Genomic DNA, 115,343 nt, shown 5'->3' on the forward strand with positions numbered 1-115,343 from the left:
CATCGATGCAGTCCGCGCCGGCCGCCATCCCCGCAACAATGGAGCCGACCTTCCCAGCCGGGTTCGACCCGGCCGATTTCACCCGGCAGGTCTTGAACCGTACCTTCTCGGCAACCAGTTCTGACAAGCCTGTTTGCTCCGCCAAACTCACCACCGGCACCAACCCAGCACACGAGATCAGGTTCTCATCATCGAAGATCGGGGTGGCCTTGCTCCAAACATGGTGTAGCTTCACTATCAGTGCCTTTTGTGTGCGGTAGATCAGGACGTCAACACTCCCGATTATCCCTACTCAGAAGGCACTCTCACACTCCGACCCGCCGCACCACCACCCACCGGTCCACGGATTCAGGCTAAGGACCGCACCGCGCCCGCCTGAAGCATCCAACCCCTCAGAGCTCGCTCGACGCCGTCGACCCCCTCCGAGCCGCGGTCTCCTACCGACCGCGCTCCAGCGTCCGATCACCATGCCCGCATCCGTCCGCCGACGACGACAACAAGCCCCGTCCACCCCCCATAACCCCTCAACCTCGAGACCCGCACACCTGTTGCATCACCGGTTTGCCCTAGTCAAGCGGCATTCGCGCCGCTAGCAACCCTTTCGCGTCCGAAGGTGCAGGAGGACGCTGTCCGCCGAGGCATCGGCGCGCCCGTTAGGCGGGTGTGATGAGTCTGCACAAGCTGACCGCCGGGGACGGGTACGAGTACCTGACCCGGCAGGTGGCTGCGATGGACTCCACCGAGAAGGGGCACACCGGGCTGGCGTCCTACTACACGCAGAAGGGCGAGACCCCGGGCGTGTGGGTCGGCTCCGGGATGACGGGCATCGAGGGTCTGGACGCCGGCGACCCGGTCACCGCCGAGCAGATGAGGTTCTTGTTCGGCTCTGGGCACCACCCCCTCGCCCGGCAACGCGGCGAAGCCCTCCCGCCGGACGCCACCGCCGCCCAGGCGCGCGATGCGATCCGGCTGGGGCAGCCGTTCAAGGTCTATGCCCACGACATGCCCGAGTTCCGCATCGAGGTTGCCAAGCGCTTCGCCACCTACAACACCCAGACCGGCGCACCGCACGACGCGCCGGTCCCCGCTCAGGTTCGCGCCGCCATCCGCACCCAGGTCGGACGCGAGACGTTCCGGGCCACCTTCGGACGCGACCCCGTCGACGCCCGCGAACTCGCCGGGCTGATCGCCACAGCGTCCCGCCCCCAGACCACCGCCGTCGCCGGCTACGACCTCACCTTCTCCCCCGTCAAGAGCGTCTCGACGTTGTGGGCGCTCGCCGAACCCGCCACCGCGGCCACCATCGAACGCGCCCACCTCGCCGCGATCGGTGATGCGCTGCGGTTCATCGAGACCCACGCCCTCTATACGCGCACCGGCCACAACGGCGTCCGCCAGGTCGACGTGACCGGACTGGTCGCCGCCCGGTTCACCCACCGCGACAGCCGCGCCGGCGACCCCGACCTGCACACCCACGTCCCCGTCGCGAACAAGGTCCAGACCCTCGACGGCCGCTGGCTCTCCATCGACGGACGCCTCCTGTTCAAGGCCATCGTCGCCGCCTCCGAGGTCTACAACACCGCCCTGGAACGCCGACTCTCCGAAGCACTCCCCGTCCGGTTCGCCGAACGCCCGTCCACCGACCCCGGCAAGCGACCGGTCCGCGAACTGGTCGGCGTCGACCCGGCGCTGAACGCCCGCTGGTCGCAGCGCCGGGCATCCATCGAGCACCGCCAGACCGAGCTGACGGCCGCCTTCCAGTGCGAGCACCACCGCCCCCCGACCATGGTCGAGGCCCGCGCCCTGGCGCAGCAGGCCAACCTCGAGACCCGCCAGGCCAAACACGAACCCCGCACCCTCGCCGAACAACGCGCCACCTGGCGCGCCGAAGCCGAAGCCGTCCTCGGCGGCGCCGGAGGCGTCGGCTCGATGCTCACCGCGACCCTCACTGCCCGGCAGTTGCGGCATCCGGTCTTCGTTACCCGCGGCTGGGTGCGCACCCAGTCCGCGCAGATCGTCTCGACCATGGAAGCCTCGCGCTCCACCTGGCAGGACTGGCACGTCCGCGCCGAAGCGCTGCGGATCGTCCGGGCCGCCAATGTGCCCCGCCGCCGGGTCGACGACGTCGTCGCACGGCTCACCCACGCCGCCCTCACCCGGCACTCCGTCGCCCTGCAGGCCCCCGCAGACGGAATCGCTGAACCCGCCGCGCTGCGCCGCTCCGACGGCGACAGCGTCTACACCGTCGCACGCGCCACCTGGCACACCTCCCGCCGGATCGTCGCCGCCGAACACCGCCTCCTCGACGCAGCCGGACGCCGCGGCGGCCACCAAGTCCCCACCCCGGCCGTCGAGGTCGCCCTCATCGAGGCGGCCGCGAACCGCACCCCGCTCAACCCCGGCCAGGTCGCACTCGTCCGCGAGATGGCCACCAGCGGCGCCCGCCTCCAGCTCGCCATAGCCCCCGCCGGCTCCGGCAAGACCACCGCCATGCGCGCCCTCGCCACCGCGTGGCGCAACGGCGGCGGCACCGTCGTCGGGCTCGCCACGTCGGCCGCCGCGGCCGCCCAACTGGGAGCCCAGATCGACACCCACGCCGACACAATGGCCCTGCTCACCCACGCCCTCAACCACCGGCGACCGCTCCCCGAGTGGGCCGAGCACATCGGGCCGACGAGCCTGGTCATCATCGACGAGGCCGGCATGGCCGACACCCTCTCGCTCGACCAGGTCGTCGAGTTCGTCCTCGACCGCGGCGGATCGGTGCGCCTCATCGGCGACGACCAGCAACTCGCCGCCATCGGCGCCGGCGGCCTCCTCCGCGACATCCAGGCCCAGCACGGTGCCGTCCAGCTCAACGAGCTCGTCCGCTTCGCGGACCCCGCCGAAGGCGCCGCCAGCCTCGCCCTCCGCGCCGGCGACCCCGAAGCGCTCGGCTTCTACCTCGACAACCACCGCGTCCACGTCGGCGACCTCGGCACCTGCGCCGACCAGGTCTTCGACTCCTGGCTCACCGCCCGCCAGACCGGCGCGGACGCCCTCATGGTCGCCCCCACCCGGACGCTGGTCGCCGAACTCAACGCCCGCGCCCAAGCCCACCTCCGCGACGGCGTCCAGCCCACCCGCAGCGTCGCCCTCGCCGACGGCAGCGACGCCGCGATAGGTGATGTGATCATCACGCGGCAGAACGACCGAAGGCTGCGCACCACGGGCACCGACTGGGTCCGCAACGGCGACCGCTGGACCATCACCGCCATCGCCACCAACGGCGACCTCCGCGCGATCCACCAGACCAACCGGCAGACCGTGATCCTTCCCACCGCCTACGTCAACGATTCCGTCGAACTCGGCTACGCCTGCACCATCCACGGCGCCCAGGGCGTCACCGCCGACGTCCTTCATGGCATCGCCACCGGCGCGGAGACCCGCCAGCAGCTATACACCATGCTCACGCGGGGCCGGTACGCCAACCACGTCCACCTCGAAGTCGTCGGTGACGGCGACGCCCACTCCCTCATCCGGCCCGAGGCGATCATCCCGCCGACCGCGACCGACGTTCTCGAACGCATCCTCGCCCGTGACGAGGACAACACCTCCGCCACCACGACCGCACGCACCCTCGCCGACCCGGCCAACCGACTCGCGGACGCCGTCGCCCGCTACAGCGACGCCCTCGGCTACTCCGCCGAACAGACGGCAGGCGCCGACCTCGTCCAGCGCCTCGAACAGACCGCCGACGACCTCGTCGACGGACTCCCCGACGCCCCGACGTGGCCCACGCTCCGCGCCCATCTGCTCCTGATCGCGGCGTCCGGAACCGACCCCGTGCAGGCGCTCACCGAAGCAGTCCAGGCCCGTGAACTGGGAAGCGCCGCCGACCCGGCCGCCGTCCTCGACTGGCGTTTCGAACCCGCCACCGGACGCAACACCCAGCCCGGACCCCTCCCGTGGCTGCCCGCGCTTCCGGCTAGTCTCGCCCACCACCACGACTGGGGCGACTACCTGCAGCGGCGTCACGCACTCGTCGTCGCCCTCGCCGACCAGGTGCGCAACCACGCGCTGGCCTCCACCCAGCTCCCGGCGTGGGCGCCGGCGGGCAGCTTCCGCCCGGACGCCGCCACCGTCGCCGACCTCACCGTGTGGCGCGCCGCGCACGGGACTCCCCCCACCGATACCCGGCCCACCGGCGAACGGCAGTTCTCGGCCGTCGAGGCCCGCTGGCAGGCCCGCCTCGACCGGCGCATCATCGACCACCTCGCCCCCGCCGTCGCCGAATGGACGCCGCTGCTTCACGAACTCGCGCCCGCCGCAGACCGGGACCCCTACCTGCCCGTACTGGCGCATCGGCTCGCGCAGATCTCCGGCGTCGGCCTGGACGCCCACCGTCTCCTCCAGGCCGCGACGAGGGAGGGCCAGCTCCCTGACGACCACGCGGCGTCAGCCTTGTGGTGGCGGATCTGCCGGCACCTCACCCCCGCCGTCGCAACCCAGCTCGCCGACCAGCACAGCGCCGTCACCACCAGTTGGCTGGCTGATCTCGAGCAGAACGTCGGCCGCGAACGGGCAGCCACCTTGCAGGCCTCGCCGTGGTGGCCGGCGCTCGTCGTCTCTGTCGAGCAGGCACTCGCTCGCGGCTGGCAGCTGACCGACCTGATCAGCACGCCCGGGGGTGCAGTTGACATCGACGACTGCCAGGCCCTCGTGTGGCGAACCAGCGTTCTGCTCGACCCCCTCCCCGACAGTGACGACCTGCCCCCCGACCCCGCCGATGCCGCCCCGGACGAGCACTGGACGGCGCACGCCGATCTCGGTGACGCAGCCAGCGGGACAGCGGAGGACCACCAGATCGACCAGGTCGAACCGAACCTGGCCTTCACGTTCGAGGCCCTCGAGCGCCGGGTGATGACGCCGCCTGAGATCTCTTCCGCGGACCTGAACGCCCAACTTGACCGCGCCGACGCCTGGCGCGCCAGCCCCCACACCCCCGAACGCCTCGCGGCCGTCCACGAACTCGCGCTGGAGTACTACCAGGACTGCTATCCCGGCTCGTGGGCCCAGCCCTACCTGACCGGACGCTTCGGAACTGACATCACCGACGACCCAGAAATCCGCCCCGGCTACGCCCCAACCGGCTGGACCAGCCTGGTCACCCACCTCCACCGCCTCGGCGTTACCGGCGACGAGTTGCTCGCTTCGGGACTGGCCGTCACCGCCTCGACCGGACGCCTTATCGACCGGTTCCGCGACCGCGCGGTCTTCCCCATCGTCCACGACGAGCAGGTGCTCGGGTTCGTCGGACGCCGCCACCCCGACGCCACCGATCTTGACCACGCCGGACCGAAGTACCTCAACACCGCCGAGACGCTGCTGTTCCACAAGCGGGCGCAGCTGTTCGTCGCCGGTGGACGCTATCTGGACGCCGGCGGCATCCCGGTCGTCGTCGAGGGCCCCGCCGACGCCATTGCCGTCACGCTCGCCAGCGAGGGCCGCTACGTCGGCGTCGCACCGCTCGGCACCAACCTGACCAGCGAACAAGCCACCCAACTCCGCGGCTACGGCGTCGACCCGATCATCGCCACGGACGCCGATGTCGCCGGCCAGGTGGCCGCACAGCGGGACTACTGGATCCTCACCCCGCAACTCCTCCAGCCCCGTTATGCGGCCCTGCCTGACGGCTCCGATCCCGCCGAACTCGTTGCCACCGGCAGCGCCAAGAACCTGGTCGATGCCCTCGACCAGGCTCGGCCACTGGCCGGCGTCCTCATCGACGAGCGCCTTGCCAACCTGCCCCCCGTCGAAGCGGCCCTCGCAGCAGCGCCCGTCATCGCCGCCCAACCCGTCGACGCGTGGGAGCGCGCCGTCCACACCGTGGCGGAGAGGGTCGGCGTCGACGCCGACGTCGTCCGCTCCAGCGTCTCGGCGTTCATCCGGGCCTGGAACAACGACCCAACCCACGTCGCCGACCAGCAACTCGGCCTCACCGCACAGGTCCGGGACCGACTCACGGCGGCCGCGAGCGCACGCCGCTGGGAGGCGCTCGCCAGCCGAATCGACCCGCGCCTCGTCACAGATCCGGACTGGCGGGCACTTGCATCCGCGCTGCACGACGCGCAAGCCCGCCGAGCGGACGTGCCAGACGCCATCACGGTGGCCCTCGAAGATGGACCCCTCAACCCAGACACGCCGGCCCAAGACCTCGCTGGCCGGTTGGAGCTACTCACGAATGGCGAGCCCTTCACCGAAGACCCCAGTGGCAAGGCAGCGGAGGCGACGCTTGCGGACCCCCAGCCAAGCAACCGACCGAACCAAGACCGCGGCGCTATCACTTGGTGAGCGAGCTAGTTCATAGCTCTCCGCTCACTGGCACGCGGTGCTCATCCGGCGACCGAATGACTCTTGACGGCAAGTGGCTAAAGGGAGAGGTTGCCCCGCAGCCACGCGATCCACGCATCGCCCATCTCTCGGTGCACGTCTACGACTGAGGGCCACACCTGCTTGAGCAATTCCTCCGAGACATAGCCGCGCTCGATCAGTGTTTGCACGATTCTGACCGCCGCCGTGGCTGAAGCCTGAAAACGCAAATGGGGGTCGTCGTGGTCATCCAAATCGACCATCAGAACGTTCGGGGGAGCGTCGCGTAGGAGCGACTTCATCACAGCGCGTTGATTCTTGGCTGCCACGACCTCGTCCGCGTCGGGTCGGGCGCGTTGGAGGAGCGCATCGGACTCCCGGAGCCAGACCACGAAGGTGTGGCGCGGGACCCTGCCGGACCGGAGTAGGGGTTCCTCATCCAACATCCCATAGTGACTCCAAGTCCGACGCTTCGGGGGTTCGTGAAGCAGTCGCTGGTGGATCGACCAGCGCTCCTTTGGTAGGGCTGCGGCAGGATGAAACCCGATCTCGGTCATGGCCAAGTTGTTGGTCGTCGTAAGGCCATAACCGAGCGACAGCGCGAGCAAGGCGGCCACCACGTCGGGCTGGGCCTGCCCCGTGACACTTGTGACCGCTACACTCCGCAACCGCGGATAGGGCCGAGACACCTGAGGAGAGGTGGGGCGGCCCAACCGTGGAATGCGCCATCTCGTCGCTTGCGATTCCGAGGGCTCGCCCACGGGATCTATCCGGGGGTCTACCAGTGCCGCGTAGCTCCCTCGGAGCGCGCGGCGCAGTTGGTCAACCTGAAGGACCTCGTCCACTTGCGTGCCACTCCGTGAGGGGCCCCGCAAGTCAAGCCGGTCGGCAACATGGAACTCACAGCCCTCCGCCAACTCGACCACTTCCGCCATGATGTTGACAGACCAGCCCTGGCTGCTCAGTACCGCTTGGATCAATTCCTGAAGGCTGTCCGAGCGATCTGCCCGAGCGACCCGCATCTGGGAATCGAGAATCTTCGCCTCCAACTTCTGCAGGCGATATGCCGCGTCGATGAGGAGGCTGCTGTCCGGCGATGACCCGATGATCCCCATGCGCTCCGCCAGGTACAGCGAGGGTGATCCCGGGACCGTTCCTTGAGCGCCCATTCGAGTCAAGTCCGCGATGTGCGGGAGATACGCCAGGGGTGGCGTTGACCTGGTCGCTCTCCAAGCGACCACCTTGTCCCGCGAGACCGTCGAGCCCACGCGCTGGCCGAGGTCGTACGCCAGGTCCTCCACGGACACCCGGTTGAGCGCCATGGCTCGCTTGAGCTCATCGCTGAACGTGCGCCACCCAGGATCCCTGTTCGCCACGGTGACGCCTCCTCTCTTGTGCATTATTCTGCACCACCGCCGGAGCTGCCTGCATTTGGCGACAGGGTAATGCACCGACGATGATGTTGATGCAGGCGCAATGGACTGAACACCGGACTCATACGCGAAGCTCGACCCTCGCATCGAGCTGCCTCAACACGGCCTACGTGGCCGCGTGCCCCATCGCACAAGCTGGCGGCGTAGTCCGCACAGCCGAATCCATCGAACTGGAGCCCACTGTGAAGATTCGCCTGTTCATCCTCCCCGCGCTCGTCGGGCTGGCACTCCCCTTCCTCGTCCACGCAGAAGCCCGCGCCGACACCGTGTTCCAGGCCGACCAGCCGGGATACGCCTTCGCTTGCGACGGCCAAGCCAGATCGTTTGGGCGCCTCTCAGGTGCAACACCGGGCGCTTGGATCACCTTCAGCTCCCCAGATGTCGGCGGACTCCTTCCGGGGACGGCGGACTGGAGCGGCGGACTCAGCATGAGTTGGCAGTGCGATCCAGTCGACGCCGGATCCACGTGGCAGGTCACCGCGACGACCTCCGAAGGGAACCAGGTGACCTTCTCCATCCTGGGCGTCGATGCCAATGCTCCCGCCCAAGTTGCGGCGCCGGCGCTCGATCCTCAGCCGCAGGGGGACGTGGTGTTTCCCGAACTGCTCTCCAATGCCGAGCATCCCGACCCCGTCGCCCCGCCCCAGGCGACGCCCCCGGCGAATCTATCGAGGTTCAAGGACTTGATCGCCAGCTGCGGCGTCCGCCAGTGGATGGTGTGCTACGACATGGGCAAGCACTACCTGAAGGCCACAGGGGCTGACTACAGGCTCAACATTGGGGACCTCATCTGGGAGGAGCGGCCGCTTTGGGCGAGCTACGAGTACTGGCTCCGGACGAAGGTCGCCGAGGCCAAGGCTGAAGCGGCAACCGTCCCGAGCGACCAGTCGAAGGTGATCCCCTTTTCGAGCGGCTGGCAGGGTTACGACGCCAACGGCTTGAATGACTGGCACTTCGCCTTGGGCCACTTCTCGTTCAACGTGTCAGGTGACTTGTGGGTCGGGCCGGCCGACTCCAGCGGCGATCGCCCCGTACAGCTGCGGTACCGCACGACGATGTACGACGTCTACGACTTCGGAGGTCGTGAGTTCGGCTGGGCCAAGGAGCTAGCCACTGCTGGATGGGCTGCGGAGTACTACGTGTGGGCAGAGGGCGACACGATCACCAAGTCCGCGACCATGAACGACCTAGACCCCGAGTCCTTGGGCTTGGAGTGGTGATCGACTCAACGCGCTAACACATGAGTCGGCGGCCTCGCCTAGCGGTTTGGGCGGGGCCGTCGACGACCTGCCGGTCACTCGCGTCCAGGCGTCAGCGCATCCAGGAGCATGGCAACGGTCATGCGTGCCAGCGAGAAGAACCCTTTGAAGAGGCGAACAGAACGCAGCGAACCGTCGTGACGCACCCCGGGCGGCGTGTCGCATCAGGAGCCGAAGGTTTTTTGAGACACTGTGAGACATGCGGTTCCTGCTCTACACACGCGTCAGTACAACCGCACAGAGCGCCCAGATCCAGGTCGAGGCGCTGACGGCGGTCGGGGTCGAGCCTCACAGCGTCTTTTCCGACGAGACCCCCGGTGGAAACGACGCTTCGGATGGTGCCGGCATGCGACGCCTCCTGGAGTACGCACAGGAGGGAGACACCGTTGCCGTGTGGAGGATTGACCGCCTTGGCCGATCGCTCAGCGAGGTTCTGGAAACCGTGACCATGATGGTCGAGCGTGGCCTCTACCTCCTCTCCGTGCAGGATGGCATCGACTCGCGCACCGCAACCGGACGCCTCATGGTGGAACTCCTCGTGAGACTCACTCCATACGAACGACACCTGGCCAGCGAGCGGATCGCGGCGGGCTTGGCGTCTTCTCGAAAGACGGGCACGAGAGTCGGCCGACCGCCGCTCGATCCCTCGGAGATTCGAGGCAAGATCCGCGCGGTCGAGGATGCGCGTGCCGGCGGCATGACCGCCGCCGACGCCGCGCAGCTGGTGGGGTGGAGCCGAGCCACCTTCTATAGGCACCAGCAGGAACACGGGTCCCAGCGATGACTCGCGCAGACCTGAGCCTCATCGCGGCACTCACCCTTCTCGGCGCCGTCATCGGCCTAGCCATCAGGTGGCGAGTCGCCACGCTCAACTACCGTCACGATGACGAGGCTGGCCAGACTCCTCCCGGCCCCCGCTGGTGGATCCCCGTCACGGTTGCAGCTGGCAGTGGACTCCTCGCGTGGCGCTTCGGAGTTGAGCGCTGGCCGCTGCTCCTACCCACACTGCCGCTCGCTTGGTTCGGTCCATGGTTGTCTGCGATCGACCTCGACGTCCGCCGACTGCCCAACCGCCTTCTCGCCGTCCACGGCGTCCTTGTGGCGGTGGGGGTGGGAGCCGCCGCCCTCATCGCTGGCGACCTCAACATCGCCATCCAAGCCGCCATCGGCGGGTTGGTGGCGTTCGTCGTCTTCTGGATCCTCGACCGGGCTCAGCCCGGCGGTTTCGGATGGGGTGATGGCAAGTACATTCCGATCATTGGCGCCGCAACCGCATCGGTCAGCCTTACCGTCGCGTGGTGGGCGTTCCTGATCGCCTGCGTCGCGGCGATCCTGGCCACCCCGTTCCGCCGCCGCCGCACCGCCTTCCCGTTCGGTCCCTGGCTGGCCCTTGGGGCGTTGGCGGCTATCGCGATGCTCGGGTGAGAGGCGGCAGTCGCAACCAGGCGAGTGCTGACCGTCGAGGCTAGAGGACCTCGCCGGTGGACGGGTCGATCACATCACCGCCATCCAGGAGAGTGAGTTGGTGTCGGGAGAGCCGAACGTCCTGGTCGTGGACGAGTGCGACGAGGTCAACCTCGAACGCTCGGAGTCGCCGGGCAGACGCCTCTTCGCCCGTGTGGCGGGTGTAGCGGCTGCGGCTGGGCCAAGGCTGGTGCTCGTCGTCGCAGGACTGCTTGAGCCGCTGCCGCATCCGATCGATGAAGCCGGGCAGAACGTAGCGGTGCCAATTCTCGAGGACGTCCGACGTCGGCGCGTGGCCGGCGCGGCGGCGTTGGTCGGCCACCACGGCCAACTCGTGGACCAGGTGTGGATGCAGCGGCCAGCAGTGAGGGATGCACCCGCCTCCCGAGCCCTCCCACACGTACTCGGTGTTGATCCACTCCACCACCTGGTCGAGCCACAGCCAGACCTCCCACCGAAGACCCCGCTCCAGGCACGTGGCCGGGTCCCACGGGCGCGGGAGGTTGGCGGGGTTGCCCAACTTCTTCTTGCGCTCCTCGCTGCCATTCTGGGCGTCCCACAGATCGTGGTACGCCTTCTGGACCCGACTACCCGGCGCCGGGAAGCCCATCACTAGAGCGCCTGCTTGGGTCGCCTGCTCACCAACCATGACTTTGCGCTTCCACGAGGGCGGCGGCGGTGCGGGCCTCGACGTCGCGGCCGCCGGCACGTCCCGCGGCAAGCTCCTCCCGAAGCGCTCGCTGTTGGGCCAGCAGCCGTCGGCCATCGCGTCCCTCGATGCACCGATGCAGCCGGGCGATGATCGGTCTGGCATTCTCTGCGATGACCAATGCCTGCTTGTCGGGCAGCTGCCGCAACTCTTCGGGGCGCAGGATCGGGATCTCCTCGGAGTGGATCGTGCGTGCCCGTCCACCTCCCATCTGCCACGACGAACGAGGCACCCGGACGCGGCCGACCAGGTCGGACACCTCTTGATTGAACGACACGTCCTTCGAGCCGCCGAACCACACGAGAACGTTCGTGAGCCCCACGAGGGCGCGGGCCTCCTGTTCGCCGAAGATCGCTGCCAACTGGCGGAACGTCTGGGCCGCGTAGATGAACGACAGGCCGAGGGCCCGCTCGTTCGCCATCCGCGTCCGGAGCGTGGGCAACGGAGCAGTGGAGGGCAGCTCGTCCAGGCAGGCCAGCATGGGTGGGCACAGGCGTCCGAACTGGCTGCCGTTTGCCTGCTGGATTGCGGTATCGAGGATGTGCTCGGCGACGGCGGTCATCAATGGGGACGCCGACGCGTACGGGTCCTCGCGACCGAGTAGGTAGATGGTCCCCCGGTTGCGAAGCACTTCGGCGACGTTGGAGGCCGGTCGCCCCTCCGTTGGCACGCAGCGGCGTCGGATGTCGTCCTGGAAGAACAGCGACATGGCCTGTTGGACGGTTGTGATGGTGTTCGCGCTCGTGCGTTCGTCACCGCGCAGCGCCCCCTGCAGGAGCCCGGCCCACAAGGGATCGGAATGAGGGTGGCGGCGCAAAATCTCCTCGGGCTGCGAAGTCGATAACGGTTTGGCCACCCACCCCAGCAGGTCATCCAGGGTCTTGCCGGTAAGCGCGGCTGCGTGGAAGTACGCCATCAGCACCTTCGCGGCTTCGGCGGCGTAGAACCGCGCTGCGGCGTCCCCCGACCCGTGGCTCGTCCCATGGATGGTCCCTGCTGTGAACGCCTTTGCGCGGCGTTCCGACACCATGCGGTCGACACACCCGGCGATCGGGTCCCAAACAAGCTCGGGCAGGCCGGGGACGAGACCGAACGGGTCCAGCACCACGCAGGGCCGGCCGCTCTTGGAGCGCTCAGGCAGCGACAGAAGTAGGTCGTCGGGTTTGGTGAGCGTGACCATTGCAGCGCCAGGGGCACTGATGAGCGCCGGCGTCAGCAGGTCCAGCGTCTTGCCCGAACCCTGGGGGCCGATGATGCCCGCGGTCCGGTCCCAGGGGCACCACAGCTCACCGGACCTCGGTTGGTGACCGGCTCCGATGCGCCAGCCCACTTGGGCGGGATCGAAGCGCTTGGCCCGGTTGGTTGGGGGCTCGACGGCTTGAGCGGCGTTCATCGGTTGGCCTTTCTGCCTGCGGGGAACAGGTCCGGACGCACCACGTGTCGCACCTTCCACAGCCGATCCTCACCGAGGAGCTCGTGGGCTTCGGTGACCGTCGCCATGCCGCGCATCCGCCCTGGCCCCCACCGGCGCCACCCCCAAACGCAGGCGAGGGTGGACGCTGTGACCGTGAGCAGGCCGACGACGGCCAGCCACGCCCACACGGCCTCGGCGCCAGCCACCTGGTGGACGTGCGGCAGCCCGGCGGCGGCGTCACCGGCTATCACGCCTGGGACGCTGGTCACCCACTTGTCGTAGGCCGGCCACCACCACCCACCGCCGGCGAACCAGTTCGCCAGCGACCGCCCCAACTGGCACACCGTCGCTCCCAGGAGGAGCACCGCACAGATCACGACCAGGGGGAGCTCCCACGTCCATGGGTACTGGTCCTGCACACGCTCCCGCTGCATCACGTCTCCTTCGTGTCCACCTACCTAACGGGGCCGGGGACAGACTCGGGGACAGCCGCGACAGGTCGCGTGTCGTGAAACCGTCAAGCGCCGGGCGGCGAGTCCGCACCGGCGTCCGAGCGCTCTACTATGGCTTCCCGGATGTAGGTGATGCCGAAGGCTTTGACGTCGCGGTACTTCTGGTACTTGGTGGCAAGGTCGAACGGGCTGTCAGACATGCGCTGGAAGATGTCGAGGCCGCGGCCCAACAGGATCTTCCAACCCGTGTCGGTCGTGATCGAGCGATCATGGATGGCCTGGGGCTCGGCGAACTCGACGTCGAGGACGATCCCCAGCACCCCGGCGCTCTTCTGGATCTGAAGCAGGTACTCATACTGCTTCTGGCGCTTGACTGGGTCGTCCTGAAACTCAACCGTCACGAGCTTCAGCGTGACCTCGTCCGCCGGATCCTTGCCCCGGGCGATGCCCTCGACGAGCTCCATAAGGTTCCTGGCCTGGTGGAACAGCCTCACATATGGGTCGACGATCCTGATCTGCGAGGCGCCACGGAGATGCGGGACAAGCAATTCAGCGTAGGAAACGCCCCGCTGACCCTCGTGATACTCCCGGTGCCCTTGGAAGAGCTCGGGGGCCGGCACGGGCGCCGCACTCTGGTCCGTCGACGTTTCACCGGTCGAGGTTGGGGCACCTACAAGCGGGTCGGTTTCGGTAGGAGCCTCGGCCGGCTCAGTGTCCTCCTTGCGCCCTCGGTGGTAGTAGGTCGGATACTCGTCTTCCTCAAGCGTGGCGACGCTGTGCCATGAGCCCTCCTTGTCGAGGTAGCCAAACTTGACCTCGGGCATCGTGGCGTCGATGCGAAGAATCTGGTCCTTGACCCGCTTCCGACCCTCGATGGCGAACCGGAGGATCTCCTCGATCTCCTCGCTGCTGGCGTGGCCGTCGGGATAGAGGATCTTCATCAAGCCGGAGAAGGTCTTGTGGATGCCGTCGCGGTCTCGGGTGGAGATGTCGGGCGACAACGTGAAGTGCTGCTGGTAGCGGTCGGAGTAGTCCTGAGAGCGCATGGACTTGAGGACTTCGGCGATGTAGTCGACGACGAACCCGTAGCCGTTGGAGAACATCTCGCCGCGGATGATGTCGACTTCCCACCCGGGGATGTAGTGGTGCAGACGGTCCAGGTAGGCCGGGTCGTGGTAGGCCTCGGGTAGCTCGTCGAACAGGTCGGAGTTCTTGAGCATGTAGGGCACGGTGTGTGAGGTGTTGCCGACGAACACCATGGACGCCTCCGCGCCCAGGGTCTCGATACCCCGGGAAAAGGACTTGTTCGCCATGTAGTTCTTCATGATGTCGACCAGCGCCCGGTCAGTGCGCTTCTTCTTGCCAGCGAACTCGTCGAAGGCCACCACATCCCAGTAGCCCACAAGGCCGATGCGTCCGTTGGCGTTGTTGACGAAGAGCTTGGGGACGGTTACCTCCCCGCCGGAGATCAGCATCCCGTGGGGCGAGAACTCCGAGAAGATGTGGGACTTGCCGGTGCCCTTGGGGCCGAGCTCGACCAGGTTGTAGTTCCGTTCGACGAACGGGATGAGGCGCACGAGCTGGAAGAACTTCCCCCTCCTGCTGAACATCTCGGGGTTGAAGCCGATCGACTGCATGAGCAGGTCGATCCACTCGTCGGTGGTGAACCCGCGTCGGGACTCCAGGTACTGGTCCACGTCGAATCGCGAGAGTTGGATGGGCTTGATCGAGCCCAGTATCCAGGGAACGACCCGCTGGTCGTCGGTGTGGAAGTACTCGATGTCGCAGATGCACCACACTCCGCCCACGAGCAGCTTGGGGTGGGCCTTGATGATCGGCGAGTCGACGATGACGCCCTTGATGCCGAGGTTTGCGAACTCGGCCTCGTAGACGTCGGCCTTCTCGTTGAGGGTGACCGTGACCTTGTCGATGATGCGGTGGCGGCCGCGTTCCTTGATCTTGGACTTGACCAGCTCGGACTCGCTGCGGTGGACGTAGTGCTCGGCGAGGATCTGGCGAACGGTGTCGATGCCGGCCTGGATGGTGGCTTCGTCGTCCGACGCCGCGTACTGGCCCAGCAGGTACTCCAGGACGTAGGACGGCACGATGGCGTTGCCCTTGACGGCCTTGACCAGATCCTTCCGGACGACCACTCCGCCGAAGAGGAGATTGATCTTGTAGTCGAGGTCGCTCTGTTGCGGCTCGTCGGCGTTGCGGGGCTCGTTCTGGGTTTCGCTCATCTCGCCTCTCCTCAGAAGTCGAAGTCTGACGTGAAGGAACGCTTCAGCGTGTAGATGGCCTTCTCGTAGACGCGCCACTGGGTGGTGTTGGGGATACGCTCCTCCAGCCGGAACTCGACAGCCCGGTTGTTGTAGTCGTTGGCGTCTTGGCTGAGGAGCATCCGCGGATTCTGGTAGCGGTCTCGTGCGTCGGCTGACATCTCGTCGAAGGTCAGGTTGACGAGGTTCGAGAGCAGCGTTTCGCCGGCATAGAGCCCCGCTCGGAGGGAGCGCGGCTGGACCTTGTCGCTGACCGGTTCTGACTGGAACAAGCGGACGACGACCTGCCCGGTGGTGATCTTGTCCGACTCAGGCAGGATCTTCACATTCACCGGCCGAACGTCGCTCCTGCGCTTCTTGTTGACCGCCAGCACCGGGACGACTATCTCCTGCAAGGTCGCCCCACCATGAACGAAGCGCGATCCGCTGCCTGCCATCCGCAGGCGGTGGATCGACTTGGGAATCTGGACTTCCAGGTCGCTGTCCAGCCCGAGCTGGGCAGCCTTGAACGTGGCGAAGGCGGGATCAACCTTGAGGCCGGTGCCCAGCACGAAGCGCTTGTTGACGTACTTGAGGTCGTCGCCTTGCGGCTTGGTCGACAGGAAGAAGGGGTCGGCCAGCGCTTCGTCCTGGAACAGGAAGCCGTGGTCGGCCGTGATGAAGATGTTGGTGGCGTTGGCGCCGGCCAGCTTCTTCACGAGGTCGACGATGTCGCGCAGCGTGTCCTCCACAGCCTCGAACACCTGGCGCTCGGTGCCGAGCTTGTCCCCCGTGGCGTCGATCCGGTTGTGGTAGACGTACAGCACCCGATTGGCCTTGTAGAGCTCGCGCCGCTCGTCGGCGGGTAGGGCCTTGAAGTCCTCGGCCTGGATCGCCGACCCACCGACCGTCTCCAGGATCTTGCTCCGGAGCGTGGTGTTGTTGGTGGGTTGGTCGTCGGCCAGCACGGTCTTGGCGTCGGCCGAGTGCTTGAGCGTCGAGTGCGGCAGCAGGGCGGCCATACCGAGCTGGGTGTAGCTGGGCAGCACCCCCAGGACGGCCTCCAGGGTCGCGTCGAAGCGATCCTCCTGCCGGATCAGCGAGCCAAGTTCGTCGGCCACCTCGTAGCGCATGGCGTCGGAGATAATGACGACGGCCTTCTTGTCACCGTCGCGTACCAGAGGCTCGACCCATCGGGCATAGAAGTCGGTCTGGGAGCGCAGCGCAGTCGAGCGCCACGTCTCGACCTGGTCGACCTGCTGCTGCCAGGCGTTGCCCAGCTCGTAGACGTACTTGTTGGTGTAACGCTTCTCAACCTGCTCACGCAGCGCTTCGAGGGGCTTGGGGTACTCCGCAGTGCGGGCGGCGACGACGAACTGGCGGTAAAGCTGATCGATGCGGAACCACTCGCGCCGGTACCGCTCCAGACCGGTGTCGAACGACTGCATCGCCAGGTTCAGCGAGGCCAGCTCGCCCAGCAGCTCCGAGGCGCTCGCCACGGCCGTGTAGAGCCGTCGGTAGTTGTCGTTCCAGACGCTGCTCTGCCGTGCCCGGACCACCTCGGCAACCTCGCGAGGCGTGACGGTCTGCTCGGCCACCGCGCGCGCCAGATCACTGATGATCTTCTGATCGGTCTCCTCGAACAGGTCGAGACTGATCAGGTCACGGAAGCTGACGTCCTCGATCTTCGACTTGTAGTCCAAGTCGCCGGCGGCCCGCTTGGCGAGCGTCGAAATCGTCTCCTGACTTCGTCGGTCGTTTCGCAGGCTCGCGAAATCAAGCTGGATGTTCTGCAGCCCGCCCGGGCGGTCCGACCTGAAGCCCTCGAGCGCTCGTTGGAAAATCCACAGCACCAGATCGTCGATGCTCGGCGTAGGCGATTCGTAGCCGTAGATGCGGGCCACGCCCTGCCAGTAGAAAGCGTCGAGACCGTAGTCGGCGAGGGCGTCATATTTGGCGTGCGATCCCTTGGCGTTGTCGGTCAGGAGGGTGCGCGTGATCTCCAGCAGACTGTGCTCACGCTGGCCGAGCACCACGGCGCTGATCTTGGCCTGCAGCCGAGCCGCATCGTCCTCCGGGCTGAGCAGTGCCTTCAGGCTCTGGACACGCTTGGCAGCGTTGAAGAACTTCTCATGCGCCTGGACGACTGCGTCGATGGCCTTGCCCACCAGCCCGAGATCCTGCGCGACAAGTGCGGTGCGGTCCGCCGTGAAGATCCCGTATGCCAGCTCCAGATCAAGCAGCCAGTCGCCGATACCGCTTGGAATCTGGCCCGAGCGGTAGACGAGGAACTTGCCGTCCGGCTCGTCGTGCAACAACCGGCTCTTGACGGCGAACTCATCGTTAGCGACACGGATCGTCTGGATCGCCGGCAGGTCAAGTCTGTCGATTTCGGCCGTGTACTGCCCCTCCGGGTCATGCCAGAAGACCACCCGGCGGCTGTCGAACCACCGCAGCAGGTGTGGCCGGACCGTGGCGGCGTCACTCATCACTGGCCTCAAGTCCGGGGATCTTCTTCAGGGCGGCACCGAACTTCGGGTAGTTCGCCTTCACGCCGTCGTCCAGGTCGATCGCGAGTTGACGCGAGGCCAGGGGGTACAGCACGTCGTGCTCGTACTCCTCGAGCTCGAGCAGTACCTTGCGGAGCCGGTCGGCCTCCTTCTGGGCGGCCGCTTGCTGACGCGGCGTTCCGCCGCCGGCCGCCAGACGCTCCTGCTGGTGCAAACTCGACGTGAGCTTGGCGGCAAACTCGCGCAGGTACTCGTTGAGCACCGTCGAAACCGTGGACGGCGTGTAGCGATGCATGTAGATCAGGGCGTTGAACGATCCCTTGGGGCTGGAGAACAGCCAGTAGATCGGACGCTTCTTGTACCGCTGGACGTGGTCCTTGTAGAAGGACCGCACGAAGTAGTCGCGCATGTCCTTCACACCGAGAGACTCGGTGACGAAGCGCAGGTTCTCCTCGAAGTGCTGCTCCCCGAAAACCACCCGAAGGAAGTTGCGGAAGCGAGCCACGATATCGTCCTCGAACCAGTCACCATCCAAGATGGGAAGCACGTTGTCCTTGTCGGGCGCGAATGTCGGACTCGGCACCTTGGCCAGGTAGTCCCGAACGGTGGCGCCCTGGTCGGCCAAGATGAGGCCGGGCTCGTCCAGGCTATAGCGCCCGAACATGCACGCCACGGCATACGAGACGAGGTCTCCTACGCGCGATGCCATCCACAGTGCCCTGTACTCCGACTCAGATTTGCCGGGGCCATAAGTAAACTCGGGGTTCACGCTGAGCGTCACGCGGCTGGTTGGCACGATCGGGTCGAAGGTCTGGGCCAGGCCGTAGGCCGCGGCAACTTCGGCATTGAGCTGCTCCTCCATCGACCGTACCCTTGCGACAAGCAAGTTCGACTCCGCCAACTCCCGCTGGAGCCGCTCCGCAAGGCTAGAGCCCGGGCACTCAATGGTCCTTGGACGGGAGAACCCCCAGGCCGTCTCTCGTCCATCCCAATCATCCTGATGCACTCGAATTAGTTCGGCGGCCAACACCCTCGCCGCTTCAGAGACCTCCACCACAGGGAGCTGAGCGAGCGTCCCGACTTCAAAGTTGAGAGTCGGCGCTGTGGCCGCGAGCATGTCACGAGCCACCGTCGAGTTGCAGACCGCCATCAGGCGGAGAAGTTCTCGCTCGCCCCCAAAGATGGACAATCCCGCCGAGTCGAACAAGAAACCCTTTGGAAAGTACCTAAAGGCGGGCATGCCAGTGCCAATCTTAGACCAGGAAACGGAAGGCTGGAAGTACAGCTGCGGACTGCGAATCACCGCCTTCGGCCGCTCGGCAAAAAGTTCGGCCCCATCGTTCTCCCAGTCCACCACCCACTCTTGGTTTCCCGCCCACTTACGGTAGTCCCCGCCCTTATTGTGCGGGAACCAACGTTTGCCGCTCAGAGCAGCCTCCTCGCGGGACAGATCGACCCCAAACCGCTCCTGACCAACCTCCGACCACAACCGGAGAAACCGGCCATTGTCTGCCGTCGCCATCCCTTGGCGGGGTTCAGCAACATATTCCAGTCTGGTTCCGCGCTCGAACGCGCCAAGCATTTCCGCTGATAGCCAGTAGGCGAACGCCCCGTTGGGCAGATTCGAGAATCGGGAGAGTTCCCTGATGAACACATACTCGGAATCGCAGGCCATCCGGGAGCTTTCCCGCACGAGGCGAGCCAGTCCTTCTTCGTCGCCGGGCTCTCGCACCAGTCTGACGAAGTGCGACGGACCCGCTCCCTTTGATGCTGCGCCGAAGAAGGCGCAGATCTGAACGGTTGCGCCCTTGAATCCCGACAGCGGAAGCTCAACGAGCCCTCCTAGTCGCGTCCCTTTTGTCGAGAGGAGCTGGCGGATCGACGCGTGACTCGAGATGTATAGCCACGTATTGGGGGACATTATTCCGAATTGGCCGCCCGGAAGAAGGAGGCTTCGAATGCGAGCAATAAATGCAGCAAAAAGATCGGAGTGGAAACCAATATATTCGCTTCTTAGGACGCTTGCTAGCAGTCCGGCCATGTTCTTGCTTCCCATATAGGGAGGGTTGGCAACCACCACGTGGCAGGGCTGCGCAAGATATTTCGCTTGCTCGATGACCCGCTGCGCCCAGTCGAGCGTTTCGGCCAACAGGATATCGCCGTTATCGTCGAGCTGAGTCATGTGTTGGCCGAGGCGGGCGGTCAGCACCGGGTCCGGCTGGATGAGTGACCCGACGGTGTCCGCGTGTAGGAATTGATTCCAGAAAGCTGCCTCTGCATGCCTATCCCCGGCGCGAGTCACCAAGAAGTCGATCTCGGCCGGGCTGAAGCTGATCGGGTCGAGGACACAGACATTGGGTTCGATCTGCTTGCTGAAAAAGGTGCGCTGCTTGGCGCGTGCCTTCATGCTCAATGCGAAGGCGGCCAGGGCCCCCGCGCGGGGATCAATCTCCACGCCGTACAGGTTGTTGGTCAGGATGAGGCCGGGGATCTCGGCCGGGGCATAGCCCTCCTCCTCATAGATCGCGTACAGCAAGTCGAAGGCATAGGTCAGCATGTGCCCCGAACCGCAGGCCGGGTCAGCAATTCTGAGCTCTTCCGGCCCACCGATCTTCACAAAGTCGGCATCTTGGTCTAGTGGAGTGATGTAGTAGGCCATTAGGTCGACCAAGCGGGAAGCCGGTCGGTTGAGCATCCACAGCCGACCAAGCGAGTTCTCGACGACGTAGCGAACGATCCAATGCGGTGTGAAGAGCTGTGTGGCTGCCGGGATCTCGTCGGCGCCAGCCTTCTTGCTCTTCTTGAAGCCGTCAAAGACCTCGTCCTTGCGCTCCGAGATGTAAAACTGGTAGAGCCAGCCGATGACCTCGACGTCTTGGCAGACGTCCCGGGTGAGGACCTTGACCGCCCGGCTCGCGACCGAGTCGTCGGCCAAGAGATTCGCCGGGATGAGCAGCTCGGTGAAGTCGCCCTCCCGCTCGAACATGAACGGCATGGCCCTGTTCCAGAAGCGGCAGTAGTCCGCCAGGAGCAGGGCGTAGGCCTCGCCCTGCGCATCGGCACTGCGACGGGTTCCGTTGAGCAGGCCCGCAACAACGTCGCGGGCCTTGACCCCGACCACCCCGCTGTCGATGTTGCCGCGCTTGGCTTCGGCCAAGATCTCGGGTTGTCCGGTCTGGACCCCGGCGTGCGGGGAGACGACACCGACACCCGTGTAGCCGTTGGCGTCCATGAAGCGCAGGGCGATGATCCGGTTGAACCAGGTGTAGGCGACCTTGTCGGCGACGGCGGCCCGCCCTACGTCGCCCCCACCGCCCACCATGACGGCCTTCTCCAGGGCCTCCACGGACCTAGGCTGTTCAACCCGCTCGGGCGAGGCCGGAGCGAGGACGACGGCGATCCGGGCGCCCACCTCGCGGATGAGCTCCTTGCGTGCCCAGGTGGCGAACGACTTCAGCGGTGCGGTTTCCATCAGAGAGAGATTCGCTTTCCATCGTTGAGGGTCCTCGTGAGCGCGGTGCGCAGGGCGTCGAGGTAGCGGTCAATGTCGGCCTCTGTCTCCAGTACCCCGGAAACACCGGCAGCTGAGATGGTCTTGACCGACACGGTCTGCTTCGGCGGCGGTGGTGTCACCTCGTCACCGTCACGTTCTCTCAGCTGCGAGGCAGCCAGCTGATCGAGCAGGCTTGGGTAGACGGTCTCCTCGAAGCTCGTGCCCGACTCGCGGATGAGGGCGATCTGGTTCTGGGCGCGGAGCCGGGCGAGGGTCTGGTCGACCTGTCCCAGGACGCTCGTCTGGGCGTCCGGAGTTGCCTGGGCGAAGAAGGCGCTCTGCTGGATCTCGGCCTTTCGTCCCTCGATCGCCTCGATGGTGCCGGAGCGGTTGGTAGAAACAACCTGGTCGACTTGGGCGCGCAGCTTGTCGATGGCTTGCTTCAGCTGGGCCATCTTGTTACCGCGGAAGGCGTTCGGGTCGTCCAGGGCGGCACGCACCGTGGCGTCGCTGCCGGAGGGCAGGTAGCCGAGGTTGCCACTGTGGGTGGTCAGCAGTGCTAGGGCGTCGTCGTAGATCGTCTTCTGACCGCCGCTGAGGAAGGCCTGAACCGGATCGATTGTCGATTCTTTGGCGTCGAGCAGATCGTCGCCGAGGTTGAAGTCGGTCAGGTACCAGTCGTTCGGCTTCCCGACCAGCTGGTCGAGCAGGTCGATCGGGACAGAGAGCTGGCTGACGAACGGGTACTTGGAACTGGTGATCGTGGCCTTGAGTTCGTCGAGTTTGGCCTTCAGTTTGTCGGCGCCATGGCGGGCCAACTCGAGCGGGTCTTTGGGGGCGTTGGGCTCGTCGAAGAAGTCGGTGCAGAACTTGCGGAAGGCTGCGACCTTGCGCTCGTCGAAGGTCTTCTGCGGCGACACCACGGCGTGGGCGTGCTTTTGGGTGTTGCGCAGGGCGGCAGCGACCTCGGACCGCTTGAGGAGGTTCCCGTCGACTGTGAGGGTGACTTTCGAGGTGCCGATCAGGTAGGCGATCAGGACTTCGATTGAAGCGAGGTCCCAGCCGTAAGGCTTGGCCGTGAAGCTGTCGATGGTGGTTTTGACCGTGACCTGCTCGCCGAGCAACTCCTTGCGCAGGACGAACGACAACACTTCCTCTGACGGCGCGAAGAGCTTGCTGGCCTCAGCAGCGTCGAACAGGCCGCTGTCGGGGTTGGCTGCTCCGGCGACCTGCTGCTCGCTGTACGTTCGACCGTCGAGCAGTTTGAGCTGGGTGTAGGTGCGGCTGATCAGCTCCTGGAAGCCGTCGTTCACCCGAGCCAGCGCGTCCTGTGAGTTGGAGGTGATGTCGGCGGCGTTGATGACCAGTGTGGACTTGGCCACCGAGCCTTTGACCCGCTCGATCAGCTCCTTCTCGCGGCCGATGTTCTGCGCACCCTTGGTCTGCAGGATCTGGCCCTCGATGGGCGAGATCGACGCGCCCTGCTTGCGCTTGATGTACTTCTCGGTCTTGATCAGCAGCCGCAGGTCGGACAGCACCCGAGCATCGGGCTCGAGGATGACGCGCAGCTCATCCTTGCCCGCGCTGTGCATGCGGATCTCTTCAGGCGAGTACGGGTACTCCGGGGAGATGAAGTGGACCGACAGCTCCTTTTGGGAGCCGTGGGCCTGGTCGTCGAGCTTGAAGCCGAACGGGAAGTCCTGCCCGTTCTTGGTGTAGCGGATCTTGCTGGTCTTGATGACGTCGCCCGACAGGATCCTGAACAGCCGACCGCTGACCTCGGAGCCGTCGATGTCGACGTTCTTGATCTCCTCCTCGATGACCTGTTCTTCATTGGTCAGGTACTCATAGGTGTTGCCGTTGCGCTGAACGTAGGTCTGCGTCTCCAGTACGGTCAGCGCCTCCTTGACCTGCTCCGACAGCGCGGGCAGGTCGAGGCCGAAGCGATCATACACCAACACCGCGAGGTTACGGGGGGTCGCCCGGAAGCTCTCGACGTACTTGACGAGGAACAGGGCCTTGAGGAGCCGGACCGCGAGGGGGTTGTCGAGGTTGCGCTCGGCGACGTCGATCGAACGCTGAGCTGCCGACTTCAGGGAGGCACGGATGCCGGCGAACATGCTGTCGAACGTGGCGAGGTGGCCGACTTCGACGTTGCCGATGTCCTTGGCAACCTGCTGAACGACGCCGAGCATCGAGCGCTCACCGACCGAGCTGTTGCGCCCCTCGAAGACGTTGTGATCGGAGATGCCTTCGATGGCGGCCTGGAACAGCGGGAACTGGTAGCTGACGAACGGGTAGGTGCCGACAAAGTGGGCTTCGTCGGTGTAGTTGCGGTAGCTCTTGGCGCCGTCCACGAAGTCGAACAGGGTCTTGAAGTTGGCGCGCTGTTCGGCGTAGATCACCGACAGCGCACCAACCCCGACGTCGTTCTTCTCCAGCAGCCGCTTGCGAATGACCTCCTCGACATCGGCGCTCGTCAGCTTGAGCCGGGTCTTGAATCGCGCTTGGATCTTGGAGAAGTCGTTGCCCTGTTGGCGGGTGCGGTCGCCCAAGACCTTCTCCATGTCCTCCTGGCTGGTCACGAACACCCATGCCCGACCGGCGCACTTGGTGTTGAGCGACTCGGCGATGGTCTGCAGGTTAAGCATCAGCTTGGTGTCTGAGCCGATGAACTGCCCCACCTCGTCGACGAAGAAGTTCAGGCGGAAGGTCGGGTCTAGCTGCTTGTCCAGCCAGGCCTTGACCTGGTCGGCGAAATCCTCGATCGAGACCGAGTACGAGGCGCTGTACTGCTGGATGACCCCGCTGTGGGTCTTGCCGTCGACTTCGGTGAAGGCACGATCAATGCTCGGTCCTTCGAGCGCTGTCTGTTCGCGCCCCTGGGCCCACGGGATGCCGGCGATGCGCTCGAACGCGTCCTGGAAGGCCTGATACTGGCCTCGGTTGTCGAGCTGGCGCTCGAAGCGAGCGACGTGGCCTTGGTTGCCGTAGTAGCCCTGAGACTCGTCGAAGACCTTGACGAACACCTTGAGTAGGGCGTCGGTCTGGTCCTTGCTAATCAGGGTGGCCTTCTGGTCGATGTTGAACAGCAGGCTCTTGGCGGGGATCCGGTCTGCGTTGTTGAGCAGCCCCGGAAGGAAAGCGTCAGGAGCTTTGGATCGGAAGTTGTCGGAGACGTCCTGGCGCGAGAAGTCCTGGCCTTCGACGTCGCCCAAGAGGTGGGCGAGCATCTTGAGCATGTGCGACTTGCCAGAGCCGAAGAAGCCGGAGATCCACACGCCGTTGCCGTTGGTGTAGGAGGTGTACTCGTCCAGCAGGATCTCCAACCCCTTGGCAGCCTCGTTGGTCAGCACATACTCGTCGACCTCAGTAGCCAGATGCGAAGCGTCATCAGCCTTGATGACGCCCTCGATCGGGCGCTGGATGTCCTTGGCGAAGATCTGGTCGAGCTGCATCAGCTCACGCCTCCTGTTCCAAAATGTTCTTGGCTCGGTAGTACTGGTCGTCCTTGAGCCGACCGAACAACACGAGCGACGAGCCCAAGGTGTCGGACTGCTCGTAGCGGCCCGGGAAGAACATCAGCATCGGTCGTCCCTTGACCACCGACTGCAGGTTGTTCAGCACGTTGTGGGAGCGGATGAAGGGGAACACCTCGCCGATGCCGGTGAGGAAGAAGATGTCGAACTCCTCCTGCGCCAGACGGTCTCGAATCGCTGGGGCGATGTGGAGCTGCGGGTCAAGCATTCCCTGGAGCAACTCGCGGAAGTCGGCCTTGTCCTGGTCGGGCTCGACCGCCAACACCCGATCCCAGACCTTCCGCGCCTTGAGCAGCTCGACCGACAAGTCGTAGAGGTTGATCTCGAACACCTTCACTCCAACGGCGGCTAGCCGGTTCTTGACCCGCTTCTTCGCCCCTGCCACCTCAAGCGCCGCCTCAGGCGGAAAGGGGTAGATGAAGAAGGGAACCTCACTGCCCAGGCCTTCCATCTGCAAGAAGCGATCGCCCCTGAGAACAGCGACCAGGTGCTCCTCCTGCTCGGGCAGTGTCTTGGGGATCACAGCGCCGTCACCTCTCCAGCCATCGGCCGGATCGGGAAGAATCGTAGGTCGCTCGGAGTATGGGAACCCAGAACGACCGAGAGTCGCTCCGACAACAAGGCGGGCATGATGCGCCCAGCCACCGACAGCAACCCTGCCTCCTTCAACATCCGGAACACATTCGACCTCAACTTCCGTAACGTCGAGTCTTTGATCTCTGCCAGTTCTTCGTGCCACAACGCTTTACTCCGGACGAAGCTATCGAAGTCGTGGTGATCCAACGTGGGGGCCAAGAGCAGGAACCGCTCGCGCAGGACTTCCTCGGCGAACTCCCCGATCAGCTCGTACCGGCGGCAGGCGGCAGCCCACATCAGGTGGCTCCTCTCGGACGCGGTGACCTCAGCCACCAGGGCCACCTCGTCGTCGGTCAACGCCGAAAGACGCTTGAGGGTCTCCCGAACGAGGCGGATCCCCGTGCTGTGAGTCCTCACCTGCAGCACATTGCCGTCCAAGGCCAAGCGGCGGACCGTTTCCCAGTCACGGTGCTGGACGTACAGCGGCGCAAGCAGTGCGGCCTCGCGTGCGAGAAGGGTGCCTGTGGTGAAGGACAACGCATAGCGCAAGGGGGCCACCGATGCTGCGGCGTCGTTCATCGATCCCTCCTCTGCTCGGGTCGTCGTCAGGGTCTCGTCAGCCGATGGCGATGCCATTCACGACCGGTGCGCCGGCTTCCCGGCACGCGCGAGCCCCATTGCGTCTGCATACTTCCATCCCGACCCTAGCGGGCCCACCCGACACTTCCTGTCAGACCCGCGATCCAGCGCGAAGGCGACGCTGCGACCCCTCCGCGTCCCGCGCGGTGGGAGTGAGTGGGATGGGACGCCTACTCGACGAATCGGACCACGCGCCACACGAGGCGGCTGTAGTAACCGGTGGTGAGGCTGTCGATGGAGACGCCGCTGCCGTCGGAGTTCACCATGCGGCCGTCACCCAGGTAGATGCCGGCGTGGAACACGCGGCCTCGGGGGCTGTGGGAGAAGCCGATCACGTCCCCCGGCCTCATCTGCGCGAAGTCCCTAGGGATTGGCTGGCCGCCGGAGTTGTAGGTGATGTCGTGGGCAAGGTGTGGGAGACGGACGCCGATCTGGGCATAGGCGTAGAGGACGAGGCCGGAGCAGTCGAACCCGGTGACGACGCGTCCGTCCTGGCCGCCGGGTGAGCAGCAGATGCCAGTTGAGGGTCCGCTGGGTGTGCCGCCGCCCCAGCTGTAGCGGGTGCCGAGCCAGCGGAGGGCGGCGTTGACGGCGTCCGTCGCCGGGCCGGTGCCGGTCAAAGGCGTGCCGGTGGTGTCTGAGTCGTCGGTGACGCACGGGTTCTCTGCGACGTCGCCGCCGCTGTAGGCGGCCGCGTAATAGAGGACGTCGTTGACGTACCAGAGCGCGTGGTTGTAGGCGAACAGCGCCTTCCGGACGCCGTCGGGACCCAACAGCGCACCCGAGGCGACCAGGTAATTGGCCGCGGAGTGGACGCTGTCCGCGTCGTCGGTGATGACCGCACGTCCGTCGCCGTTGCCGTCGACCCCGTAGAAGGCGAAGGTGGCCGGCATGAACTGCATGAGTCCGCGGGCGCCGGCGCTCGACGTGGCGTTGTGGCGGCCGTGGTTGGTCTCCTCCATGCCGACCCCGGCAAGCAGTGTCCAGGGCAGCCCGTACTGGGTAGCGGCCGCCTCGTAGAGCGCCAGCACGTCGGCGGGGATCTCGGTCGGCGGGTTGTGGAGGCTGGCCTGACGAGGGCTCCCAGGCTGCGGCAGACCGACCACGGACGCCGGCGGGGTGCAGCTGTTGGCTGCGACCGCCGGGGTGGCGAGCGTCGTGACGAACAACACCAACGCGAGGGGGACGGTGAGCAGAGCCCCAAGCGAGAGTGCGAGGGCCCAGGCAATCGCCTTCATCGTGAGCTCGTTTCGGTCATTCTTCCGGCGAACTTCTACCGAGCGCCGTCGATCGCCTGGTTGGTGTACGTGAACGCGGCGGCGGCGGGGTGCAGGACGGTCTGCACCTTGTAGATCTGCTTGCCCACGCACCACAGGGCGCGGCCCTTGCGCTGGGTGGCCCAGTCGGCCATCAGGTGCTCGGCGATCGGCCCGAGCTCCAGCAGTTCGGAGAGCTCGCGCGCGACGCTTGGGTCCTGCCCGTGCAGGATCTTCAGGTCGGCCAGGTTCAGCAGTTCCTTGGCGATCGCGGTCGCTGCCGACGTCGACTCCCCCACGGTGAGCATGTCGCCGGGCTTGTGGCCGACGACGAACTGGATCTCGCCGTCCCGGCGGGAGAACCGCATGTCGGCGTCCAGGCTCTTGACGGCCTCCAGACCGAGGCGCATCTGTTTCCACATCTCGTCGCGGATGTTGATCCGCAGGTCGCCGGGGGCCTTGATCTCGCGCATGGCGCGCCCCCACGAGGACAAACAGGTCAGCGCGATGCCCATGGCCTCGTCGCCGAGGGGTTCAAGACGCGATAGCGAGAACGACTGGATCGGCGCCGACCAGTCCACGGCGATGGTGGTGGGCGCGTCGAACAGACCGGCCAGCGCGCCGGTGACCAGTTGGCCGAGTGCGTCGCGCAGCAGCCGGGTCTCGTCGAGGAACTGCCGGGTGGATGCATACCGGCATTCGGTCACCAACTGGTCGGTGGGGTTGGCGAGCAGCTGCCACAGGGCGGGGATGGTGGTCACGTGCAGGGTGTGGTGACCGTCGAGGTAGCCGGTTAGCTGGGCGAGGGCGGCCTCGACGACGCGGGCGTCGGTGGGTCCGAACGGGACGCGTTGCTCGCCCACGAACTGTGAGCCGACCAGGCCGCGGATCAGGGTGAGCCAGCGGCGGAAGATGATCCCGGCGCGGCGTTGGGCTTCGACCCGGTCGAGGGTGTCCCAGCCGTCGCCGAGAGGGCCGAAGTCGAGCGGGTTGATGCGGGCGCTCATGCCGGGTCCGACGGCGAAGGGTTGGACGCCGAACGCGCGGCACAGCGGTTCGTACTCGTCCTTGGGGTCGCCGAGGACGAACACCTTGTAGCCGAAGTCCATCATCAAGGTGGCAAAGTTCTTGGTGTTGGTGGACTTGCCGCCGCCGGGCTTGCCGAAAGTGATCACGTTGGGGTTGGTGACCGGGACGGTGTCGTCGAGGACCCAGCCGAGCGGGTCGGCGTAGAAGCTGCCCCCGGACAGTTCGTCGATCCCGATCTGCGCGCCGGTGGGAGGCAGGGGCGGGTTCGCGATGAACGGCCACCACGCCGCCGCCTGGTCGCTGGTCATCCGGTACTGGACGACCGGCGTCCCGGCCGGTGTCCAACCCCGACCCGGACGCCGCAGGCCGCGGCGCGGCGACGCGTGGAACAGGTACGGCTCCTTGCCGGGCCGTTCGGGTTCGGGTTTGGTGGGCAGGTCGTGGCCGAAGTCGGCCAGCAGTTGGGCGGTTGACCGGCCGCGGGGTGGCGTCCTCATTCGTCGGCCTTCCGGGTGAGTCCGAGACCGAGCGGCAGGGTGGCGGCGGCGAAGCCGGCGTCTTGGGCGAGGTCGAGGCGCAGGGGGGCGAAGCCGGCGCGCCGGATGGACGCGTCGAGGCGGCGTCCGAACTCGGCGACGCGCATGGTCTTGGCGACGGTGACGCACGCGACCGCGTAGGGGCGGGTGAGGGCGTGGCCGGAGGCTAGTTTCGCGTCGAGGCGGTGGGCGCGGGTGACGTTGGCGCGGTCGCGGGAGCGTTGCCGGATCTGGAGCCGGCCACGGAGCCCCTCGCCCATGTCGGCGGCCCATTCGCCGGAGGCCGTCTGTCGGTCGGCGCGGCTGAACGGCAGGATCGGGAACACCACCGTGTAGCTGCGCCGCTCTCCCGGTTCGCTGGGGGTCAGCACCGGCGCGAGGGCACCGAGGCAGGCGCCTCGGTCGGGGAGCTTGATGGTGGAGCTGATCGAGTTCCAGGCGTCGTGGGAGTAGTGCCGCATCGTGGTGTCGGCACCGGAGGGGCCGGCCATGGCCCACGGCACTTCGGTGCACACCGACGGGTCGGTCTGGTGGGCGGCGAGCGCGTCGATGATCCCGACCCGGTCGGCGGGCGCGAAGCCGGTTCGGACCGCGAGCGCCAACTGGGGCGAGGTGAGCCAGGTCACGTCGGTCATCCCCATGCCGCCGCGCAGCATCGCGGAAACCTCGTCGGCCAGCGCGTACAGGACGCGGGTGCGCCCCTCCAGGCCGCCGCCGAACTCGCGGGCCTGCTTCGCGATCCGGGTCTCAGGGACCACGAACGTGACGAACGCCTCGGTGCGGACCGCGGCGCGGGTCAAGGCGGTGGCGAGTTCGTCGTTCATCCGCCTGGCCAGTTCGGGGCCGTCGGGACGCCGATGCGTCGCGATTCACTGCTGCCGCTCTGCGCCGTCGTCGGGGACGGTGCGGACCTGGAACACGATGTCGCTGATCAGGGACGCCCGGGCAGCGACGTCGAGCAGTTCGGTGAGGCCGCGGCCGTACTGGTCGCGGCGTTCGCCTTCGGCCATGCCGACCCCGGGGTGCCGGATGGCGGCGGTCATCGCCCAGGTGCGCAGGCCGTGGTCCTGGATGACGGCGTACCGGGTCTGCGCCGGACCCTTGGGGGCTCCGTCGTGGACCTCGATGCCGGTCATCACGCCGGGGAGGTCAGCGTTCTCGAGGGTCTCCGCCTTCCCCGTCGCGGCCTTGCTGCGCCACGACGTCCAGCCGAACGCCTTGCCGGCGGCGAAGCTGAGGCTGGCGAGTAACCAGCCTGTGGCCGACCGGTCGCGGACAGGGACGACGACCAGCACCGTCACCACCGCAGCGAGCGCGGCGAGCTGGGCCGCGAGCAGCCAGCGTTGCTGGTTGGCGGCCACGAACACCGGGATGACCGCGAGGGTCAGGGCCGCCAGCCGAGGGCCGGTCAGCCCGAAGAAGAAGCCCACTCGATCCGGGCCGTAATCGTCGTACACCGCAGCCATGACGAGACCGCCGTTGTCAGAAGGTCGGGGCGACACCCGAAGGTGACGCGAACGGGAGCGGGATGTCGAGCCGAGGATCGCGGACGTCGTGCGGGACGTCCGTGAGCGCGAGTTCGGCGACGCGGGCGGCTTCGACCTGCTGGGCGCGGACGCGGCGGGTCTCCCTCACGCGCCAGTCCTGGTCCAGAAGCGCTGGCTGCGTGTCGGGTGCGTCGGCGTCCTGGTAGGGGTAGGTCCAGTCATCCATGCGGGAGCCTCCTGTCGTCTGGGGTGACCGACGCCACCTCACCCGCATAACGGGGGCGGGGTCTGGCCCGTGGACATCCCGCGGCGCAGGAACGGATCGGCTTGTGCACACGCGGCACCTCCTCGCCGTCATCGCCCCATCTGAGGTGCGCTAGGTCTCGAGGTCCGATCCGACACCCAACACTCACCTTCGCGGCGCCGTGCGCATCCGCGTCCTGGGCAACTTCAAGCAGGGCTTGCTGCTAGAAGGATCGTCGGCCCGGCGGCGGCGTCCGTAGCGCGCGTAGAACGCGATGGCGACGCCACCCGACTCGGCCGAGTTACCTCCCTGCGCGACCGTGATTGCTGCTACCCCATGCTGTTGAGCGCAACGTGCACAACGGAGGGGACGAGCAGGTTGCGGGTGCGTTCGAACAGGATGCCCAGCGCGAGCCCCAGCAGCGACTGCTGGACGATGGTGATCGCGATGGCGGGCAGGAGCCCGGCATGGTCAGTGTTCGTGTAACCGGACCCGAGGTGCCAGACGCCGAACACGAGGGCCTGGACGACGAGAGCCCATCCTGGCCCCGCGATGAGCCGTAGCCGCGTTTGCAGGAGGCCTCTGAACAGGAACTCTTCGAGGAAGCCGTTCTGCATGAAGTGGGAGGCGAAGCGGCCCAGCAGGCGAACGATCGTCTCCTGGCCAACGATCAGGGTGTAGGCGAACCAGGTAACCGGAATCACGCAGCAGATCAGCAGTGCGCGGCCGACCCGGTGGCCCTTGCCGAAGCCCAAGGTGGAGGGACGGGCGCCCGCGAGGAGGAGTACGAGCAGCGGGATGACGACGTAGGTGGCCGGGTTGACGACGAAGTTGCCGAGACCCTCCCCGAACCATCGTTCGCCCAACCCTTGGAGCCAGCGCGACAACGGGGTCCACCACGGGATGGCCGCATCGTCGGCAGTGACGTGGTGGAAGGCGAGATTGTTCCACCCGGTGAGTGCGATGAAGACCGACACCAGCCCCAGCTGCACCCATACACGTCGGCGTGCAGCGCCGGTCACGACGCTCGGGGCGCGTGCGGGGTCGTGGCCGCCGTGACAAGCAGGCTGAGGGAGAGCAGGACGAGTCCGACGACGATGCCCGCCACCGGGATGTCGTGTCCCCCAAGGGCGAGCACGAGGACGGCTGCGAGCCACACTGCGATGTAGAACCGCGCCGCTGCCGAGCCGGCGACCTTCTTCACCACGTCGATGATGCTGTTCAGGGAATCCGACCGCTGTCCTGCTGTCACGATGATGCAACTCGCCTTCCTATGGGTGCCGATGGACGGTGCAACGTGCCCGGGGATGATCAGCTGATGCGTGTCCGCCTTCAGCCGAGAAACGCGGTCAGCGACTCGGTGATGTGCTGTGAGTGGGTCCAGTGCAGGTAGTGGCCGCCGTCCAGGACCACGAGTTCGCCACGACGTACCGAGTCGAGCTGTTGCTGGTGCGCCGGACGCCAACGTGGGTGGGCGTCGACGAGCTGGTGCGACACGAACGCCAGCACCGGAAGATCGGGTGGGTACGTCAGGCCCGCGACCGCGGACAGGTTCGCTGCAGACTGAGTGCCTTCATCGGTGATCGCCGGATTCGCGTAGTTCCAGATCGTCATCAAACGGATCCGCTCCAGGGCTCGGTCGGAATAGACGCCGGCAGGGGCGGAGGGTGCAGTGAGGGTCGGGTCCAGCATGGTCATCCACCGCACCCAGCCGGTCACCGACATCAGCCGTTGCCCCATGCCGATCGGGGGTGCGACGGTGAACGCTTCGGGAACGGTCCCGTCGAGGGTGACCAAGGCCGAGACCTCGCGGGGGAAGCGATTCACGTAGTCCAGAGCGTAGATCGCTGCCATGGAGTGGGCCACGAGGACGCAATCGGTCACGTGGAGCGTCGCAAGGGTGTCGTGCAGTTCGACGGACACGTTCTCGACGGTGCGCTCCGTGACCTCCAGATCGCTGTAGCCGTACCCGAACCGTTCGACCACCACTACGGTGTAGGTGTCGTCGAGTTCATCGACGAGGGGTGCGAAGTCGAGTACCGGTGATGGGGTGCCGTAGCCCCCGAGCAGCACCACGGTCCGCTCCCCATCCCCGCTGACCGACACGTTGACCTGCCCGCCCGTGATGCGGACCCTGTCGCCGTACGGGTCGGTGTTGGCCTTCTCGAACGCCCCCAGGGCTGCATTGCTGAGCGTCGAGACCGCCACCAACGCCACGACCGACAGTAAGACGGACCGGGTCACCCGCAGCAACCTGGCCCCTCGTCCGCCGGTGGCACGCGCCGGGAACGTCGGCGACGGTCGGGTGGCATTCACGCCAACCGCCCGACTCGGCACGTCAGCGTCCTGATGAGGATGGCGTTGCGTCCTGAGATCGCGCGAACGCTTTGAGCAGGAAGGCGAAGACCACGAGCAGTGCGCCGGTGAACCAACCGGCAGCGATCGACGGAACGAGTGGCACATACAGGAGGAGGACGCCGACCAGTGTCATCAGCGCGGCAAGGACGGCAAACAGACGCATGCCGTACAGAAACACGAAAGGAAGGTAGTGGGCGCCCACGATCACCATGCACGCCGGAAAGAACAGGTCGCTGCGACCGCCGAGCATCGCCACGACTGCGACGAACCGATCGGAACCGTGAAGGCGATCTGCATCGCCAAACCAGCCATGGGATGACCCGCCGGCAATGACGCCGCCCGACCAGACAGCCGAAGGGCCAAGGTCGTCAGCGGGAAGATCAGGACCCCACCGAGGAACAGGGTGAGAACGGCAGCCGACGGAGAAACCCACGTCGCGACCGAGGCGGCAGCCAGCCACACCACCCCCGACACCAGTTGACCGTAGAAACCGCCCTCGTAGACACCGCGCACGTCGCGTTGAGCATCCCGGATCGACACGTCCACCTCAGGCGCCGGTTCGTGAGCCCGCGGTGGCTGGTTCCCGCGAGGAGACCCAGATCTGCGCATGCCCACCGGGCTCCACCAGCAGCCTCCGCATACCTCTCCCCTCGCGAGTGGTGCGCTTGCACGAACATGGCCACACTACGCCTGATGAACGACCGCCCCACCACAGGCGTGCGCTGACCCAACCTGACCGGAACGACTCTCGCCCGTGAGAGACTCCGAGCATGGAGAGTCGCCCGAGCCCCATTCCGAGGACGGCTCACCCCAAGAAGTACAGGCTCGGCTTTTCGCCGGAAGGACTCGTCGCCTTCCTCCTGCCCATGATTCCCAATGTTCTGTGGGCACTCCTGCCGCCGGTTTCGCCCGTCCTGTCCGCGAACGATTCTGCCTCGCCGATCGTGGGGGCAATCGGAACCGTGTCCCAGTCGATGATGATCGCCCTGCTCATACTGGTCATCAACACGCGGCGACGACCGTCAGCGAGCAAGAGAGTCTTCGCAGCGGCAGGGGCAGCGTGCTTGATCGGCTACCTGATGTTGTGGGTGTTGTACTTCACTGCGCCGATCACGCCGATGCTCCTGCTGATGATGGCGGTCCTGCCGTCTGCCTACTTCATCTGCGTGGGGCTGTATCTGGAGAACTACCCCTCCCTCGTTCCGGCAACGCTGTTCGCTGTCATTCACACGGCAACCACCGCGACCAACTACTTCTGAGCCCAGCGGGCGACGAGACCCATCGCGCGACGGGGTCGCCGCCTCCGGGGTGAGCTTGATCCCTCTCGACGATGCGGGATACACCCGTATGCTGAATACACACGTATCCCACGGAGGCTCTTGATGGACACCCAGCTGGCCCAACCAACCCGGTCCGACCACACGGCCGTGCCGCTCGCCGCCTGGGACACGAAGCGGCCCTGGCTGTGGGCGGTCGTGGTGGGGCTGGCCGGGACCGTCCTGACAGCGTTCGGAGCCGGTTACAGCCAGGTGCGCGAACTCGACCTGCTCACTGCCACCTACGCGCAGGCGGCTTTCGTCGGGGCGTCGGCACTGGTGGGGCTCGCGGTGATGTGGCGGTCCCGGCCATCTTTGGCCGACTACGGGTTCCGGCGTCCCGTGCACCTGGACCGGACGCTGTGGTTGCTCCCGCTGGCTGTGATCCCCGTGATCCTGGTGGGGTTCGCCGGCCTCCACGTTTCCTTGACCCAAGCGGCTGCCTACACGGTGCTCTGCGTGAGCGTGGGCTTCAGCGAGGAGATCTGGTTCCGCGGACTCCTGCTGGCGACGCTGCGACGCCTTGGTGAGCGGCACGCGATCGTCGGTGGATCCGTCGTGTTCGGTACGCTGCACCTGTTCAACGTCTTCACCGGTCGTCCGCCGCTTTACCTGGCGCTGCAGTTCGCGTTCGCGTGCCTGGTGGGCCTGGTGCTGGCCGAACTCGTCGCGATCACCGGCAGCCTCTGGCCCGGGATTGGCTGGCACCTGGTGTACGACCTGACGGCCCTCAGCACCAGCGACCAACTCACCCCCGCCGTCCTCACCGGGCTCGCCCTGATGACGGCGGTGCTGGCGGCCTACGCCATCTGGTTGTGGCGCCAGCTTCCCGTCGATCGACCCGCACGCACGGCAGGCTGAACAACGTGGACGTGACTCCACGACAGGCCGAGTTCGCCGACGCCGCCTTGCGCGTGTTGGCCCGCGAGGGGATGACCTCGGTGAGCTTCCGAACGGTCGCGGCCGAGGCGGGCATGTCGCTCGGAGCCGTTCAGAAGGCGTTTCCTACCAAAGACCTCATGCTGCGCGTGATGTTCGCGCGGCTCCGCGCCACAGCGGCCACGCAGTCGCTGGTCGAACCCGGTCGACCCACCCTCCGCTCCTGGTTGGTCGACCTGATGGTGTCGGTGCTGCCACTCGATGAGCCCCGGCGTGCCGCCGAACTGCAGGGAGGCGCGTTCGTCGAAAGGGCCGCCTTCGACCCGGGAACAGCAGCTGCGGTCGCGGCGTCCGACCACGAACTGCGTGGGGCGATCGGACGACTGGTGCGTCGGGCCCACGCCGAAGGCGAGGTGCCGAAATCGGTGGACCCCGACGCCGCGGCGTGGGCTGTCCTGGCGTTCATGCAGGGCATGGCCAGCCAACTCCTGTACGACCCTGCCTCCGAGGACGCCGTCCGGCGCCAATGCCGGTGGGTCGTTGACGCGGTGCTACGCCACTGACGCCCGTCCAGGGGGACGCTGTCTCAGAGCAGGCCGCGTTCGAAGGCGACGCGGACGGCTGCCGCACGGTCAGAGACGTCGAGCTTCGCGTACGCGTGGGCCAGATGTGTCTTCACGGTGGCTTCGGACACCATCAACTCGTCCGCGGCCGTCTTGTTGGTGCCGCCGCCCGCGATGACGCGCAGCACCTGGATCTCGCGGGGTGTCAACGTCTGGTCGTTGCGGCGCCCCGTCAACGCGGCGAGTGCCTGGGGGGCGAGGACGGGTCGACCGGCGGCCAGGTCTTTCACGGCGCGGATCAGGTCGGCTCTGGGTGCGTCCTTGAGCAGGTAACCGTGCGCTCCGGCCCCGAGTGCCGCGAGGATGTCGTGGTCGGTGTCGTACGTGGTGAGCACCAGGATGCGGGCCGGCGTACCGCGCTCCACGAGGGTACGGATGGCTTCCACCCCGGCGCCGCCCGGCATCCGGAGGTCCATCAGCACGACGTCGGGCCGGACCTGCATCACCACCACGACACCTTCGGGACCGGAGGACGCCTCGCCGACGATCTCAAGGCCGGGCTCGCGGGAGAAGATCCCGATGAGCCCATCGCGGACGATCGGGTGGTCGTCGACCACCACGATCCGGATGAGGTCGCTCATCGCGGTACGGCCGCACTGAGGGTGCAGCCTCCTCCTTCAGTGGTCTCGATCTCCAGGGTGCCGCCGATGTTGGTGAGCCGCTGCCGGATCCCGGGCAGCCCGTGTCCGGTCCCGACGACGGCAGGGTCGAACCCGCGCCCGTCGTCGCGGACGTCGAGGCGCGCCTCGTCGGCGGAGTAACCGAGCGTCACCATGACCCGCTGTGCAGCCGCGTGTCTGACGACGTTGGCGAGGGCCTCCTGACAGATCCTGAGGAGTTCGGAGTCGTAGGGGGTGGGGGCCGGCTCCCCGTCCAGGGTGAACTGCGCATCGATGCGCGACGCCTCTGCGACCTGACGAACGAGTCGTGCGATCGCGGCAGGGAGGGCGTCCTCGTCGAGACGGGGCGAGGCGAGAGCTCGGACAGCCCGGCGGGCCTCCCCCAGCGCGTCCCGGGCGGTAGCCCCGGCCCGCTGCAGACGTGCGGTGTGGTCACGGGCCGCGATGTCGGACGCGGCCTCGAGCTGGGTGATGATCCCGACCAGGCTCTGAGCGACGGTGTCGTGGATCTCCCGCGACAATCGCGCGCGCTCCTCCTCGACGCCGGCGTCGCGGGCCTGGGCCAGGAGCTGATCCTGCAGGCGTGCGTTGCGCTCCTCAGAGTCGCGCAGCTCGGCGACCACACGTTCGAGGTCCAGCATGGTCCGCTCCCGTTGACGTTCGATCAGCATGATCAGCAAGGCGACTCCGATGTTCACGGCCAGGAACAGGGCGTACACCGGCCAGGACCACAGCGGCGAGCGCGAGCCGCCGATCTGCGCGTAGGCACAGGCAGCGGCCGTGACCACCATGGCGGCCGAGCGTTGCCTGCCACGCGAGACGAGAGGCGCCTCGAGGTAGCCCAGGAACGCGTACAACCCATATACCGGAGACATCAGCACCAGTAGGCATCCGGCCAGGAGCGCCGGCCAGAAGCCGACCCGGCGGAGACCAACGTCGGGTGGGCGCACCATCAGCCAGACGCGCCAGGCAGCTGCCGCGAGCGTGAGGACGACCATGCCGGGGACCCACCGGGGGTCGACCGCCGGCGCCCCGACCACTGCCAGCGAGACGGACACCGCCAGGCTCGCCACCAGCAAGGAGAGGGCGATCGGGTCCAGAGCAGATCCGATGGAACGTGGGCGAGTCACGGTCTCCATTCTGCCGGTGCTCATTCCCAGCGGAATGAGCGGGTCGCGATGGAGAAGCCCCCAACGGTCCACAACCCCAACGCGATGAGCGGCTGAGCTGCGATCGGCTGTCCCGCCGCGGCGGCGCCAAGGACGGAGGCCGCCGCGCCGCCAGGTGTCCAGTCGGAGATCGTCGCCAACCACCCGGGGAACAGCACCCGGGGAAACCACATCCCGGCAAAGAACCACATGATGGCCGCGAGCGCAGCACCCACGCCGGCAGCGACGCGCGGGTTGGCGATGACGGCCGCCAACATCGAGCCGACCGCGAGGAACGAGGTCGCGACGAGGACCAGAAGCAGGGACTGCAGCGCGAGCCGTCCCATGACGCCGACGCCGAACAACAGCGGGAAGGTTAGCAGAACGAGCCCGACGACCAGGCTGATCGTCAGGATGAGGGCCAGAATCGCCGCCAGCAGGTCGCGGGGGTGAGCCGGTGTCGTCCGGAGGCGCCGCAGGAAGCCGAGTTCGCGGTACTGGCCGATGAACATCGGCATCATCTGCAGGGCCAGCATCGTGGCGGCGAACACGATGAGCGTCGGCTGGTACGACTCGATGACGCTCAGCCCTCCGAAGTTGGGCAGGGGCTCACGGGCGCCGGGGATCAGGCACATCACGACGAGAGCTGCGATCGGGATGAGGATCGTCCAGATGACGACGGCAGGGTTGCGGAGCAGGAGCCGTAACTCGTTGCGGAAGAGGGCGATGGTGGCATGCATGGTCAGTTCTCCTGGGTGACGCGCAGATAGGCATCGTCGAGGGTGGGTCCGGTGACCCGTAGGTGGTTGGCGGTGATGCCACGCGCGATCAGCTCGGCGAGGACTGTCTGTGGCGCGGCGGCGTCGCCGCCAACGGTGACCTGTCCGTGGTCGACGGTCGCGCTGGCGATCCCGGGCAGGCTGAGCAGGTCAGCCGGATCGATCGGCTCGGACGGAACGAAGGTGACCGTCTGTCTTCCCCCGGACGTCGCAAGCTCAGCGGGGCTCCCCGTCGCCACAATGCGGCCGTCGTCCACGATGTACACGCGGTCGCACAGGTGGGACGCCTCCTCCATCGAATGGGTGACCAGCAGGATCGTCATGCCTTCGTCAGTCAGCTTCTGAAGGTATGCCCAGATGTCGCGGCGTGCGGCGGGATCGAGGCCGGTGGTCAACTCGTCGAGGATCGCAACCTTGGGCCGTCCCACCAGGGCCAACGCGATCGACAGCCGCTGCTGCTGCCCGCCCGACAGCTTCTCGAAGCGCTGGTGGGCTTGGCTGGTGAGCCCGAGGAGTTCGAGCAGTTCGGCAGTGCGGCGCGGGTTGCGGTAGAAGGCTGCGAACAGTTCGATTGCCTCGGCCGGCGTGATCTTGGCGGGCAGGTGGCACTGCTGCAACTGCATGCCGAGGATCTGACGGAGTTCGGGATTCTTGGCGGCCGGGTCGATACCCGCAACCCGGATCGTCCCGACATCCGGCGTCCGCAAGCCGCCGATGCACTCCACCGTCGTGGTCTTGCCGGCGCCGTTTGGGCCGAGGACCCCGACGATCTCGCCGTCATCAACCGTCAAGTCGATTCCGTGGAGTACTTCGCGTGCACCATAGGACTTCCGCAGCCCCTGGACTGTGATCAACGTCATGCCCTCAGCCTCCCCGCGACACCTGGGGGTGACATCGCCCGGTCGGTTCGACCCTTCATCATCCGAACGGATGACAAGCGGCACCCGGTCGGGCGCATGCCGGCCCCGGCGATAGGTTGACGAGGTGAACACCACCCGGCCCCGCACCTCACACCCGTGGTTGAGCCTGCTGGTCGGGATCATTGTGGGTGCTGTTGCCCTCCTGGTGCTCGGCCCCCGCCCCGCCGGACTGGGCACCCCCACCGGCAACCCGGCCCTGGCCCGCGACGCGTCCGCGGCCCTCGCCAGTGCCAGGAACGTCGAAACGATCAGCGTCGCCCGGATCCGCGACGGCCACGCGTCCTGGGCCGGCTTCGGTGAGGTGAGCCCGGACAGCCGGTACGAGCTCGGCTCGATCACGAAGACGTTCGACGGGCTCCTGCTCGCGGACGCTGCCCAGCGCGGCGAAGTGCGCCTGGACGACCCGCTGGAGTCCCACCTGACCGAGTTGGCCGGCACCGAGGTGGGCTCAACGACACTGGCCGAGCTCGTGAGCCACCGCGCAGGGCTGCCCAGCCTGATCAGCCTCGACATGGTGCGCCTCGTCGCCGAGGACCTCGCCGGCGCCGCACTGTCCGCCTACACCACCGCCACCCCGGACCAGGTGATCCGGGACTCGGCCGCCGTGAAGCTGTCGGGTCGGGGCACCATGCAGTACTCCAACGTCGGCGCGTCCCTGCTCGGCTTCGCCCTCGCCCGCGCGGCGGGAGCACCCGACTGGGCCACCTACGTGCGCGCGCGGCTCCTCGAGCCGCTCGGCATGCACGACACCTCCGTCGGCGAGCCCGGTCGCCCCTCGTCCGACCTGATGCCACCACACCAGGGGCTGGGCAGCCCCACCGAAGCCTGGACGGGCAGCGGCTACGCCCCAGCCGGCCTCGGGGTCACCACGACCGCCGCCGACCTCACCCGCTACGCCCAGGCCATCCTCGACGGCACCGCTCCCGGCGTTGAGGCTCTCGATGCGCGCTGGCCGGCGATGATGGGCTGGCAGATCGGCCTGGCCTGGATCGTCACCGACACCGAGGAGGGCCCGGTTGCCTGGCACAACGGGGGCACCGGCGGCACCCGCACCGTGCTGGCGATCGACCGCTCCCGCGGGCAGGCGGCACTCGTCCTGAACAACAGCACCCAGGACGTGACCGGCGCCGGGATGGACCTGATGGGCACTCCCTTCGATGACTCCGTGGCGCTGCCCCCCTTCGACACCGACACGGTCGCCTGGGTCGGCGTCGGTGCCCTGCTCACGCTGCTGTTCTCCGTGGGTGCCGTCCGCGGACGGAGCCGGGCCCGCATCCTGGGACAAGGGCTCGCCGCTGCCGGCGCGCTCCTGCTGTGGTGGATCGCTGCCCCGTGGGACTGGGCCGCGCCGTGGGTCTTCGGCGCTGCCGCCGGGCTCACCCTGGCCGCGACCATGGTGACGGCGCGGCGCTGGGCCCACCTGCCGTGGATGCCGCAGCGCTGGCGTCACGGGACAGTGATCACCCTCGCCCTGGGAGGCGCCTGGCTGGCCGCCATGGTCACGCTGGCGCTCTGGGTGGCAACACTCGCGCCCTGAACTTCGTCGCCGCAGGCTCGGTGGACATCACAGCCCAGCGTTCACCAGGGCCAACGTGAGCCTCCGTGATGTTGTGACATCAGCCGCCGATGCACCACTCCCCTGTTGGCGGTCCCGTGCAGACTGGTCCGATGACGTTGCGACTGCAGGTTGATCGATTGGCCGACCTGGGTCTGGCTGAAATGGCCGGGATGAGCACTGACGCGTTCCGGGGACTCGCGGACGGCCTTGCTGGAGACGGCGTCCTGTGTGTTCACCCTGCGCTGGTGCCGCCCTCGTTGTTTGCGCCTCTGCTGCGGCACAACGGCCGACCCGGGTTCGTCGTAGAGGACATGAACGATCTCGACGAGTTCCTTTCCGATCGGCACGGTCAGGCTGCCTGACCGTGCCTTGTACCTGCTGCGGGACGTGGACCGCGGAGACGACCTGCTGGGCTGGACGCCGAACGCCGCACTGCCGGAAATCGTGGGTCAGGGGCGGACGCCGCTCACGATCAGCGAGGGCATCAGTTGGCTGTTGCAGGACCCCAGCAGTCTCGAGCCCAACCGGTGCTTCATGTGCGTCGGCTCCCGCAAGGCTGCCGCCCGTGGCGTTGATGCACGAGCCCCGGCGATCTGGATCAGCCGCGGGACGGGCCGCGACGGTCAGGCCCGACGTGACGCCCCCAAGGTCGGATGGTGCTGGGCCGGGAACAACCACGCGTGGCTGGGATTCGCCTCGACCTCCGGCCGCGACTGACCTGCCCGCCACGTCACCGAGCCGTCGAGGAGTGGCGACCTCCGACTGCTACAACGCCGCCACCTCGGCGACCGCCGCCACCTCGGAGGTGCTGACTGCACCCCCTGCCAGCGTGCCCCCGCGCGCCCCAGTGACAGCGGACGTCCCCGAGGGCGGCACCCCGCCCGCTCCGGTGGAGTTCTGCGACCCGGCCGAGGCTGCGTTGGGTGGGCCTCCCCAGCCGCCGCCGTCGAATCTGTTGGCGGCGTTGGCGACGGTGGGATCGTCAGGGTAGGTGGGGTCGGCCGGCCCGGTGTCGGTGCCACCGTTGCCGCCTGGCTGGCCAGAGTTGGCCCGGACGCCCCGGCGCGAGTAGTCGGGCGGGAAGTTGTTGTGGCCGACGCCCATCTGGTTGGTCTCGTCGGCGCCCATGGCCGCGGCTGCACCGCCCACGGCGGCCATGACGCCGATTCCGGCCGAGAACACCTGACCGGCCGGGCCCATGCCGGCCGCGAATCGGCCAATCGTGGTCGCCGCGGCGCCATCCTCGCCCGAGGTGCGTCCGGCCTCGTCGGTCGTGGTGGCAGCACTGCTGCCAGTCTGGCGTCCGGCGAGGACGCCGCCGATGCCGCCAGCAGCCGCCAGCCCCGCGCGCAGAGCGGACCCGGACGTGCTGCCCGGATCGGTGAACGCGAACAGCTTGTAGAGCGCAAGCGGGGAGAACGACGACACGCAGATGAGCACAACGCCGACGAACGCCGTCCCGATTGACTTCAAGACGTCGTCCTCACCGCCGACCGCCACCTCGGTGGTGATCCTCACGCCGATGCCGAGCGCGAGCACCATCAGGGGCGGGGTGAGTGCGGCGGCATGGAACCAGCGGAACGACTTCCAGAACCAGCCGCGTCCGAAGTCTGTGACCAGCCCGGCCGCCGCGATGGGTGTGACCGCGGCGAGAACGAGCAGGGAGGCAGCGCGGGCCACCATCACCAGGGTGTGGCCGATCGCCGCGAGCCACAGCAGCATCCCCATGACGCCGAGGATGACCGCGACGGTGCCGTTGGTGATGTCGCTGGCGGTGAACGGTTCCCACGGTTCCCACTCGCTCCAGCGGGTGACGTTGAGCAGTGACTGCATTAGGGCTTTGGTCAGGCCGCTGCAGGCCGCGACCAGGGTGACCCCGTAGCCCACCCAGGCGAACCACACGAACCCGAACTGGGCGGCGCCGACGAGGAGCCGGCCTATGCTGTGCCCGTCCCGCTTCCCGAGGGCGACGCCGACCTGGACGAGCATGAGGATCCCGACCAGCGCGAGGGCGATCCAGAAGGTGGTCGCGTATAGCTCGCCGACCGGTCCGTCTTCGCCGAGGCTCGGGGTGAGGATCGCGTCCTCAAGTTCGAGGACCGCCCGGAGAACCCACAACCCGGCGTTCCACAGGGCCAGCATGGCCGCGGTCAGGCTGTCGGTCACCACGTTGGCGATGGCCGAGCCGAGCAGGCCGAACGGATCGATGGGCATGGTGGCTCCTTCAGTTGGAGGCGACCGGCTGCCAGCCGGCCTCGACGGAGGCGTCCGAACCGGGCCAGGTCGACGGGGCCAGAACGGGTGGTGCGCCGGGGCCGATCAGCCAGCGGTCGCCGGTCCACTGCATGCGCTCGCAAGTGCCATAGCCCATGCGGGCCTCTGCCTTCAGCGCGGCGCGCACGTCGAGCAGCACGCACGCGACCACCCAGTCAGGGCCGTCGGTCCCCTTGATCTGGAGGGCCGCGGGGGTGACGCTGACCAGGGTGCCGGGGTCCAACTGGTTCGACGACTGCCGGGCGTGGGTCAGGAACGACTGCACGTTGCGGGTCTGGGACCAGTCGGCAGCGCCCACACCGCCGGGCATCGCCCAGTCGCGATAGACCTCGGTGGCCAGCGGGAGCGACATCGCGGACAGCACGCGTACCTCGATGGCCGCCAGTTGGGCGGCCGCGCCCTCGGGTGTGCGGGGGAAGCCGGACGACACACCACTGGCGCCGACCGTCGTGGCGACGGGCAGCCTGATCGCGGGAGGCAGGGCGATCGCCACACCCGGCGTAAGGCCAGCGTCCTCGGCCACCGTCGCCATCGGCGCTGCAGCAATGAGGTCGCGCTGCTGGGTAGGGTCGGCGTCCATGTGAGTGCTGCTTGGGAGGCCGTCGGGCGCGTTTCCCACTGAGAAGCTGGACACGAGGGTGTAGCCCAGCCCGTACAACAGCACGCCGCCCACCAGCAGCAGCCCCGCGAGGACGCCCAGCAACTGAGGGCGCGAGAGCGGCACGACCTCGGCTGAGTTCGTCGGGCGGGGTGGGCGGCGGAACATCAGCCGACGCAGCCGTCGCCGAGGATGCCGTTGAGCATCCCGTAGCCACCCATCAGCACCACGGCGAGCACCAGGACGCCGGCGAGGCCGATGATGCCGCCCTTCGAGAGGTGCGGGGAGTGCGTTGCACGTCCGACGAGGATCGCCCCGACGGACACCAGAGCCGCGATGCCGAACAGCCACAGCACGGACCACAGGACCATGCCCGAGATCTGGTCGGTGTAGGCGGCGACGCCCGTGGGAGCCACTGGGCAGATCTCCATCGGGACGATCAGCGGGTTCATGTCGGTTCCTTTCGGAGGAGGGCGAGGACGTTCTCTGCCGCCTTGAGGAGCGGGGCGGGCAGCGGGTCGGGAGTCAGCCCGGTGACCTGCAGGCGAGAGTCCAGGGGGAAGTCGGCCAGGTGCACGCGCGCGGGTATCCCGGCTGCGGCGACCTTGACTGGACGCGGCCACCGCTTGATCGTTGGTCCCACGACCACCCCGAGCGCGTCGCGGCCCAAGAGCTCGGCGCACGACTCCAGGCGGCGGACCCCGGGCACCGTGGCATTCGAGACGAGGACGACGTCGTCGAGCGTCCGCAGCACTGACGCCAGCCACTCGCCCGGGCCTGACACGGTCGTCCAATTGGTGTCTACCAACGTCCACTCGACCGATGACTCGGTCGGCACCGGCAGGATCGCGTCGCCGGCGATGGGGCGCTCCAACAGGACGTCGCCACGACTGCCGCGGCGCCACGGGCCAAAAGTTCCCAGTTCGGCATTGGCCGCGGCCGAGAAGCCGGACGCCAACGGCGGGCAGCATTCCACCACCCGGGCCGGCACCGCGGCAGCGGTGGCCAGCGCCAGCGCCACCGTGGACGCCCCCACTCCGCCGGCGCAGCCCACGACGGCGACCACCCGCTCACCAGGCGCTGGCGTCCACGCGGTCGCAGCGCTCCGGGCGTTGGGCGCGGACCGGGGCCCGTGGGCGAACTCGCCCCCCTCGATCGCGCGCCAGGCCTCACGAAGCTCTGCCACGCTGTGCGCGGTCACGACGGATCACCGCCCCGAGGGCGCCGATCCAGCAGTCCGGACAAGAGCATGGCCGGGGGCACCTTGGCCAGCTCGCGTCTGGCCTTCTGAACGTCCCGGAGTCTGCGCAGACAGCCGTCCAGGTCGTCCAGGGTCTCCGGCTCCATGGCCGCGATCTTCAACAGGGCGGCCACGTCGGCCGGAGTGCTGGTCATCTCGGCATCACCTCCGCCATCCCTAACGGGACCTGCCCACCCCTGGTGGACAGTCAGCAGGTGGTCCTGAGGTACTCACCAGCGACGCCGCTGAGCGCCGCCAAGCAGCGAGCGGTGCGACGCCGCACGGTGCGGGCACACACGCCCCACTCCTGGGCCACGACGGCGCTGAGCTGGCGGCTCGACAAGCCGGCCACTCCGCCCTCGCGGGCACTGCCATCAGCCTGGAGGGTCTTCGCGGCCTCGATCAGACTGACAAGCAACTCGCGGTCCTCGTCGGTGATGACGTCCTCGGCGCACGCCCAGGCGAGCAACTCGGCCAACTCGGCTGCCGGGTCTGGGTCCTCGACGAGCCGATCGTCGGCCGGGTCGACGGGCCCCAACGAGACGGTCGAAAGGCGGCGCGGCTGGTGATGCGTGGAGGCGCCGCAGTCCAGCAGCACGCCCTCACGCAGCTGGCCGGCGACCTTCGCAGCCACCCAGTGCGGGCGCCGCCACGGCAAGCCGCGGACCTCAACCCACAGCTGGGCGGCCAGCACCTCGTCGACCCGATCGTCGTTCAAGCCCAACCGACGCCGCACGCGCAAGGCGGTCGGCAGCAGGAACCACGCGAGCACCAATGCTGCATCCCGGTCGTCCGCCCCATCGAACGCCGCCAACCGAGCCAACCCCAGAAGGACGTCGTTGGCCAGCGCGGGTTCAGCCGCTCGCCGCCAGGCGTCGAGCCGATTGGGGTCGGCGACGACGCCGAGCCGGGGTTCGATGGCGACCCAAGTCGCCCAGTGTTCCGCGAGCACGGACTCCAACCGTTCGTCCTGCAAGCCCAACATCTCGGTGATGTTCATTGCCGTGGTCCTTCCGCGTGGTTATGCGGGAAGATCACCAATCGGACGTTGTTCCTTTCGTAGTCCACAGGGCTCCGCGGCATCGAAACGCGGCTCAGGACTCAGCTAGCGCTGACCAAACCGCCTAGCCGGCGGACCGTTACCCCGCGTAGCCCTCGCCCGGCGGCACGTCCCCGCGTGAGGCGCTCGAATCATTCAGGGCAGCGGTATGCCTCGTCGTGTGCACTGACTCGCTGACTCGCTGACTCAGGAAGTGGGCCGCGGCTCAGTTAGGTTAGCTGGCGGCAGAGCCGACTTCGCTCGTGTCTGGCGGCTGCCATATCGTGAGGCCCATGGCAACACCCTCCAAGGCCTCAACGGGCAGCCCACCACTCGACGAAGACCAGATCATTCTGGGTCCGATCAACGAGGCGGGGGACGACGAGCCGCGAAGCGAGCAAGTCCAAGCATTCCTCTCTGCAGTGATTCAGAGTGAGCACCTCAACCTGCTCGTGGGCGCAGGATTGACGTCCGCCTTGGCCCACGCTGCTGGCGCGAAGACTGGCACCGCCGGAATGACCGGGATGATCACAACCTCCGACCGTGCACTCAATGAAGCGTTGGAAGACGCGGCGAAGGAATCCGCCTCAAGGGCACTGAGAGGCGGCGGGAATATCGAGGACCGGCTGCGAGTTGCTCTCGCTACTCTCCCTGGGCTGCGACTCATTGGCGACTGTCGGGCCGATGAGCTCGACGAGGCGATCGGGACGGCCCTTCGTGCCCTTGCTGGACAGATCGCCGAATCGGAACACGCGATCCTGCACGGGGCAACTTCGGAGAACGCGCGAAGCCTGCTGAGCGGGTTCTTGCGTTCCTTCGCCTCTCGCGTGCCGACCCGCGACCGTCTTCATGTGTTCACGACCAATTACGACCGCGTCTTGGAGTGGGGTGCCGAACAGAGTGGCCTCAGGGTTGTGGATCGGTTCGTGGGGACACTCCGTCCCGTGTTCCGTTCGTCCCGACTGGAGATTGACTACCACTACTCGCCCCCGGGGAGCGTCAGGGAACCCCACCATCTCGATGGAGTCATCCGCCTGACCAAGCTGCACGGCTCTCTCGACTGGGTGTCGGACGCCATTGATATCGTGCGGGTCCCAACTCCGTTCGGTTCGGCGCCCAGGGACCCGGGTGACGTCCTGATTTACCCCGTCGCCTCCAAGGATCGCGAAACCTCCGAATACCCCTATTCGGACCTATTCCGCGATCTGTCGGCCGCGCTCTGCCGCCCAAATTCTGCCCTTCTCACCTACGGCTACGGGTTCGGCGACGACCACATCAACCGAGTTATCCGCGACATGCTGACTATCTCGAGCGCGCACTTGGTAATCATCGCCTACGGCGATCCCACCGGACGGATCGCGCGATTTCACGCCGAGCACAGCCACACCGGACAAGTCAGTCTGCTCCACGGCCCCAAGTACGCTGATCTGCAAGCGCTGGTGGAGCGATGGCTCCCGTGGCCGGCCTCTGAGCCGTTGGCACGGGCACAAATTGAGATCCTTCGGGCCACGACCGCTGCCAGCCCATCTGCGTCAGCGGGGACAGCGTGATCCCCCCATGGGAATCCGACTCGCGCGCTGTGGGTCACGTCATTGAGGTGGGCCCGTCACACGTAACCGTTCAGATCGACCGGGAGGCGCCCCATGGCACCGCCTTCAATCAAGCAAGGGTCAACCACTTCCCCCGCCTCAACGGCTTCGTGATCCTCCCAGCAGAAGCAGGTTCGATCTTGGCGATGGTGACCTGGATCGGGGTTACGGACGATCTCGTGTCCCTCCGCAGTCGCCCCGATCATGTCGGTTTGCCGACGCCGAAACGCATACTCCGGGCCATGCCGCTTGGGGTAATCCGGACGGCAAGAGGGCAGGACGGGCAAGTAGTTCGCCGCCTTGACCGCGGCCTGCTCGGATTCCCGACGGTGGGGGACCCTGTCCGCCTTCCCGAGGCGTCCGAGGCAGAGGTCGTGGTCCCTCGAGTCTCGGAGCCCGACGCCCTCCTTCTCGGTACGGCCCCACTCGCCGGCGACGCCTCCGTCATGGTCAGCGGCAAGAGGCTCTTCGGTCGGCACGTCGCCGTACTCGGGAACACCGGCAGCGGTAAGTCCTGCACCGTCGCCCAGCTCATCCGCGGAGCCGCGGCCGCAACTGACTCGCATGTGGGGACTCTCCGCGCGATCGTTCTGGACCTGAACGGCGAGTACCAGCACGCGTTTGATGGGCTCGATCCATCCATCGCAATCAAGAGGTTCTCCGTCGTCAGCAGCCCCGAGGCCACAGGGGTCACGCAACTGAGGGTGCCCTTCTGGCTCTGGAACTATCGGGAATGGGCCGCCTTCTGTGGCGCCAGCGGGAAGAGCCAAGCGCCGGTCCTCCGACAGGCCCTCCACCTGCTCCGGAGCAGCGACACGCAGTCATTCCCCCGAGGGACCGTGCGCATTGTTGCTGGCCGACGGAGTGTCCGGGCACACAAGGTGAGTGAAGACAAGGAATCACGTAAGCAGGTCTTTGAGGTGCTCGCGGCGGTCAAGGATGCCTGCGAGAGCCTCGCTGTGGAGTCACCTGGGCAACTCTCCGCTGTTCCGGCCCTACAGGCTTTACTAGATCGCACCCTGAAGACCAGGCTGAATCCTCCCGGCGGAGATTACCGATTCAAGTTCGACGTGATCCCTCTGGCGATGTCCGAGGAGGCGGCTCTCATCGATGCTATGGATGCAGCTCTCGCTGAACTACGAGTCCCAATGGGTGAGGGTGACACGTCGAGCGTCGACACGCCGATCACCTTCGACGCGAGGAACCTCGTTGACCTTACCGGTGTCATTGCCGCTGGAATGCAGGGCGACGCTCAGTCTTGGATTGCGCCCATGCAGGACCGTCTGGCGGTGGCGATGAACGACGCCAGGTTGACAAGCGTCTGCGGGTTCCACAAGGACGAGAATCTCGCAACTTGGCTCACTTCGATGCTCGGTGAATCGGGCAAGAGCCAGATCACGGTACTCGACTTGAGTCTTGTTCCCGCAACCGCACAGCACGTGTTGGCGTCAGTCGTTGGACGCGTTGTGCTCGAAGCGCACGAACGGTATCGGCGCGCCGCCGGCACGGATGCGGCGCCCGTCATCTTGGTTGTCGAAGAGGCCCATAGCCTCATGAGGCGCAGAGGCGAGTTTGGGGTTGATGAGGCTGGCGTCGATATGGCGGAATTGTGTCGGGAGACATTCGAGCGAGTGGCGCGCGAAGGCCGTAAGTTCGGCGTGTCGCTCGTCATCTCCTCGCAGCGCCCCAGTGAACTGTCAGAAACAGTTCTCTCGCAGTGCAACAGCTTCCTAGTGCACCGGATCGTCAATGGCAGAGACCAGGAAGCCGTTCGCCGGATGGTTCCTGACAGCGTCGGAGCTCTGTTGAGCGAACTCCCCTCATTGCCTTCCCAGGCCGCTCTTCTGATCGGCGCCGCCGCGGAGGTTCCTGTCCTGCTCCGGGTCGGCGATCTCGCACTGGAATACAGGCCGAACTCCGCCGACCCTGCATACGAGACGGCGTGGACATTAGGAATGCCGTGGGATGTCGACACCCTCGTCAGCGCTTGGCTGGCCACCCCTATCCCTGTCGAGGAACATGATGGCGATGAGCCCAAATCAGACTGGGACCTAGACGGGTACGAGCCGCCAGACTACGAACTCGATCCCGACGATCCTCCCTTCTAGGCCGCTCGAAGCAGTCGAAGATCGGAGAGTCCGCGCGGAGGGCTTCGTGGACGCCTGATGAGCTGCCGCGGGCGAGTCGCCGCCGCAACATCACGCCACTCGTTCCTTTCGCCGCCACGGAGGGTTGGACACCAGATCGGCCGTGCGGGCAGGTAGATCCTCGGGCGCGTCAGCGCCCTCGGCGCGGTTGCTTACGTCGTCGCGCAGGATGCATTCGGCCGCCTGCTGGTCGCCCTCTGCAGCCACGACGGCTGCGAGGTCGAGTCGTGGGGTGTCCTCGTACGGGGCAGCGAGAAGCGCGGTCTCGGTGGCGGCGCGGGCCGCCTGCAGGTCCCCGGCGTGCAGGGCCGCGATGGTGACAGTGTGGGCTACGTCGACCACGGCGCACACCATGTGCTGATCGATGCGGACACCGTCGGCCAGCCAAGCCCAGCCGCGCCCACGCTGTCCGGTGAAGGGCTCCCCAGTGACCAGACCCAGCGCAGTCTGCAGATCTGTGAGGCCATCGGCACCGCGCGCCTGGCCGCGCGCGCGGAGCCGGCGGAAGAGGTCAATGTCCGCTAGAACGCCGACCAACTGGTAGACACCCATGCCGCGGGCGATCCCCGCCGGGGACTTGGTAGCCTCAGGGAGATACTGCCCACCCGTCGCGGGGTCGACGCCGAGCCAGCCCCGCACCTTCGAGAGGTGGACTCGCATCTGGGTGGCGTCAGTCCCGAATGCATCGACCACCTGGTCGATGGTGACGCCTTGGGGGTGCAGCACGAGGAAGGCCAGCAACTCGGTGTAGAAAGCCTTGCGCTTCGCCACCACCGTGGGCGTGCCGGTCGTTCCGGTCCGTGCCTGGATGGTGCCAAGGAGCCGCAGGTGCGGGCGGGCCCCGGTAGCCCAGGCCGACAGTTCGGCGTCCAGATCCGGGTCGGCGGCCTCGACAGCAGTCCGGACCTTGTCAGGCACGTGCGGGGCGAGCTGCTGCAGGTCGTCCGCGGTGGTCGCGGCAACGTCAAGGACCTCGGCGTCCGGGGCTGGGACCACCGTCGCCCCCGGCTCGGAGTCGTGGTCAGTGTCGCGGGGCAGCACGAGTTCGTCACGGATCGCTCCGGCGGCGTCCACGTACTCACGCCAACCGTCGTCGCCGTCGCTCGGCATCTCGACATCGCCGAGCAGGTCGGCGTGAGCCAAGAGCAGCGCGCAGCCCTTGGCCTCGGCGGGGGTGAGTCCGTTGGCGATCTGGTCGAGGCCGAGCGACGGGATGAGCACCCGCCCCTGCCCGGTCAGCCGAACGCCCAAGCCACGGATGGGCTCGGTGTCGGCGACCATGACGACGGCCGTGCCGTTCCGCGCCGGATGATCCTCGACGAGGGCGAGCAGCCGGTCGAGCGGGCTGCTCGACAGCGCCCCATTGACCAGGACGAGCCAGCTCTCCCACACGTCTCCGCCCAGGTCGTCGACGCGGCCGGCGGCTGCGGTCACGTCATGGTCGGCGCACTTGTCGACGGTCGCGCGGGCCGCAGCGATGGGCGCGTCCAGCGCGGTGGGGTCTTCAAGACGGTGGTGGCGGATACGGGTCGGGTCGAGCGGCACTGCCTCCCGTGCGATCCCGATGCAGTCGAGCTGGACCTGGCGCGCCCACGGGTTGACGGCGATCTCGGCCGCCAGGTAGCGAGCGAAGTCGGCGGCGTAGGTCGGGTCACCGGTCAAGCTGATCGTGCCGAGCTGTTCGAGGTTGACGAGCCACGTCGCGCCATCGTCGTCCAGTCCGACGGAAACCACTTGCGGATAGGCGCATCGGGCGGTCGGTGCCTGCTCCTGAGGACCAGTGGCCAGCAGCCATCGACGACCGTCGGCCGGGTCCGGGCGCCACGGATGGGCCAGCGTGACGGGCTCAACCAACTGAACGGCCACCTCGCCCGGCAGGAGCTGGACCGCCAGGAGCTGCGGTGGGGCGACGCGGTCCTCGCCGGAGACGGCAAGCAGCTTGAGCGCCTGGTCGATCGTCAGCAGGTTGGGCGTCGCGGCCTGCCCCTCCGTCATCACGGTCTTCTCCACCGGAACCAGTTCCGGTGGCGGTGCCTGGATCGTCCGCCCCGGCCGACGGGCACGGAACTGAGCCCTCCGGCGCTGACGCAGGGCGGCCAGCAGCCCAGCAGCGAGGACCCCGCCCGCACCAGTGAGCCCGACCAGCAACCACGGGGCCGGCGCCTCGGCGCCCCGATCGGACCCCTCGCCCACAGGCCTCGCGTCGCTACTCATGTCCGAGACCGCGGTCGCCGAGGCACCTGGGGAGGGCACCGCCGGTGCGCTGGACGGAGCGGCGGGAACAGGGACGGCCCCGCCGGTTGCAGGCGGCCTCTCGGCCACCGGGGTCTTGGTGGCAGTCGCGGGCGGGACGGAGGCGTCGCGCACTGGATGCGAGGCCGGAGGTGCCGGCTCAGCTCGTTCCGGTTCCGGGAAGGTTGGCAGCTCGGGTGTTGCTTCCGCAGCGGACGGGATGAGCAGGTGCCACCCGGGGAGGATGAGGTCTGGGTCCGTTAGGCGACGGCCGTCCGGCTGCGCAATCCCCCGAGAGGCCTCGAAGATCCGTGGCCACGCCTCGGCGTCGTCGAGGTGCTGCTGTGCGATCTCGCTCAGCGTGTCGCCCTTGACCACGGTGTATCGGGAATACGCGCGGTCGCTCGCTACGGAGGCCTGTCCAGCGTGTACCTGCGCCGCTGCGGGCAGAGTCAGCACCCAGCCCGGCCTTAGGAACTGCGCCTTTCCCCGTAGGAGATCGTTGTTGAGCTTGAGGATCTCGTGGTAGCGACTCCCGGACCCCAGGTGGTGCTCAGCGATCGACCACAAGGTCTCACCTCGTTTGACCGTGTGAGTGAGGCGTGGGGTGGCCGTCTCGACGAGCGCGGTGGCTCTGGACGGCGTTCCCGCGGACGCTGACGGCCCCGGGATCACGGTGGACGTTGCTGTGGCCACAGGGCTCGGGCTGTCCGGGGTCGCGGATGCAGTCTCGATCCCCGTGGCGGGCACCGCGATGAACAGGAGTAGCGCTGCTGTCACGAGCCGGCGGGCCGGCGCCTGCGACCACCGTAGCCCGGGCAACTTGGGTGCCTCCAGGCCCCGGATGGCTGCGATTGTCTCCGTGAGGATCGTGAGGGCAAGCAGTCCCCACACAACCCAGGCCGCGCCCTTCAAGATCAGCACCGTCAGGTGACCGTCATCCGGACTGGTGAGCGCCGCCCACCACCCGTCCAGGCCGGACGGAGTCGGCCCCCACCCGAGGGCCAGCAACACCGCAGGAAGCCCCACGAGGAGGGCAACGAGCGCGACGAAGGCAGCAAGTCCGACCAGACGAGGGTGACGAGGCGGTGGGTTCATCGGGGAGCTCCGTTCACGACGCGCGACAGCAGGATGGTGGCGTCGCCGCTGACCGTCTTCGGCCCGATGCCTGCGGTTCCGAGGAACTTCGGCTGGTAGACGATGGTGACGTGCACCGACAAGGTGGTCGGTCCGGTGATGCTCACGCTGCCCTCGACGCCGGCGGCATGCAGGTAGGCCGCTGCGGCCGTTCGGGCGGCGTAGGTGTCGATCTGGGGGGATTGGCCGCGCATGATCTGGCTGGCCTGCACCTGGTTCGCGGCCGTTCGCCCGGCCTGCTGGGCGAGGTCGTGGGCGCGCTGCTGGGCGTTGACCTGCCCTGTCAGGTCGACGGTGATTCCGATAACCATGGTGATCACGAGCGCGATCAACACCCCCCACACCGTGACCGAACCGCGCTCATCGTGATGGCGCATCATCGCCCCCTGAACACATCAAGCGGACTCGTGACCGTCGCGCTCACGAGCCTGTCCGGCAGGCCGGGCAGTGCCAGCTCTGACAACTCCACCGTGCAGCTCACCGTGGCCGCGACGCTCGCCGGGGTGCCCACCGGTTTGGCGAACCCCGAGGTGTCGAGGGTGACCGTCATCGAGGCGCAGGTCAGCCCCTGGTTGGCCAGCGTGGCTCGTGCCGCCGCCACCGCCGACGTCTGGGCGGCGCCAGCCGTGCGGGCGATGGACGCGGCGCGTGCGGCGTCCGCGGCCGCTTGCTGGACGCTCCCGTGAGCGATCGCCACCCGCCCGCCGGCCACGGCGAACAGCAGCAGGAGCATGAGCGCCGGCACCAACAAGACCAGTTCGATCGCCGCGGAACCCCGCTCATCGGCGACGCAGCGCCGAGCCTGGAAGCTCGCGCTCCGGCATCGTCGGGATTCGTGAGCTCGCGGCTTCATCGCGTGTACCTCTCGACCGGGAGGGTGGCCGACTGCGACACGGTGACGTCCATGAACGGCACGAGCCGGACGCTGTGGCCGGTCACCGTCACGGTGGTGCTGGTCGCCGTCCTGTCGCCGGTCACGGTCACGCCGGTGAGCGTCGTCCCTCCCACGTCGGCTGCGAAGGACCTCGCGCTCGACAAGCCCGCCTCCAGGGAGGAGTTGAGCATCGCGGAGGTGCGGGCGCCCGACTGGGCGGATGCCAGGGCGATCGACCGGGCGTGGAACCACGTGCCGGCCTGGACGGCCAGGAACAGCACGGTGAGCACGATGGGAAGCGCGATCACCATCTCGACCGATGACGACCCGCGCTCACCTCGCATTCGCCACCTGCTGGCCCTGGACCGCCACATGGTCGTTTCCCTACCGGATCTCGCCGGCCTTGCCGACGACGTAGGCCTGGATGATCGCGGCGACGATCCCCACGATGGCGATGGCGAAGATCGCCCAGAGGACGTTCTGGATGGTCTCGGACATGCCGTCCTCGGCGAGCATTCGTTCGCGCTGCTTGGCCAGCCACGACTCGAGGTCGCGGCGCATGAGCTGGCTCTCCACGTACAGGTTGAGCATCATGGTGGGGTTTCCTCTCCTGAAGGGGTTCTTCCTTTGGGGTCAGGTGTTGCTCATCAGGGTCATCAGGGATGGCCCCAGCAGGATGGCGATGAAGACGATCGCCAGCATGGTCGCAGGGATGGTGAGCCGCTCGGAGGCGGCGTTGGCACGGGCCTGCTCGTCGGTCAGGAGCGCCACTCGCAGCGCTCGGTTGTGTTCCCGGAGGGTTTGGTAGACGGGCATCGTCTGCTGTTCGGCCAAGGCCATGATGTTGGCCAGATCGTCGAGCTCGGGCAGGGCCAGCTCGTCGCCCATCGCGCGAAGGACGTCCCACGGTGGGCGGCCGTCGACGCTGGACTGGGTGAAGCCCTCCGCCAGCCGGTCGAAGACCCACTGACCGCGGCCCACGCGCGCCGCGTTCTCCAGCGCCTGCCGCGGCCCCGAACCGGCACGACGCTCCAGCGCCACGAGGTCGATGAAGCCGGTCAGCACGTGGTTGAACTCGAGGCGCGCCGCCTTCGCCTTGCCGTGGATGTCCAGGTTGGGCAGCACGAACAGCCCGACCGCGCAGACCAAGGACGCAGCGAGCGGGACCGCGATCGGGAACTGCAGACCGAACCAACTGAACAACGTCGATAGCAGCGGGGGTGCCACCAGTCCGATCGCCGCCAGGATGAGCTTCTCGCCGTAGAAGTTGGCCTCCGTCCGGCGCAGCAGCGTCAGTTCCTTGACCGGCGTCATCCACACCCACCTCGGCAGCCAGCGCGCGACCCAGGCGCCCACCCGATCCTGGGTGTCCACGCCGCCCGTGACGAAAGTGGGGGCCGACGGCACTCCGGTCAGCCGGTCCAGTGCAGGCCCGAGCGCCGGCACGGTCGGCGTGAGCCACCACACCGCGCACAGAACGCTCGTGGCGAGCAGCAGGCCAGTGAGGGCCGCAAGCTGGAGGCCAGTCATGAGGGCCCTCCGGACGCCAGCAGTCTGGGCAGCGGCTTGACCCGCGCCATGCGTCGCATGACCACGAGGCCGACGACGTAGAGCGCGAGAAGCACCGACAGCACGATCTGTCCCAGCGGGGAGCGGTACGGCTCCAGGTACTGGCCGGTGGCGGCCATCCCGACCAGGCAGACCACGGTGATGATGGTGACGATCCGCGCGGTCTGGCGCGGCTTGCTGCGGTCGGCCTCCAGATGACGCCGGGCAGCGACCTCCGCGGACACCGACTCGGCGAGGCCGGACAGGATCTGAGCGAGACCATCGGCCCGCTTCTGCGCCGCGAGGATCAAGGTGGCCGCCACCAGGTCACCGGTCGAGTCGTTGAACTGGTCGGCGAACGCGCGGAGCGCCTCGGCTGTGTTCCACCGTGATCTGATGCGGCTCACCAGGGTGGTCACCTCCGGACGGATGACGTCGGGTGTCGTGCGCAGCGTGGCGACCAAGGCGCCCTCAAGACCGACTCCCACGGTGATCACGCCGGCCAGGTTGCGCGTCCACTCGGCCAGGCCTTCGAGGCGTTCGATCGTGTGGGACTCATCCGAGACTCCCAGGAGCACCGGCAGGCCGATCGCCGCCAACGGGAAGAGCACGATCGCGATCACCCAGCCCGACAGTAGAGCCACCAGCACGCCGACTACCGCCGCCAGCAGACCGGAGATCAGGACGCGGCGCGGGACGCTTGCCAGCCGAGCCTGGAGCCGGGGCGTCTTCGGAGCGCCCGTCGCGACCGGCACTTGCCGAAGCCCTGCGACCAGCCCCATCACACCACCGACGCCGAGGACGCTCACCAAGCGCGGGGACGAGCGGGTTCATGCAACACCTCCGTGCCGCTGCGCCTCCAGGAGGAACTCGTTCGCAGTGAACCCGTGGCCGGTCAACATCCGAAGGTGGTCGGGCAGCACGAAGGCGACAGCCGGGCCGTCGGCGTCACTGCGGAAGACGGTCGTCGCGGCGTAGCCAGCGGACTCCTCGCCCGGCGTGATTGCCAGCACCTCGTCGACCACACGCCGCTTGCGGACCGAGCCGTCGCGACCGCGCACGTACATGGACCGCAGCTGCACCACGAGGCCGAGGCAACGGGCCAGCTTCATCACTGCCGAGTCGCGGGTGAACTCGCCCGACTGCATCGCGCAGCTGACCAGTTTCTCCATCGTGTCGGACGCCGACGCGGCGTGCGTCGTCGACAGCGAGCCGGAGCCCGACTCCATGGCCATGATCATCTGAGCGACCTCGCGTCCGCGGACCTCGCCCACGATCTGCCGGTCCAGCGCGTACCGGAAGGAGGCGTGCATGCCGTCCTGCAGCGTGAACTCGTTCACCGGACGCCCATCGGGACCTCGCTCGCCCGAACCGGGACGCGCCTCCCACGAGAACACGACGGGGTGCTCGTCGACCAACTGCTCAAGACCCAGCTCCCGTTCGGTCTCGAACGTCCCCAGCACCTCCTCCGGGCCGATCTCGGCACACAAGGCTCGCAGCAGGGTCGTCTTCCCGTCGCCTTGCTGGCCGGAGACCACGATCGACAACCGGGCCTTCACCGCGGCCGCGAGGAAGGAGGCCAGCAAGGGGCTCACCGTGTCCAGGCCCACGAGGTCGTCGAGGGTGATGCGCACCAGGCGGTGCCTTCGGATCACCACGCTCGGCCGATGGGTGACGAACGCGGACGCCGCCAGGCGAGCGCCATCCAGGTTGAGGTGGAGGTCCGGGTTAGCGTCCGAGAATACGCGAGGCGGATCGGCCCTTGAGGCCAGGTCCTGCAGGAGCTGGATCAGTTCCTCGTCTGACGCCGCCACTGGCGGGCCCGGCACCTTCTCGCCGCCCACGAGGTCCAGGAACACCCGATCGTGTCCGACAACGATGATGTTCTCGACGTCCGCCCGATCCACCAAGGGCTGCAATCGGCCGAGCCCGAACATCAGGTCGAAGACGGCCTGCGCCAAGGCGTCCTGCGCTTTGGCGGAGCTGACGGAGCCGTGGACGGCGAAGCGCGCCTCCGTCGCCTCTTGGACTACTTCCATGATCACGGCCCGCCCGAGCTCTTGGCGGGAGGTCTCGTCAACGAACGGGGACTGCGCCGCACGCTCAGAGAAGCGCTTGGACGCCAGCGCGCGCAGTTCCGACGCCTCGTCCCAATCCACCTCGGGCGAGTGTTCCGTGGGCGGTCCCATCGGTCCCACCTTCGCCTCGCGGCCGACCACATGAAGGGAGGACGGCGTGGGCGTCGTGGCGACTGCCGTCGACAGGGTGAATCCAGAGCGGACGCGGCCCGGGCGCGCCGCATCAACCGCGTCACCGAAGGCGGTGAACAGCGGCACGCTGGCCAGGTCGGGCCCTTCCCAGGTTGGCTGCGGCTGCTTCGTCATCGTTCCGCCCCCGCCCTGGCGCGGGGCGGCGCGTCCTCCGTGCGCGGAGCCAGAGCCCGAAGCGACTCACCCAACGCCACCACCGACCGCGGTAGCGGCGAACGATCGAACCGACGCTGAGGCTCCCCGTGGGACCACCACCGCGCGGCGTCCGGGTCCCACGCGACCTCGCCGAGCACCTGTACGCCCAGCGTCTTGGTGACCTCAGACGTGCTGTACCGACGTGCCGGGCCGGCGATGACCAACCGCACGTCGCCCAACGAGCCTTCCTGAAGCGCCGGCATCCATGACCGCACGCGGGCCAGCTCGGGCAACCCGGTCCCGGTCACCACCACCGTGACGTCGGACTCCGAGATCAGCGGCTCCGGGCTGCCGACCATGCCCAGCCGGCCGGCGTCCACGACGACGTCCACGCCCGTGTCGACCTCGAGTCCACGCAAGGCGTCCAGAAGCGAATCCCACACGCCCAGGAGGGACGCCGCCTGCTGGTGCGCCCGTAGCCCGGGCAACAGGCTCGCGTTCGAGTCGGCCAAGGGGAACAACCGCGAGGGCAACTCGTCGGCCAGCTGGCGGTGTCGGTGGGCCAACACGAGTTCGGAGAGTCCGGGGCGGGCGACGCCTGTGCAGTACCCGGCCAGGATCGCCGAGCCGCCCGACGGGTCGGCTTCCACCAGCACTACCGGGCGTGGCCACGTCAGTGCGAGCCCGACCGACAGGGTGGTCACCCCTAGCGAGCCCGAGACGGACGCAACGGTGAAGACGGGCATCGGGTCACCGCTCCCGGGAATCGAGGACCACGGCCACCCTGCCTGTCGCGGCCCGGGCTGCCAGATCGGGGGCGGCGTCAGCGCTCACCAGCAGGTCGACCAGGGCGAACTGGCCGTCCTGCGAGCGCGTGACCGCCACGACCTTGGCCGCGATTGTCACTGGGGATACGTCGCCGACCTGACCCTGCGCGCCGGGGGTCTGCACCACCCGCACGTCGTCGCCGGTCTTCAAGGGGATGGCGGGCAACATCCCGTCCACTAGGGAGAGGCCCACCACGGTCTGGCCCTTGGCCGGGACCGTCTCGGGGGCGATGGCGTCGGGCGTGAGCAGACCGCCGGCTGAGATGTCGAGCGCCGCACGCTGGCCCACGACCGTCGACACCTCGCCGGCGGGGATCGAGGCGACGGCCGGATCGAGCGACACCCGCGCGACCATCAGATCGCTGGCTGCGATGACCGCGCCACGAGGGACGGCCGCCTTCGCCACAACGACTTCGACCGACGAGGTCGCCGCCGTCCACAACCACACGCCACCCAGTGCCGAGAGCAGCAGGGCGGCCACGGAAGCGATGATCAGCACCGGACGCCGCCGGGTCTTCACGGGACCCAACGCCGCGGTCGCCTGGGGGGTGGGGGTGGCCGCCGTCGTCGGCGCCAAGGTCGATGTCCTCACGTCCCTATCCCTTCACCACGGTCTGGAGTTCGCCGATCGTCACCACGACCGAGCTCGTGTACGTCTGGTTGATGACACCGGACTCGCCGATCCCGGACCAGTTGATGGTCCAGTAGCTCGTCGCGGTGACGGTGTACGTGCCCTGCTTCGTGTAGCGATAGCCGCAGTCGGGCGACGATGAGACTCCGAACGAGTCGGCGTAAGTGGTGCCTGTGGAAGTGCACGCGACAGTCCCGCCGTCGCCCATGCTCCACACCACCTCCGTGACCTTGCCCGTCGCGGTGACGGAATATCCGCCGGCGGACGCGGTCTTCGTGTTTGGCCCCCAGGTGCTCTGGTCCGGGGACGCCACCCACAGCCAGATCGGCAAGCCCACCAAGCCCACCGAACCAGGTGAAGGGTCGGGCGCCATCCCGATCTCGACCGCACGGAGACGCATCTGGGTTACCGCCTGGAGGGCCAGCACTCTGGGGTCAGGGATGACGCCGGGGGCGCTGTCGGCCCAGAAGAGGTAGGAGCCCGGACCCGACCAGATACCGGAACTCGAACACCGGTAGATCGACCCCGTTGTATTGCCGCTCCACACCGCGTCCGTCAGAGGGGGCGGGGGCGATTCCGCCTTGATGTAGCAGGCGCGAGCGTTGCTCCATGTCCCTAACTCCGCGTCGGAACACGCCACCTCACGGGGAGGCATCTCCTGCGTCACGCAAGCGACGGGGTCGCTGCTGCCGGAGTGGGTGTTCTTCAGCGGAGCAGCGGGACCCGACCCGCCGTAGCCGGGGACACCGACCCCGCACGCGACTCCCCAACTCGCCCCTTCACAGCCGCCCTCCGCGTAGGCGGGCGAAGCAGTGAGCGGCGTGATCGTGAGCACGACACAGAGGGCGAGCGCCGCGATCAGCTTGGTCAACATGATCCGAGGACCTCGTCCTTGGTGATCTGCAGGTTGGCGCCGACCAGCTGCACCGTGCTCTCGTGCGAGAGCCTCGGCTGAGGCGCCGGAGTGACCGGCTGTCCGGCCTTGTCCGTGAGGATGGCGTCGCTGCGATCGACGCACGAGGTGACAACCCACCCGTCATCCTTCGCCACGGCACTCTGGGAGGGGATTCTCGTCGCGCCTACCTGCACCTGCCCCCGTTCACGGACCGTGGTCAGCATGACCTGCAGGCTGCTCAACGCCTCGCCCGAGGCCAGGGTGTCGAGCTCGTTGATGCTCTTGCTCGAGTCGACCAAGAGACCGTCGAGGGTCTGCCACAGCAGCACGACGCGCGTCTTCGCGTCCTCGAGCTTCTGGTCCTCGGGGCTGAGGGTCGGTGTCACCGTGGGCGAGGGTGACGATGACTGCGACGGGCCCGTCGGGGTCGGGCTGTTGGTGGGCGCGGCAGTGCAGCCACCGATCAGCGCAGCGGCCATGACGGCTCCCACTGCTTTGGCGGCCAGTCCTTGGTGGGTCATCCCATCCTCCTTCGCCTAAGGGCCATAACGGGGCGAAGAGGCGCCTCGTGGACATGCGCTGTCTGTTGTTGTCTCCCAGACTGCGGCAGCACCAAAGCTCCCGGGTGCGTCTGGCGCTCGTGGCGCCGGTTCCGCGTAGTCGCGGGTACGGCCATTGTCAGAAGCGGCCATCTCTGGCTCCAAGCTCTCCAGGGGGTGGACCTTGTTCGGGAAGGGTAAGCATGGAAATCCGTGATCTTGGGGATATCGAGCTTCGCACGTCTGCGTGTCACGCTAGCACATCTACACCGCTTAGCGGTATAGATTGCCCATCGTGTCTCGTCTCCCCTTGCCCCGGACCACTGAGACAATGGCCGGGTGCCTACCTACTCGGACGCCCCGGTCCCCGTCGAGTTGGACGCGTTGGTCGGCATGGGCATGAACCGCGTCAAACTCGCCATCGTGGTCTCGCTGACCCAGCACGGCGGCACCCTCAGTACCCCGGACCTGGTGGCTGCGCTGGAGGGACAGGTCGCCGGCACCACGATCGTCCGCAATCTCCATGAACTCGAGGACCACGGCTACGTCAATGGCGACCCTGCCCACGAGGAGCGCCGACGGCGCCTCACGCGCTGGACGCTCAACCACGCGAAGCTCCACGCTGACCTACGGGCGCTCATCCACGCCACCACACCATCCGTCGAGACCCCGACCACGTCGGACTGAGCCGGCGGCGTGCACTCGGGTTATTGAACGCGAACCCACGTCACGTGCGCGACTTGGGTTACGGACGACGCGACCTCCTTTGGCGCAGCCGCCTAACTCCCAGCCCACAAGCAGTGACGTGCACGTGAGGCCTATTTGGCGCCGCGGCGAATGCTGGAGCACGGTCACCGGTCCGCCCGTTCGGAACGAGAGCGACCCCTTCTTGGCCTTGATCTCGTGGCGGCTTCGTGGACCGCGCAACTCTGCTCCCACAAGGGATAACTGTTCGCCCATCACCAAGGAAGCAACTTGGGAGTCACAGGGAGACCGGTCCGAGGGCTGCGGCGTGGACTACGTCGAACTGGTCCTGTGTTCTTGAGGTCCCGCCAGGGCCCGGGAAAGGACAGCGCCATGACCATTCGGACCTACGAGTCTTTGCCCACGGCCGCCGCCCGGATCGGGGTCAGCGTGAAGACCATCCGCCGCCGGATCGCCGACGGCGTTCTTCCGGTGGTCCGGTCCGGCCGCAGCCTCCACCTGGATCCGAAGGACGTCGACGCTCTACTCCGTCGCTACCCGCAGCGCACGGCGTCCGAGTTCAACTCAGCGGCACTTCGTCCCGCCCGACGCGCGTCCTAGGCGGGTTCCTCGACCCCTCGAAGGGCCCCTCAACCGCAAGCAAGAAGCCCCCGGTTTCCCGGCAACTGAAGCGGCAACTTACTTCCGATGATGTCGATAGGAACGGCGAGCAACCGGTGCCTCGACACCACCAGCGCCGCGAGTGTCAGGAGCATCTGCCTGACGGTGTCGTGACTCACCCCACCAGGCCCCGTTCATCGATATCCCTATCACTGACGTGCGCGGCGCCGCTGGCATCGACATCCGGGCCGATGGTCATGACCTCGCTCTCAAGCCAGTTACGCGCGTCCGGTGATCCTGGCCAGTAGTACGCCGTGTTTGAACCTCAGCGGCGTCATTCCGTCCAAGCCAACGCCGCTCGCGACTCCGGGTGGCACCGTTGTGCGTGGGCGGCCTTGCCAGTGTCGAGCCTTTCTCGAATCACCGGCCAGCCTTTGGTACCTTCGGCCCTCGTGGTGACTGAACGAGGTTTAGAGTCGTGCCGTTGGCGAGGATGTGGATGGTCTTTCGGGCACGGGTGAGCGCGACGTAAAGGTCATTCACCTCCGAGTGATTTGCAGCGTCGGCGATGATGACATGGTCGTACTCAAGGCCCTTAACCAAAAGGGTTCGGGAAATCACCAGGCGGCGTTCACGGCGGCCAGCATGCCGTAGTGAGTCGCGTGCCTTCGCCAGTTCGGCATGGAGGACGCTCTTGTCGTCACCCTTTGCGCCTGCTCCGCGTATGGCGGTTTTGACGTCGAGCCAGGCCTCGTGCGAGTGCAGCTTGATGCCTACTGCACTCGGAATTACGTCCATCGCAGTCGCTAACTGCCCCAAGGTCGGGTTGGTCACCACTTGGTCGAGAGCTTCGATGACGACCCTCACGGGCTCCCGCCTCGTTGAGGTCTTTAGCAAATAGCCGCCAGGCGCTCCGCGTTCATAACACTTGCCGAGTGGGGAGGGATCGAGAATGCCGCTCTTCGCGTGGCACTTCTTGGTGAACTCAAACAGCCACGAAGCGTAGCCTTCGGGTTCGACGTCGACAAGCTCCGTCAGCGCAGCGCTCATGTAACTGCCAGCAATTTCCTCCATGACGGTGTAGCGACCGTCCAATTTCGACGCGATGGCCCGTCCGCCGCTTAGGTGCCGAGCGCTGATGATCAGGACGGTCTCGCCTACGGGATGCTTGAGTGCAGACATCGCGGCGTTTGTGACGCCTTGGTAGTTGCCCGTGATGTCAGTGAACGTGACGCCGGCCGGGTAGGAGGGGTCGGCAAGGGTCAGTACCGCCCCTTCGGTCAGGTGCTTGCGAACTCCGAGCAACCACGCACCGAGTGCCTCGTTGTGTCCGGCCCAGCGATGTGGCTTCGGGGTTATGCCAAGAAAGGGGGGGGAAATCTTCTAGCACCTGGCCCCAGTCCGGCAGCGGCTCAGAGAACCCGAAAATCGCCTGAAGAGGGTCACCGAGGATCCCAACCCTACCGACCGCGTCTTTTAGCTTGAGGACAAGCGCGTGGTGCTCGGTGTTGCAGTCTTGGTACTCATCAACGAGGACGTGGGAGTAGGAGGCAGCTATAACCGCGTGGAGGTGGCTATTCGATAGCACCCGAGCCGCGGCTCTCACGTATGCCTGCGAGTCGTCGGGGACCATCAGGCGCGGAACGATGAGCTCACCAAGGACCGGGTACGCGCGAGCCAGCCTAAATGCCATGCTCGTGATGGTGGTCACATGGACGCCCGAACTGGCGCCGAACCGTTTCAGTCGGGCCCTGACGGCGTGTACCCCGGCGTTGGTGTGCGTTATGACCAAGACCTTGCCACCGACATCGGTGACGTGCTTTGCAGCGGCCGCCAGCAGGTGGGTCTTGCCTGCGCCGGCAGGCATCTCGATCGAGGCGGGCAGCGCGTCGATGAAGGCGGCAGCGTCCGATCTCAGATCGTCGGGGAGTTCTTCAGGCACCAGGCAGCTCCGCGCCCTCTGTCCGCGCGCCCCCAGTTGGCCCGGATTGAACTCCGGGCGCGTTTGTTGGGGTCTTCTCCGAGCGGGCGTAGATGGCTGCCTTCAACTCGTCGAGCTTGGCCCTGACGTCACCCGTCTGCAGCCCCGGAGTGTCGAGCATGAACCGCGCCAGTCGACGACCCTTGTCGACGCGCTTGAACCAGGACTTGGACTTGGCGGCACGGCCCACGATCTCCCTGGCTCGCTTGAGGTCGACTCCTGCGTGGGTCCAAGTGGCGACATTCAGGAGTTCAGCGCCGGTCTTTGCGCCGGGGGCACCGAGGGACTCGAGTTTCCCTGCGTAAGACTGGGCGGCGCCGTCCAGGTCGTCAGCGACGTCGAGCGCGGCCTGGATGAACTGAGTGAGCCCCGCTTCGTCGAGTTGGGCGCACACCGCTGTCTCGATGCTGTGCTCGCCTTCCCACTGAACGACCGCTCCACCCAAGGTCTTGATGTCGGGCACCATTTGGTTGGTCGCAGCGTCGTCACTATCGATGAACAGCACGACTTGGTAGCCGGCGTGGAGGAACTGCTCTGCCCACGCTAACGACCCGGTTCCGCCGTTGCCTTCGATTGCGACCACACCCAGCGCGGCTGATGGCGCTGGCTCCGGATGGCCCCCAAGGTTCCACTCGTCAAGGAGTTCCAGAACCACTCCATATTCAGTCTTGCCCTCGTTGATGATGATCCGGCGCGCGAGGAAGGCTTCCGGGCTCGTCTTCAGCAGCCTGCGGAGGTCGGCAGGGGCACTCAGCGGGCGCAGGTCGGTCACCCCGGTCGTTGAGCGAACCATGATGAGTTCTTCGGGCTCAAGGTGTTGCAGCGCGGTTGGGGAGTGGGTGGTGACGAAGACTTGGGAGAACGCGTCGCTGTTCCTGAGGTGGCCCAGCAGGTGGACAAGCCGATGCGGTTCGAGCCCGTGCTCCACTTCGTCCACCAGCAACGTCGTGCTCCCTTGGTTCGCGAGCTGTTGAGTTGCGGCGCCAGTCAAGCGCCTTGTACCCAGCCCGAAACTCGTCAACGGCACATCGCCCTCGAACAGGGCGAGGTTCCCCTGTGTGTTGGTCAATGAGAGGTCGAGCCCAGGCTTGAGGTCGGCGAACTCGGTCGTGCCGATTGCCTGTACTTGAATCCTTACCTCTTCTGCCAACGCCTTCAAGGAGTCTGTGACCGCATCGGCGGCCGCGTCCCGCGCCGCTCGCCCGGCCAGCGTCAGGGTGGAACGGGTGTCGTCACGGCTAGCGGTGAGCTTCCCAAGCGCGGAGGTCCGCGACCATCGCAGGTGCGCGTCGATGCGATCGTCGATCCGATACGCCGTCATCCTCGATCGATGCCTGGCGCGGACCGGCTGTGGCTCCTCGTCATCGAGGCCTTCAAGCGGGGGGCGATAGGATTGCCACACCGGATCCAGGTCGGCTTCTACCAAAAACTCTATGATGACGCAGCACTGTGACTCCTCGCCGGGGTCGTGCGTCCATTCGCCCTCGTCGTCAATGCCCGCCAAGAACCCGCCGAAGGCGTCCATCGCAATGAGTTCATCTGGCAGTTGATCGACCGCGACCCGAATCCGGATTGGGCGCGTGACGTCGGCTTGGAAGAAGTCTGTGTCCTGGACGCTTTGGCCGGCACGGTCGTGAAGTGCGCGCTCAAGCGCTGTCAGGATGGTCGTCTTGGTTGAGTCGCCGGGCCCGATGAGTGCGAAGAATCTCTGACCCGGGGGAAGCCGCCAGGACGCAGCCTTGATGCCGCGGAAGCTCTCGATATCGACTCGCCGGATCCGCATCCGTCCTCGTTTCGCTAGTAGACCTCGACCATAGTCCGCACGGGCGCCAACTTGCGGGACCATGAATGCTGACAGAGCGGTAGCGGCTTCGGCATCGGCATCGTGTCAATGGCCATCGGGTTCTGCCCGGCAAGCAACAGTGCTTGACCCATTCGCGAGCGCCTGGGCGCGGTTCTTACTCGCCGGAACCGCCAATGGGCCGTCGGGGCACCCGTCGCCAACCCAACGCAGCACCGCGATTTGCCTCTCGTCCAGCGGTTTGGAACGAAGGCTCATCGGGCCCCGCCTCCACCACGCACGAGCCCGACCGTAGCGGACGAGCGGAACGGGCATTCGGCAGCCCACTGCGCTGATCGTGCGCCGGCTTCGGCGCCTCCACCGAACAGCGGGCTCTGCAGGCCCGGGCAGTCACGCCATCGTCACCCGTCGAGCACGCCCTTTCGATCAACCCAGCCGACCTGGAAGCCGCCTTCACGAGCGAGCGTGGGTCGGATCACGGCTTGCGCGTGCTGGCCTCGATCATCGACGAGACGTTGCCCGCCACCGCGGCGAGGTAGTCCATCTCGGCGCGCTGGTAGCGCAGCGCCATCTTCGGCGAGGTGTGGCCGGCGATCGCTTGGACGGCCCGGAGATTGCCCCCGGACAGCCGGTAGGCCCAGGTGAGGCCCGTCACCCGGGTTCCGTGGAAGACGTAGCCCCCTTGGCCGGTCAGCAGTTCCCGGATGCGCTGCGACTCCTCGCTCTCCTGTTCTCCTGACTGCTCAAAGCGACGAATTGCGTCCTCCTCGAGGCTATTGGCGACGGTCTTGCATGCATTCTTGAACGCCCTTAGCCAGTCCGCGGACTTCACTGGCCCGCCGTCCCTGGTCCGCCAGAAGAGCAACCCCGTCCGACCCAGCTGTGTGTGCTCGCGAAGATGCGACCTCACATCACCAACGAGAGCAGCGGGGATCGGAAGTGTGCGGAAGGCGATGCCCTTGCGGGCGGTCTTGAGCGGTCCGATCTCGACCTTGCCCTCCGCCTCCTTCACCGACTGATGGACCTTCACAGTCGGGACCTCACCGTTGAGACTGAAGTCGCGACGCTGCAGCGCTCGGACCTCGCCAGACCGCAGCCCGAGCACGCCCCCGAGGAGTACGCCCAGCCGCCAACGTTCGGGCATCTGCTCCGCGACGGCGTACAACACGTCGATCGGGAGGGGGTCCAGATCTCGTTCCCGCGAGGCTTGGGCTTGGGTAGCCGCCTTGACCTGGACGGGGTTCACCTCGATGAACTCGGCCTCGACGGCGGCGTTCATGATCGCTCGCAGCAGGTCGTACGCCTGCCGGCATGACGACTCGCGCGTGCTGACCGGGAGACCCTGCCACCACAGGCGCACGTCGGCGCGGGTCAACTCGGTGACGCGCACACCGCCAATGCCGTGCTTCGCAACAGGCTTGCCTTTCACCATCCCTCGCCGCGTGATCGTCGCGGGCTCGGCAAGGATGTAGAACTTGAAGAGTTGGCGATAGCGGTCCCGCGACGTGGCAGCGAGCTCACCGCGCTCGAGGTACTGCGAGCCGTAGGCGGCAATGGTGGGCACCGCCGCCGCTGCCTGCCGGGCGGCCTCCTTGCGCTGGCGCTCCTCCTCGGCCTCGCGGAATCGCTCGATCGGCGGAGTCCAGTCGCCGCGATCGATCAGCCAGTGTTCGCGGTCGAGCCACCCCCAGGCATCGCCCTTCGCATCAAACGTCTGGAGCGCGGTGTAGCGGGTGCCTTGATCGCCGCCGCGAACGCTGCCGAGGACGTAGGACGCCTGGTAACGCCCGGAGGGAAGCTGACGAACCTTGCCCCACGCTCGGCGACCCTCCGCCATATCCCAGTCCCCCTCCCCGCGTCCGCCACCGCCGCATCTCGTATCAGATTGAAGCACGAATCGTGCCCCGAGTGTGCCCCGAGATCCGCTTGCCATGCCTACGCGTGTCCACGCAAGTGACGGGCGACGCTATCTACTAGCGTAGTCAGACGCCACATCGACCTGTTGACAAGGACTTCGATGTTGCGAGTTTGCGAGTTCGAATCTCGTATCCTCCGCCAGCTAGATTCCCGCTCGGATCAGGGCGGGAATCATTGTTTGTGGGCTTGATGGCCTTCTGCAGCACGATTCGTGCCCCGAGTTTTCGTGGCATGTTCTCGCCCGAGCAACCCGGGTGTCCGCGGAGACGGCCGCCCTGAATCCGGGTGACGTTGAGTGGCGCCGGTCCGTCGACACGGCATGCGCGCCGCGCCAGGTCGCGGCGCCGGTGAAGTCGATCAGTGGGCTTCCTATCGCGTGCGCTGCTTGCGCGCTGACGGACCCATCAGTGAGTGAGGTCACAAGGCAGGTCCGGATCATTGATACCCGGGACATCAGTGAACGCAGGCTGTCGTGCTCCTATGCCAGAATGTCAAGCAGCCAAGGGAGGGAGGTGTAGGCACATGGTCCTCTACGCCGCCACCGACGCTTGGCCGAACCATCCGAAGCCATGGTTCCGCGATGTGTACAAGATCGCTCGCGGCCATGGCTGGACGCTGGAGACCCACACGAGCCATACCGGCAGCGCGACAGTCCGATGCCCCAGCGGCGATTGCTCCTTCAAGGTCTTCGCAACGGGCCGGGGCGCCGAGAGCGTAGCCAAGCAGCACAAGCTCATGATCGAGCGCTGCCCGCACGGGCCTGGGACCATCGACGCACTCACCCGCGCGACTGAGCTACTCGACAGGTCGGAGCGTCTTCTGAATGCGCTCGACTCCCTGCGCGAACGTGACAACCTCAACAACCGGGTGCAAGCCCTTCTGGTCGACGACGCAGACCGTCACGAGGACGAGATCCTTGACCTCTGGCTCGCCGCAGATGGGCTCGCCGCCGAGGCCGGGGAGCTACTTGCCGGGCTGGACACCTCAATCCCAGAGGAGATCGTCGAGACCACAGACAGGAACCTCGGCGCGGCGCGCCGAATCCTGCGCCCACTGCCGAAGACTGATGAGGTCACCAGGCAGAGGACCCGTGCCAGCAGCCTGCGAGTGCGCTGCGACGCACACCGCAAATTCATATCTCACTCTTGGTAAACGATTTCCTTGGACGACAAAAAACGGTAAGTTGGCAGTTGTCAACCCAAGCGCCGGGTATCGAGGCTATGCCTCCCACTGCCGCGCTGGCGAAAGGAGAACCGAGATGACAACGGTCGTGCGCGTTCAAGTCCCAGACCTGAACCTCAACGACGACACCCTCGACGACCGCCTCGCTGAGTTCGACAACGCCACCTTCTCGGAGGTCGATGGCCTAACCTTGATCACCGTCTACGTCGAAGACGGGTGGTCGGTCGTAGACACGGTGTTGGAAGCCACACGCAAGCTCGCCACCAAGATCCCGGCCGCGATCGCGAAGCGTGTTCATCCAGATCTCGTCACCACGTCTGACATCGCCCAGCGAGTCGGCGTCAGCCGCGAGGCCGTCCGTAAGTGGGTCAAGGACTCACGCAAGCCGTTCCCGGCCCAGTTCGACAACATCACTGCTGGCCACCAGCGCGTGTGGCGCTGGGCCGAGGTCGCCGAGTGGCTGCTGAAGGCGAAGTCGATCGACATGGACGAGGACCTGCCGAGCCTGGCCGACATTGCACACATCGATGCCTGCTTGAACAAGGTTCCGGACATGCTCAGCCAAGCGTGGGCCATGACCCAGACCGAAGAGATCGCGTTTTCCTTCGCGGCCACTGGGCGGCGCGCCAGCATTTCGCCCGTGATCGACATCGAGCTATACCGGCAGCAACGCGTCTGCCGTGGCGAGGAGGTGTCGAGTGCCGTCTGACGTGCCCCTCCCGATCGAGTTGGACCTGTTGCCGCTGGTCGCGCGCACCGACATCCGTGACGTGCGGCTCGTCTCGATCGAAGCACAGGCGCCAGACGTGCAGGCAGAGGATGCTGCGGTCCATTTCACAATGGACGAGATGGCGTACCGCGTGGAGGCAGGAACCTTGTTTGTGCGTGTAGCTGCCAATGTGCGGTATCTGGCAGAGGGTCCGGGCGCAGGCCAGCCCTCGGCCCCTGAGAGCGAACCGCCCCGGCTCGAGATTGGGCGGATCACCCTCGTGCTCCTCGCAGAGTTGGCCTTCGAAGGCGGCGAGATCAGTCAGACGCAGGCGGATGAGTTCATGGCACGCAACCTGCTTTTCATGTTGTTCCCGTACATTCGGACTACCGTCCAGCAAGTCTCGGCGGACCTGCGGCTACCACTGACGGTGCTGCCCTATCTCCGGCGCGAGACAGGGATCACATCGGAAGATGCTGACCCACCAGACTGACTCCAACATCGCAATCGTCACTTTTCGTGACGGGTCACCCAACGGTCAACGGCTACGAGGGTGGTCACGTGGCCGCAATTGCCATGTGCCTCCGGAGTCCTGCGACGGGAAGAACCGGACCACGCGCCAGGTGAGACGGCCGTAGTGCCCGGCTCCCTCGCTGGCAGGAGCTGGACAGCCACGAGTTGCGGCGGCACGACGCGGTCCGCGCTGGACACGACACGGCAAGCAGCTTGAGTGCCTGGTCGATGGCAAGCTGGGTGGGCGTCGCGGCCTGCCCCTCGGTCATTACGGTCTTCTTCACCGGTATCAGTTCCGGCGGCGGTGCCTGGATCGTCCGCCCCGGCCGACGGGCACGGAGCTGAGCCCTCCTGCGCTTGCGCAGGGCGGCCAACAACCCAGCAGCGAGGACCCCGCCCGCACCGGTGAGCCCGACCAGCACCCACGGGGCCAGAGCCTCCGCGTCCCCATCGGACGCCTCGCGCACAGGCCTAGCGCCGGCACTCACTTCGTAAGCCACGGTCGCCGAGGTGGCTGATGAGGGCGCCGCCGACGCGCTGGACGGAGCGGCTGGAACAGGGCAGCCCGCACAAGGCTCGGCGTCTGCCCGGAAAACCGTCACCCGTTGAGTCGGACGACGCGGACGGCGATCTCGACCAGGCTCCGAGCGCGGCGGGCGAGGGCCTGAGACTTCGCGGCGGACATGAGGCTGACGCCGTACTCGACGTCAGCTTTGTTGGACACCAGTTCGCGGAGTCCCTTCTCTGCACCGGCAGCATCCGGTCGCTGCCCCAGCGCCCGACGAAGCTCCTTCGCGGCGAGCGCATGTCCCCTTGCCCTTCACCGTCGAACCGGTGAGTTGAGTGACGATCGCGTCCTTGGCGCAGATGCCCGCATGGATGGCATCACCCGCAGCAACGGGGTACCGCTCCGCATCCAAATTGGCCTCCGCCGAGGCCAGGCACTCCGCGGCCTTCCTCAGGAAGCTTCGTGCGTGATTGCGATGTTCGAGCGCTGCCATCACCCCACACCAACCGTCACCTGAGGGAGCGACCCGAGCAGAAGCACCCCATCAGAGAGGATCTGGGTGACGACTCGCTCCTCGCCGCTGGCCACAAGACGCTCGAACTCCTCCGGTGTGAACACCAACACATCACAGTCAATGCCCAGCCGAGCACGGACCGCATCTTCCAACTCCGTCCGACCCTGCCAATCCGAGGGCGCAAGACGGCCAGGTCGACATCGCTCTCGGCGGTTGCCTCCCTACTGCCGCCCAGTCAGCGGTGCCCCAGTGCGCAGCAGCACGGCGAGCACAACCCCGCTCGCACCTGGGATCAAGCCCCCGAACGCAGCCTCAAATCGCATATGACCACTCTGGCGGCCACATGATTGTTTCAATAGTCGCCCGGGTGGGAACTTGCCTCGTATATCGTCCCCCACTCCCCTGAGCGCCTCGCGGCCGTCAACGAGATCGCACCCGCGTACTACCAGGACCGCTCAGAGTGGAACCGTCGACTCCTCGACTTCCCCCAGGTCGACCGGAGCACCTCCACCCCAACCCGCCAGTTGTGAAAGCTCCGCAGGCCACACCGGTTCGGGCAGCGCGTCGAGCCTGAACCAACCGCTTTCCACCCGCCGCCGACGCTCGGCCTCGGTCAGGGCAGCGTCGACGGGGTCGAAGCGCCAGGTCCGTAGGAGGAAGAACGTCTCGTCCTGAATTAGGATGCGGTCCGAATAGCCGTGCGCCACCTCTCTGACGGCGACCGGCCCCTCCAACGCCTCCGGTCCCACCCGCAGCCCGGTCTCTTCGAACAGTTCCCGCACGGCCGCCGTCCGGGCATCCTCGCCGTCGTCGATCCCGCCTCCTGGCACCTGCCAGAAACGCGACCCGGGGATGCCGGGGTCGGTGTCGCCCTGCAGCAGGACCTCGTCGCCTGCGACGACGATGACGCGGGCACCTCTGCGTCGCTTCAGTCGCCGCTCAGTCCGGGTGTCGGGCATGGGCCACCTCAACGTCGATCAGGTCGCGCCAACTGGCTACCAGTTCCGGATCGACGTAGGCCTTGAAGGAGCGCCCCGGACGTGCCGGGGACCCGATGTGGAAGGCCCGCACCCCTGCGCGCACCAGCCACGGCACGTGTTCGGGGGCCAGGCCACCGCCGGCCATGATCAGGCGTGCGACGTCGGGGGCTGCCTTCGCCCGTGCCACCAGCCCGTCGAGCCCCTGCTCGACGCCCCGGGCCGAGCCGGCCGTGAGCACCTGCGTCAGCCCGGGCAGGGTCTGCACGTCGGCCCACGCACGGCCGAGGTCGAGGCAATGGTCGATCGCGCGGTGGAAGGTCCACGGAAACCCCCCGTCGCCGACGAGTTCGCCGACCACTTCCCGGTCGACCCGATTGGCCCCGTTCAGGTAGCCGAGCACGACGCCGTCGGCACCTGCCTCCAGATAGGAACCGATGAGGCCCTTGAGCCGGACCACCTCTCCCCCGTCGGTCGTGAAACCGGCCCGAAGCCGCACCATCGGGCGGATCTGGATAGAGGTCGCACGCCTCACCTTCTCCACCAGGCCCGGCTCGGGCGACAGACCGTCGTCGTCCATGGTGCCCAGCAGTTCGACGCGGTCGGCACCCCCGGCTTCTGCACGCTCGGCGTCGGCGGCGTGCAGGGCGATCACCTCGAGCAGACTCATAGGCACATTCTGCCGGGCTTGGCCGCTCCCGCGCCTCGACCCGCAGGAAATCGGATCGAAGTTCAACCACCAGACCCCAGAAACGCAGTGTTTTGGGCAAGTTCACCCTCCTGACATCTTTTGGCGGTAATCATGGGGGTATGACCCAGAACATGCCGCTTCGCGAATACATCGACCACCTCAAGGAAGAGGGGTACCGGGTCGAAGGGGCAGAGGGTGTCGACCCGGAGCTGATCGCACCCGACGGCTCGGCGGTACACACCTGGCAGGACAGCTACCCGTATGAAGAGTTGATGGACCGAGGACTCTACGAGCACGAGAAGTACCTCCTCCAAGTCGAACTACTCAAGTTCCAGTACTGGTCCCAGGACACCGGCGCCAAGCACGTCATCGTGTTCGAGGGTCGCGACGCCGCCGGCAAGGGAAGCACCATCAAACGCTTCAACGAACACCTCAACCCTCGGGCGGCGCGAGTGGTCGCGCTGGCCGCACCGTCGAACACCGAGCGTGGCCAGTGGTACTTCCAGAGGTATGTGAGGCATCTTCCTACCTCCGGCGAGATCGTCATGTTCGACCGGTCCTGGTACAACCGGGCGGGCGTCGAACGGGTGATGGGGTTCTGCACCGACGACGAGTACGAGACGTTCATGTCACAGGCGCCACACTTCGAGCGGATGCTCGTGGAGTCGGGCATCAGCCTCACCAAGTTCTGGTTCTCCGTGACTCAGGACGAACAGCGCACCCGGTTCGCGCTGCGTCAACTGGATCCGGTCCGGCAGTGGAAGCTCTCTCCGATGGATCTGGAGAGCCTCGACCGCTGGGATGCCTACACCACGGCCAAGGAACTGATGCTGCTGCGCACGGACAAGAAGTACGCCCCTTGGACGACGGTGAAGTCCAACGACAAGAAGCGGGCCAGGATCAACGCGCTGCGGGCTTTCCTGAACCAGTTCGACTACGAGGGCAAGGACACCTCTGTGGTCTACGCCCCCGACCCGTTGATCATCAAGCGCGCCAAGAACACGCTGGGAGACTGAGCAGCCACCGGTTGGTTGGGGCTAGCTGGCTCGCTGACACCCGACCTGGTAGCTCAGGGTGTGCGAAGCCGGGCTTTGAACGGTCTTCCTGTGCGAGCCTGCTTCGTCGTCACCCGCGGTTTTCGCTCGTCACCAGCGATCCGCGCCCGACACCAACGATCCGCACTCGACACCAACCATCCGCGCCCGACACCAACCATCCGCGCCCGACACCAACGATCCGCACTCGACACCAACGATTTCGCTCGACACCAGCGGAATACGGCAGGTAACGCGCCATTTCGCTGGTAACGCGACCTCGGCGCCGTCACACCCACCCCGTCCCCCCCAGGTACCGCCGTCGCGCCACCAGAAATCTTCGATCGTGACCAGCTCTCCGACCACCACCAGCCTGACCAGCCTCTGCGACCCCGACCGAGACGGGGCAATGGCCGGGCGTTCTCCAACAATGCTCCAACAAGACAGGCGACCCGACCAGCCGGGGCCGGTCGGGTCACATGGAAGAGAGTCTCAGCGGAACAAGACGATGTTGTTCAGGATCCACCGCCCCCGGACCCACTGGTACGTCGTCCGGCCATTAGTTGTGACCTCCGCGATCACGTCGGCCCGAACGTAGCTGCGGCAGCCGTTGCGACCGGTTGCCGCAGTGTCGCATTCGGTTCGCCAACTGCGGCCGTCGGCCGCGGTCCACGTGCCCGTGTTTCCAAGCGGGTTATTCCGCCAGACCGAGCGTGGCGACTGCAGGTAGGTGAGGCTGTTGAAGGCCCAGCCGTTCGTCTTGACGAACCTGCCGTCGACCTGCCGGATGGTGGTCGCCCAGATGTAGGTGCGGCAACGTTTCGTCACCGAATAGGGCTCACACGACGTCTGCCACCAGCGGCCGTTGTGGAAGTGCGTGCCAGGGGTGGTGTAGACGTTGAGCGGCGGCTTCGACGGGGTCGCCGTCGGGCTCACCGTCGGGGTCGGACTCACCGTCGGGGTCGGACTCACCGTCGGAGTCGGGCTCACCGTCGGAGTCGGGCTCACCGTCGGAGTCGGACTCACCGTCGGAGTCGGGGTGGGCGAAGGAGACGGCCGCACCTCCTCCTCCACGAACACCACCGCAGAGCGGGCCGGAACCTTCACCGTGCCGCTCGCCTTGTCCCACGTCGCCTCCGCAAGCACCGGGTCGTCGTGCACCCCGTCGGTCAGGACCGGGGATAGCGACAGGTCGACCCCCGCCAGAGCGTCGACCGCCTCGGTGATCGGCTCCGGCGATGAGTTCAGCACAACCAGCAACCCGTCGAGGTCACCGTCGACATCGGTCCCGACGGTGTCGTCGATGCGCATGACGATCAGACCGGCGGTCTGGTCGGCACCGGCGTTGGGGAACGTGACCTTCTGGTCGATCAGCTCCGCCGACCCGAGCGTGAGCAGCGGGTGCGTGGAACGCAGCTGCAGCAGTTCGAGTGCCTGATCGCGTGAAGTCGCGATGTCGGACGCCGACGGCAGATTTGCCGTGTTCGTCAGCAATGGCCTCATGGCCGACCACTGCGACGAATTGTCGGCGGCCGGTGGCAGCCCGACACCGAAGTTGTTCGACCCCATCGACCAGTCGAGCGCGTTGAAGTGATCTCCCGAGTTGTACGAGTTGCGGTCCATGGACTTCGACCGCAGGAGGTCGGTGCCCGCGTGCCAGAACGTCGGCGACTGGCCCAGCGTCACGGTCGCAAGCGACATCGTGTTCATCCTGATCCGGTCGGCCATCGAAGTGTCGGAAGGCAGCTTCCAAACCCCGAGGTCGAAGAGCGTCTCGTTGTCGTGTGCATCGACGTAGTTCACAGACTCGTCCGGCTCCGAGGCGTAGCCCGCGGGCTGCCCGTTGTAGTCGAGTTCGCTGCCCTTCTGCACCGTGCCCGCCGCAGTCTCGAACGAGTAGTCGGCGAGGTTGCCAGCCATGCCGAGCCGGATGAGGTCCTGCCGATGCCTCAGGTCGGCCAGCTGATCGGCAGGGCTCGCCTTCGATTGGCCGTTCGGGTCGGTGTAGAGCCCAGTGCCGAAGCCCTGGTTCTCGGACTTGTTCTCGTCGAAGGGCCCGCCGCCGTGGACGGCATCTCGGAGCCGGTCGTTGAACGCGCCGATGTTGGTGCCGTTCAGCTGGCCCTGCGTGGCCTGGGTGAACCGAGCGTTGTCGGCGACCTCCCCGAAGTTCCAGCCCTCGCCGTACAGGTAAATGCCCTTCCCGTCGACCCCGTCATCGGCCATCGTCAACTCATCGAGCGCGGAACGCACGGCCGTCATGTTGTCGACCGAGTGATGGCCCATCAGGTCGAATCGGAAGCCGTCGACGTGGTAGTCGGCGGCCCAGGTGACGACCGAGTCGACCATCAGCTGCTCAGCCATCGCGTGTTCGGTTGCGATGTTCTGGCAGCAGGTGGAGGTCTCCACGGCCCCCCTCAAATTGAGGCGGTGATAGTAGCCGGGCACGACTTTGTCCAGCACCGAGGTGTCGCCCTGCCCGGAGGCGGAGGTGTGGTTGAACACCTGGTCGAGGACCACCTGGTAGCCGATGTCGTGCAGCCCGCCGACCATCTCCCGGAACGCCGCCGTGCGGGCTCCGCCATTCTGGTTGGCGGCGCTGGCGTAGGACCCCTCGGGAGTCGAGAAGTGGAACGGGTCGTAGCCCCAGTTGAAGCCGTCCTGATCAGCGACGGCCATGACCGCGGCCTGCTGCTCCTCGGAGGCAGGCCCGGCGTCGGGAACGACAGGCTCCTTCTGCTCGGCCCGGTCCTCCTCGATGGTGGCGATGTCGAAGCTCGGCAACAGGTGGACGGTGTTCATGCCCGCCTCAGCCAATTCGGTCAGCCGCTTGACGCCTTCGGTGCCCTTGAGCGCGAACGCCTCATAGGTGCCGCGCAGCGCTTCAGGGACCGTCTCATCGGTGATCGAGAAGTCGCGGATGTGCAGTTCATAGATGGCGCGGTCGACGAACTGGTCGATCGTCGGGGCCGGGGTCTCGGTCCAGATCTCCGGAGCCCACTCCGGGTCGTCGAGATCGACGAGGACGGAGTGGGTCGAGTTCAGGGTGAGGCCCTCGGAGTACGGGTCGGTGACCACGTTGTGGGTCAGCGCGTCCAGCGAAGGGACAAACACATTGACGTCGAACTGGTAGGCCCGGTTCTTCCAGGCCGGAAGACCATCGACGGACCAGGCACCGTCGGAGGCACGGGTCATCGCGACCCGCGTGGGTTCGCCACTGCCCAACAGGTCGTCAAAGAGCAGTAGGTCGACCGAGGTGGCGGTCGGTGCCCACAGCCGCACGCTCGGCACGTCGTCTGCGAAGGTGACCCCGAGGGCCTCCCCGCGGGCGTCCTCGCCGAACAGGTCGTCCAGCACACCGGGGATCTGGACGCCGGTGAACACCTGCGCAATCCCGTCCGCACCGCGCTGGACGACGGCCAGGTCGCCCTTGAGCGCGGCCTCGACATCCGCCCTGGATGCTTCAAGTTTCAGCGCGGCGAACCCTGCGAGGTGGCCACGGTCCGCCAGCTGTTCGGCCGTGAGCCCCGCGGTGTCGCGGGTGAGATCGCCGAGTTTCACGGCACCCGCCCCGCTCCCGCCGACGACGACGCCGTCGGCCAGCGCGAGGCCGCCGTCGGGATCGGTCCACAGCTCCCAGGTCGTGCCTCCGCCGGTGATGAGGTTGGTCGGCCAGGCGAAGGTCGACGCATCGACCCAGTGCGCGAGGTCCTGGCCGGTGCCCGCCAGCGGCGGATCCTCCACCGGGATGTCGAGCAGGCGGGTCGCCAGGGTGTAGGTGAAGGTGACCTGCTTGCCGGCCGAGGCCTGGAAGGCGTAGTTGTCTCCGCCCGGCACGCCGCCGACCCCGTAGTTCTCGTCCCAAGAGAGGCCGTGGGCGACCTTCACCTCATAAGAGCCGGTCGGGATGGCCGTGGTCGACCAGGTGTAGACGCCGTCGCCGTCCGGATCGAACATGAGGGTGTTCAGGCACGCGGGCTGCCAGTCACCCGGGCAACCGACGGCGGCCTGGAAGCTGCCCGGCAGCGTGACGACCGGGCCCTGCGCGGTGTTGAAGAACGCATGCGTCACCGGGTCGTAGTAGAAGGTGACAGGGCCGGCCTGGGTGACGGTGTAGGCGACGTTGTCGCCGTTTGGCACCCCGCCCTTCCCGAAATTGATGTCCCAGGACCCGCCGACGGCGACCTTGTACTCGTAGCTGCCAGCGGGCAGCTCGAACGTGCCCACATAGATGCCGGACGCGTCGCGGGTGAGCATCGCGTCGGTGCAGCCCGGCTGCCAGTCGCCGGGGCAGCCCATCGCGGAGTTGTGGCTGCCCGGAACGGTCACCATGGTCGACGGGTCGACGTCCGGGCCCTCGGGGGCTGGGGCACCGAGGTCGGTGCCGACCACGACGGTGCCGGAGGAAGCGACCCTCGAGCCGTCGGCGTCGACCGACACGGCCCGCACCTCGACGACGGTGCCGTCGGGCAGGTGGCCGAAGTCGGCGAAGACGCGCGGCCGGTCGGTGGTGGAGGTGCCGAGCGCGGTGTACTCGGTTTCACCGAGGACACGGTAGGCAAACGACGTCTCGGCCCAGCGGTCGGCCGCGATGGTGGCGCTGACGGGGGTCAGTCCGTCGGCGGGGGCTCCAGGCACGATCGAGATCGACTGTACATCCCCTGAGTCGGCGACCTGCGTGTCGGCCTTGAACACGACCGCGGCGAGCGCCGGCACGGTGACTTCGACCTTGCCGTCTGCATCGGCGGTCACGCTCCCGCTCGCCCCGTACAGGGGAGCGTAGGTCGCTCCCGGGGTCAGGGTCGTGAGCTCGACCGTCTTCGCCGTCGTCGCGTTGTTCAGGGCCACCAGATGCTCGACCCGTTCGGCCCGGTCGATCCGGGAGAACGCGTAGACGCCCGGCCCGTTGTCGGCGTGGAGTTCGATCTGCGCACCGGTGGCCAGCGCCTCGTTGGCCTGACGCAGCTCGCCCAGCTCGGCGATCGACCGGTAGAGGGCGCCGTCGGTGCCGAAGTGCGAGCCTGTGCCGAACGCGGTGCCGTCGATCAGGGTGTTCTCGATGAAGCTCGGCACCTGCGAGGCGAACATCGATTGGCGGGCGTCCTTGTCGTTTCCATCACCGACGAAGCCCTGCTCGTCGCCGTAGTAGACGACCGGCTGGCCGCGGGTGAGGAACATCAATTCGTGCGCGAAGGTGCTGCGCTCCAGCTTGTCGTTCGAGGTGCCGAGGAGGTAGCCGATCCTGCCCATGTCGTGGTTGCCGAGGAAGGTCGGCAGCGAGGCGGCGGAGCTGTCGGCGGTGGTGTAGTAGTCGTCGGCGGCGAACAAGCCGGACAGTCCCTGCGCGGTGAAACCCTTTGCGTAGTTCAGCGCCGAGGACTGGTAGGCGAAGTCGAGGACCGAGTTCATGTCGGTGTCGCGCACGTAGGGTGAAAGCAGCTTGGCGTCGGCGTCGTAGACCTCGCCGAACATGAAGAAGTCGGGATTCGTGGCCGCGGTGTGCTCCGTGATCGCCTTGGTGAACTCCTGCCAGAAGACGAAGTCGACGTGTTTGGCGGTGTCGATCCGGAACCCGTCGATGCCGAGGTCGGTCCACGCCTCATAGATGTCGCTCATGCCGTCGACGACGATCTGGTTCTCGGTCATGAGGTCGTCGAGGTTGGCGAAGTCCATGTACCTGGCGGCCTCGCCCGCCGGCCATGACGGGTCGAATCCGCGGTTGTGGTAGAGCGTGACGTCGTTGAGCCACTCGGGGTACTTCGCCTGCTCCATGCCAGCCGGGACTTCCGGGTCGTATGGGAACGACGTGGTGTCGGGATTCATCAGGGGCATCGCCTGGTCGCCCGGCGCGTAGTCGGCTGGGTCGAACTCGTTGCCGTCGACGTCGCGGTACGGGTCGTCGGCTTTCAGCACGTAGCTGGGGTTACTGCCCTCATGGCCGGCGTAGTAGATCACGTCGGCGGTGTGGTTGGCGATGATGTCGAAGTAGATCTTGATGCCCTTGGCATGGGCCTCGTCGATCAGGGCCTTGAGCTCGGCGTTGGTGCCGAAGTGGGGGTCGATCTGGGTGAAGTCGGTCACCCAGTAGCCGTGGTAGCCGGCCGAGACGTCAGCCCCTTCACCCTGGACCGGTCGGTTCACGAACGACGGGGTGAGCCAGATGGCCGTGGACCCGAGGCCCTCGATGTAGTCGAGCCGGTCGCGGAGCCCCTGGATGTCGCCGCCGTTGAAGAACCCCTTGTCTGTGGGGTCGAAGCCTGTGGTGAGCCGGTCGGTGCCTGAGCAGTCGACCGGAAGTGCCCCGCCTGCGGAGGCGTGGCCGGTGGCGATGCAGGAGTCGTTGGCCGACGAGCCGTTCTCGAACCGGTCGGTCAGCACGAAGTAGAAGTTGTTGCCTGCCCCGGGGTCAGCGAACGGGGCGGCGACCAGCGGATCGTCGGCGGTGGTGTAACCGCCCGGCAGGTCGGCGGCGGCGACAGAGACCTTGTTGCTCGAGTCGTCGAAGCTGAAGGTCAGCGTCTGATCGGAAGCCAGCTCCAGGGGCCAGTTACCCTCAGCCGGACCGTAGGACTCGTCCCACGACTGGTTGACGGCGACCTTGAACTCCCAGCCGCCGGCAGGCACGGTGAACTCTCCCGTCCAGACCCCGTCGCCGTCCGGGTCGGTCAGCGCCGTGGCGTCACAAGTTGGCTGCCAGTCTTCCGAGCAGCCGAGCTCGGTCTGCAGGCTGCCGACCAGCGTGACGGCGGTGGTGGCCGCGACCGCGGTCTGGGACGGAACGGTGGCCGTGACCACGGCACTGGAGGCGATCAACGCTGTGATCGCGAGGCCCGAGGTTAAGCGGGGCAGGCGCATTGCTTGACTCCTTCGTCAGGTATTCACCCTTGGACCTCCCACGCTAGGGCGTAGATCGGACACTTTTGGCCGATCGCTGATTGGGAGCACCGTCAGGTCGCTATTTGAACGTGCAACATGGACCATGTTGGCATTTGAACGTGCAACTGCGCAAGAGGCTGGGAGGACCGGGGAGCCGGACACTGACGAGCCCGCCGAGGGCAGTGGCCAATACTCGACCTCAGACACAGCAAAATCGACCACTGGTCGATACTCGACCACCGCCCCCTGAACCCGCCCCCAAGGCAGGGGCCAATACTCGTCGCCAGACACAGCAAAATCGACCACTGGCCGATACTCGACCACCGCCCCCTGAACCCGCCCCCAAGGCAGGGGCCAATACTCGACGCCAGACACAGCAAAATCGACCACTGGCCGATACTCGACCACCACCCCCTGACCCGCCCCCAAAGGCAGTGGCCAATACTCGACGCCAGACACAGCAGAATCGACCACTGGTCGATTTTCAGGGAGGGACCGACGGGACCCCGCACCTCGGCACGGCAGATCGGCACCTCGGCACCCCGGCACATCGACACCCCGGCACCCCGGCACCTCGGCACGGCACATCGACACCCCGACACTCGGCACCTCGGCACCTCGGCACGGCAGATCGGCACCCCGGCACCTCCTCGGCACCTCGGCACGGCACATCGACACCCCGGCACCTCGGCACCTCGGCACGGCAGATCGGCACCCCGGCACCTCCTCGGCACCTCGGCACCTCCTCTGCTTCCCGGAAACGACCGAGGCGCTTCGGAGCCGTACACAAATCTCTCCATGCGTCGAGGCAGGGCCTATATGCCCACACCTCCACGTATACAGAGATTTGTGCACACGCCTCCCCGGATTTCGGGGTTTGCTTCTTCAGCAGCCGATGAGGGCGGCGCGCACCAGGTCCCTCGGCAGACGCTCCTGCTCGAGTCGCAGGTCGTCGGCGCGCAGCAGCGCCAGGGTTTCGAGTTCGCTGACGCTCAGGTGCCCGATCTCGCCGCGGTAGGGCCGCGGCTCAGGGACGGCGAATCTCCGGGCCGCGTTCAGCGTGGCCGAGTCCATCAGGACCGACGTCGTCTGAGGTAGCACGGCGCGGACCTGGCCGAGGATCTGGAAACCGAACGTGTCGAGGTCGCCCCAGTAGAGGACGCTCGCATCCCGGATCCAGCCGACCTCCGCCAGGGAGGGCGCCGCGAAACCCATGCCGTGTACCGCGACCGTTCCAGGTAGTTCCGGCAAGGTCGACACGGTGGTCAGGTTCTCAGAGATCAGCACCCTGCTCGGGCGCAGTTCGAGGGTGACGAGTTCCGGCAGCGTGACGGTGAACTCGCCCGCGCCGGACCAGAGCGACGGGTCAAGGATCCGGACCCGGAAACCGACACCATGACGCAGCAGCCCGGTTTCGGATCCGGTGATCGCCTCGGTCAGCGGTTCGATCAGGCCGCGGTGCCGCTCGAACCACTTGGTATCGACTCCTTGCACCGGGATCTCCCGCTCCCAAAGCCCCGAACCAGGGTGGGAAACGAGCCACCCGAGCACGCCGGAGAGCCTGGGTAGATCGTCCGGGGTGCACTTGGCAAGCGGCTTGGCCGCGCGGACTAGGGCTCCGGTGAAGTCGGTATCTGGCCAGCCTCGGCGTAGGAGGTCGACGGCGTCGAGCGCGATCCGCCACTGCTGGCGATGCCCGGCGATGTCGGCCACGGCGTCCGGACTTGCTGTGACCCGCACGGGGAGGAGTTGACGACCCATCGACGCCCAGGATCGCGGCTCCCATGCCACGACGACGCCTCCCCGCTCCCCGAACCGGCGCCATGCCTTGGCCCAGTCGGCGACCGAATCCGGGTCGGAAAGCGCGTCTCGTTGCGTCGGAGGTTGAAGCGGCCAGGTCAGCGCCCCTTCGCCGGTCGACGCCGAAGCCAGCCAGTCGGGGTACCGCCTGGCCCACAAGCGCCGGGCAAAAGCCCGGAAGTCATCAACGGTTCTCAACCCGACCCCCGTGGGCGGCTGCGACCGCGATCGGCATCCGGAATTGGTTTCGACACGGGGGCTCGCTGACGCTCGCCGCCCGGCTCAACCAGCCCTGGTCGAATCGGTTTCGACACGGGGGCTCGCTGGCGCTCGCCGCCCGGCTCGACCAGCGGCGGTCGAATCGGTTTCGGCACGGGTGCTCGCTGGCGCTCGCCGCCCGGCTCAACCAGCCGCGCCCCACCATCCTCACACCAGCATCTCCTGCTCGACCCCGTCCTCGACCGGGGTCGGGCGTTCGAGGTCGTAATGCAATTCCTGCAGCGTCGAACCGTGGCCCGGCTGATTGGTGACCATGACCACTCCCCCGACGTAGTCGTCGATCGTCTGCAGCATCTTCATCGGCGTCGCGAGCAACAGCTGGAACCCGAAGGTGCGAAACACCTCCAGCCCCGCCTGTGTGAACGTGTGGTCGGCCTTGTCGAAGGCCTCATCGATGACGACCAGGGCGTACGTCGGCGATGTCTGCCCCTCGGGCGCCAACTGGAACCGGAGCGCAGCGGCCAGACAGAAGGTGACGAGCTTCTGCCGCTCGCCCCCGGAACGACCGCCCGACCCGGTGTAGACGTCGACCTGGACGCCGTCGTCGTCGATCACCCTCGCCTGGAACGCCACATGTTGGCGGGTGTCCAGGCAGCGGTCGCGCCAGGCGCGGTCACCTGGTTCGGCCGAGCCGAGCCGGTCGAGCAACTGCTCCATGCGGCCGAACCGCTCCTCGGCGACCTTGCGCTCGTCGGCCGCGTCCGTCCCCGCGAGGTCGAGCATCGAGCTCTCCGTGATCTGGCTGAGCGTACGAAGGAAGGCCTCGACGTCGGGGAGCGACCGGTCGAGCACCTTGATCTGAAGCCGCCCCTCGCGGCTGAAGCGGGTCATCAGCAGCGACCGGTTGACGTCGTCGACCCGGCTGCGGATCTCGCTTCGCGCGCTACGGATCTGCTGCGCAAGCATGCTGATGTTGTTGCGTGCCTGCTTGTTGAGGAGATCGAAGAAGCGGTCCTCGAAGTCGGGGAGGCGGTCGGCCTCCAGCTCTGAGAGCCGGGTGAGGAACTCTGGCAGGTATTCGCGGCCGCTGTCCCAGTCGGCCGAGGCCGCCGGCCATCCGCCACGGTAATGGTCCATCAGCCTGGTCGCCTGCTTCTCCGCCCTCGCCGACGCCTGCGCCAGGTCGGTATCGCGTCGGTGGAGGCGGTTGCGCAGTTGCCCGTCAAGCTGGGCCGGGGGCACCTGGAGACCCGAGGCCTCGGTGTCGAGGGCGGCCCGCACGCCGTCGGGAACCGGGCGGGCGGCGGCGAGTTCACCCGTCAGCCTGCCTGCCTCCGCCTCCAGATTCTCGACCACATCGGTGTGGCGCCGGAGATCGAGCCGAAGGTCGGAAAGTTGCCTGTCGGCCACCTCCTTGACGGCGACGGCGCGTATGAGTTGGCCCTCGAGGGCCCCCAGCTCAACGTTCCTCGAGCGCAACTGTTCGAGTTGACGCTCGACCCCGGCGATCCGTTCGTCGTGGGAGGCGAGGTCGATCCTGTCCCAGGTGAATGCTGCGAGGTCGCGCAAGGCGTCGGCGTGCCTGGTCAGCTCCGCACGCTCGGAGTCCCACCGCCTGAGTTCGTCCTCCAACCGGTCAAGTTCCGCCTGCGACTGCGCCAGCAGCCGCTCGAGCTCGGCCTCCTTGGCCTTTGTGGAGAAGCCGAGCACCCATCGTGAGCGGTCGTCGACCCGAGACCTGTCGTCCTTCTCATGCAGGGCGGCCGAGTGCTTGACCTGGCCGCTTCTGGTCACCGCCCTGTCGTGGCCGTCGAACCCGGTGGCATCGGCGACACACGCGTAGCGGAATCTCCGGTCGAGGCGCTCGGCGACCCAACCCGCGTACTCACCTTCGGCGAGCTCCAGCTTGCCAGGCAGCAGGTCTGCCTCGAACTCCGGGACGGGCAGGCCGGCGGGTTCGACCCGCTCGTAGACCAGCCTCGTGTACAGGTGTTCACGGTCGATGTACCCGGCGGCCGCCAAGTGGTGGCGTGCGGGAATGACGAGGGTGCGGGCGAAGCTGCCGAGGACCCGCTCGATCGCACCGCTCCACCCGGCCTCCTCGGCCTTGACCTGGATCAGTTCGCCGACGAACGGCAGCCGGTCGGGTGGCACCTGGAGGAGCGTCGCGAGCGACTCCCGAACGGCCAGCAGCCTCGCGTCGAGGTTGGAACCGTGCCTGCGGAGGGCCTGCAGATCGTCGGCGAGTCGTTGGTGATCCCGACGCGCTGCTCCCTGGGCGGGCAGCAGTTCGCGTTGTGCCTCGTCGTAGGCGATCTGTCGGGCGGCGACAACCTCACGTGCCTCCGCGAGGTCGTGTTCGAATCTGCCTACCTCGGAAACGTCCGCGGGAAGAGCGACACCGAGCACGGCCGCGGCCGCGGCGAACCGTTCGCGCTCACCGACCGCTCTGTCACGCTCAGAGAAGTGGACAGATCGGAGCGACTCCAGTGTGGTGACGTCTCCCCCACCGGATCTGTCGACGGCCTGCTGGCAGCGACGACGCTCGCCCTCTGCGGCCTCGGCCGCATGCGCCGCCTGGGTGGCCTCCGCGTCGAGGCGCACCACGGCGGGCCGCTCGGCCCCCAGCTCGTGCTGCACCGCGGAGAGTCGACGCGCCCTGAGCCAGCTGTCGAGGTGCTCGAGTTGGAGCTGCACCTCTCTTCGGCGCCCGTCTAGTGAACGAAGCTCGCCGTCGAGCGCTCGCAGCGGGGTGAGCGCTTCCACCTGGTTGCGGGCATCGACGACCGAGGCATGCGCCGAGCGCAACTCCCCGAACTGGGCGATGGTGGTCTGGGCCAGCTCGAAGGTCTCCGGCACGTCCAGCATGAAATCGCGGAACAAGGCATCAAGGTTGGTCAGGTTCTTCGCCGACTGCGTCTTGTGTAGGAGCACCTGAGCCTGCTCGGAGCCGATGCCCAGCTGTCTGCGGAACCGCTCAGCGAATGAGCCGTACTTGTCGCCGGTGTAGGTGTGCCATGACGGATAGGCGTTCTTCAGCTGCCGGTGTTCGATCCCATTGGCGACGAAACCTTGAAGCTCGAGCAGGTCGACGACCCCGGGCGCGATGGCGTACATCGATCTCAGGTCTTCGCGGGCCGTTGAGCTGCCGCTGATGTGGAAGAGCCTGAGTAGCGTGGTCGAGGCGCCCGCCTCATTCACAAACGTGAGTGCCACCCCACTCCAGGTGGGTCCCTTACGCAGGAACGCGGCCCCCACCTCGCCGGTCTCCTCGTCTGTCTCCCGTTTGTGGGCGCCCCGGACGTAGGTGATGAGGTTGCGATCGTGATCTCGGGTGTCGGTGCCTTGCGCGGCCGCGTTGAACCGCACCTTTGCTGGCGCGACGAGGATGGCTGCCATGGCGTCAAGCACCGAAGATTTGCCTGCACCGGAGGGGCCGGTCAGCAGCATGCCCTTCCAGGGCACGTCGAAGCTCCAGGCACCGCTGAACGTGCCCCAGTTGATCAGCTGAACCCGCGCGAGACGATGCTGACTCACTGCCCGGCCATCCTTTCGAGGTCTGCGGTCACGGCTGCGACCTCGTCGGCACCGAACACGAGGCGGAGCACCGGCGAGATCTCCCATCTGTCTTCGACCTCGGCCTTCAACAAGATGGAGTTCTCGGTCATCTTGGCGATGGAGCGACCCACCTTCGCCTCCTGCGCCGACTTATCGGTGGTGTCGCTGCGGAGGAAGCCGCGCAGGTGATCCTCGATCTCGTCACGCCCCACGAACACCCGGGCCGCACTGCCTTGGTTGGCCAGCAGTAGCCGACGCAGGTAGAGGACCAGCACCGTGTCGAGAAGCGTGAGCGGATGGCGACGAACCACCTTCGGGGCGTCCTCCACCGCAAGGTTCCGCACGAACGCGACCCCGGCGTCGCGGTCGAGGACCAGCTGCAGGTACAGGTCGGCCAGCCGCGACCGGACGACCGTCTCGTTGACTTCAAGGGCTGTCCACAAATTCGAGTGTTCCTCGGCCCGCACGTAAGGGCCGTTGAGGAGCTTCAGGAGGAGGCGCCTGGTGGGGGCGTCCAGTTCGCTCGGGTCGTCGGGTGCCTCGACCGCGACGGCGTCGTCCTCGAACTCGTCGACGTCGCCCTCAGCCCTGCGGGGCGCGCTCTGCATGCTCATGGGTGGCTCCAGTGGGAGGGAACTTCGGTGAAAACGTAGCGCGGCGCACTGACAGTTCTGGAGTTACCCATCGATGAGTCCCACCGCCAGCGCTCGACGCCGGGAGCGGGCGTCGCGTTCTCCTCGGCCAGGATCAGCAGGCCGACTATGGATGCGAGACCCTGCGACGCTGGGTGTTCGCGCAGCACATCACCAACGGTCGCCCCAGGCGCCAGGGCCACCGTCTCGGCGACGTTTCGTTCGAGTTCCCGAAAGTCGATCTCGGTGAGGCTGACAAGCCGTCTCAGCTCCTCAAGATCGAGTTCCGGCACCTCCCGGGCCACGACTTCGTCGACCGTGCGCAGGTCGGCCGGGTTATGCAGCGACCATGAGCCGACTGACGCGATCCGCGTCGACGTGAGGTCGAGGTCGCGGCCGAGCTGGGTCGACGGCTGGTGGGTCCTGAGGGCGGCCAACGCGGCTTGGTCCGCCCGCCCGAGAGCCTCGGCGAGGCGTTTGTGTTCGCGGTACTCCTGCGTCTGCACGAACCGTCTGAGGCTGCGTGAGAACTCCGTGAGGCTCAGCCGCACCTGGTGGCTCTCGCGTTGCAGCAGCGTCAGGTACCTGCGCAGGAAGACGGTGTCGGGGCCGGGCATCGACCCGGTGAAGCCGCGGTCGAGGATCGCGTCGACAGCCGCGTCGAACCGGTCGGTGAGCATGCGGTCCAGCAGGAGGTCGTGGAAGGCGTTGAAGGTGCGCCCGGCCTCGCTGGTCTCGATCAGGTCGACGCCGGAGAAGACGTCGTCGAGCACCCCTCCGCGCGACCCGTCGTTGTTGATGATCTGTTCGCGGAGCCGAGCGTTGAGTGTTTCCAGGTCGTCGGCGACCTTGGCGAAATCGCCAGGCACCTCGCCTGCCAGTCGCAGGATCTCAGCCAGCCGTTCCCTGGCGACGACGTCGTCGAGCGGCTCGTAGTCTCCTGACTCGATGCGCGCGATCTCCTGATCGATGCGGTCGCGCTCCTCCCGCAGGCCCTCGACCCGGGTGGCCGCATCAGGGTCGGATTCCCTCGCGAGGGCGTCGAGCAGGCCCGTGACATTGCTCAACCGCGACGACGTGACCGACGACCTAGCCTGTTCCACGTCCGTGACGAACCGAACCACGTCCGCTGCTGAACGGGACAGTTCGACGGTCTCCTCACGGGCCGCTGCCCCGGCGCGTCGAATGAGGTAGCCGTTGGCGATCCAATCGGCCACATATTCCTGGGCGTTTCGTGGCAGGGGGAATCCGGAGTCGCGCAGCTCGTCGAGGTCTTCGGCGACCTGTTCGATGAACTCGGCGTAACCGAGCACCCGCGTCGCCTCGAAGCGATGCGACAACACCGCGACGACGACAGGCAGCAGGTCGGCCCGCAGCAGCCGCATCGGGCCGTCGACGACCCTGCGGGCAGCCACCGCCCGCGCCGCTACACCCGCCATGTCCGGTTCCTATCGCTCGCGTCGCCGCAACCCTACCGCCGTCCCCGGACCGTTCAGTTGCCTGGCCGCGCGACTCCCGCGCGCCCCAACCGAACCGCCACCGCGGGCGTCAGCGGTGGATCGGTCGACCGATGCGCGAGTCAGGCCGCGGCGTGCGGGCCCGGGTAGGATCGACAACAACCAGTCAGCTGCCTAATCCCCTGCGAGACCGACACCCTGGAAGGCAGCAAGAATCAGACCAGACGATCCGACTGTCGCGAAAGGCGTGTGCCGTGCAGAACCCGTCCGACCTCTACACCTTCGCCCCCGGAACCGATCCAGGCGACGCGCGCCCGGGTGTTCTCCTAGTGGCCCTCGGCTCGTTCATCGACGCGGGGCAGGTCCAGCTTCTGCTCGGGAAACACCTCGTCGAGACGGGCGACGCCGAATTGGTCGCCTCTTTCGACATTGACCGGCTCTTCGATTACCGGGGCAGGCGTCCAACGATGACCTTCGACGCCAACCACTGGTCGAGCTACGACGCGCCCACGATGCTGTTGCGGCGCCTCAACGACCGCGACGGTCACACCTACCACCTGCTCACCGGCTCGGAGCCGGATTTCCAGTGGGAGCGGGTGGTCAAGGCCATCATCGAGCTGGTGGTGGCACTTAAGGTGACGCTCGTGGTCAACGTGAACGGCATCCCGATGGGGGTGCCACACACCAGGCCGGTGGGGTTGACTGCGCACGCCACAGACTCCTCCCTCATCGGAGAGACCCGTTCCCCATTCGGCCGCGTGCAGGTGCCCGCCTCGCTCGAGGCTCTGCTAGAACTCCGCCTCGGGGAGGCCGGGCATCGGTCGGCCGGGTTCGCCGTTCACGTGCCCCACTATCTCGCGGCGTCGGAATATGCAGACGGTGCGCTCGCAGCGCTCAACGCGATCGTCGACCTGACGGGCCTCAACCTGCCAAACGACGACCTTGTCACCGCGGCAGAGACCAACCGGCGAGCCATCGCAGCCGAGTTGGAGGGCAACGAGGAGGTCCGCGATGTCGTAGCGGCGTTGGAGCAGCAGTACGACGCCTTCGTCCAGGGGCAGCAGCGCCCCAACCTCTGGGCCGCTGAGGACTCCCAGATACCCACGGGCGAACAGCTCGGCGAGGAGTTCGAGAACTTCCTACGGACGATCTCCGACGACGACGCCGATTGATCCGGAGCCGGTCGGCCCGCATCTCGCAGCCGACGTGATGGGTCAGGACCCGCCGTCAGACGTTTTGCGCGCGGTGCGCTTCGTGACACCGGATCCGATCAGTGGTTGCGCAGCGCCTCTATGAGTTCCTTCTTGCTCATCTTTGAGCGTCCTTGGATGCCGAGTTCTCTAGCCCGTTTCACCAACTCATCCTTGGTTCGGTCCTCATAGTCCTCGGCACGTCCGCCCTTTCGTCCGACCGAACTTCGGGAACTGGCGGCGGCGGCGTTGGACACCCGCGCGGCCTTCTCCTTGCTGGCGCCCTCATCCCGCATCGCCTCATACATCTCCGGATCCTTGACCGAGGGGCCAGGTTCCTTCCTGGCATCGCATTCTCCTCACTTTTCGACCGTCAACGGGTTCGTCCTGGGTCATACCCGCACCGGTCGCCCTCAAACCTGGCCATCGCCCGCTGCCGACAGAAACGGCCAGGCGGAGTCAGTGACCCGCCTGGCCGTCCCAGTCGCAAACTAGCTGGCTTGCTGTGCCCTGAGGCCAAATTGGCTAATCGGTGAGGTCCTTCAAGGCGTCCTTGGCCTTCTCGCCGACCTGCTTGGCGTCTGCACCGAGCTGCTGGGCCTTGCCCTCGGCCTCAAGCCGTTCGTTGTCGGTCGCCTTGCCGACGCCCTCCTTGACCTTGCCCGCGAGCTCGTCGGCCTTGTTGCGGATCTTGTCTCCAGCACCCATGGGTTCCTCCTCGATTCTTGAGCACGGTTGGCCCGTGCGCTTCGTACGTTTCTGTACCCGGTTACCCGCCCCGCCAAACGGGGCTGGCTCCAGCCTACCGCCGATTGACGAAGTCCTGGATGGCGGCGCGACCCGGTATGGGGGGTGTCCGGGCCACACCGCCTACTGTCGCCCCGATTGGGGCCCGGGTGCGACAGTCACGTCACCTTTGACTTGGCGGGCTCAAGCTGGCCGGCTGAGTTTTCCAGATGGGCCCGGATGAACCACTGGAACTGCTCCAGTTCGGCGGTGTGCCCGATCACCATGTCCTGCGTGACAAGATCCAGTTCGTCGAGCTTCGCGATCGCGTCGCGATTGTCCCGGATCACTGCACTGTAGACCGTGTCCAGCGCATCGAGGTGGGCCTGGGCGTTGGCGCGCTTGAGCGGGTAGGACTGAGTTGATTTCGAGTCGGCAAGCGCAGCGGCGGTGCCGTCCGGCGATCCTCCGAGGGCAGCTATACGCTCCGCCGTCTCGTCTGCGTAGCCACGGACGAGGACGACCTGAGGATCGATCATCTCGTGGACCCCGATGAAGTTGGGGCCGACCACGTTCCAATGGACGTGCTTCAGCGTGAGGTGCAGGTCCGTGTAGGCGGTCAGTCGCTGTTGCAGGATCCCGACCACGGCCCGTCCGGCCTTGGCGGTCAACCCCGGAAGCGTGAAACGCGCCGGTGCTTTGGTTTCCTTCTCCATGTTGCGCATCCCTTTCCTTTGGGTTCTTCGTGTCTGAGTATGTGTCGGTACCCGAAGATGGTCCGACCAAACATGGGCTAGGCCAACGGCCCTCAGTGGAGCCTCCTCTATCGACGGCGTCCGACGACGAATCCGTAGATCAACAGGACAAGCACGGACCCGCCGATGGCCAACAGCCAGGTCTGGATGGAGAAGAAGTTCTCCAAGGGTGCGTTGAAGATCAGCGAGCCGAGCCAGCCACCGAGCATGGCGCCGAGCACGCCCAGGAGCATGGTGGCGAACCAACCGCCCCCCTGCTCGCCGGGCAGCAACGCCTTGGCAATCGCGCCCGCGATCAGACCTAGCAACAGATATCCGAGAAAACTCATCGTTCCTCCTCCTTGAGAGCGGTACCGTCGATCAGGTTCTCCTCGACCACCGCACCTGTCACGTCATCTTCGGAGTGAGCCCGGTGGGCTTCGGCCTGAAGCCGGTCCTCAGGCGCCTCTCCGATCGGCTCAGCCGCGTGCCGGATGAAATCGTCCATCGCTGCGGCTTCTCGTGGATCTGACATAGGGGTTCCTTATCTCTCGCTTGCCGGATCGTGCGCGCGATCCGAGGTCACACGAACACCAATACCCTGGCGGCCTCGCGCGAAACATCCCCGGCGCATGCGAAAGGGCGGTCCCTGCGAAAGGGACCGCCCTCAGGCTGATGAGTCAGGTGCGGATCAGAAGCCGCCCATGCCTCCCATGCCGCCCATCTCGTCGCCACCTGGCATCGGGGCAGCCTTCTCGGGCTTGTCCGCGATGACCGCTTCGGTGGTGAGGAACAGGGCCGCGATCGAGGCCGCGTTCTGCAGCGCCGAACGGGTGACCTTCGCGGGGTCGATGATGCCGGCCTTGACCATGTCGACGTACTCACCGGTGGCGGCGTTCAGGCCTTCGCCAACAGGCAGGTGGCTGACCTTCTCAGCCACGACGCCGCCTTCGAGGCCAGCGTTGAACGCGATCTGCTTAAGCGGGGCAGAAGCCGCGGCCACCACGCTGCGCGCGCCGACTGCCTCGTCACCAGACAGTGCCGACAGGTCGACGGCCTTGGCCGCCTGCAGCAGCGCGACGCCACCGCCGGGGACGATGCCCTCTTCGACCGCAGCCTTCGCGTTGCGGACGGCGTCCTCAATGCGGTGCTTGCGTTCCTTCAGCTCGACCTCGGTGGCCGCGCCGACCTTGATGACGGCGACGCCACCGGCCAGCTTGGCGAGGCGCTCCTGGAGCTTCTCGCGGTCGTAGTCGGAATCCGAGTTCTCGATCTCCTTGCGGATCTGCGAGACGCGGCCCTCGATCTGGGCCTGGTCGCCGGAGCCGTCGATGATCGTGGTCTCGTCCTTGGAGACGAGCACGGAACGGGCGCGGCCCAGCAGGTCGAGGGTAACGGTGTCGAGCGAAAGGCCGACCTCCTCGGAGATGACCTGGCCACCGGTGAGGATGGCGATGTCGGTCAGCATGGCCTTGCGGCGGTCGCCGAACCCGGGTGCCTTGACGGCGACGGACTTGAAGGTGCCGCGGATCTTGTTCACGATCAGGCCTGCGAGGGCCTCACCTTCGACGTCCTCGGCGATGACCAGCAGCGGCTTGCCCGACTGCATGACCTTCTCCAGCACGGGGAGCAGATCCTTCAACGAGGAGATCTTCGAGTTGACGATCAGCACGTACGGGTCGTCGAGCGTGGCCTCCATGCGCTCCGTGTCGGTCACGAAGTACGGGGAGATGTAGCCCTTGTCGAAGCGCATGCCCTCGGTGAGCTCGAGGTCGAGCCCGAAGGTGTTGGACTCCTCGACGGTGATGACGCCTTCCTTGCCGACCTTATCCATCGCCTCGGCGATGATCTCGCCGACGGTGGGATCAGCGGCCGAGATCGACGCGGTGGCGGCGATCTGGTCCTTGGTCTCTACGTCGATGGCCATGTCGGAGAGCTGGTCGACGATGGCCGCGACGGCCGTCTCGATGCCCTTCTTCAGACCCATCGGGTTCGCGCCGGCCGACACGTTGCGCAGGCCCTCGCGGACCATCGCCTGTGCCAGGACGGTGGCGGTGGTGGTGCCGTCGCCTGCGACGTCGTCGGTCTTCTTGGCGACCTCCTTGACGAGCTCGGCGCCGATCCGCTCGTAGGGCTCCTCGAGCTCGATCTCCTTTGCGATGGAGACGCCGTCGTTGGTGATGGTGGGTGCGCCCCACTTCTTCTCAAGGACGACGTTGCGGCCCTTAGGGCCGAGCGTCACCTTGACAGCGTCGGCAAGGGTGTTCATGCCGCGCTCGAGGCCGCGGCGAGCGTCCTCGTTGAACTCAATTAGCTTTGCCATGGTTGTTCGGGAATCCTCCCGTCGACGGGGCCGTCGGGCCCCTGGTGTTCAGTGTGTCAGTGGATCGCAGATGCCCGCGACGGACGGCCTGAGCCTCACCGTTGATCCGGTAGCACTCCCCACAGGAGAGTGCTAACACCATTATTAGCACTCACCCGGGTCGAGTGCAAAGATCCAACCGCTTCGACCCCGAAGTTGAGCGGCTCGACATCCTGGCGTTGGGACATTCTTCGCCCTACCTCACAGGCGTTTGACGCGCCAGCGCGAAGCGCCCTCGACAGGTCGGGCCCCGCTCCCGGCGACCGCCCCACCTCCGAAAATCCGCCACTGGCGGATTGTGCTTGGTCTTCCGTCGAAAGTCCGTTGGGCGGGTTCTCGACGGTCGCACCCGCTACGGCTCCTCCGGCCAGCTCGAAGCAGTGTTCTCAGGCTCGGCGAGGGTGAGGCTTTGAGCACTATTCGGGGTTCGTTTGCGGTTGTGACGTTCAACTGCGGCGTGTCACCGATCGAGACCCGGATAGTGCTCAACGCGGGAGGCACGCGGACGGTCCGGACGGTGCAGGCAGACGGGCGGGGCTCATCGATTGGTGCGGGTCGAGCTTTGAGCACTATTCGGGGTTCGTTTGCCATTGTGACGTTCAACTGCCGCGTATCGCCGATCGAGTCCGGAATAGTGCTCAACGCGAGGGCGGGCACAGACACGACTGGCTATCGTTGGCCAAGATACGCTCGGAAGTCCGACTCCACCGGGAAGTCGTCAGGCGCGGAGGGAGCTCACCTGATGCATGCGAGTCGCACGATCCGAAACGTTGCCAATGCCGTCAACCTGTCCACTCCCCTTGGTCTCACCCTGGCCCTTGCGGGGCACGGAAGGATCCGACGGCTCCGCGGACTCTGGATCGCGGAACGGGTCCGGCTTCCACTGCTCAACGCCAGCGCAATGACAGTTGGCAGCGTGGTACTGGTCCCCGGGCGGACCCTTGCCGAAGCAGAGGTGGGTATCCCGGGCCTCCTGGCCCATGAGGATGAACACGCGTGGCAGTGGGCCGCTTGCCTCGGCCTACCCTTCCTTCCCCTCTACTTCTTAGCCGTCGGATGGTCGCAGCTGCGATGCGGAGACCGCGCGTCGGCCAATGCGTTCGAACGTCAGGCCGGACTCGCGCTGGGAGGTTACCGGGAAAATCCCAAACGACCGCTTGGGAGCAGCCCTCAGCTATGGAGGCGCCGCGCGGAGCGTGCGGCCTGCCGCTGCGTCCGCATCCTCCGTAAGCGCTTCACCAGCAGAGGCTTGTAGGCCAGTGCTTCAGGCGTGTCGATCAACTGGTTCAACCGCTGGTAGTAGCGCGCCGACGAGAGGGAGAAGTGCTCCATGATCGCCTGGTCCTTCGGCACCGCCGATGTGAACCAGCGGTCCTCGAAGTCCAGAATGGCAGCGTCGCGCTCAGCCAGTTCGGCTGCATCTGCAACTGAGAACGCCTCGGACATGACGCCCATGCTACGTCCAAATCACAGGCGTGTCATTCACCCGTCGGCCCCGGAAGCCGGATCGCTCAACCGGCCCGCCTTCGGTACGGCCCGACCCGGCAACCCCGGGTAGAGTGCAGGTGTCCGAATCTTCCCGATCCCCGAGGACTGAATCCAGCATGCGCCGACTCACCGGCTACGTCCAGCACTTTGCCTGGGGAAGCACCGAGGCCATCCCCCGGATCCTGGGGCGCACGCCCGACGGCCTGCCCTGGGCCGAGTACTGGCTCGGCACGCACCCCAACGGTCCGACGACCCTGAGTGACGGCGTGACGCTGGATCAGTTCATCCAGGATCACCCGGAATCCATCGGCGAGGCCAGCCGGGCGGAGTTCGGTTCAAGACTCCCGTTCCTGCTGAAGCTCTTGGCAGCATCGGGCCCGCTCAGCCTCCAGGCCCACCCCTCCCGGGAGCAGGCCGAGGCGGGTTACGCGCGCGAGTCGCTGCTGGGCATCGACCCGACCGATCCGACCCGTTCCTACAAAGACGACTGGCCCAAGCCCGAGGCGATCGTTGCGCTGACCCCGTTCGAGGGCCTGCTCGGGTTCCGCGATCCACACCTCACCGCCGGCCTCTTCGAGGGCCTGGGGATCGCCAAGGAACTCGCCTCCGTCATCGGCCCCCTCCGCGACCGACGCGCCGAGCCCGCCTTGCAGGAGGTGTTCCTGGATGTCCTCTCGATCAACAAGCGCAGGCATCTGGTCGACCTGGTCGTCTCCGCGGCGGTCAACCACCTCGACACGCCGGGCTCGCTCGGCGAGTTCGCCCGCACCGCCGTCGAACTCGATGAACATTTCCCCGGCGACCCGGGCATCCTGGCGGCGCTGCTGCTCAACCGCTTCTCGCTTCGCCCCGGGGAGTCGGTCACCCTCCAAGCCGGGGTCATGCACGCCTACCTGCGGGGGGCCTGCGTCGAGGTGATGGCCAATTCCGACAACGTGATGCGTGGCGGGTTGACCTCCAAGCACATCGACGTCGACGGGCTGCTCCAGGTGGTGACGTTCACTCCCGCGGAGCCACAGGTCCTCGTCCCGGAGGGAAGCGACGGCGTCTATGTCTTCCCGACGGGCTACCGCGAGTTCGAGTTGTGGCTGGTGTCACCCACCGACGGCAGGACGATCGAGCTTCCCCGTACCGACAGCGGCCGCATCGCGCTGGTCACCTCGGGAGAGTTCCGGCTGCAAAGCGGCGACGACCAGTTCCTCGGCAGCGGCGATGCGGTCTACCTCGCGGCAGACGAGCATGTCACGCTCACCGGCCAGGGCCAGCTGTTTCTCGCCGCCTCGGGCGCCTGACCCACTGGCGTCGGCGTCCAGACGTTGGCACAATAGGCGCGCACGCCTCCTTAGCTCAGCGGCCAGAGCGCTCGCCTTGTAAGCGAGTGGTCGAGGGTTCGACTCCCTCAGGAGGCTCCAACTTGGGGTCGATGGTTTCACCACGTCACAATTGCCCCATGACCGAACCGAGCAAGTGGACCCGCATCATCCAGGCCGATCCCGATCACTCACGCCGCTACATCGAACGCTTCAAGATGATGGAAGCCGCCGGGCACGACCTGTACGGGGAGGCCCGCCTGATCGACGCGATGCTGTCCAGGAACGCGCGGATCCTCGATGCCGGCTGCGGCCCTGGCCGCCTCGCCGGACGACTGCACGAACTCGGGCACCGCGTCGTGGGGGTGGACGTCGACCCTGCGCTGATCGCTGCCGCTGAGGAGGATCACCCGGGGCCGCTGTTCCTCGTGGGCGACCTCGCGGAACTCGATCTCCCGGTCCACGGCATCTCCGAGGGCTTCGACGCGATTCTGTGCGCCGGTAACGTGATGGGCTTCCTCGCCCCGTCGACGCGGTTGGAGGTTCTAAAGCGGTTCCGCTCGCATCTGGCTCCGGAGGGACGCGCAGTGATCGGGTTCGGCGCGGGGCGCGGCTACGAGTTCAGCGAGTTCTTCAGCGACGTGGCATCCGCGGGCCTGGAACTCGACCTGTCGCTGTCGACCTGGGATCTGCGCCCGTTCGAGGCCGACTCGGGTTTCCTCGTCGCGGTTCTCCGCTGACCGACCCCGGCCTCGCCTGCTGTGGGGCGGCGATGACTCAGTTCTGCTTTCCGGCCTTCTCGCGGGCCTTGCGCGCCTGTGCGAGGTAGGTCGAGACGAAGATGACGACGATCAGCCCGATCGCGACGTAGCCTGCGATCTTCGCGTACCAGTTCAGGACCGTGACGGCCCCGTCGCCAAGCTGCCAGCCGAGCACGAAGTAGCCGATCAGCCACAGGGTCGACGCTATGTAGTCGTAGATCAGGAATCGTTTGAGGCTCATGCCGGATGCGCCGGCGAGGACGAACACGACCTGCATCAGCGGCAGCGGCATCGGGATGTAGGCGATCAGGAACCCGATCGGGCCGAGTCGCTCGGCCCAGCGTTCGGCTTTGGCGTAGTTCTTCGCCGCCCGCTTCGACTGGCCGGCCCAGATCTCGATCATGCCGCGACCCCACAGCTTGCCCGCCCACCAGTAGATCCAGTCGAACTTGAGGCTGAGGACGGATGCGACAACCAGCACGATCGGCCAGTGCGGCATCGCGCCCGTCGAGGCGATTGCCCCGCTCGCCGCGACCGCGGTGCGGCCGCCGGTGATCATGGCGAGGATGTCGGGCGCCACGCCGAGCAGCCAGGCGCGGGTCGGGATCAGGATAAGGCTGAAAACCGCGACGACGCCGAACCAACTGAGGCAGGCGATGTCGGCGCGGCCCGGCTTCTTCTTCCAGGGCATGCCGTCGGCCTCCCACCACTGCTCGTCGGCTGAATCGTCGGCGGGCTCGGCTCCCTGCTCGGCGGCGTCGAGTTCCTCGGCAGAGTCGGGGGGAAGTTCCTCAGTCACGCGCTGAATGCTACGCCACGGCCTCCTCGCCCCTCCTCAACCAAGTGGTCGGCAGGATGCTGGGGACGTCGCCCGGAGGCGCCACTGGACGTCCGACCTGGTTCCAAAGGTCCCAATTTGATCACAGTTTTCCGTGCCACCCTGGCCTCGGCGGACTCCCGCCCCACCGCACCGAACGGAGTCCGAAGCGCCCAGGCCGTCACGGTGATCAGATGTCTGACGTGGGCATCCCTGGCCTGACTTCGGTTTCGCCTGGCCGACCCCGCTCTGCGTTCGAGGGTCGAGAGGTGTACAGTCCGTTTCAGGAACACCTAAATAGGTTCCAATCCACTACGGATCGTCGGGCACGTACCTGCCCGTGGAAAGGAATGTGGCATGGCCACTGTCAGCTACCGGGAAGCCTCACGCGTCTACCCCGGCACCGATCGCGCCGCCGTCAACAAGCTCAATCTCGAGATTGAAGACGGCGAATTCATGGTTCTCGTCGGCCCGTCCGGATGTGGTAAGTCCACATCGCTTCGGATGCTAGCCGGTCTCGAAGAGGTGAACTCGGGAAAGATCCTCATCGGAGCTCGTGACGTCACGGATCTGCCCCCGAAGGATCGCGACATCGCGATGGTCTTCCAGAACTACGCTCTCTACCCCCACATGACCGTTGGCGACAACATGGGCTTCGCCCTGAAGATGCAGAACGTCCCCAAGGCGGAGCGTCAGCAGCGCGTCCAGGAGGCCGCGAAGCTGCTCGGGCTTGAGGACTTCCTCAACCGCAAGCCGAAGGCCCTTTCGGGTGGCCAGCGCCAGCGTGTCGCCATGGGCCGCGCAATCGTTCGCTCCCCTCAGGTCTTCCTCATGGATGAGCCGCTGTCCAACCTCGACGCCAAGCTTCGCGTCTCGACCCGCACCCAGATCGCCGCCTTGCAGCAGCGTCTCGGCGTCACCACGGTCTACGTCACGCACGACCAGACCGAGGCCATGACGATGGGGGATCGCGTTGCGGTCATGAAGGACGGCATCCTGCAGCAGGTCGACACCCCCCTGTCTCTGTACGATGCCCCGAACAACCTGTTCGTCGCCGGCTTCATCGGCTCGCCCGCCATGAACCTGATGAGCGGCAAGGTCGTCGACGGCGGGGTCAAGGTCGGTGACTACACCGTTCCGGTTCCGCGTGAAACCCTCGCGAAGGCGCCCGGCGAAGACACCCTCACGGTCGGCATCCGCCCCGAGGCCTTCCAGGTCTCGGATCACGGCATCGGTCTCGACGTCGCCGTCGTAGAGGAACTCGGCGCCGACTCCTTCCTCTACGGAACCCTCGCAGGTCTTTCGGACGAAGAGGTCGTCACCGCCCAGCAGTACGTCGCCCGCGTCGGCGCACGCACCGCACCCTCCAAGGGCAGCGTCGTCCGGCTGACCGCCACGCCCGACCAGGTGCACGTGTTCAGCACCAAGACGGAGCTGCGGATCTCCTGATCTGCCACTGAGTCACTAGTTCGAGGGGCCCGGGATTTCCCGGGCCCCTCGTTCGCTTTCAGCGTGATGGCACGACGGGCGCAACCCACGGCAGCTTCCGAACGCGATCTGGCTTTCCTAACTCCTCGCGAGTCCCTGGCTGGGGCAGAGGCCCGTTCGCACCGTCCACCGGCAGACCCGACGGCACAGTTGAAGCCGGGACCTGCCTATGCTCAAGGATGAGGAAGGGAGCACATTGATGGCAGAACTCGGACGATGGACCCGCGGCATGCGTACGGGGTTGGGGGCCGATCCCACTCACGGCGCCGTCGTGCCCCCGATCTACCTCAGCACCAACTACACCTTCGAAGGCGTCGGGCAACCCCGCGCCTATGACTACTCCCGCTCCGGCAACCCGACCCGCGATCTACTCAACGATGCCGTCGCCGAGCTTGAGGGCGGCGTCGGGGCCACCACGGTCGCCACCGGGTTGGCCGCGGTCACTCTGGTGGCCGAGGCGTTCGTCCCGACCGGTGGGCGGATCGTGGTGCAGCACGACGCCTACGGCGGCACGTGGCGGCTGTTCACGTTCCTCGCCGAGCAGGGCCGCTTCGCGGTGGACTTCGTCGACTTCAACGACGACGCGGCCATGGGCGAGGCGCTGGCAGGCTCACCGGACCTGGTGTGGATCGAGACGCCATCCAACCCACTGCTGCGGATCACCGACATCCGCAGGGTGGCCGACGCCTCACACGCCGTCGGCGCGCTGGTCGTGGCCGACAACACGTTCCTGTCGCCGCTCTACCAGCGGCCGCTCGAGCACGGCGCCGACATCGTGGTGCACTCGACCACGAAGTTCATCAACGGCCACTCCGATGTCGTCGGCGGGATCGCGGTGGCAGCCGACCAGGAGGTCCACGATCGGCTGCGGTTGTGGGCCAACGCGCTCGGCCTGACCGGCAGCCCTTTCGACGCCTACCTGACCCTGCGCGGGCTGCGCACCCTCGATGCCCGCCTAAGGGTCCACAACGAGAACACCGAGGCCCTCATCGAGTTGTTGGACGGACACCCGGCCGTGACCGCCGTGCACTACCCCGGGCTCCCCTATCACCCCGGCCACGATGTCGCCGTCCGCCAGCAGCTCGGCATGGGTTCGCTTTTCGGGCTAGAGCTCAATGGCGGTCGCCCGGCCGCGGAGGCGTTCCTTGCCGAGTTGCAGATCTTCCACCTCGCCGAGTCACTCGGTGGCGTCGAGTCGCTCATCTGTCACCCCGCGACCATGACCCACGCGGGCATGACACCGGAGGCTCGCACCAACGCTGGGATCGGCGACGGGCTGCTGCGGCTCAGCATCGGAATCGAGGCAGCGGACGACCTCGTCGAAGTCACACGCGAGGCACTGGAGCGGGCACTGCAGGTGGCAGGGTAGCAATGCTCGCTCTGACCCTCGCGCTCGACCTGGCCGCGGCCGGGCTCGCCTGGCGACCCAGGCCCGGCGATAGGTTCGTGGTGCGACGGGCCGAGATGTGCGACGAGGTGTTCCATCTGGCCGACATGGTCATCGAGGCTAGGCATCTCGCCTCCGGCACGGTCTTCTCCTTCAACGGAACCACAGAATGGGCGCTGGACTCGGTCCCTCAATCCGAAACCGTCTGGCTGCCGGGAGAAACGCAACTGAGGGTCGCCCTCGGTTCGGCCTTCGTGTCCCTCGTCCGGGCCGACGGCGGATTCGTCGTCACGTTGAAGGATGGCTCACGGCACCGCGACCCGGACGCCGAAAACGCCTACGCCCTGGCACTTCTGGCCCACCTGTCGGCTGCACCCTGACGCCGGCAGTAGGCTTTGGGACGTGCCCAGATTCCTCGCCGCCAAGCCCGACGCCGACCTGATCCGGCTCCCCTGGCAGCTTCCGCTGGCCGACTGGCCGACCAACCACCTCGTGGCGCTCCCACGCGGCATCTCCCGACACGTCGTCCGGTTCCTCCAGGTCGGGGACGACATCCTCGCCGCGAAAGAGGTCTTGGAGGAGGTCGCCGTCCAGGAGTACCGCCTCCTGACGGAACTCAGGCGCCTTGGTGTGCCATCGGTTGAGCCCATCGGGGTGGTGCTCGGCCGGGTCGACAACGAAGGCAACCCGCTCGACCCGGCGTTGCTGACGAGGCATCTGCCCTTCTCACTGCCCTACCGCTCTCTGTTCTACCCAGGCGTCAAGCACGAGACCGTGACCCGGCTGCTCGACGCCATGGTCGTCCTTTTCGCCAGGTTGCACCTGACCGGGTTCTACTGGGGCGACGTGTCGCTGTCGAACATCCTCTTCCGGCGTGATGCAGGCGAGTTCGCCGCCTACCTGGTCGACGCCGAGACCGGCGAGATCCATGACCAACTGACCGAGGGCCAACGCGAGCACGACCTCCAGATCGCCCGCACCAACCTGTTCGGGGAGTTTCTCGACCTTGAGGCCGGCGGCATCCTCGACCAGTCGCTGGACCCCACCTGGCTCGTCAACACCATTGAAGAGCGCTACCACCAGCTATGGGTCGAGCTCACCGGTGTCGAGGAGTTCGACGAATCCGAGCTCTACCGCCTGGAGGGCCGCGTGCGTCGGCTGAACGCGCTGGGATTCGACGTCGCAGAGATCGACGTCGAATCCTCCCGCGACGGCAGCCGGATCAAGATGCGGCCGAAGGTCGTCGACGCCGGGCACCACACCCGTCGGCTGATGCGGCTAACCGGGCTCGACGCTGAAGAGCACCAGGCGCGACGACTGTTGAACGATATGGACACCTTCCGCGCCAAGAATGCGCCTCACGCGCCGGAATCAGTCGCCGCGCACAAGTGGCTGGTCGAGGTGTTCGAACCCGCCGTCAGCCGGATCCCGTCCGACCTGCGCGGCAAGCGGGACGCGGCACAGTTCTTCCACGAGGTGCTCGACTACCGCTGGTACCAGTCGCAGCGTGAGGACCGGGAGGTACCGACCGCCGAGGCCGCGAGTGGGTACATCTCGGAGGTTCTGACCTCTCTGCCCGACGAGCAACTCGGAAACCTTCAGCCGGTCGGCGGCGAGCTTCGCGACAAGTATGACCCGTCGAAGGGGTTCGTCGATTCCGATGATGCGGAGCCAGCCCCGTACGACCCATGGGAGGACGCGGCCAACGACCCCGACGTCCCCGTCAAGCAGGGTTTCGATATCGCCGCGCTCCGAGCGAAAGCGGCAGCAAAGAAGAAGTAAGGGGCAGACACTCGCCCCTCTGGGTACCGGCAGCGGGTCAGTTCCCGGCTGGCAGGTCCGCCGCGAGTGCGGACGTGGCCACCGTCAGCCAACGGCCTGGCTCTGCCATCGCCGCCGCCGGGGATCCGGCCAGGCCAGTCAGCGAACGCGTCGAGACGAATCCGGTCAGGTCAGCGTCCGCGCCGATCCGGCCTGCCACGAGCGCTACGGGGACACTGGCCCGCCTGGCCGCGCCGGCGACGAATCCAGGCACCTTGTCCCTGGCCGACTGCGCATCGAAGCTGCCCTCGCCCGTGATGACCAGGTCCGCGACCTGGATTGCGTCGTTGAGCCCGATCAGATCGGCCACCTCCGGCGCTCCCGGCAGCAGACTCGCTCCCCAGGCGAGCAAGGCGAATCCGCTCCCTCCGGCCGCCCCCGCGCCGCGATATCCGGTGTTGGCGGGTAGCAGCGTCGCCAGGTGGGCCAGAGACCTGTCAGCCAGCATCACGTCGTCTGGCCGGAGGCCCTTCTGGGGGCCGAACACCGCGGCTGCCCCTGACTCCCCCAGCAACGGGTTTGTGACGTCACTCAGGACGACGACGCCGCTTGGCGGCAGCGCCCGGAGGTCGGTGAGGTCGGCTTTGACGATCGCGGTGAGCCCCCGGAGCCCGGACGCCACCTCGGAGCCATCGATATCGAGGAACCGGGCACCGAGCGCACGGAGCAGGCCCACGCCGCCGTCTGTCGATGCCGACGAGCCGATCCCCAGCACAAGTCGCTCGACGCCGTGCGCGAGGGCCGCGGCGATGGCTTGGCCGAAGCCGGTGGTGTCGGCATCAAACGGCAAGCGACGCTCGCCCAGGAGTTCGATGCCTGAGGTGGATGCGAGCTCCACGACACCGGTGCCGTCCGGCAGCAGGAGCCAGTCGGCCGACACCTCAGTGCCCGCCGGCCCGGTCACGAAAAGTGGCATCCGCCTTGCCCCGGGAACGGCGAGTTCGAACGCTGCCAGCGTGCCCTCGCCACCGTCTGCCATCGGCCGGAGCAGGATCTCATCATCAGGGCGCACGCCCACCCAGGCCGCACCGATGACGGCTGCCGCTTCCGCGGCGCCGATACTACCCTTGTAGCTGTCGACCGCGACGACCACGCGCATAATGACCGACCCCCTTGCCTGATCATCTGCTCAGTCTAGTGGCCTGTCCTCGTCGCCAGACAGAGCAAAATCGACCACTGGCCGATTTTCCACGATCGCAACGCGCCCTGCTGGCAACCACCGGGTCGACGGCGCCGTCGACCCGCACCGCTCGGCGCGGGTTTCCCGTTGAGCACTATCCAGGAGTCGATGACCCAAAAGCCCCATTTTCACGTTCAAATCCCCATCGAACCCGGGATAGTGCTCAAGGCCCGACCCGACCACAGCCCCAACCACCAGACCGGTTGGTAAACTCCCTTCCCGTGACGCTCAAGCTCTATGACACCGCGACGCGCTCGGTGCGCGAATTCGTCCCCCTGCGGGCTGACGAGGTGTCGATCTACCACTGCGGTCTCACCGTCCAGGCGTCGCCACACCTCGGCCACATCCGCAAGGAGGTCGTCTTCGACGTCCTCCGCCGCTGGCTGACCAACCAGGGCTTCAGGGTGAAAGTCGTCGCCAACGTCACCGACATCGACGACAAGATCCTGAGCAAGTCGGCCGAGAACGGCGAGGACTGGTACGCATTGGCCTACCGGTTCGAACGCGAACTTCACGACGCCTACGCCTCTCTCGGCTGCATCCAGCCGACCTACGAGCCTCGCGCCACCGGCCACATCCCCGAAATGGTCGAGCTGATCCTTGAACTGATCGCCCGCGGCCATGCCTATGTCGCACCCGACGGCTCCGGCGACGTCTACTTCGACGTCGCCAGCTGGCCCCGCTACGGCGAGCTCAGCGGCCAGAAGGTCGACGAGATGGAACCGGCCACCGACGCCGACCCCCGCGGCAAGCGCGACCCCCGCGACTTCGCCCTCTGGAAGGGGCACAAGGCGGCAGAGCCGCTGACGGCGTCCTGGCCGTCCCCGTGGGGCCGCGGCCGCCCCGGCTGGCACATCGAGTGCTCCGCGATGGCGGGCAAGTACCTGGGCGAGAGTTTCGACATCCACGGCGGCGGAATCGATCTTCGGTTCCCGCACCACGAGAACGAGCTGGCACAGTCCTCGGCCGCCGGTCACGAGTTCGCGAACTATTGGATGCACAACGCCTGGGTGACGATGGCAGGCGAGAAGATGAGCAAGTCGCTCGGCAACACCGCGCTGGTCACCGAGGTGACCAAGCGCTACAACCCGCGTGCGGTGCGCTTCTTCCTGCTCGCCCCTCACTACCGCTCGACCATCGAGTTCTCCCCCGAGGACGACGACACCCGCGGTTCCCTTACCGAGGCCGAGAAGGCCATCGCGCGCATCGACTCGTTCATGAGTCGGGCATTCGAGAAGATCGGAGAAGGCTTCCACGCCTACGCGCCCTATTCGCTGCCGTTCTGGCCCCAGTTCGCCGCCGCGATGGACGACGACCTGGGCACCCCCGCGGCCACGGCCGTGCTCTTCGAGGCTGTCCGCGCCGGGAACCAGGCACTTGCGGCGGGCGACTCCGGCGCCACCCGCGACATCTTCTTCGCGGTGACCGGCATGCTGGACGTCTTCGGACTGAACCCTCTGGCCCCCGAATGGTCAGACGAGAACACCGACCAGGATCTGACAACGGTCGTCGATGGCCTCGTAGGTGCCCTGCTGGAGCAGCGCGCCACCGCAAGGGCTGCGAAAGACTGGGCCACGGCCGACGCGATCCGAGACACCCTGGCCGCGACCGGCCTGAAGATCACCGACACCCCTGACGGGGCCACCTGGAGCCTGGAGAAGTAGATGGCTGGCAATTCATCGCGTCGCGGAGCGACTAGCAAAGGCAAAGGCAAGGCAGCGGGCTCCGGTGGCCGGATCCGGAAATCACTGGAAGGCAGGGGGCCGACCCCCAGGGCGGAGGACCGCGTCTACCACAAGGCCTACCGGGACAAGAAGGCCGCAGGCCGACGCCAGCCTTCGCAGAATCGACGGGGTACCCACCGGGGCCCCGTCGGCGCCGACTGGGTAGTCGGACGCAACCCCGTCTTTGAGGCCCTGACGGCCGGGCTCCCGGTCAAGCAGGCCTACATCGCCGAAGGCGCTGAGCGCGACGACAGGCTGCGCGACATCCTGAAGCACGCCGCCGAGCACGGCGTCCCGCTGCTTCAGGTCACGCGCGCCGAGCTCGACCGGGTCACCGGAGGCTTGGTGCACCAAGGGGTCGCGCTTCAGTTGCCGGTTTTCGAGTATGCCGATTTCGAGGATGTGCTGGCCGACGCGTTCGACAACGACGGGATCGTCGTCGCCCTGGATGGGGTCACCGATCCACGCAACCTCGGCGCGATCGTCCGCTCGGCCGCCGCATTCGGCGCCACCGGCGTCATCATCCCGTCGCGCCGGTCCGCGTCGATGACGGCCGCGGCTTGGAAGACGTCCGCCGGGGCCGCCGCGCGGCTCCCGATCGCGATGGCCACGAACCTGAACCGGGCGTTGGAGCAGGCGTCGAAGCTCGGTTTCACCGTCGTCGGGCTCGCCGGGGAAGGCGACGTGCCCGTGACGGGGACGCCGGGGACCGACGGGCCGATCGTGCTCGTGGTGGGGTCTGAGGACGAGGGCCTGGCGAGGCTCGTGAGGGAGCATTGCGATGCGCTGATCTCGATCCCGATCGCCAGCTCGGTGGAATCCCTCAACGCATCGGTGGCCGCCTCGATCGCGCTCTACGAGGTGACGCAGCAGCGATCCGGCGACACGGACGTCTAGTTTTTCCCATCGATGGCCGCCCTCAGCGAGGCCGCGGTTCGTGAGGCCCGCGTCGAGGCTGCGCTGGCCGGGCTCGACCTCACCCAACGGGTCGGACAGCTCAACCAGCGGCTGCTCGGCTGGAGGGCGGTCGAGCGGAGGAACAGGCATTGGCAGCTGACCGATGAAGGGCGACGCGAGATCGGACGCTGGTCAGGGCTGGGCGCGATCTACGGTCTCATGCGGGCCGACGGCTGGTCGGGTCGCTCCTGGGCGAACGGGGTCACTCCGGACGACAGGGTCGAGGTAGTTGCACTGGTCCAGGCCGCGGTCCGCGATGCCAATCCCTGCGGCATCGGTGCTCTGGTGGTCGAGGAGGCGCCTCACGGGCACCAGGGGCTCGGTGGGACTATCCTCCCCCAGAATCTCGCGGTCGCGGCCACCTGGAATCCCGAGTTGTATGAGCGGGCCTGCGCGGCTGTGGCCTCCGAACTCGCGTCCAGCGGTGTCGATCTCGCCCTCGTCTCCGGGCTCGACATCCTTCGCGACCCCCGCTGGGGCCGTTGCGAGGAGACGTTCGGCGAGGATCCCCTCCTCTCGTCAGCCCTTGTCCGGGCCGCCGTCCACGGCATGCAGGGCCGGTCGGGAGAACGGCTTGCCAGAGACGGTGTCGGAGTCGTCCTGAAGCACCTCGCCGCTCAGGGTGAGGCGGTCGGTGGGCGGAACGGGCAGTCTGCCACGATCGGCGAGCGGGACCTTCGGGAGATCCACCTCCCGCCTGTTGAGGCGGGGATCAAGGCTGGAGCGCTCGGCATGATGGCCGCGTACAACGACATCGACGGGGTCCCCTGCTGCGCCAATCGGTGGCTGCTCCAAACCTGGCTGCGCGATGAGCAGGGCTTCGACGGTATCGTCGTGGCCGACGGGATGGCCGTCGACCAACTGCTCCCCCTGACCGGTTCGGTGACGGACGCCGGGAAGCGCGCGCTCCTTGCCGGTGTCGATATGTCGCTCTGGGACGAAGGATTCACCACGCTCGCCGAGTCGGCGAGGCGCTCTGAAGAGGTGGACGCCGCCGTCACACGCGCCGCCCGCCGCGTGCTGCGGGTCAAGGACCGGCTGGGGCTGCTCCCCACAATGCCCCAGATAGGTGAGGAATGCGAGAGGATCGCGTTGCGCGGCGACCTGGGCTCGGCCCTCAAACGGACCACCCGGCTGTCGTCCGAACTCGCCGCCCAGTGCCTGGTTCCCCTCAAGGGCCATCTCCCGACGGCGAGGTTGACCTCCCCCGGCGTCGACGTCGTCGTCATCGGCCCCAACGCCGACGATCTCGACTGTTTCCTGGGCGACTACGTCGCCCCTCTTCGGCCCGGTGAACGCACTACGGTGCTGGATCGGCTGCGATCAGGGATCGACGGGAAGATCCGGCTGGCGCTTTCCGTCGAGGACGGATTCGAGGGAGCCGTCAGCTCGGCCGACGTCGTCATAGCCGTCCTCGGTGGCACGAGCCGGAGATCCTACGGGGACGAGTTCGACGTCAATGGTGCCGCGATCGCGACGCAGGCCTCCTGTGGAGAGGGGGCGGACCTCGCCGACACCCACCTTCCAGGTGGGCAGGACGAGCTGATCAGGAGGGTCGGGGGCCTGGCTAGGGGACACGTCTGTTCGGTGGTCGTAGCGGGCAGACCCCACGTCCTGAAGGAGGTTCTCGATGCCTCGGACTCGGCGCTGTGGGCAGGTTATGCGGGGCCCCACGGCCCAGCCGCGGTGGTAGCTGCGCTCCGGGGGCTTACGGTGCCGACAGGCAGGCTCCCGTTCACCGTCCCGTCCAGCCCAACGGTGGTTCCTGTCCGCTACAACGACCGCTGGTCGCCCACGGACACGTATCGGGATCTGGCGGAGCCGGTGCTGCTGCCCTTCGGGCATGGCTCGGAATCCCACTGGAGCGCGACCTTGTCCGACTCCGGCGACACCGTGGAACTGGTGGTGAGGATCCCCGACGGAACCGCTGCGATCGTGCCGGTATTCGTGCGCCAGAGCGGCGGAGATGCGAGGCCCCGGCTCCGGAAGCTCGTCGATCTGGCCCGCATCGACCGCGGTGGTGACCATCGGTTCGTGCTGCCGCGGGACGTGATCCTCCCAGCAGGCTCGGGGTTCAGGTCGGCTGAGGTGCTGGTGGGCGACCAGACGATCGGCACCATCGCCGACGGATAGCTCGTCAGCCCCGCCGCGGACTGAACCTGAGTTCATAGGTGACAGGCTGCGCTGATCCGGTGAACTCGGCCGCAACGTCCGGGTGGTCCGAGAACCGGACCAGAGCGGTGCCGACCGGGTTACAGGTCAAGGACGCGCTATCCCCGGCACCGGGCACCGCCCATGTGACATCGAGTTCGCTGCTGCCCCGCTGGATCGCCTCGGTCGTGATGGTTCTGGGCAGCTGGGCGGCCAACGGCTCGGCGGGCGCCTCCTGATAGCTGAACGAGCGGGTCACGTCTAGGTCGACGATCATCGTCGGGCTGTCCGGGACGAACTCGGCCTTGGCATTCATTGCGATCCGGAGCCACTGCCTGTCCCCCTCGGCCCACCCGTCCTCCGGGTTCCACGGGACGAGGCCGTAGGCCGCAACAGGGTCGAGCCCGAGCCGGAACCGGGAATGTACCTGCTGGCCGTTGACCACCGCGACGAGCTCACGCTCGAGCACGGACTGCCCGCCCTCGACCCCGATCTGGATCCGCTCCCGGAAGCCACGGTTGGCCCGCCAACCTTCGTCGACCACGGGCTCCCCGGAGCGGATGTCGACGCTGACGCGCTTGTCCGCGTCGACGACGGCGAGCGTCACGGGCACCTCGGACGGGACGCTGAAGACGACGAGCGCCCAGTTGCGGTCATACGACCCGGTGGAGGCGTTGTAGCGGCCGAACGGGGCAGCCAGGGGGAAGGTGACTCCGTCCCCGATCTCGATGCTGACCCGGGCCGCCGCATCCTCGGTCGCCCCAAAGATGGGGGCTCCCGCCTCAAGCGTGAAAGCGACGAGTTCGTAGCCGTCGGGAGCTTTGATCGGCGCCTGCTCACGGACCTGAGCGGCCGTCACCGCGCCGAGGCTCTGCCCAGTGAAACGACGGTCGAACCGGGCGTCGAAGTGGGGCGTGGAGATCCGCAGGGAAACGGGGATGCCCTCCTGGAGCGTCCGGTCCCCGGAATCGGGCGACTGTGCGAAGTAGTCTGCTCGCACCTCCACCGCGCCATCCCCCGGGGCGGAGACGATCGGCGCCGCCGACGGATCCCACTGGATGGGCTTGAACGTGCATCCGCTCAGCCCGGTCACGGCGAGCAGCGCGAGCGCGGATCGTCTGGTCAGTGTCACGCAGTCAGGGTAGTTGACGCGCCGCCCACCGCCGCCCGCGTGGCAGGCGAGCCCGGACTTCGGCGATAGGATTGGTCCATCCCGTCCTATTTGAGGAGAACTGTGAGCGATCTCGAGTCGATCTCGACGGCATATCAGACACTGTTCAACATGATCGAGGCCGTTGAGCCTCGCATCGCCGCCGCAACCCGCCAGGAACTCACCGACCAGCGCAACTCCCTCAAGCTGATCGCTTCCGAGAACTACGCGAGCCTGCCAGTGCTTGCCACGATGGGCACTTGGCTGAGCGACAAATACGCGGAAGGCACCGTTGGGCACCGCTTCTACGCCGGGTGCCAGAACGTCGACACCGTCGAGGCGGTGGCCGCCGAGCACGCCCGTGAACTGTTCGGTGCGCAATACGCCTATGCCCAGCCGCACTCCGGCATCGACGCGAACCTGACCGCCTACTGGGCGATCCTCGCGCACAAGGTCGAGTCGCCTGCGCTGGCCGAACATGGCGTCAAGGGCGTCGCTGAGTTGACCGAAGAGGATTGGGAGAACCTACGCCGCCGCTTCGGCGAGCAGCGCCTGCTCGGCATGTCCCTGGACGCCGGCGGGCACCTGACGCACGGCTTCCGCCCGAACGTGTCCGGCAAGATGTTCCACCAGCGGGCCTACGGCACCGACCCCGAGACCCAACTACTCGACTACGACGTGTTGGCGGCCCAGGCCCGCGAGTTCAAGCCGCTGATCCTCGTGGCCGGCTACTCCGCCTACCCCCGCCGCCTGAACTTCGCCAAGATGCAGGAGATCGCCGACGAGGTGGGCGCGGTGCTGATGGTCGACATGGCACACTTCGCGGGCCTGGTGGCAGGCAAGGTGTTCACCGGCGACGAGGACCCGGTGCCCTTCGCCGATGTCGTCACCACAACCACGCACAAGTCGCTGCGCGGGCCTCGCGGTGGGCTGATCCTCTCCACCGAGGAGTACGCGCCATCGATCGACCGGGGCTGCCCGCTCGTGCTAGGCGGCCCGCTCGCCAACGTCATGGCGGCAAAGGCCGTGGCGCTGGCCGAGGCCCGCACCGCCGAGTTCCAGGTCTACGCCCAGAACGTGGTCGACAACGCACGGGCCCTCGCAGAAGGACTGCTCACCCGTGATGCCCGCCTCGTAACGGGCGGCACCGACAACCACATCGTGCTGCTCGACGTCCGCGACTTCGGCCTGACCGGCCGACAGGCCGAGGGAGCCCTCCTGGATTCGGGCATCGTGACCAACCGGAACGCCGTCCCCAACGACCCGAACGGTGCCTGGTACACCACTGGTATCCGGCTCGGCACCCCGGCGCTGACCAGCCGCGGGTTCACGACCTCCGACATGGACGCCGTCGCGGACATGATCGTGTCGGTCCTCAAGTCTGCGAACCCGACCACCACGTCGGCCGGCGCACCGAGCAAGGCGAAGTACGCCCTGGCCGACGACGTGCGCGACGCCTCGCAGGCCGAAGCCGACCGCCTTCTCGACCTGCACCCGCTCTACCCCGGCCTCAATCTCGGCTGACCCAAAGGGGCGAAATGTGCGGGGAGGGCGCTAATCGGGGCGCCCTCCCCGCACCTTTCGCCAAGCGGCCTCGACGGTTCCGGTGGAACCATCGAAGGGTCAGATGACAAGGGCCACCGCGATAGCGGCGACCCCTTCGCCGCGACCCGTAAGCCCCAGACCGTCGGTCGTCGTCGCGCTGACGGCCACCGGGGCACCAAGCGCTTGCGCCAGTGTCTGCTCCGCCTCGCTCCTGCGGGGGGCCAGCTTTGGCCGGTTCCCGATCACCTGTACCGAGACGTTGCCGATCTCGAAGCCGGCAGCCCGCACCCGTCGTGCCGTCTCCTCCACGAAAGCGACGCCGCTCGCGCCGGCCCACTGCGGCTCGGCGGTGCCGTAGTTCGACCCGAGGTCCCCCAGCCCGGCTGCGGACAGCAGCGCGTCGCACAGCGCGTGTGCCGCGACGTCGCCGTCAGAGTGGCCTGCCAGCCCCGATGGCTCGTCGGGGAAATGGACCCCTCCGAGCCACATGGGCAGCCCCGGCGCCAGGCGGTGGACGTCTGTCCCGATGCCGATCCTCATCGGTTCTTCCTCTCAGCGAGCAGCGCCGAAGCGAAGACCAGGTCGACGGGCTCGGTGATCTTCATGGCGTCACGGTGCCCCGGCACCAGTGCGACGCGGTGGCCTCGGTATTCGCATGCCGCCGCATCGTCGGTGACCTCGACGCCGTCACGGCGCAACCACTCGTGAGCTTCACGCAGCAGGCCGAGCCGTGCCCCCTGGGGGGTCTGGACGGCCCGCAGCATCGCACGGTCGACCACCTCTGATCCACCTCCGACAACGGACCTGATCGAATCGACAACGGGAAGCACGGGGACCGCCACATCCGCGCCGTCGACGATGGCGGACGTGACGCGCTGAACCACTTCCGGGGGCACCAGCGCGCGGGCAGCGTCGTGGACGAGGACTACCGCATCGTCGGGTGCGGCAAGCGCAGCCAGCCCGAGCCTCACCGATTCCTGACGGGTCGCGCCACCGTGTACCAGCCGGGAGCCGGTGCCGGCGAGCGCCTCACGGAAGGCCTCCTCATGACCCACCGGCACCGTAACCACGACCTCTGAGACGCCGCCGTCCAGAAGCGCGTCAACCGCGCGTCGCACCAATGCGACCGAGTCGAGTTCAACCAGCGCCTTGGGCAGCCTTGCGCCCAACCTGGAACCAGAACCGGCCGCCACCACGACGGTGACGACCGGCACGTTGTGCGTGTTCATTTCTGGGATCAGGAGGCCAGAACCTCGTCCAGCATGACCTCCGCCTTGTCCTCCTCGACACGCTCGGCGAGTGCCAGCTCTGCGACCAGGATCGAACGCGCCTTGGCCAACATGCGCTTCTCACCGGCGGAGAGCCCCTTGTCGCGGTCGCGGCGCCACAGGTCTCGGACGACCTCGGAAACCTTGATCACGTTGCCCGAGTGCAGCTTCTCCATGTTCGCCTTGAAGCGACGAGACCAGTTGGCCGGTTCCTCCGTGTGCTCGGCACGGAGAACGGAGAAGACCCGCTCGAGGCCGTCAGCGTCGACGACGTCGCGCACTCCTACCAGATCCAAATTGCAGGCTGGCACCTTGATCACCAGATCGTTTTGCCCGATGACCCGCAAAACGAGGAAGAGCTTGTCTTCCCCCTTGATGGTCCGGTTCTCGATGTCCTCGATGACGGCTGTCCCATGATTGGGGTAAACAACCGTCTCACCGATCGAAAAAGTCATACTCAGAGACCCCTTTCCAGCCTCAATTCTAGCAGGCGCGCCGGAGCACGCCCAGATCGCTGTTCCAGGCGTGGTCCACGGCCCGCGCTTTTCGTCGCGCTGACCGCCCAAGTCTGGTTAGGATGTGGTGTCCCAGACGCGCCCTCGGAGGATCGAATGAGCAAGCCAACGCACAGACTTGCGGCCATCGTCGCCGCAGCAGCGCTATCCGTCACGTTCAGCGCGTGCACCGCGGAAGGGTGGGAGGCTGACGCCCCGCCCGCAGCAGGAGTCCAGGCCGACGACGGCGGGATCAAGCTGCGGAACTTCCTCGTGGTCTCCGACACCGAAGGGGCCGCCGTGTTGCTCGGCGGGATCGCGTCACGCGACGAGTCGACACAGGTCACCGGGATCACCGTGGCGGCAGAAGGATCCGACGGGCAGTTCGGTCAATCAGAGGAGGTGCAGTTCAGCGAGGAGATATCCAAAGGCCGAACCATCTACCTGGACGGCACCACCACCGCCTTCACCGACCCCGCGCTGCTGCTCGGTCGCCTGGCGAAGGTGACGGTCGACTTCTCCACCGGCGAGAGCGTCACACTGGAAGCGCCCGTGCTGTCCTCGGAACATCCTGACTTCAGCGAAGCCTGGGCGCAGGCCCAGCCATCCTGAACCTCACCCCTCGAACTTGTATCCCAGGCCGCGGACGGTGATCAGCCGTTCGGGGCTCGACGGGTCACGCTCGATCTTCGAACGCAGCCGTTTGATGTGCACGTCGAGGGTCTTGGTGTCACCGACGTAGTTGCTTCCCCAGATCCGGTCGATGAGCTGGCCGCGAGTCATCACCCTGCCCGAGTTGCGTAGCAGCAGTTCAAGCAGTTCGAACTCGCGCAGCGCGAGCCGGACGTCCTGGCCGTCGACGTTTACCTGGTGTCGTTCGACATCGAGCCGGACGCCGTCGACCTCCACGACGTCGGGCAGTAGCACCTGGTCCTGGCCACGGCGCAGCACCGCTCTGATCCTGGCGACGAGTTCACGGTGGCTGAAGGGTTTGGTGACGTAGTCGTCGGCCCCGAGTTCCAGCCCGACCACCTTGTCCACCTCGGAGTCGCGGGCGGTCACCATGACGATGGCGACGTTGCCGCGCGCCCGCAACTGCCTGCATACCTCGACGCCAGGCATCCCCGGCATCATCAGGTCGAGAAGCACAAGGTCGGCCCCCTGCTTGTCGTAGAGCGACAGCCCCTCGGTGCCGTCCGGGGCCGATAGCACCTCGAAGCCCTCCTTCTCCAGCATGAAACCGATCGCGTCGCGGTACGACTCCTCGTCTTCGATGATCAGGATCCGGGTCATTGATCGTCTCCTCCAGAATCTGGTTCGGGCGCGGGGCCCAGGTAGGTGGGCAGGCTTATGGTGAAGGTCGAACCCTGCCCCGGGCGCGACCATACGCGAACCGAACCTCCGTGGGCGATGGCGATGTGGCGAACGATGGACAATCCCAGGCCGGTCCCCCCCGTCGACCTGGATCTGCCGTAGTCGACCCGGTAGAAGCGTTCGAAGATCCGCTCCTGTTCCTCCGCCTTGATGCCGATGCCGTTGTCGGAGACCTTGATTTCGACGTTCTGGTCGCCGGCTCGTTCGGTCAACGCCACCGAGATGGTCACTCGGGCACGTTCGTCTGAGTAGTTGATGGCGTTTTGCACCAGGTTCGCGACGGCATCCGTCAGTTGCCATCGGTCGCCCAACACGAAGGCATCCGACGTGCGAGCCAGGATCAGGCTGACCTCTCGTTGGGTGGCGAGTTCCTTGGACCGCGACACGGCGTCCGTGACCACCTCGTTGACGTCGATCACCTCACTGGCGAGCATCGGGTCTTCCGACTGCAACCGCGACAGGTCAATGATCTGGTTGATGAGTTCTGCCAACCTGGCGGTCTCGATCTGCAGCTTCGTCGCAAATCTGCGGACCGCATCCGGGTCGTCGCGGGCGGCCTCAACCGCCTCAGCCAGCACGCTGACGGCCCCGATGGGGGTCTTCAGCTCGTGGGAGATGTTCGCCACGAAATCCCGACGCACGGCGTCGACCCGGCGTTGAGATGACTCGTCATCGGCCAGCACCAGGACCCGCTCGTCGTCGAACGGCGCGATCCGGGCCTCCAGTTCGACGGCGTGTGCACCGGGCAGCATCTCACGCGCGATCGTCCCCTGGAAGGCGACACCGGTCATCCGGGCCTCCCTGACGCGGTCCAGAAGCTCGGGGAAGCCCACCCGGTTTCCCCGAGCGAGGTTCAGCGCGGTCGCTTGGTCGTTCGACACGAGAATCTCATCGTCCGGGCCGACCATCACGACACC

98 protein-coding genes, 1 tRNA gene and 3 pseudogenes (1 of these 102 running past the window's edge) are annotated in these 115,343 nt (G+C 66.9%); 31 read left to right on the forward strand and 71 right to left on the reverse strand.

Annotation, left to right across the window (positions count from 1 at the left end; genetic code table 11):
* Positions 1 to 235 (reverse strand): annotated as a pseudogene (locus BUC15_RS00015) (IS1380 family transposase); the annotation flags it as partial.
* A 431-nt stretch (positions 236 to 666) separates the two neighbouring features.
* On the opposite strand from BUC15_RS00015, the gene mobF reads away from it, so the two are divergent.
* Positions 667 to 6,333 carry a MobF family relaxase gene (gene mobF / locus BUC15_RS00020; RefSeq protein WP_073185182.1) on the forward strand — a complete coding sequence of 1,889 codons (5,667 nt, stop codon included), beginning with the start codon at positions 667 to 669 and terminating at the stop codon, positions 6,331 to 6,333.
* A gap of 77 nt (positions 6,334 to 6,410) precedes the next feature.
* Here mobF and BUC15_RS00025 read toward each other — a convergent pair whose 3' ends face one another.
* Entirely contained in the window at positions 6,411 to 7,727 is a 1,317-nt protein-coding gene (locus tag BUC15_RS00025) for a hypothetical protein (protein WP_073185184.1), read from the reverse strand.
* Between the two features lie 239 nt (positions 7,728 to 7,966).
* On the opposite strand from BUC15_RS00025, the gene BUC15_RS00030 reads away from it, so the two are divergent.
* The 3 genes from BUC15_RS00030 (at position 7,967) to BUC15_RS00040 (ending at position 10,468) form a co-directional block, all read left to right on the forward strand.
* Positions 7,967 to 9,004: a hypothetical protein gene (locus BUC15_RS00030; protein WP_139280028.1), complete on the forward strand. Its 1,038-nt coding sequence runs from the start codon at positions 7,967 to 7,969 to the stop codon at positions 9,002 to 9,004.
* A 238-nt stretch (positions 9,005 to 9,242) separates the two neighbouring features.
* Positions 9,243 to 9,827 carry a recombinase family protein gene (locus BUC15_RS00035; protein WP_073185188.1) on the forward strand — a complete coding sequence of 195 codons (585 nt, stop codon included), beginning with the start codon at positions 9,243 to 9,245 and terminating at the stop codon, positions 9,825 to 9,827.
* Complete coding sequence (locus tag BUC15_RS00040) at positions 9,824 to 10,468, forward strand: prepilin peptidase (RefSeq protein WP_073185189.1); 645 nt, start codon at positions 9,824 to 9,826, stop codon at positions 10,466 to 10,468. Before BUC15_RS00035 ends, BUC15_RS00040 begins: the two co-directional genes overlap by 4 nt.
* 40 nt (positions 10,469 to 10,508) lie before the next feature.
* Here the strand turns inward: BUC15_RS00040 and BUC15_RS00045 are convergent, their stop codons facing one another.
* The 18 genes and pseudogenes from BUC15_RS00045 to BUC15_RS21135 all read right to left on the reverse strand — a co-directional run bounded on the left by BUC15_RS00045 (position 10,509) and on the right by BUC15_RS21135 (position 33,616).
* Positions 10,509 to 11,156 carry a hypothetical protein gene (locus BUC15_RS00045; protein WP_073185191.1) on the reverse strand — a complete coding sequence of 216 codons (648 nt, stop codon included), beginning with the start codon at positions 11,154 to 11,156 and terminating at the stop codon, positions 10,509 to 10,511.
* Positions 11,146 to 12,609, reverse strand: coding sequence for a type IV secretory system conjugative DNA transfer family protein (locus BUC15_RS00050; protein ID WP_073185192.1), 1,464 nt, complete (start codon positions 12,607 to 12,609; stop codon positions 11,146 to 11,148). The genes BUC15_RS00045 and BUC15_RS00050 overlap by 11 nt, the downstream gene beginning before the upstream one ends.
* Positions 12,606 to 13,064, reverse strand: coding sequence for a hypothetical protein (locus tag BUC15_RS00055; protein ID WP_073185193.1), 459 nt, complete (start codon positions 13,062 to 13,064; stop codon positions 12,606 to 12,608). The genes BUC15_RS00050 and BUC15_RS00055 overlap by 4 nt, the downstream gene beginning before the upstream one ends.
* A gap of 83 nt (positions 13,065 to 13,147) precedes the next feature.
* Positions 13,148 to 15,322, reverse strand: coding sequence for a BREX system Lon protease-like protein BrxL (gene brxL / locus BUC15_RS00060; RefSeq protein WP_073185194.1), 2,175 nt, complete (start codon positions 15,320 to 15,322; stop codon positions 13,148 to 13,150).
* An 11-nt stretch (positions 15,323 to 15,333) separates the two neighbouring features.
* A complete protein-coding gene (gene pglZ / locus BUC15_RS00065; RefSeq protein WP_073185196.1) occupies positions 15,334 to 17,829 on the reverse strand; it encodes a BREX-1 system phosphatase PglZ type A in 2,496 nt (831 codons plus the stop codon).
* Positions 17,822 to 21,322 carry a BREX-1 system adenine-specific DNA-methyltransferase PglX gene (pglX, locus tag BUC15_RS00070; protein ID WP_073185197.1) on the reverse strand — a complete coding sequence of 1,167 codons (3,501 nt, stop codon included), beginning with the start codon at positions 21,320 to 21,322 and terminating at the stop codon, positions 17,822 to 17,824. The genes pglZ and pglX overlap by 8 nt, the downstream gene beginning before the upstream one ends.
* Positions 21,322 to 24,801, reverse strand: coding sequence for a BREX system P-loop protein BrxC (gene brxC, locus BUC15_RS00075; protein ID WP_073185198.1), 3,480 nt, complete (start codon positions 24,799 to 24,801; stop codon positions 21,322 to 21,324). Before brxC ends, pglX begins: the two co-directional genes overlap by 1 nt.
* 4 nt (positions 24,802 to 24,805) lie before the next feature.
* Positions 24,806 to 25,405, reverse strand: a complete 600-nt coding sequence (locus BUC15_RS00080) for a DUF1788 domain-containing protein (protein WP_073185200.1) — start codon at positions 25,403 to 25,405, stop codon at positions 24,806 to 24,808.
* The gene (locus BUC15_RS00085) at positions 25,402 to 26,037 is read right to left on the reverse strand and encodes a DUF1819 family protein (RefSeq protein WP_073185202.1); all 636 of its coding nucleotides are present in this window, start codon (positions 26,035 to 26,037) and stop codon (positions 25,402 to 25,404) included. Before BUC15_RS00085 ends, BUC15_RS00080 begins: the two co-directional genes overlap by 4 nt.
* A 230-nt stretch (positions 26,038 to 26,267) precedes the next feature.
* Positions 26,268 to 27,335 carry a C40 family peptidase gene (locus tag BUC15_RS00090; protein WP_073185204.1) on the reverse strand — a complete coding sequence of 356 codons (1,068 nt, stop codon included), beginning with the start codon at positions 27,333 to 27,335 and terminating at the stop codon, positions 26,268 to 26,270.
* 35 nt (positions 27,336 to 27,370) lie between these two features.
* Positions 27,371 to 28,879 carry an ATP-binding protein gene (locus BUC15_RS00095; protein WP_073185206.1) on the reverse strand — a complete coding sequence of 503 codons (1,509 nt, stop codon included), beginning with the start codon at positions 28,877 to 28,879 and terminating at the stop codon, positions 27,371 to 27,373.
* Positions 28,876 to 30,384 (reverse strand): annotated as a pseudogene (locus tag BUC15_RS21040) (SCO6880 family protein). The gene BUC15_RS00095 and the pseudogene BUC15_RS21040 overlap by 4 nt, the downstream one beginning before the upstream one ends.
* A gap of 16 nt (positions 30,385 to 30,400) precedes the next feature.
* Entirely contained in the window at positions 30,401 to 30,631 is a 231-nt protein-coding gene (locus tag BUC15_RS00105) for a hypothetical protein (RefSeq protein ID WP_073185208.1), read from the reverse strand.
* A gap of 347 nt (positions 30,632 to 30,978) precedes the next feature.
* The gene (locus BUC15_RS00110; protein WP_139280029.1) at positions 30,979 to 31,626 is read right to left on the reverse strand and encodes a CPBP family intramembrane glutamic endopeptidase; all 648 of its coding nucleotides are present in this window, start codon (positions 31,624 to 31,626) and stop codon (positions 30,979 to 30,981) included.
* Positions 31,627 to 31,667: 41 nt separating this feature from the next.
* On the reverse strand, positions 31,668 to 31,901 hold the full coding sequence (locus tag BUC15_RS00115; RefSeq protein WP_073185212.1) for a hypothetical protein: 234 nt from the start codon (positions 31,899 to 31,901) through the stop codon (positions 31,668 to 31,670).
* Between the two features lie 80 nt (positions 31,902 to 31,981).
* The gene (locus BUC15_RS00120) at positions 31,982 to 32,965 is read right to left on the reverse strand and encodes an alpha/beta fold hydrolase (protein WP_073185388.1); all 984 of its coding nucleotides are present in this window, start codon (positions 32,963 to 32,965) and stop codon (positions 31,982 to 31,984) included.
* Positions 32,966 to 32,987: 22 nt separating this feature from the next.
* Positions 32,988 to 33,263 carry a DUF7010 family protein gene (locus tag BUC15_RS21130; protein WP_425443316.1) on the reverse strand — a complete coding sequence of 92 codons (276 nt, stop codon included), beginning with the start codon at positions 33,261 to 33,263 and terminating at the stop codon, positions 32,988 to 32,990.
* Positions 33,212 to 33,616, reverse strand: coding sequence for a DUF7010 family protein (locus BUC15_RS21135; RefSeq protein WP_425443317.1), 405 nt, complete (start codon positions 33,614 to 33,616; stop codon positions 33,212 to 33,214). The genes BUC15_RS21130 and BUC15_RS21135 overlap by 52 nt, the downstream gene beginning before the upstream one ends.
* A 161-nt stretch (positions 33,617 to 33,777) precedes the next feature.
* On the opposite strand from BUC15_RS21135, the gene BUC15_RS00135 reads away from it, so the two are divergent.
* The 3 genes from BUC15_RS00135 (at position 33,778) to BUC15_RS19730 (ending at position 35,765) form a co-directional block, all read left to right on the forward strand.
* Positions 33,778 to 34,266: a hypothetical protein gene (locus BUC15_RS00135; protein ID WP_139280031.1), complete on the forward strand. Its 489-nt coding sequence runs from the start codon at positions 33,778 to 33,780 to the stop codon at positions 34,264 to 34,266.
* A gap of 123 nt (positions 34,267 to 34,389) precedes the next feature.
* Positions 34,390 to 35,184, forward strand: a complete 795-nt coding sequence (locus tag BUC15_RS00140) for a CPBP family intramembrane glutamic endopeptidase (RefSeq protein ID WP_073185221.1) — start codon at positions 34,390 to 34,392, stop codon at positions 35,182 to 35,184.
* A gap of 5 nt (positions 35,185 to 35,189) precedes the next feature.
* Entirely contained in the window at positions 35,190 to 35,765 is a 576-nt protein-coding gene (locus BUC15_RS19730) for a TetR/AcrR family transcriptional regulator (protein ID WP_073185224.1), read from the forward strand.
* Positions 35,766 to 35,788: 23 nt separating this feature from the next.
* Here the strand turns inward: BUC15_RS19730 and BUC15_RS00150 are convergent, their stop codons facing one another.
* The 4 genes from BUC15_RS00150 to BUC15_RS00165 are packed head-to-tail and all read right to left on the reverse strand — an operon-like array spanning position 35,789 to position 39,232.
* Positions 35,789 to 36,406, reverse strand: a complete 618-nt coding sequence (locus BUC15_RS00150) for a response regulator (RefSeq protein ID WP_073185226.1) — start codon at positions 36,404 to 36,406, stop codon at positions 35,789 to 35,791.
* The gene (locus tag BUC15_RS00155) at positions 36,403 to 37,575 is read right to left on the reverse strand and encodes a sensor histidine kinase (protein WP_175558209.1); all 1,173 of its coding nucleotides are present in this window, start codon (positions 37,573 to 37,575) and stop codon (positions 36,403 to 36,405) included. The genes BUC15_RS00150 and BUC15_RS00155 overlap by 4 nt, the downstream gene beginning before the upstream one ends.
* Positions 37,576 to 37,595: 20 nt before the next feature.
* Positions 37,596 to 38,333: an ABC transporter permease gene (locus BUC15_RS00160; RefSeq protein WP_073185230.1), complete on the reverse strand. Its 738-nt coding sequence runs from the start codon at positions 38,331 to 38,333 to the stop codon at positions 37,596 to 37,598.
* Between the two features lie 2 nt (positions 38,334 to 38,335).
* Positions 38,336 to 39,232 (reverse strand): ABC transporter ATP-binding protein, encoded by an 897-nt coding sequence (locus BUC15_RS00165; protein WP_073185390.1) that lies wholly within the window; start codon positions 39,230 to 39,232, stop codon positions 38,336 to 38,338.
* Between the two features lie 124 nt (positions 39,233 to 39,356).
* Here BUC15_RS00165 and BUC15_RS00170 point away from each other — a divergent pair, with 124 nt between their 5' ends.
* The 3 genes from BUC15_RS00170 (at position 39,357) to BUC15_RS20945 (ending at position 41,567) form a co-directional block, all read left to right on the forward strand.
* The gene (locus BUC15_RS00170; RefSeq protein WP_084189222.1) at positions 39,357 to 40,829 is read left to right on the forward strand and encodes a serine hydrolase domain-containing protein; all 1,473 of its coding nucleotides are present in this window, start codon (positions 39,357 to 39,359) and stop codon (positions 40,827 to 40,829) included.
* 131 nt (positions 40,830 to 40,960) lie between these two features.
* Complete coding sequence (locus BUC15_RS20940) at positions 40,961 to 41,212, forward strand: DUF5701 family protein (RefSeq protein ID WP_217652058.1); 252 nt, start codon at positions 40,961 to 40,963, stop codon at positions 41,210 to 41,212.
* 25 nt (positions 41,213 to 41,237) lie between these two features.
* Complete coding sequence (locus tag BUC15_RS20945; RefSeq protein WP_217652059.1) at positions 41,238 to 41,567, forward strand: DUF5701 family protein; 330 nt, start codon at positions 41,238 to 41,240, stop codon at positions 41,565 to 41,567.
* 48 nt (positions 41,568 to 41,615) lie between these two features.
* Here the strand turns inward: BUC15_RS20945 and BUC15_RS00180 are convergent, their stop codons facing one another.
* Genes BUC15_RS00180 through BUC15_RS00205 form a run of 6 tightly spaced genes read right to left on the reverse strand, consistent with a single transcriptional unit; the run spans position 41,616 to position 45,962 of the window.
* Positions 41,616 to 43,064: a hypothetical protein gene (locus tag BUC15_RS00180; protein WP_073185235.1), complete on the reverse strand. Its 1,449-nt coding sequence runs from the start codon at positions 43,062 to 43,064 to the stop codon at positions 41,616 to 41,618.
* A gap of 10 nt (positions 43,065 to 43,074) precedes the next feature.
* On the reverse strand, positions 43,075 to 43,890 hold the full coding sequence (locus BUC15_RS00185; protein WP_073185237.1) for a hypothetical protein: 816 nt from the start codon (positions 43,888 to 43,890) through the stop codon (positions 43,075 to 43,077).
* Entirely contained in the window at positions 43,890 to 44,174 is a 285-nt protein-coding gene (locus BUC15_RS00190; RefSeq protein ID WP_073185240.1) for a hypothetical protein, read from the reverse strand. Before BUC15_RS00190 ends, BUC15_RS00185 begins: the two co-directional genes overlap by 1 nt.
* Positions 44,171 to 44,923, reverse strand: a complete 753-nt coding sequence (locus BUC15_RS00195) for a hypothetical protein (RefSeq protein WP_073185242.1) — start codon at positions 44,921 to 44,923, stop codon at positions 44,171 to 44,173. The genes BUC15_RS00190 and BUC15_RS00195 overlap by 4 nt, the downstream gene beginning before the upstream one ends.
* A complete protein-coding gene (locus BUC15_RS00200) occupies positions 44,920 to 45,117 on the reverse strand; it encodes a hypothetical protein (RefSeq protein ID WP_073185244.1) in 198 nt (65 codons plus the stop codon). Before BUC15_RS00200 ends, BUC15_RS00195 begins: the two co-directional genes overlap by 4 nt.
* Before the next feature lie 53 nt (positions 45,118 to 45,170).
* Positions 45,171 to 45,962 carry a hypothetical protein gene (locus tag BUC15_RS00205; RefSeq protein WP_073185246.1) on the reverse strand — a complete coding sequence of 264 codons (792 nt, stop codon included), beginning with the start codon at positions 45,960 to 45,962 and terminating at the stop codon, positions 45,171 to 45,173.
* Between the two features lie 332 nt (positions 45,963 to 46,294).
* On the opposite strand from BUC15_RS00205, the gene BUC15_RS00210 reads away from it, so the two are divergent.
* Positions 46,295 to 47,551, forward strand: a complete 1,257-nt coding sequence (locus tag BUC15_RS00210) for an SIR2 family protein (protein ID WP_073185249.1) — start codon at positions 46,295 to 46,297, stop codon at positions 47,549 to 47,551.
* Positions 47,552 to 47,832: 281 nt separating this feature from the next.
* Positions 47,833 to 49,698, forward strand: coding sequence for an ATP-binding protein (locus BUC15_RS00215; RefSeq protein WP_175558210.1), 1,866 nt, complete (start codon positions 47,833 to 47,835; stop codon positions 49,696 to 49,698).
* Positions 49,699 to 49,788: 90 nt separating this feature from the next.
* Here BUC15_RS00215 and BUC15_RS00220 read toward each other — a convergent pair whose 3' ends face one another.
* Genes BUC15_RS00220 through BUC15_RS00275 form a run of 12 tightly spaced genes read right to left on the reverse strand, consistent with a single transcriptional unit; the run spans position 49,789 to position 60,807 of the window.
* A complete protein-coding gene (locus BUC15_RS00220; RefSeq protein WP_073185253.1) occupies positions 49,789 to 53,067 on the reverse strand; it encodes a LysM peptidoglycan-binding domain-containing protein in 3,279 nt (1,092 codons plus the stop codon).
* Positions 53,064 to 53,483, reverse strand: a complete 420-nt coding sequence (locus BUC15_RS00225; protein WP_084189223.1) for a TadE/TadG family type IV pilus assembly protein — start codon at positions 53,481 to 53,483, stop codon at positions 53,064 to 53,066. The genes BUC15_RS00220 and BUC15_RS00225 overlap by 4 nt, the downstream gene beginning before the upstream one ends.
* Entirely contained in the window at positions 53,483 to 53,959 is a 477-nt protein-coding gene (locus BUC15_RS00230; protein WP_073185258.1) for a TadE/TadG family type IV pilus assembly protein, read from the reverse strand. Before BUC15_RS00230 ends, BUC15_RS00225 begins: the two co-directional genes overlap by 1 nt.
* A complete protein-coding gene (locus BUC15_RS00235; RefSeq protein WP_073185260.1) occupies positions 53,956 to 54,324 on the reverse strand; it encodes a TadE family protein in 369 nt (122 codons plus the stop codon). Before BUC15_RS00235 ends, BUC15_RS00230 begins: the two co-directional genes overlap by 4 nt.
* A gap of 40 nt (positions 54,325 to 54,364) precedes the next feature.
* Positions 54,365 to 54,574, reverse strand: coding sequence for a hypothetical protein (locus BUC15_RS00240; RefSeq protein WP_073185262.1), 210 nt, complete (start codon positions 54,572 to 54,574; stop codon positions 54,365 to 54,367).
* 39 nt (positions 54,575 to 54,613) lie between these two features.
* Positions 54,614 to 55,510, reverse strand: a complete 897-nt coding sequence (locus BUC15_RS00245; RefSeq protein WP_073185264.1) for a type II secretion system F family protein — start codon at positions 55,508 to 55,510, stop codon at positions 54,614 to 54,616.
* Positions 55,507 to 56,337, reverse strand: coding sequence for a type II secretion system F family protein (locus BUC15_RS00250; RefSeq protein WP_245787837.1), 831 nt, complete (start codon positions 56,335 to 56,337; stop codon positions 55,507 to 55,509). Before BUC15_RS00250 ends, BUC15_RS00245 begins: the two co-directional genes overlap by 4 nt.
* 21 nt (positions 56,338 to 56,358) lie before the next feature.
* A complete protein-coding gene (locus tag BUC15_RS00255) occupies positions 56,359 to 57,912 on the reverse strand; it encodes a TadA family conjugal transfer-associated ATPase (protein ID WP_139280032.1) in 1,554 nt (517 codons plus the stop codon).
* On the reverse strand, positions 57,909 to 58,679 hold the full coding sequence (locus BUC15_RS00260; protein WP_073185267.1) for a hypothetical protein: 771 nt from the start codon (positions 58,677 to 58,679) through the stop codon (positions 57,909 to 57,911). Before BUC15_RS00260 ends, BUC15_RS00255 begins: the two co-directional genes overlap by 4 nt.
* A gap of 4 nt (positions 58,680 to 58,683) precedes the next feature.
* On the reverse strand, positions 58,684 to 59,352 hold the full coding sequence (locus BUC15_RS00265; protein ID WP_217652060.1) for a flagella basal body P-ring formation protein FlgA: 669 nt from the start codon (positions 59,350 to 59,352) through the stop codon (positions 58,684 to 58,686).
* A 4-nt stretch (positions 59,353 to 59,356) separates the two neighbouring features.
* The gene (locus tag BUC15_RS18900) at positions 59,357 to 60,265 is read right to left on the reverse strand and encodes a hypothetical protein (protein WP_084189225.1); all 909 of its coding nucleotides are present in this window, start codon (positions 60,263 to 60,265) and stop codon (positions 59,357 to 59,359) included.
* Positions 60,259 to 60,807 (reverse strand): hypothetical protein, encoded by a 549-nt coding sequence (locus tag BUC15_RS00275; protein WP_073185269.1) that lies wholly within the window; start codon positions 60,805 to 60,807, stop codon positions 60,259 to 60,261. The genes BUC15_RS18900 and BUC15_RS00275 overlap by 7 nt, the downstream gene beginning before the upstream one ends.
* Positions 60,808 to 61,164: 357 nt before the next feature.
* Between BUC15_RS00275 and BUC15_RS00280 the strand changes: the two genes are divergently transcribed.
* Positions 61,165 to 61,512, forward strand: coding sequence for a MarR family transcriptional regulator (locus BUC15_RS00280; protein WP_073185271.1), 348 nt, complete (start codon positions 61,165 to 61,167; stop codon positions 61,510 to 61,512).
* 390 nt (positions 61,513 to 61,902) lie between these two features.
* Entirely contained in the window at positions 61,903 to 62,130 is a 228-nt protein-coding gene (locus BUC15_RS00285; RefSeq protein ID WP_073185273.1) for a helix-turn-helix domain-containing protein, read from the forward strand.
* 420 nt (positions 62,131 to 62,550) lie between these two features.
* On the opposite strand, the gene BUC15_RS00290 is transcribed toward BUC15_RS00285, so the two are convergent.
* The 4 genes from BUC15_RS00290 to BUC15_RS00305 all read right to left on the reverse strand — a co-directional run bounded on the left by BUC15_RS00290 (position 62,551) and on the right by BUC15_RS00305 (position 67,749).
* Complete coding sequence (locus tag BUC15_RS00290; protein WP_073185275.1) at positions 62,551 to 63,435, reverse strand: ATP-binding domain-containing protein; 885 nt, start codon at positions 63,433 to 63,435, stop codon at positions 62,551 to 62,553.
* Positions 63,350 to 64,072 carry a UvrD-helicase domain-containing protein gene (locus BUC15_RS00295; protein ID WP_073185277.1) on the reverse strand — a complete coding sequence of 241 codons (723 nt, stop codon included), beginning with the start codon at positions 64,070 to 64,072 and terminating at the stop codon, positions 63,350 to 63,352. Before BUC15_RS00295 ends, BUC15_RS00290 begins: the two co-directional genes overlap by 86 nt.
* Positions 64,065 to 65,894: an ATP-dependent nuclease gene (locus BUC15_RS00300; protein ID WP_073185279.1), complete on the reverse strand. Its 1,830-nt coding sequence runs from the start codon at positions 65,892 to 65,894 to the stop codon at positions 64,065 to 64,067. The genes BUC15_RS00295 and BUC15_RS00300 overlap by 8 nt, the downstream gene beginning before the upstream one ends.
* A 493-nt stretch (positions 65,895 to 66,387) precedes the next feature.
* Complete coding sequence (locus BUC15_RS00305; RefSeq protein WP_073185282.1) at positions 66,388 to 67,749, reverse strand: site-specific integrase; 1,362 nt, start codon at positions 67,747 to 67,749, stop codon at positions 66,388 to 66,390.
* Positions 67,750 to 68,351: 602 nt separating this feature from the next.
* Between BUC15_RS00305 and BUC15_RS00310 the strand changes: the two genes are divergently transcribed.
* The 3 genes from BUC15_RS00310 to BUC15_RS00320 all read left to right on the forward strand — a co-directional run bounded on the left by BUC15_RS00310 (position 68,352) and on the right by BUC15_RS00320 (position 70,213).
* Complete coding sequence (locus tag BUC15_RS00310) at positions 68,352 to 68,981, forward strand: hypothetical protein (protein ID WP_073185284.1); 630 nt, start codon at positions 68,352 to 68,354, stop codon at positions 68,979 to 68,981.
* 106 nt (positions 68,982 to 69,087) lie between these two features.
* On the forward strand, positions 69,088 to 69,720 hold the full coding sequence (locus tag BUC15_RS00315) for a helix-turn-helix transcriptional regulator (protein ID WP_073185286.1): 633 nt from the start codon (positions 69,088 to 69,090) through the stop codon (positions 69,718 to 69,720).
* Positions 69,710 to 70,213 carry a hypothetical protein gene (locus BUC15_RS00320; protein WP_073185289.1) on the forward strand — a complete coding sequence of 168 codons (504 nt, stop codon included), beginning with the start codon at positions 69,710 to 69,712 and terminating at the stop codon, positions 70,211 to 70,213. Before BUC15_RS00315 ends, BUC15_RS00320 begins: the two co-directional genes overlap by 11 nt.
* Positions 70,214 to 70,831: 618 nt before the next feature.
* Here the strand turns inward: BUC15_RS00320 and BUC15_RS20950 are convergent.
* From BUC15_RS20950 to BUC15_RS00340, 4 genes are all read right to left on the reverse strand, one after another.
* Entirely contained in the window at positions 70,832 to 70,957 is a 126-nt protein-coding gene (locus tag BUC15_RS20950) for a hypothetical protein (protein WP_281249237.1), read from the reverse strand.
* A gap of 276 nt (positions 70,958 to 71,233) precedes the next feature.
* Positions 71,234 to 71,359, reverse strand: coding sequence for a hypothetical protein (locus BUC15_RS20955; protein WP_281249238.1), 126 nt, complete (start codon positions 71,357 to 71,359; stop codon positions 71,234 to 71,236).
* A 351-nt stretch (positions 71,360 to 71,710) separates the two neighbouring features.
* Positions 71,711 to 72,214: an NUDIX hydrolase gene (locus BUC15_RS00335; RefSeq protein ID WP_073185294.1), complete on the reverse strand. Its 504-nt coding sequence runs from the start codon at positions 72,212 to 72,214 to the stop codon at positions 71,711 to 71,713.
* Entirely contained in the window at positions 72,195 to 72,902 is a 708-nt protein-coding gene (locus tag BUC15_RS00340; protein ID WP_073185296.1) for a copper homeostasis protein CutC, read from the reverse strand. The genes BUC15_RS00335 and BUC15_RS00340 overlap by 20 nt, the downstream gene beginning before the upstream one ends.
* 140 nt (positions 72,903 to 73,042) lie before the next feature.
* Between BUC15_RS00340 and ppk2 the strand changes: the two genes are divergently transcribed.
* A complete protein-coding gene (gene ppk2, locus BUC15_RS00345; protein WP_073185298.1) occupies positions 73,043 to 73,939 on the forward strand; it encodes a polyphosphate kinase 2 in 897 nt (298 codons plus the stop codon).
* 510 nt (positions 73,940 to 74,449) lie between these two features.
* On the opposite strand, the gene pulA is transcribed toward ppk2, so the two are convergent.
* The 5 genes from pulA to BUC15_RS00370 all read right to left on the reverse strand — a co-directional run bounded on the left by pulA (position 74,450) and on the right by BUC15_RS00370 (position 88,481).
* The gene (pulA, locus tag BUC15_RS00350) at positions 74,450 to 80,812 is read right to left on the reverse strand and encodes a pullulanase-type alpha-1,6-glucosidase (protein ID WP_073185300.1); all 6,363 of its coding nucleotides are present in this window, start codon (positions 80,810 to 80,812) and stop codon (positions 74,450 to 74,452) included.
* Positions 80,813 to 81,718: 906 nt separating this feature from the next.
* Positions 81,719 to 82,831: a Wadjet anti-phage system protein JetD domain-containing protein gene (locus tag BUC15_RS00355; RefSeq protein ID WP_084189229.1), complete on the reverse strand. Its 1,113-nt coding sequence runs from the start codon at positions 82,829 to 82,831 to the stop codon at positions 81,719 to 81,721.
* 228 nt (positions 82,832 to 83,059) lie between these two features.
* A complete protein-coding gene (locus tag BUC15_RS00360; RefSeq protein ID WP_073185305.1) occupies positions 83,060 to 86,389 on the reverse strand; it encodes an ATP-binding protein in 3,330 nt (1,109 codons plus the stop codon).
* Entirely contained in the window at positions 86,386 to 87,024 is a 639-nt protein-coding gene (locus tag BUC15_RS00365; RefSeq protein WP_073185307.1) for a DUF4194 domain-containing protein, read from the reverse strand. Before BUC15_RS00365 ends, BUC15_RS00360 begins: the two co-directional genes overlap by 4 nt.
* Positions 87,021 to 88,481 (reverse strand): DUF3375 domain-containing protein, encoded by a 1,461-nt coding sequence (locus BUC15_RS00370; RefSeq protein ID WP_073185309.1) that lies wholly within the window; start codon positions 88,479 to 88,481, stop codon positions 87,021 to 87,023. Before BUC15_RS00370 ends, BUC15_RS00365 begins: the two co-directional genes overlap by 4 nt.
* Before the next feature lie 272 nt (positions 88,482 to 88,753).
* Here BUC15_RS00370 and BUC15_RS00375 point away from each other — a divergent pair, with 272 nt between their 5' ends.
* Positions 88,754 to 89,671, forward strand: coding sequence for a proteasome assembly chaperone family protein (locus BUC15_RS00375; protein ID WP_073185311.1), 918 nt, complete (start codon positions 88,754 to 88,756; stop codon positions 89,669 to 89,671).
* A gap of 98 nt (positions 89,672 to 89,769) precedes the next feature.
* Here BUC15_RS00375 and BUC15_RS21140 read toward each other — a convergent pair whose 3' ends face one another.
* From BUC15_RS21140 to BUC15_RS00410, 8 genes and pseudogenes are all read right to left on the reverse strand, one after another.
* The gene (locus tag BUC15_RS21140; RefSeq protein ID WP_483887632.1) at positions 89,770 to 89,856 is read right to left on the reverse strand and encodes a Rho termination factor N-terminal domain-containing protein; all 87 of its coding nucleotides are present in this window, start codon (positions 89,854 to 89,856) and stop codon (positions 89,770 to 89,772) included.
* A 39-nt stretch (positions 89,857 to 89,895) separates the two neighbouring features.
* Positions 89,896 to 90,012 (reverse strand): annotated as a pseudogene (locus BUC15_RS21145) (DUF7218 family protein); the annotation flags it as partial.
* Positions 90,013 to 90,214: 202 nt separating this feature from the next.
* Positions 90,215 to 90,397, reverse strand: coding sequence for a CsbD family protein (locus tag BUC15_RS00385; RefSeq protein ID WP_073185316.1), 183 nt, complete (start codon positions 90,395 to 90,397; stop codon positions 90,215 to 90,217).
* 197 nt (positions 90,398 to 90,594) lie between these two features.
* Positions 90,595 to 91,131, reverse strand: coding sequence for a DNA starvation/stationary phase protection protein Dps (gene dps / locus BUC15_RS00390; RefSeq protein WP_073185401.1), 537 nt, complete (start codon positions 91,129 to 91,131; stop codon positions 90,595 to 90,597).
* Between the two features lie 107 nt (positions 91,132 to 91,238).
* Positions 91,239 to 91,499, reverse strand: coding sequence for a GlsB/YeaQ/YmgE family stress response membrane protein (locus tag BUC15_RS00395; protein ID WP_073185318.1), 261 nt, complete (start codon positions 91,497 to 91,499; stop codon positions 91,239 to 91,241).
* Entirely contained in the window at positions 91,496 to 91,684 is a 189-nt protein-coding gene (locus BUC15_RS19250) for a hypothetical protein (RefSeq protein WP_139280035.1), read from the reverse strand. The genes BUC15_RS00395 and BUC15_RS19250 overlap by 4 nt, the downstream gene beginning before the upstream one ends.
* A gap of 156 nt (positions 91,685 to 91,840) precedes the next feature.
* Positions 91,841 to 93,472 carry a chaperonin GroEL gene (groL, locus tag BUC15_RS00400; protein WP_073185320.1) on the reverse strand — a complete coding sequence of 544 codons (1,632 nt, stop codon included), beginning with the start codon at positions 93,470 to 93,472 and terminating at the stop codon, positions 91,841 to 91,843.
* 1,209 nt (positions 93,473 to 94,681) lie between these two features.
* Positions 94,682 to 94,957: a DUF3263 domain-containing protein gene (locus BUC15_RS00410; RefSeq protein ID WP_073185403.1), complete on the reverse strand. Its 276-nt coding sequence runs from the start codon at positions 94,955 to 94,957 to the stop codon at positions 94,682 to 94,684.
* Positions 94,958 to 95,115: 158 nt separating this feature from the next.
* On the opposite strand from BUC15_RS00410, the gene manA reads away from it, so the two are divergent.
* From manA to BUC15_RS00425, 3 genes are all read left to right on the forward strand, one after another.
* Positions 95,116 to 96,291: a mannose-6-phosphate isomerase, class I gene (manA, locus tag BUC15_RS00415; protein WP_073185325.1), complete on the forward strand. Its 1,176-nt coding sequence runs from the start codon at positions 95,116 to 95,118 to the stop codon at positions 96,289 to 96,291.
* 44 nt (positions 96,292 to 96,335) lie between these two features.
* Positions 96,336 to 96,411, forward strand: a tRNA-Thr gene (locus tag BUC15_RS00420).
* Positions 96,412 to 96,449: 38 nt separating this feature from the next.
* Complete coding sequence (locus tag BUC15_RS00425; RefSeq protein WP_073185328.1) at positions 96,450 to 97,049, forward strand: class I SAM-dependent methyltransferase; 600 nt, start codon at positions 96,450 to 96,452, stop codon at positions 97,047 to 97,049.
* Positions 97,050 to 97,086: 37 nt separating this feature from the next.
* On the opposite strand, the gene BUC15_RS00430 is transcribed toward BUC15_RS00425, so the two are convergent.
* Entirely contained in the window at positions 97,087 to 97,869 is a 783-nt protein-coding gene (locus tag BUC15_RS00430) for a DedA family protein (protein ID WP_073185331.1), read from the reverse strand.
* Positions 97,870 to 98,244: 375 nt separating this feature from the next.
* Here BUC15_RS00430 and BUC15_RS00435 point away from each other — a divergent pair, with 375 nt between their 5' ends.
* The 4 genes from BUC15_RS00435 to BUC15_RS00450 all read left to right on the forward strand — a co-directional run bounded on the left by BUC15_RS00435 (position 98,245) and on the right by BUC15_RS00450 (position 102,544).
* The gene (locus BUC15_RS00435; RefSeq protein WP_073185333.1) at positions 98,245 to 99,336 is read left to right on the forward strand and encodes an ABC transporter ATP-binding protein; all 1,092 of its coding nucleotides are present in this window, start codon (positions 98,245 to 98,247) and stop codon (positions 99,334 to 99,336) included.
* A 238-nt stretch (positions 99,337 to 99,574) separates the two neighbouring features.
* Complete coding sequence (gene metB / locus BUC15_RS00440) at positions 99,575 to 100,744, forward strand: cystathionine gamma-synthase (RefSeq protein ID WP_073185406.1); 1,170 nt, start codon at positions 99,575 to 99,577, stop codon at positions 100,742 to 100,744.
* A gap of 2 nt (positions 100,745 to 100,746) precedes the next feature.
* Positions 100,747 to 101,142: a hypothetical protein gene (locus BUC15_RS00445; protein ID WP_073185335.1), complete on the forward strand. Its 396-nt coding sequence runs from the start codon at positions 100,747 to 100,749 to the stop codon at positions 101,140 to 101,142.
* Positions 101,143 to 101,164: 22 nt separating this feature from the next.
* On the forward strand, positions 101,165 to 102,544 hold the full coding sequence (locus BUC15_RS00450) for a DUF4032 domain-containing protein (RefSeq protein ID WP_073185338.1): 1,380 nt from the start codon (positions 101,165 to 101,167) through the stop codon (positions 102,542 to 102,544).
* Between the two features lie 37 nt (positions 102,545 to 102,581).
* Here the strand turns inward: BUC15_RS00450 and BUC15_RS00455 are convergent, their stop codons facing one another.
* On the reverse strand, positions 102,582 to 103,682 hold the full coding sequence (locus tag BUC15_RS00455) for a glycerate kinase (protein ID WP_073185340.1): 1,101 nt from the start codon (positions 103,680 to 103,682) through the stop codon (positions 102,582 to 102,584).
* Positions 103,683 to 103,984: 302 nt separating this feature from the next.
* Here BUC15_RS00455 and cysS point away from each other — a divergent pair, with 302 nt between their 5' ends.
* From cysS to BUC15_RS00470, 3 genes are read left to right on the forward strand one after another with little or no spacing between them, the layout of a single operon-like run.
* Positions 103,985 to 105,427: a cysteine--tRNA ligase gene (gene cysS, locus BUC15_RS00460; RefSeq protein ID WP_073185342.1), complete on the forward strand. Its 1,443-nt coding sequence runs from the start codon at positions 103,985 to 103,987 to the stop codon at positions 105,425 to 105,427.
* Entirely contained in the window at positions 105,428 to 106,384 is a 957-nt protein-coding gene (gene rlmB / locus BUC15_RS00465) for a 23S rRNA (guanosine(2251)-2'-O)-methyltransferase RlmB (RefSeq protein ID WP_073185344.1), read from the forward strand. It begins immediately after the preceding gene.
* A gap of 12 nt (positions 106,385 to 106,396) precedes the next feature.
* Positions 106,397 to 108,577 carry a glycoside hydrolase family 3 protein gene (locus BUC15_RS00470; RefSeq protein WP_073185346.1) on the forward strand — a complete coding sequence of 727 codons (2,181 nt, stop codon included), beginning with the start codon at positions 106,397 to 106,399 and terminating at the stop codon, positions 108,575 to 108,577.
* Positions 108,578 to 108,581: 4 nt separating this feature from the next.
* On the opposite strand, the gene BUC15_RS00475 is transcribed toward BUC15_RS00470, so the two are convergent.
* On the reverse strand, positions 108,582 to 109,727 hold the full coding sequence (locus BUC15_RS00475) for a hypothetical protein (RefSeq protein WP_073185348.1): 1,146 nt from the start codon (positions 109,725 to 109,727) through the stop codon (positions 108,582 to 108,584).
* 78 nt (positions 109,728 to 109,805) lie between these two features.
* Here BUC15_RS00475 and BUC15_RS00480 point away from each other — a divergent pair, with 78 nt between their 5' ends.
* Positions 109,806 to 111,269, forward strand: coding sequence for a glycine hydroxymethyltransferase (locus tag BUC15_RS00480; RefSeq protein WP_073185350.1), 1,464 nt, complete (start codon positions 109,806 to 109,808; stop codon positions 111,267 to 111,269).
* A gap of 99 nt (positions 111,270 to 111,368) precedes the next feature.
* Here the strand turns inward: BUC15_RS00480 and ispF are convergent, their stop codons facing one another.
* The 3 genes from ispF to BUC15_RS00495 are packed head-to-tail and all read right to left on the reverse strand — an operon-like array spanning position 111,369 to position 113,013.
* Positions 111,369 to 111,830 (reverse strand): 2-C-methyl-D-erythritol 2,4-cyclodiphosphate synthase, encoded by a 462-nt coding sequence (gene ispF, locus BUC15_RS00485; RefSeq protein ID WP_073185352.1) that lies wholly within the window; start codon positions 111,828 to 111,830, stop codon positions 111,369 to 111,371.
* Positions 111,827 to 112,519, reverse strand: coding sequence for a 2-C-methyl-D-erythritol 4-phosphate cytidylyltransferase (gene ispD / locus BUC15_RS00490; RefSeq protein ID WP_073185354.1), 693 nt, complete (start codon positions 112,517 to 112,519; stop codon positions 111,827 to 111,829). The genes ispF and ispD overlap by 4 nt, the downstream gene beginning before the upstream one ends.
* A gap of 8 nt (positions 112,520 to 112,527) precedes the next feature.
* A complete protein-coding gene (locus BUC15_RS00495) occupies positions 112,528 to 113,013 on the reverse strand; it encodes a CarD family transcriptional regulator (protein ID WP_073185356.1) in 486 nt (161 codons plus the stop codon).
* 156 nt (positions 113,014 to 113,169) lie between these two features.
* On the opposite strand from BUC15_RS00495, the gene BUC15_RS00500 reads away from it, so the two are divergent.
* Entirely contained in the window at positions 113,170 to 113,664 is a 495-nt protein-coding gene (locus BUC15_RS00500) for a hypothetical protein (RefSeq protein ID WP_073185358.1), read from the forward strand.
* A gap of 3 nt (positions 113,665 to 113,667) precedes the next feature.
* Here the strand turns inward: BUC15_RS00500 and BUC15_RS00505 are convergent, their stop codons facing one another.
* A complete protein-coding gene (locus BUC15_RS00505) occupies positions 113,668 to 114,345 on the reverse strand; it encodes a response regulator transcription factor (protein ID WP_073185360.1) in 678 nt (225 codons plus the stop codon).
* Positions 114,342 to 115,343 carry the 3' portion of a sensor histidine kinase gene (locus tag BUC15_RS00510; RefSeq protein WP_073185362.1) on the reverse strand. It continues 168 nt past the right edge of the window, so the window shows 1,002 of its 1,170 coding nt (coding positions 169–1,170); the start codon falls outside the window, past its right edge — the gene reads right to left on this strand; the stop codon is at positions 114,342 to 114,344. The genes BUC15_RS00505 and BUC15_RS00510 overlap by 4 nt, the downstream gene beginning before the upstream one ends.

The sequence above is a fragment of the Tessaracoccus bendigoensis DSM 12906 genome (assembly GCF_900141915.1).
Lineage (GTDB): Bacteria > Actinomycetota > Actinomycetes > Propionibacteriales > Propionibacteriaceae > Arachnia > Arachnia bendigoensis.

Bases quoted from the DNA above. Each gene is read 5' to 3' on its own strand.
- mobF (WP_073185182.1), top strand. From the start codon at position 667: ATGAGTCTGCACAAGCTGACCGCCGGGGACGGGTACGAGTACCTGACC.
- BUC15_RS00035 (WP_073185188.1), top strand. From the start codon at position 9,243: ATGCGGTTCCTGCTCTACACACGCGTCAGTACAACCGCACAGAGCGCC.
- BUC15_RS00040 (WP_073185189.1), top strand. From the start codon at position 9,824: ATGACTCGCGCAGACCTGAGCCTCATCGCGGCACTCACCCTTCTCGGC.
- BUC15_RS00045 (WP_073185191.1), bottom strand. From the start codon at position 11,156: ATGGTTGGTGAGCAGGCGACCCAAGCAGGCGCTCTAGTGATGGGCTTC.
- BUC15_RS00050 (WP_073185192.1), bottom strand. From the start codon at position 12,609: ATGAACGCCGCTCAAGCCGTCGAGCCCCCAACCAACCGGGCCAAGCGC.
- BUC15_RS00055 (WP_073185193.1), bottom strand. From the start codon at position 13,064: ATGCAGCGGGAGCGTGTGCAGGACCAGTACCCATGGACGTGGGAGCTC.
- brxL (WP_073185194.1), bottom strand. From the start codon at position 15,322: ATGAGCGAAACCCAGAACGAGCCCCGCAACGCCGACGAGCCGCAACAG.
- pglZ (WP_073185196.1), bottom strand. From the start codon at position 17,829: ATGAGTGACGCCGCCACGGTCCGGCCACACCTGCTGCGGTGGTTCGAC.
- pglX (WP_073185197.1), bottom strand. From the start codon at position 21,322: ATGGAAACCGCACCGCTGAAGTCGTTCGCCACCTGGGCACGCAAGGAG.
- brxC (WP_073185198.1), bottom strand. From the start codon at position 24,801: ATGCAGCTCGACCAGATCTTCGCCAAGGACATCCAGCGCCCGATCGAG.
- BUC15_RS00085 (WP_073185202.1), bottom strand. From the start codon at position 26,037: ATGAACGACGCCGCAGCATCGGTGGCCCCCTTGCGCTATGCGTTGTCC.
- BUC15_RS00090 (WP_073185204.1), bottom strand. From the start codon at position 27,335: ATGAAGGCGATTGCCTGGGCCCTCGCACTCTCGCTTGGGGCTCTGCTC.
- BUC15_RS00095 (WP_073185206.1), bottom strand. From the start codon at position 28,879: ATGAGGACGCCACCCCGCGGCCGGTCAACCGCCCAACTGCTGGCCGAC.
- BUC15_RS00105 (WP_073185208.1), bottom strand. From the start codon at position 30,631: ATGGATGACTGGACCTACCCCTACCAGGACGCCGACGCACCCGACACG.
- BUC15_RS21135 (WP_425443317.1), bottom strand. From the start codon at position 33,616: ATGCGCAGATCTGGGTCTCCTCGCGGGAACCAGCCACCGCGGGCTCAC.
- BUC15_RS00135 (WP_139280031.1), top strand. From the start codon at position 33,778: ATGGAGAGTCGCCCGAGCCCCATTCCGAGGACGGCTCACCCCAAGAAG.
- BUC15_RS00140 (WP_073185221.1), top strand. From the start codon at position 34,390: ATGGACACCCAGCTGGCCCAACCAACCCGGTCCGACCACACGGCCGTG.
- BUC15_RS00150 (WP_073185226.1), bottom strand. From the start codon at position 36,406: ATGAGCGACCTCATCCGGATCGTGGTGGTCGACGACCACCCGATCGTC.
- BUC15_RS00160 (WP_073185230.1), bottom strand. From the start codon at position 38,333: ATGCATGCCACCATCGCCCTCTTCCGCAACGAGTTACGGCTCCTGCTC.
- BUC15_RS00165 (WP_073185390.1), bottom strand. From the start codon at position 39,232: ATGACGTTGATCACAGTCCAGGGGCTGCGGAAGTCCTATGGTGCACGC.
- BUC15_RS20940 (WP_217652058.1), top strand. From the start codon at position 40,961: ATGACGTTGCGACTGCAGGTTGATCGATTGGCCGACCTGGGTCTGGCT.
- BUC15_RS00180 (WP_073185235.1), bottom strand. From the start codon at position 43,064: ATGCCCATCGATCCGTTCGGCCTGCTCGGCTCGGCCATCGCCAACGTG.
- BUC15_RS00185 (WP_073185237.1), bottom strand. From the start codon at position 43,890: ATGTTCCGCCGCCCACCCCGCCCGACGAACTCAGCCGAGGTCGTGCCG.
- BUC15_RS00190 (WP_073185240.1), bottom strand. From the start codon at position 44,174: ATGAACCCGCTGATCGTCCCGATGGAGATCTGCCCAGTGGCTCCCACG.
- BUC15_RS00200 (WP_073185244.1), bottom strand. From the start codon at position 45,117: ATGACCAGCACTCCGGCCGACGTGGCCGCCCTGTTGAAGATCGCGGCC.
- BUC15_RS00205 (WP_073185246.1), bottom strand. From the start codon at position 45,962: ATGAACATCACCGAGATGTTGGGCTTGCAGGACGAACGGTTGGAGTCC.
- BUC15_RS00210 (WP_073185249.1), top strand. From the start codon at position 46,295: ATGGCAACACCCTCCAAGGCCTCAACGGGCAGCCCACCACTCGACGAA.
- BUC15_RS00215 (WP_175558210.1), top strand. From the start codon at position 47,833: ATGCCGCTTGGGGTAATCCGGACGGCAAGAGGGCAGGACGGGCAAGTA.
- BUC15_RS00220 (WP_073185253.1), bottom strand. From the start codon at position 53,067: ATGAACCCACCGCCTCGTCACCCTCGTCTGGTCGGACTTGCTGCCTTC.
- BUC15_RS00225 (WP_084189223.1), bottom strand. From the start codon at position 53,483: ATGCGCCATCACGATGAGCGCGGTTCGGTCACGGTGTGGGGGGTGTTG.
- BUC15_RS00230 (WP_073185258.1), bottom strand. From the start codon at position 53,959: ATGAAGCCGCGAGCTCACGAATCCCGACGATGCCGGAGCGCGAGCTTC.
- BUC15_RS00235 (WP_073185260.1), bottom strand. From the start codon at position 54,324: ATGCGAGGTGAGCGCGGGTCGTCATCGGTCGAGATGGTGATCGCGCTT.
- BUC15_RS00240 (WP_073185262.1), bottom strand. From the start codon at position 54,574: ATGATGCTCAACCTGTACGTGGAGAGCCAGCTCATGCGCCGCGACCTC.
- BUC15_RS00245 (WP_073185264.1), bottom strand. From the start codon at position 55,510: ATGACTGGCCTCCAGCTTGCGGCCCTCACTGGCCTGCTGCTCGCCACG.
- BUC15_RS00255 (WP_139280032.1), bottom strand. From the start codon at position 57,912: ATGACGAAGCAGCCGCAGCCAACCTGGGAAGGGCCCGACCTGGCCAGC.
- BUC15_RS00260 (WP_073185267.1), bottom strand. From the start codon at position 58,679: ATGCCCGTCTTCACCGTTGCGTCCGTCTCGGGCTCGCTAGGGGTGACC.
- BUC15_RS18900 (WP_084189225.1), bottom strand. From the start codon at position 60,265: ATGTTGACCAAGCTGATCGCGGCGCTCGCCCTCTGTGTCGTGCTCACG.
- BUC15_RS00275 (WP_073185269.1), bottom strand. From the start codon at position 60,807: ATGACCCACCAAGGACTGGCCGCCAAAGCAGTGGGAGCCGTCATGGCC.
- BUC15_RS00285 (WP_073185273.1), top strand. From the start codon at position 61,903: ATGACCATTCGGACCTACGAGTCTTTGCCCACGGCCGCCGCCCGGATC.
- BUC15_RS00300 (WP_073185279.1), bottom strand. From the start codon at position 65,894: ATGCGGATCCGGCGAGTCGATATCGAGAGCTTCCGCGGCATCAAGGCT.
- BUC15_RS00305 (WP_073185282.1), bottom strand. From the start codon at position 67,749: ATGGCGGAGGGTCGCCGAGCGTGGGGCAAGGTTCGTCAGCTTCCCTCC.
- BUC15_RS00310 (WP_073185284.1), top strand. From the start codon at position 68,352: ATGGTCCTCTACGCCGCCACCGACGCTTGGCCGAACCATCCGAAGCCA.
- BUC15_RS00315 (WP_073185286.1), top strand. From the start codon at position 69,088: ATGACAACGGTCGTGCGCGTTCAAGTCCCAGACCTGAACCTCAACGAC.
- BUC15_RS00335 (WP_073185294.1), bottom strand. From the start codon at position 72,214: ATGCCCGACACCCGGACTGAGCGGCGACTGAAGCGACGCAGAGGTGCC.
- BUC15_RS00340 (WP_073185296.1), bottom strand. From the start codon at position 72,902: ATGAGTCTGCTCGAGGTGATCGCCCTGCACGCCGCCGACGCCGAGCGT.
- ppk2 (WP_073185298.1), top strand. From the start codon at position 73,043: ATGACCCAGAACATGCCGCTTCGCGAATACATCGACCACCTCAAGGAA.
- pulA (WP_073185300.1), bottom strand. From the start codon at position 80,812: ATGCGCCTGCCCCGCTTAACCTCGGGCCTCGCGATCACAGCGTTGATC.
- BUC15_RS00365 (WP_073185307.1), bottom strand. From the start codon at position 87,024: ATGAGCATGCAGAGCGCGCCCCGCAGGGCTGAGGGCGACGTCGACGAG.
- BUC15_RS00370 (WP_073185309.1), bottom strand. From the start codon at position 88,481: ATGGCGGGTGTAGCGGCGCGGGCGGTGGCTGCCCGCAGGGTCGTCGAC.
- BUC15_RS00385 (WP_073185316.1), bottom strand. From the start codon at position 90,397: ATGGGTGCTGGAGACAAGATCCGCAACAAGGCCGACGAGCTCGCGGGC.
- dps (WP_073185401.1), bottom strand. From the start codon at position 91,131: ATGGAGAAGGAAACCAAAGCACCGGCGCGTTTCACGCTTCCGGGGTTG.
- BUC15_RS00395 (WP_073185318.1), bottom strand. From the start codon at position 91,499: ATGAGTTTTCTCGGATATCTGTTGCTAGGTCTGATCGCGGGCGCGATT.
- BUC15_RS19250 (WP_139280035.1), bottom strand. From the start codon at position 91,684: ATGTCAGATCCACGAGAAGCCGCAGCGATGGACGATTTCATCCGGCAC.
- groL (WP_073185320.1), bottom strand. From the start codon at position 93,472: ATGGCAAAGCTAATTGAGTTCAACGAGGACGCTCGCCGCGGCCTCGAG.
- BUC15_RS00410 (WP_073185403.1), bottom strand. From the start codon at position 94,957: ATGTCCGAGGCGTTCTCAGTTGCAGATGCAGCCGAACTGGCTGAGCGC.
- manA (WP_073185325.1), top strand. From the start codon at position 95,116: ATGCGCCGACTCACCGGCTACGTCCAGCACTTTGCCTGGGGAAGCACC.
- BUC15_RS00425 (WP_073185328.1), top strand. From the start codon at position 96,450: ATGACCGAACCGAGCAAGTGGACCCGCATCATCCAGGCCGATCCCGAT.
- BUC15_RS00435 (WP_073185333.1), top strand. From the start codon at position 98,245: ATGGCCACTGTCAGCTACCGGGAAGCCTCACGCGTCTACCCCGGCACC.
- metB (WP_073185406.1), top strand. From the start codon at position 99,575: ATGGCAGAACTCGGACGATGGACCCGCGGCATGCGTACGGGGTTGGGG.
- BUC15_RS00445 (WP_073185335.1), top strand. From the start codon at position 100,747: ATGCTCGCTCTGACCCTCGCGCTCGACCTGGCCGCGGCCGGGCTCGCC.
- BUC15_RS00455 (WP_073185340.1), bottom strand. From the start codon at position 103,682: ATGCGCGTGGTCGTCGCGGTCGACAGCTACAAGGGTAGTATCGGCGCC.
- rlmB (WP_073185344.1), top strand. From the start codon at position 105,428: ATGGCTGGCAATTCATCGCGTCGCGGAGCGACTAGCAAAGGCAAAGGC.
- BUC15_RS00470 (WP_073185346.1), top strand. From the start codon at position 106,397: ATGGCCGCCCTCAGCGAGGCCGCGGTTCGTGAGGCCCGCGTCGAGGCT.
- ispF (WP_073185352.1), bottom strand. From the start codon at position 111,830: ATGAGGATCGGCATCGGGACAGACGTCCACCGCCTGGCGCCGGGGCTG.
- ispD (WP_073185354.1), bottom strand. From the start codon at position 112,519: ATGAACACGCACAACGTGCCGGTCGTCACCGTCGTGGTGGCGGCCGGT.
- BUC15_RS00495 (WP_073185356.1), bottom strand. From the start codon at position 113,013: ATGACTTTTTCGATCGGTGAGACGGTTGTTTACCCCAATCATGGGACA.
- BUC15_RS00500 (WP_073185358.1), top strand. From the start codon at position 113,170: ATGAGCAAGCCAACGCACAGACTTGCGGCCATCGTCGCCGCAGCAGCG.
- BUC15_RS00505 (WP_073185360.1), bottom strand. From the start codon at position 114,345: ATGACCCGGATCCTGATCATCGAAGACGAGGAGTCGTACCGCGACGCG.